The sequence below is a fragment of the Chitinophaga filiformis genome, assembly GCF_023100805.1.
Taxonomy (GTDB): Bacteria; Bacteroidota; Bacteroidia; order Chitinophagales; family Chitinophagaceae; genus Chitinophaga; species Chitinophaga filiformis_B.
Window position 1 is genome coordinate 980414 of the sequence record NZ_CP095855.1, and the last position, 115343, is coordinate 1095756.

104 protein-coding genes and 1 tRNA gene (2 of these 105 running past the window's edge) are annotated in these 115343 nt (G+C 47.0%); 54 read left to right on the top strand and 51 right to left on the bottom strand.

Going from position 1 to position 115343, the window contains the following annotated elements; all coding sequences use genetic code 11:
• Positions 1–792, bottom strand: the 5' portion of a protein-coding gene (gene mutL / locus MYF79_RS04090; protein ID WP_247812683.1) for a DNA mismatch repair endonuclease MutL. 1098 nt of this gene lie to the left of the window's left edge; the window shows 792 of its 1890 coding nt (coding positions 1–792); its start codon is at positions 790–792; the stop codon falls past the left edge of the window.
• A gap of 346 nt (positions 793–1138) precedes the next feature.
• Here mutL and msrB point away from each other — a divergent pair, with 346 nt between their 5' ends.
• Positions 1139–1606 (top strand): peptide-methionine (R)-S-oxide reductase MsrB, encoded by a 468-nt coding sequence (gene msrB / locus MYF79_RS04095; protein WP_247812684.1) that lies wholly within the window; start codon positions 1139–1141, stop codon positions 1604–1606.
• Between the two features lie 63 nt (positions 1607–1669).
• On the opposite strand, the gene MYF79_RS04100 is transcribed toward msrB, so the two are convergent.
• A complete protein-coding gene (locus MYF79_RS04100) occupies positions 1670–1957 on the bottom strand; it encodes a YciI family protein (RefSeq protein ID WP_199654467.1) in 288 nt (95 codons plus the stop codon).
• Between the two features lie 262 nt (positions 1958–2219).
• On the opposite strand from MYF79_RS04100, the gene MYF79_RS04105 reads away from it, so the two are divergent.
• The 4 genes from MYF79_RS04105 to MYF79_RS04120 all read left to right on the top strand — a co-directional run bounded on the left by MYF79_RS04105 (position 2220) and on the right by MYF79_RS04120 (position 6292).
• Positions 2220–4001, top strand: a complete 1782-nt coding sequence (locus tag MYF79_RS04105) for a DUF4836 family protein (protein WP_247812685.1) — start codon at positions 2220–2222, stop codon at positions 3999–4001.
• 108 nt (positions 4002–4109) lie between these two features.
• Positions 4110–4760 (top strand): ATP-binding cassette domain-containing protein, encoded by a 651-nt coding sequence (locus MYF79_RS04110; RefSeq protein WP_247812686.1) that lies wholly within the window; start codon positions 4110–4112, stop codon positions 4758–4760.
• Positions 4757–5956: a hypothetical protein gene (locus MYF79_RS04115; protein ID WP_247812687.1), complete on the top strand. Its 1200-nt coding sequence runs from the start codon at positions 4757–4759 to the stop codon at positions 5954–5956. Before MYF79_RS04110 ends, MYF79_RS04115 begins: the two co-directional genes overlap by 4 nt.
• 33 nt (positions 5957–5989) lie before the next feature.
• Positions 5990–6292, top strand: coding sequence for a Dabb family protein (locus MYF79_RS04120; RefSeq protein WP_199654471.1), 303 nt, complete (start codon positions 5990–5992; stop codon positions 6290–6292).
• 88 nt (positions 6293–6380) lie between these two features.
• On the opposite strand, the gene MYF79_RS04125 is transcribed toward MYF79_RS04120, so the two are convergent.
• The 3 genes from MYF79_RS04125 to MYF79_RS04135 are packed head-to-tail and all read right to left on the bottom strand — an operon-like array spanning position 6381 to position 11315.
• The gene (locus tag MYF79_RS04125; protein ID WP_247812688.1) at positions 6381–8942 is read right to left on the bottom strand and encodes a DUF3857 domain-containing protein; all 2562 of its coding nucleotides are present in this window, start codon (positions 8940–8942) and stop codon (positions 6381–6383) included.
• Between the two features lie 16 nt (positions 8943–8958).
• Positions 8959–10065 (bottom strand): DUF2891 domain-containing protein, encoded by a 1107-nt coding sequence (locus MYF79_RS04130; protein WP_247812689.1) that lies wholly within the window; start codon positions 10063–10065, stop codon positions 8959–8961.
• A gap of 2 nt (positions 10066–10067) precedes the next feature.
• Entirely contained in the window at positions 10068–11315 is a 1248-nt protein-coding gene (locus MYF79_RS04135; protein WP_247812690.1) for an NAD(P)/FAD-dependent oxidoreductase, read from the bottom strand.
• Between the two features lie 66 nt (positions 11316–11381).
• Between MYF79_RS04135 and MYF79_RS04140 the strand changes: the two genes are divergently transcribed.
• The 3 genes from MYF79_RS04140 (at position 11382) to MYF79_RS04150 (ending at position 13476) form a co-directional block, all read left to right on the top strand.
• A complete protein-coding gene (locus tag MYF79_RS04140) occupies positions 11382–11693 on the top strand; it encodes a YbaB/EbfC family nucleoid-associated protein (protein WP_199654475.1) in 312 nt (103 codons plus the stop codon).
• Positions 11694–11745: 52 nt separating this feature from the next.
• Positions 11746–11821, top strand: a tRNA-Thr gene (locus tag MYF79_RS04145).
• A gap of 482 nt (positions 11822–12303) precedes the next feature.
• Entirely contained in the window at positions 12304–13476 is a 1173-nt protein-coding gene (locus tag MYF79_RS04150) for a tetratricopeptide repeat protein (protein ID WP_247812691.1), read from the top strand.
• On the opposite strand, the gene MYF79_RS04155 is transcribed toward MYF79_RS04150, so the two are convergent.
• Positions 13421–14110: a DUF2306 domain-containing protein gene (locus MYF79_RS04155; protein ID WP_247812692.1), complete on the bottom strand. Its 690-nt coding sequence runs from the start codon at positions 14108–14110 to the stop codon at positions 13421–13423. The genes MYF79_RS04150 and MYF79_RS04155 overlap by 56 nt on opposite strands.
• 3 nt (positions 14111–14113) lie before the next feature.
• On the bottom strand, positions 14114–14860 hold the full coding sequence (locus tag MYF79_RS04160; protein ID WP_247812693.1) for a hypothetical protein: 747 nt from the start codon (positions 14858–14860) through the stop codon (positions 14114–14116).
• 586 nt (positions 14861–15446) lie between these two features.
• On the opposite strand from MYF79_RS04160, the gene MYF79_RS04165 reads away from it, so the two are divergent.
• On the top strand, positions 15447–16031 hold the full coding sequence (locus MYF79_RS04165; protein ID WP_247812694.1) for a hypothetical protein: 585 nt from the start codon (positions 15447–15449) through the stop codon (positions 16029–16031).
• A gap of 126 nt (positions 16032–16157) precedes the next feature.
• Here MYF79_RS04165 and obgE read toward each other — a convergent pair whose 3' ends face one another.
• Positions 16158–17162 (bottom strand): GTPase ObgE, encoded by a 1005-nt coding sequence (obgE, locus tag MYF79_RS04170; protein ID WP_247812695.1) that lies wholly within the window; start codon positions 17160–17162, stop codon positions 16158–16160.
• 158 nt (positions 17163–17320) lie between these two features.
• Positions 17321–17911 carry an adenylate kinase gene (locus MYF79_RS04175; RefSeq protein WP_247812696.1) on the bottom strand — a complete coding sequence of 197 codons (591 nt, stop codon included), beginning with the start codon at positions 17909–17911 and terminating at the stop codon, positions 17321–17323.
• 452 nt (positions 17912–18363) lie between these two features.
• Here MYF79_RS04175 and MYF79_RS04180 point away from each other — a divergent pair, with 452 nt between their 5' ends.
• Positions 18364–21309: a glycoside hydrolase family 3 N-terminal domain-containing protein gene (locus MYF79_RS04180; RefSeq protein WP_247812697.1), complete on the top strand. Its 2946-nt coding sequence runs from the start codon at positions 18364–18366 to the stop codon at positions 21307–21309.
• A gap of 108 nt (positions 21310–21417) precedes the next feature.
• Here the strand turns inward: MYF79_RS04180 and MYF79_RS04185 are convergent, their stop codons facing one another.
• Entirely contained in the window at positions 21418–21846 is a 429-nt protein-coding gene (locus MYF79_RS04185; protein WP_247812698.1) for a hypothetical protein, read from the bottom strand.
• A gap of 198 nt (positions 21847–22044) precedes the next feature.
• Between MYF79_RS04185 and MYF79_RS04190 the strand changes: the two genes are divergently transcribed.
• The 6 genes from MYF79_RS04190 to MYF79_RS04215 all read left to right on the top strand — a co-directional run bounded on the left by MYF79_RS04190 (position 22045) and on the right by MYF79_RS04215 (position 29630).
• The gene (locus MYF79_RS04190) at positions 22045–23097 is read left to right on the top strand and encodes a COX15/CtaA family protein (RefSeq protein WP_247812699.1); all 1053 of its coding nucleotides are present in this window, start codon (positions 22045–22047) and stop codon (positions 23095–23097) included.
• A 66-nt stretch (positions 23098–23163) separates the two neighbouring features.
• Entirely contained in the window at positions 23164–25419 is a 2256-nt protein-coding gene (locus MYF79_RS04195) for a patatin-like phospholipase family protein (RefSeq protein ID WP_247812700.1), read from the top strand.
• A gap of 285 nt (positions 25420–25704) precedes the next feature.
• Positions 25705–27513, top strand: coding sequence for a translational GTPase TypA (gene typA / locus MYF79_RS04200; protein WP_247812701.1), 1809 nt, complete (start codon positions 25705–25707; stop codon positions 27511–27513).
• A 67-nt stretch (positions 27514–27580) separates the two neighbouring features.
• Entirely contained in the window at positions 27581–28237 is a 657-nt protein-coding gene (locus MYF79_RS04205) for an alpha-ketoglutarate-dependent dioxygenase AlkB family protein (protein WP_247812702.1), read from the top strand.
• Between the two features lie 22 nt (positions 28238–28259).
• The gene (locus MYF79_RS04210; protein WP_247812703.1) at positions 28260–29135 is read left to right on the top strand and encodes a hypothetical protein; all 876 of its coding nucleotides are present in this window, start codon (positions 28260–28262) and stop codon (positions 29133–29135) included.
• Positions 29136–29195: 60 nt separating this feature from the next.
• Complete coding sequence (locus MYF79_RS04215; RefSeq protein WP_247812704.1) at positions 29196–29630, top strand: META domain-containing protein; 435 nt, start codon at positions 29196–29198, stop codon at positions 29628–29630.
• A 73-nt stretch (positions 29631–29703) separates the two neighbouring features.
• Here the strand turns inward: MYF79_RS04215 and MYF79_RS04220 are convergent, their stop codons facing one another.
• Together MYF79_RS04220 and MYF79_RS04225 are read right to left on the bottom strand one after the other, a co-directional pair.
• On the bottom strand, positions 29704–30060 hold the full coding sequence (locus tag MYF79_RS04220) for an IPT/TIG domain-containing protein (RefSeq protein WP_247812705.1): 357 nt from the start codon (positions 30058–30060) through the stop codon (positions 29704–29706).
• A gap of 412 nt (positions 30061–30472) precedes the next feature.
• On the bottom strand, positions 30473–32629 hold the full coding sequence (locus MYF79_RS04225; RefSeq protein ID WP_247812706.1) for a S46 family peptidase: 2157 nt from the start codon (positions 32627–32629) through the stop codon (positions 30473–30475).
• Positions 32630–32799: 170 nt separating this feature from the next.
• Between MYF79_RS04225 and MYF79_RS04230 the strand changes: the two genes are divergently transcribed.
• The 5 genes from MYF79_RS04230 (at position 32800) to recA (ending at position 37504) form a co-directional block, all read left to right on the top strand.
• Entirely contained in the window at positions 32800–33231 is a 432-nt protein-coding gene (locus MYF79_RS04230; protein WP_247812707.1) for a hypothetical protein, read from the top strand.
• Positions 33232–33283: 52 nt separating this feature from the next.
• Complete coding sequence (locus MYF79_RS04235) at positions 33284–33949, top strand: ribonuclease HII (protein ID WP_199654494.1); 666 nt, start codon at positions 33284–33286, stop codon at positions 33947–33949.
• 44 nt (positions 33950–33993) lie between these two features.
• Entirely contained in the window at positions 33994–35490 is a 1497-nt protein-coding gene (rpoN, locus tag MYF79_RS04240) for an RNA polymerase factor sigma-54 (RefSeq protein ID WP_247812708.1), read from the top strand.
• A 43-nt stretch (positions 35491–35533) separates the two neighbouring features.
• Positions 35534–36226, top strand: coding sequence for a phosphatase PAP2 family protein (locus MYF79_RS04245; RefSeq protein ID WP_247812709.1), 693 nt, complete (start codon positions 35534–35536; stop codon positions 36224–36226).
• Positions 36227–36493: 267 nt separating this feature from the next.
• Positions 36494–37504: a recombinase RecA gene (recA, locus tag MYF79_RS04250; protein WP_247812710.1), complete on the top strand. Its 1011-nt coding sequence runs from the start codon at positions 36494–36496 to the stop codon at positions 37502–37504.
• Between the two features lie 479 nt (positions 37505–37983).
• Here the strand turns inward: recA and MYF79_RS04255 are convergent, their stop codons facing one another.
• From MYF79_RS04255 to rlmD, 7 genes are all read right to left on the bottom strand, one after another.
• Positions 37984–38604: a DNA-3-methyladenine glycosylase family protein gene (locus MYF79_RS04255; RefSeq protein ID WP_247812711.1), complete on the bottom strand. Its 621-nt coding sequence runs from the start codon at positions 38602–38604 to the stop codon at positions 37984–37986.
• 117 nt (positions 38605–38721) lie between these two features.
• Complete coding sequence (locus tag MYF79_RS04260; protein ID WP_247812712.1) at positions 38722–39738, bottom strand: M28 family peptidase; 1017 nt, start codon at positions 39736–39738, stop codon at positions 38722–38724.
• Positions 39739–39745: 7 nt separating this feature from the next.
• Positions 39746–41248 carry a cysteine--tRNA ligase gene (cysS, locus tag MYF79_RS04265; protein ID WP_247812713.1) on the bottom strand — a complete coding sequence of 501 codons (1503 nt, stop codon included), beginning with the start codon at positions 41246–41248 and terminating at the stop codon, positions 39746–39748.
• A 79-nt stretch (positions 41249–41327) separates the two neighbouring features.
• Positions 41328–42386 (bottom strand): endonuclease/exonuclease/phosphatase family protein, encoded by a 1059-nt coding sequence (locus MYF79_RS04270; RefSeq protein WP_247812714.1) that lies wholly within the window; start codon positions 42384–42386, stop codon positions 41328–41330.
• 356 nt (positions 42387–42742) lie between these two features.
• Positions 42743–43495, bottom strand: a complete 753-nt coding sequence (locus tag MYF79_RS04275; protein ID WP_247812715.1) for a rhomboid family intramembrane serine protease — start codon at positions 43493–43495, stop codon at positions 42743–42745.
• 18 nt (positions 43496–43513) lie between these two features.
• Entirely contained in the window at positions 43514–44344 is an 831-nt protein-coding gene (locus tag MYF79_RS04280) for a rhomboid family intramembrane serine protease (RefSeq protein WP_247812716.1), read from the bottom strand.
• Between the two features lie 13 nt (positions 44345–44357).
• Positions 44358–45770: a 23S rRNA (uracil(1939)-C(5))-methyltransferase RlmD gene (gene rlmD / locus MYF79_RS04285; RefSeq protein WP_247812717.1), complete on the bottom strand. Its 1413-nt coding sequence runs from the start codon at positions 45768–45770 to the stop codon at positions 44358–44360.
• Positions 45771–45852: 82 nt separating this feature from the next.
• Between rlmD and MYF79_RS04290 the strand changes: the two genes are divergently transcribed.
• From MYF79_RS04290 to MYF79_RS04305, 4 genes are all read left to right on the top strand, one after another.
• Positions 45853–47259, top strand: a complete 1407-nt coding sequence (locus tag MYF79_RS04290; RefSeq protein WP_247812718.1) for a redoxin domain-containing protein — start codon at positions 45853–45855, stop codon at positions 47257–47259.
• 117 nt (positions 47260–47376) lie between these two features.
• Entirely contained in the window at positions 47377–48072 is a 696-nt protein-coding gene (locus MYF79_RS04295; RefSeq protein ID WP_247812719.1) for a porin family protein, read from the top strand.
• Between the two features lie 138 nt (positions 48073–48210).
• Positions 48211–48828 (top strand): porin family protein, encoded by a 618-nt coding sequence (locus MYF79_RS04300; RefSeq protein ID WP_247812720.1) that lies wholly within the window; start codon positions 48211–48213, stop codon positions 48826–48828.
• A gap of 230 nt (positions 48829–49058) precedes the next feature.
• Positions 49059–49760, top strand: a complete 702-nt coding sequence (locus MYF79_RS04305) for an outer membrane beta-barrel protein (RefSeq protein WP_247812721.1) — start codon at positions 49059–49061, stop codon at positions 49758–49760.
• A 284-nt stretch (positions 49761–50044) separates the two neighbouring features.
• Here MYF79_RS04305 and metF read toward each other — a convergent pair whose 3' ends face one another.
• Positions 50045–50998: a methylenetetrahydrofolate reductase [NAD(P)H] gene (gene metF / locus MYF79_RS04310; protein WP_247812722.1), complete on the bottom strand. Its 954-nt coding sequence runs from the start codon at positions 50996–50998 to the stop codon at positions 50045–50047.
• Positions 50999–51211: 213 nt separating this feature from the next.
• Here metF and lptB point away from each other — a divergent pair, with 213 nt between their 5' ends.
• The 3 genes from lptB to fabG are packed head-to-tail and all read left to right on the top strand — an operon-like array spanning position 51212 to position 54312.
• Positions 51212–51976 carry an LPS export ABC transporter ATP-binding protein gene (lptB, locus tag MYF79_RS04315; RefSeq protein WP_247812723.1) on the top strand — a complete coding sequence of 255 codons (765 nt, stop codon included), beginning with the start codon at positions 51212–51214 and terminating at the stop codon, positions 51974–51976.
• 23 nt (positions 51977–51999) lie between these two features.
• Positions 52000–53532, top strand: a complete 1533-nt coding sequence (locus tag MYF79_RS04320) for a GH3 auxin-responsive promoter family protein (RefSeq protein ID WP_247812724.1) — start codon at positions 52000–52002, stop codon at positions 53530–53532.
• 30 nt (positions 53533–53562) lie between these two features.
• The gene (fabG, locus tag MYF79_RS04325) at positions 53563–54312 is read left to right on the top strand and encodes a 3-oxoacyl-[acyl-carrier-protein] reductase (protein ID WP_247812725.1); all 750 of its coding nucleotides are present in this window, start codon (positions 53563–53565) and stop codon (positions 54310–54312) included.
• Between the two features lie 76 nt (positions 54313–54388).
• Here fabG and MYF79_RS04330 read toward each other — a convergent pair whose 3' ends face one another.
• Positions 54389–55279, bottom strand: a complete 891-nt coding sequence (locus tag MYF79_RS04330; protein ID WP_199654513.1) for an SMP-30/gluconolactonase/LRE family protein — start codon at positions 55277–55279, stop codon at positions 54389–54391.
• 206 nt (positions 55280–55485) lie between these two features.
• Here MYF79_RS04330 and MYF79_RS04335 point away from each other — a divergent pair, with 206 nt between their 5' ends.
• Together MYF79_RS04335 and MYF79_RS04340 are read left to right on the top strand one after the other, a co-directional pair.
• Positions 55486–56955 (top strand): hypothetical protein, encoded by a 1470-nt coding sequence (locus MYF79_RS04335; protein WP_247812726.1) that lies wholly within the window; start codon positions 55486–55488, stop codon positions 56953–56955.
• A 22-nt stretch (positions 56956–56977) separates the two neighbouring features.
• Positions 56978–58030 carry a nucleoid-associated protein gene (locus MYF79_RS04340; protein WP_199654515.1) on the top strand — a complete coding sequence of 351 codons (1053 nt, stop codon included), beginning with the start codon at positions 56978–56980 and terminating at the stop codon, positions 58028–58030.
• Positions 58031–58293: 263 nt separating this feature from the next.
• Here the strand turns inward: MYF79_RS04340 and ricT are convergent, their stop codons facing one another.
• The 5 genes from ricT to radA form a co-directional block, all read right to left on the bottom strand.
• Entirely contained in the window at positions 58294–59754 is a 1461-nt protein-coding gene (gene ricT / locus MYF79_RS04345) for a regulatory iron-sulfur-containing complex subunit RicT (RefSeq protein ID WP_247812727.1), read from the bottom strand.
• 126 nt (positions 59755–59880) lie between these two features.
• Positions 59881–61020 carry an ATP-binding protein gene (locus tag MYF79_RS04350; protein ID WP_247812728.1) on the bottom strand — a complete coding sequence of 380 codons (1140 nt, stop codon included), beginning with the start codon at positions 61018–61020 and terminating at the stop codon, positions 59881–59883.
• Between the two features lie 9 nt (positions 61021–61029).
• Entirely contained in the window at positions 61030–61521 is a 492-nt protein-coding gene (locus MYF79_RS04355) for a glutathione peroxidase (RefSeq protein WP_247812729.1), read from the bottom strand.
• Between the two features lie 139 nt (positions 61522–61660).
• Complete coding sequence (locus tag MYF79_RS04360) at positions 61661–62350, bottom strand: ComF family protein (RefSeq protein ID WP_247812730.1); 690 nt, start codon at positions 62348–62350, stop codon at positions 61661–61663.
• Positions 62351–62406: 56 nt separating this feature from the next.
• Positions 62407–63777, bottom strand: coding sequence for a DNA repair protein RadA (radA, locus tag MYF79_RS04365; RefSeq protein WP_247812731.1), 1371 nt, complete (start codon positions 63775–63777; stop codon positions 62407–62409).
• A gap of 630 nt (positions 63778–64407) precedes the next feature.
• Between radA and MYF79_RS04370 the strand changes: the two genes are divergently transcribed.
• The 6 genes from MYF79_RS04370 (at position 64408) to pyrH (ending at position 69707) form a co-directional block, all read left to right on the top strand.
• Positions 64408–65097 carry a zinc metallopeptidase gene (locus MYF79_RS04370; RefSeq protein ID WP_247812732.1) on the top strand — a complete coding sequence of 230 codons (690 nt, stop codon included), beginning with the start codon at positions 64408–64410 and terminating at the stop codon, positions 65095–65097.
• Positions 65098–65888: 791 nt separating this feature from the next.
• Positions 65889–66332 (top strand): 50S ribosomal protein L13, encoded by a 444-nt coding sequence (rplM, locus tag MYF79_RS04375; protein ID WP_110053299.1) that lies wholly within the window; start codon positions 65889–65891, stop codon positions 66330–66332.
• 14 nt (positions 66333–66346) lie between these two features.
• On the top strand, positions 66347–66736 hold the full coding sequence (rpsI, locus tag MYF79_RS04380) for a 30S ribosomal protein S9 (protein WP_247812733.1): 390 nt from the start codon (positions 66347–66349) through the stop codon (positions 66734–66736).
• 74 nt (positions 66737–66810) lie between these two features.
• Positions 66811–67839, top strand: coding sequence for a 30S ribosomal protein S2 (rpsB, locus tag MYF79_RS04385; RefSeq protein ID WP_199654522.1), 1029 nt, complete (start codon positions 66811–66813; stop codon positions 67837–67839).
• 131 nt (positions 67840–67970) lie between these two features.
• Entirely contained in the window at positions 67971–68798 is an 828-nt protein-coding gene (gene tsf, locus MYF79_RS04390) for a translation elongation factor Ts (protein WP_247812734.1), read from the top strand.
• 195 nt (positions 68799–68993) lie between these two features.
• Positions 68994–69707 carry a UMP kinase gene (gene pyrH, locus MYF79_RS04395; protein ID WP_110053295.1) on the top strand — a complete coding sequence of 238 codons (714 nt, stop codon included), beginning with the start codon at positions 68994–68996 and terminating at the stop codon, positions 69705–69707.
• A gap of 81 nt (positions 69708–69788) precedes the next feature.
• Here pyrH and MYF79_RS04400 read toward each other — a convergent pair whose 3' ends face one another.
• Positions 69789–70874, bottom strand: a complete 1086-nt coding sequence (locus tag MYF79_RS04400) for a DUF3298 and DUF4163 domain-containing protein (RefSeq protein ID WP_247812735.1) — start codon at positions 70872–70874, stop codon at positions 69789–69791.
• 107 nt (positions 70875–70981) lie between these two features.
• Between MYF79_RS04400 and pdxH the strand changes: the two genes are divergently transcribed.
• A complete protein-coding gene (pdxH, locus tag MYF79_RS04405) occupies positions 70982–71626 on the top strand; it encodes a pyridoxamine 5'-phosphate oxidase (RefSeq protein ID WP_247812736.1) in 645 nt (214 codons plus the stop codon).
• A gap of 80 nt (positions 71627–71706) precedes the next feature.
• Here pdxH and MYF79_RS04410 read toward each other — a convergent pair whose 3' ends face one another.
• The 6 genes from MYF79_RS04410 to MYF79_RS04435 form a co-directional block, all read right to left on the bottom strand.
• Positions 71707–71823, bottom strand: a complete 117-nt coding sequence (locus tag MYF79_RS04410) for a 30S ribosomal protein THX (protein ID WP_089829760.1) — start codon at positions 71821–71823, stop codon at positions 71707–71709.
• A 151-nt stretch (positions 71824–71974) separates the two neighbouring features.
• A complete protein-coding gene (locus MYF79_RS04415) occupies positions 71975–72244 on the bottom strand; it encodes an HU family DNA-binding protein (RefSeq protein ID WP_029465307.1) in 270 nt (89 codons plus the stop codon).
• 307 nt (positions 72245–72551) lie between these two features.
• Positions 72552–72854, bottom strand: coding sequence for a DUF4286 family protein (locus MYF79_RS04420; protein WP_247812737.1), 303 nt, complete (start codon positions 72852–72854; stop codon positions 72552–72554).
• Between the two features lie 15 nt (positions 72855–72869).
• Positions 72870–73634: an exodeoxyribonuclease III gene (locus tag MYF79_RS04425; RefSeq protein WP_247812738.1), complete on the bottom strand. Its 765-nt coding sequence runs from the start codon at positions 73632–73634 to the stop codon at positions 72870–72872.
• 99 nt (positions 73635–73733) lie between these two features.
• The gene (gene metH, locus MYF79_RS04430) at positions 73734–76490 is read right to left on the bottom strand and encodes a methionine synthase (RefSeq protein WP_247812739.1); all 2757 of its coding nucleotides are present in this window, start codon (positions 76488–76490) and stop codon (positions 73734–73736) included.
• Between the two features lie 44 nt (positions 76491–76534).
• Complete coding sequence (locus MYF79_RS04435) at positions 76535–77551, bottom strand: homocysteine S-methyltransferase family protein (RefSeq protein WP_247812740.1); 1017 nt, start codon at positions 77549–77551, stop codon at positions 76535–76537.
• A 405-nt stretch (positions 77552–77956) separates the two neighbouring features.
• Between MYF79_RS04435 and MYF79_RS04440 the strand changes: the two genes are divergently transcribed.
• The gene (locus MYF79_RS04440; RefSeq protein ID WP_247812741.1) at positions 77957–78148 is read left to right on the top strand and encodes a hypothetical protein; all 192 of its coding nucleotides are present in this window, start codon (positions 77957–77959) and stop codon (positions 78146–78148) included.
• A gap of 187 nt (positions 78149–78335) precedes the next feature.
• On the opposite strand, the gene recR is transcribed toward MYF79_RS04440, so the two are convergent.
• The 3 genes from recR to MYF79_RS04455 all read right to left on the bottom strand — a co-directional run bounded on the left by recR (position 78336) and on the right by MYF79_RS04455 (position 83708).
• Positions 78336–78953, bottom strand: coding sequence for a recombination mediator RecR (gene recR / locus MYF79_RS04445; protein ID WP_247812742.1), 618 nt, complete (start codon positions 78951–78953; stop codon positions 78336–78338).
• 16 nt (positions 78954–78969) lie between these two features.
• Positions 78970–80448, bottom strand: coding sequence for an Ig-like domain-containing protein (locus MYF79_RS04450; RefSeq protein WP_247812743.1), 1479 nt, complete (start codon positions 80446–80448; stop codon positions 78970–78972).
• Between the two features lie 62 nt (positions 80449–80510).
• Positions 80511–83708 (bottom strand): ATP-dependent helicase, encoded by a 3198-nt coding sequence (locus tag MYF79_RS04455; protein WP_247812744.1) that lies wholly within the window; start codon positions 83706–83708, stop codon positions 80511–80513.
• 48 nt (positions 83709–83756) lie between these two features.
• Here MYF79_RS04455 and MYF79_RS04460 point away from each other — a divergent pair, with 48 nt between their 5' ends.
• The 5 genes from MYF79_RS04460 to MYF79_RS04480 all read left to right on the top strand — a co-directional run bounded on the left by MYF79_RS04460 (position 83757) and on the right by MYF79_RS04480 (position 86539).
• Positions 83757–84224 (top strand): SRPBCC family protein, encoded by a 468-nt coding sequence (locus tag MYF79_RS04460; protein WP_247812745.1) that lies wholly within the window; start codon positions 83757–83759, stop codon positions 84222–84224.
• A gap of 80 nt (positions 84225–84304) precedes the next feature.
• Positions 84305–84814 (top strand): RNA polymerase sigma factor, encoded by a 510-nt coding sequence (locus MYF79_RS04465; RefSeq protein ID WP_247812746.1) that lies wholly within the window; start codon positions 84305–84307, stop codon positions 84812–84814.
• Positions 84815–85276 (top strand): hypothetical protein, encoded by a 462-nt coding sequence (locus tag MYF79_RS04470; RefSeq protein WP_247812747.1) that lies wholly within the window; start codon positions 84815–84817, stop codon positions 85274–85276. It abuts the gene before it with no gap.
• A 202-nt stretch (positions 85277–85478) separates the two neighbouring features.
• Positions 85479–85955 carry a hypothetical protein gene (locus MYF79_RS04475; protein ID WP_247812748.1) on the top strand — a complete coding sequence of 159 codons (477 nt, stop codon included), beginning with the start codon at positions 85479–85481 and terminating at the stop codon, positions 85953–85955.
• Between the two features lie 86 nt (positions 85956–86041).
• The gene (locus MYF79_RS04480) at positions 86042–86539 is read left to right on the top strand and encodes a lipocalin family protein (RefSeq protein ID WP_247812749.1); all 498 of its coding nucleotides are present in this window, start codon (positions 86042–86044) and stop codon (positions 86537–86539) included.
• A 64-nt stretch (positions 86540–86603) separates the two neighbouring features.
• Here MYF79_RS04480 and MYF79_RS04485 read toward each other — a convergent pair whose 3' ends face one another.
• The 4 genes from MYF79_RS04485 to def form a co-directional block, all read right to left on the bottom strand.
• Positions 86604–87530: a LysR substrate-binding domain-containing protein gene (locus MYF79_RS04485; protein ID WP_247812750.1), complete on the bottom strand. Its 927-nt coding sequence runs from the start codon at positions 87528–87530 to the stop codon at positions 86604–86606.
• A 75-nt stretch (positions 87531–87605) separates the two neighbouring features.
• Positions 87606–87986 carry a hypothetical protein gene (locus MYF79_RS04490; RefSeq protein WP_199654540.1) on the bottom strand — a complete coding sequence of 127 codons (381 nt, stop codon included), beginning with the start codon at positions 87984–87986 and terminating at the stop codon, positions 87606–87608.
• Positions 87987–88667: 681 nt separating this feature from the next.
• The gene (ispG, locus tag MYF79_RS04495) at positions 88668–90611 is read right to left on the bottom strand and encodes a (E)-4-hydroxy-3-methylbut-2-enyl-diphosphate synthase (protein WP_247812751.1); all 1944 of its coding nucleotides are present in this window, start codon (positions 90609–90611) and stop codon (positions 88668–88670) included.
• A gap of 50 nt (positions 90612–90661) precedes the next feature.
• Positions 90662–91204 (bottom strand): peptide deformylase, encoded by a 543-nt coding sequence (def, locus tag MYF79_RS04500; RefSeq protein ID WP_247812752.1) that lies wholly within the window; start codon positions 91202–91204, stop codon positions 90662–90664.
• A gap of 109 nt (positions 91205–91313) precedes the next feature.
• On the opposite strand from def, the gene MYF79_RS04505 reads away from it, so the two are divergent.
• Positions 91314–92141: a helix-turn-helix domain-containing protein gene (locus MYF79_RS04505; protein ID WP_247812753.1), complete on the top strand. Its 828-nt coding sequence runs from the start codon at positions 91314–91316 to the stop codon at positions 92139–92141.
• On the opposite strand, the gene MYF79_RS04510 is transcribed toward MYF79_RS04505, so the two are convergent.
• The 4 genes from MYF79_RS04510 to kbl all read right to left on the bottom strand — a co-directional run bounded on the left by MYF79_RS04510 (position 92104) and on the right by kbl (position 96515).
• On the bottom strand, positions 92104–92874 hold the full coding sequence (locus MYF79_RS04510; protein WP_247812754.1) for a tetratricopeptide repeat protein: 771 nt from the start codon (positions 92872–92874) through the stop codon (positions 92104–92106). The two genes, MYF79_RS04505 and MYF79_RS04510, sit on opposite strands and share 38 nt — an antisense overlap.
• Positions 92871–93908: a VWA domain-containing protein gene (locus MYF79_RS04515; protein WP_247812755.1), complete on the bottom strand. Its 1038-nt coding sequence runs from the start codon at positions 93906–93908 to the stop codon at positions 92871–92873. The genes MYF79_RS04510 and MYF79_RS04515 overlap by 4 nt, the downstream gene beginning before the upstream one ends.
• A gap of 428 nt (positions 93909–94336) precedes the next feature.
• Positions 94337–95140, bottom strand: a complete 804-nt coding sequence (blaOXA, locus tag MYF79_RS04520) for a class D beta-lactamase (protein WP_247812756.1) — start codon at positions 95138–95140, stop codon at positions 94337–94339.
• Between the two features lie 175 nt (positions 95141–95315).
• Positions 95316–96515, bottom strand: a complete 1200-nt coding sequence (gene kbl / locus MYF79_RS04525) for a glycine C-acetyltransferase (RefSeq protein ID WP_247812757.1) — start codon at positions 96513–96515, stop codon at positions 95316–95318.
• Between the two features lie 368 nt (positions 96516–96883).
• Here kbl and MYF79_RS04530 point away from each other — a divergent pair, with 368 nt between their 5' ends.
• The 6 genes from MYF79_RS04530 to MYF79_RS04555 all read left to right on the top strand — a co-directional run bounded on the left by MYF79_RS04530 (position 96884) and on the right by MYF79_RS04555 (position 103596).
• A complete protein-coding gene (locus tag MYF79_RS04530; RefSeq protein WP_199654548.1) occupies positions 96884–97369 on the top strand; it encodes an RNA polymerase sigma factor in 486 nt (161 codons plus the stop codon).
• Positions 97370–97419: 50 nt separating this feature from the next.
• Complete coding sequence (locus tag MYF79_RS04535) at positions 97420–98571, top strand: anti-sigma factor family protein (RefSeq protein WP_247812758.1); 1152 nt, start codon at positions 97420–97422, stop codon at positions 98569–98571.
• A gap of 23 nt (positions 98572–98594) precedes the next feature.
• Entirely contained in the window at positions 98595–99509 is a 915-nt protein-coding gene (locus MYF79_RS04540; RefSeq protein ID WP_199654550.1) for an outer membrane beta-barrel protein, read from the top strand.
• 29 nt (positions 99510–99538) lie between these two features.
• Positions 99539–99784 carry a hypothetical protein gene (locus MYF79_RS04545; protein ID WP_199654551.1) on the top strand — a complete coding sequence of 82 codons (246 nt, stop codon included), beginning with the start codon at positions 99539–99541 and terminating at the stop codon, positions 99782–99784.
• A 104-nt stretch (positions 99785–99888) separates the two neighbouring features.
• Positions 99889–102837 (top strand): M16 family metallopeptidase, encoded by a 2949-nt coding sequence (locus MYF79_RS04550; RefSeq protein ID WP_247812759.1) that lies wholly within the window; start codon positions 99889–99891, stop codon positions 102835–102837.
• A gap of 186 nt (positions 102838–103023) precedes the next feature.
• On the top strand, positions 103024–103596 hold the full coding sequence (locus MYF79_RS04555) for a murein L,D-transpeptidase family protein (RefSeq protein ID WP_247812760.1): 573 nt from the start codon (positions 103024–103026) through the stop codon (positions 103594–103596).
• 235 nt (positions 103597–103831) lie between these two features.
• On the opposite strand, the gene MYF79_RS04560 is transcribed toward MYF79_RS04555, so the two are convergent.
• From MYF79_RS04560 to MYF79_RS04580, 5 genes are all read right to left on the bottom strand, one after another.
• Entirely contained in the window at positions 103832–104776 is a 945-nt protein-coding gene (locus tag MYF79_RS04560) for an alpha/beta hydrolase (RefSeq protein WP_247812761.1), read from the bottom strand.
• Between the two features lie 69 nt (positions 104777–104845).
• Complete coding sequence (locus tag MYF79_RS04565) at positions 104846–106474, bottom strand: prealbumin-like fold domain-containing protein (RefSeq protein WP_247812762.1); 1629 nt, start codon at positions 106472–106474, stop codon at positions 104846–104848.
• A gap of 218 nt (positions 106475–106692) precedes the next feature.
• Positions 106693–108321 carry a RagB/SusD family nutrient uptake outer membrane protein gene (locus MYF79_RS04570; protein WP_247812763.1) on the bottom strand — a complete coding sequence of 543 codons (1629 nt, stop codon included), beginning with the start codon at positions 108319–108321 and terminating at the stop codon, positions 106693–106695.
• A 152-nt stretch (positions 108322–108473) separates the two neighbouring features.
• Complete coding sequence (gene acs, locus MYF79_RS04575) at positions 108474–110387, bottom strand: acetate--CoA ligase (protein WP_247812764.1); 1914 nt, start codon at positions 110385–110387, stop codon at positions 108474–108476.
• Positions 110388–110601: 214 nt separating this feature from the next.
• Positions 110602–110898: a hypothetical protein gene (locus MYF79_RS04580; RefSeq protein WP_247812765.1), complete on the bottom strand. Its 297-nt coding sequence runs from the start codon at positions 110896–110898 to the stop codon at positions 110602–110604.
• Positions 110899–111292: 394 nt separating this feature from the next.
• On the opposite strand from MYF79_RS04580, the gene MYF79_RS04585 reads away from it, so the two are divergent.
• Both MYF79_RS04585 and MYF79_RS04590 read left to right on the top strand, forming a co-directional pair.
• Positions 111293–111916 (top strand): helix-turn-helix transcriptional regulator, encoded by a 624-nt coding sequence (locus MYF79_RS04585; RefSeq protein ID WP_199654559.1) that lies wholly within the window; start codon positions 111293–111295, stop codon positions 111914–111916.
• A gap of 168 nt (positions 111917–112084) precedes the next feature.
• Positions 112085–112531 carry a hypothetical protein gene (locus tag MYF79_RS04590; RefSeq protein WP_247812766.1) on the top strand — a complete coding sequence of 149 codons (447 nt, stop codon included), beginning with the start codon at positions 112085–112087 and terminating at the stop codon, positions 112529–112531.
• A 2-nt stretch (positions 112532–112533) separates the two neighbouring features.
• Here the strand turns inward: MYF79_RS04590 and MYF79_RS04595 are convergent, their stop codons facing one another.
• On the bottom strand, positions 112534–113055 hold the full coding sequence (locus MYF79_RS04595) for a 5' nucleotidase, NT5C type (protein ID WP_247812767.1): 522 nt from the start codon (positions 113053–113055) through the stop codon (positions 112534–112536).
• Positions 113056–113149: 94 nt separating this feature from the next.
• On the opposite strand from MYF79_RS04595, the gene MYF79_RS04600 reads away from it, so the two are divergent.
• Together MYF79_RS04600 and MYF79_RS04605 are read left to right on the top strand one after the other, a co-directional pair.
• On the top strand, positions 113150–113896 hold the full coding sequence (locus MYF79_RS04600) for a DeoR/GlpR family DNA-binding transcription regulator (RefSeq protein ID WP_199654562.1): 747 nt from the start codon (positions 113150–113152) through the stop codon (positions 113894–113896).
• A gap of 39 nt (positions 113897–113935) precedes the next feature.
• Complete coding sequence (locus MYF79_RS04605) at positions 113936–115087, top strand: MFS transporter (RefSeq protein ID WP_247812768.1); 1152 nt, start codon at positions 113936–113938, stop codon at positions 115085–115087.
• 171 nt (positions 115088–115258) lie between these two features.
• Here MYF79_RS04605 and MYF79_RS04610 read toward each other — a convergent pair whose 3' ends face one another.
• Positions 115259–115343, bottom strand: partial view of a hypothetical protein gene (locus MYF79_RS04610; RefSeq protein ID WP_247812769.1) — the 3' end only. Its footprint extends 989 nt past the window's final position; 85 of the gene's 1074 nt are visible here — the last part of the coding sequence; the start codon falls outside the window, past its right edge — the gene reads right to left on this strand; its stop codon occupies positions 115259–115261.

Here is a 115343-nt window from a genome sequence, read left to right on the forward strand (position 1 = left end):
CAGGTAGGGGCTTTTAATAAAGCGGTTATTTACAAAGAAGAACTGATCGCCCCTTGTTTTTTTGGCTGTTTCCGGTTTGCCCACGAATCCATACACATCCATATAGTCGGTCGTTTCTTTTACAGAAACCAGCCGGGCATTGTAATGCTGACCAAGAATAGCGATGATGCGTTGTTTCAGCGAACCTTTTTCAAGGTAGAACAGCTGCTGTGTATTGCTGGTGAGGGTAAACTGGATCTGGGGGAATGCCATGGCTACGCGGATGAATTCATCCACGATATGCCTCATCTCGGCAGCATTGCTTTTCAGGAAGTTACGGCGTGCCGGTACGTTGAAGAACAGGTTCTTCATGGCGATGCTGGTGCCTTCTGCCGTCTGGCAGATCTCCTGTTTTTTTATCGCACTGTTGTCAATTTCTATATAGGTTCCAATTTCTGCACCACGCATGCGTGTTTTCAGTTCAACCTGTGAAACGGCGGCAATAGATGCCAGTGCTTCACCACGGAAACCCATAGTGCGGATGGAGAAAAGGTCGTCTATAGTCTGTATTTTGGAAGTAGCATGCCTTTCGAAGCACATGCGTGCATCCGTCTCACTCATTCCTTTCCCGTTATCGATCACTTGTACCAATTCTTTACCGGCATCCCGGATAATGAGCTGTATTTCCGACGCGCCCGCGTCCACGGCATTTTCCAACAGCTCTTTTACTGCTGAAGCAGGCCTTTGTATCACTTCTCCTGCTGCTATCTGATTGGCTATGTTGTCTGGTAATAGATTGATGATATCCGCCACTTATTATGTGCCTTTTGCTGTAAAGTTAGGAAAGTTTAATGTTTGATACCGACGATGGGGGTAAAGTGGGGGTAAAGAAGTATAGCAAACGATGTGCATATAAGCAGCAGTTGCTATAGAATTGTTAAATGAATGTTTGTACCCGCCTGCATCTGAACCGGAGCAGCCCGCAATTCGTACCTTTAATTGTAGTGTGGAAATATAACTTATTCACACGATAGTCTTGTTAATAAGACGTTAATCATAAATTATTTCAATCATGAAGTGGAGGAATCTGATAATTTTGAGCCTTTCCATCTTAGTCAGCAACTGCACCTACTCTCAACAGGAGCCAAAAAATAAGCATATGGAAGACCAGAAAAAGAGTGATGTATACTCAAGAACGGATACCAGCAAAGTAAGTCTCACCAACGATGAATGGAGAGAGCGCTTATCGCCGGAAGTATACAATATTGCACGTGAAAAAGGCACCGAATATGCATTTACGGGTAAATACTGGAACAGTAAAGAATCAGGTACTTATTATTGCGCCGCCTGCGGCAACCCGCTGTTTGTGTCAGACGCCAAGTTTGAAAGCAGCTGCGGATGGCCGAGTTTCTTTGAGCCTGTTACCAAGGGAAGTGTAATTTATGCGCCCGACAATACACATGGCATGCACCGTACCGAAGTAATGTGCGGCCGCTGTAAGGCACACCTCGGACATGTATTTGATGATGGCCCTCCGCCCACAGGTTTGCGGTATTGTATCAATTCAGTGATACTCGACTTTGAAAAGGCGAAAGAGGCCGATAAAAATTTTAAGGGGAAACATTAATGAGTAAATGCCTGATTGCGGATATGCCTTTGAAAAGCAGTATAACGTAATCAGGCATTCCGACTAGGAAAGATAAGACTGTAACTCGTTGACGTAAGATGTTGGCTCAAATTCGATGATCTCATAAAGTGCCAGCTGGTACTTGTCCAGCGGATCTTCGCTGATAATCGCTTCCACTTCCTTGCGACTTGAAGCTTTACAAATAATCAACCCTCCGGATTTTGGCTTGCGGCGTCCCGCCAGAATAAATTGCCCGCTCTTATAAAACTTCTCCAGAAAAGCTCTATGCTGCTCCATATAATGCTCGATGGCAGCTACCGGACGGATGTATTGTAAAAGGATTAAGTACATAACAGCGCTTCAATAATAGGATTTATAATCATGTTGACCTCTTTGCACAAAGGTATAAAACTATTGCAGCTTTTATTTTTATAATAATAACGTAGAAATGAATGTTTTAACGCCATATTCCCGTATATACCCGGCGAAAACGTCCCAGACGCTAATATATAAATAAAATCATTAATTTATAGTACGACTCTATAAGGTAGTAAACGAAAAAGAGAGTATTTTAGCGTCCTATTCACTCATTATTAATTTTGATCCCCTTATTATGAGAAAAATGTTTTCAAAGGTGTTACTAGCTATATCGGCTATAGCTATGCTTCTTACCTCCTGCTCCAAGATGCCGGAGCAAAGCAAATATATTCCCAAAACAGCCAGCCTCGTTCTCAGCGTAAATAGCAAACAGATCAGCAAGAAATTGATTACCAATGGTATTACAATGGACAAACTCTTTGCTGCTGTACAAGAGAAAGACAGCGCCAGCGAAGCGCAGAAGTTCTGGAAAGATATCGAAAACTCCGGACTGGACCTGCAGGCCAATTCCTTTGTGTCCGTGGTGTACAGCAAGAATCAGTCCTACGTTACCCTGACCGGCGGACTGAAAGACGCTGCCAAGTTCGAGGAGTATCTGAAAAAGAATGTCAGCAACTTCTCCCTGCAAACGAAGTCTGACTTCAAATACATCCTGGAAGACAAACAGGAAGCGGTAATTGCCTGGAATAAGGGAACCGTGATCTACCTGAAAGGGATAGAGGGAGATGCTATGAAGAAAGCATTGCCTCCAACCGGCCTGCCAACGCCTGATACTGATTCCGATGAGGAGTCTTCCGACTCTAACAACGCCCAGCCTGCCAGCCTTGTAACAGCAGCTGCTGACGACATGCAGACCTGGGTTACCGAAGTTGATCACCTGTTCCACCTGAAAAAAGATGAAACTGCCGGTTCAATCGAAGCGTTCAATGATCTGTTGAAAAACAATGCTGACCTGAGCGTATACATCAATCCTGAGCCGATCTACAACGCCCAGGCTGCCATGATGCCCGCTAATCTGAAGACATTACTGGCAGGTTGCTATTATACCGGCGCCGTTAATTTCGAAAAAGGTAAGGTCCTGGTAGACGGTATCTCTTATGTAGGTAAAGACCTCGCAGGCATCTACAAGAAATATGGCAACATGGAAGCCGACCTGGATATGCTGGAGAAATATCCTTCACAGAATATCACCGGCTTTGTTGTATACGGTTTTGACTTCCGCATGATCGGCGACATCGTGAAAAGCACCGGCCTGGATGGTCTGGCCAACATGGGCCTGCAGAGTTCCGGCCTGACCCTGGACGATATCCTGAACGCCTTTAAAGGACAGCTGGTATTTGTAGCGTCCGACTTCCAGGTAAAGAAAAAGCCAAGCCTCTACATTGAGGGAGATTCTACCACCACACCGGAATCTAAATGGGTGTTCGCGATGAAAGTAGGCGATAAGGCTGCTTTTGATAAGGTAATGTCTTCCCCTATGCTGAAAGGCTTCTTTACCAAACAGGGCGATACTTATGTACTGACACAGAACATGCCCGGTATGCCGGCCATTTCTATTACCGACAAACTGGTAACAAGTGCATCCGACTCTGCATTGCTGCAGGAATACCTGGCGGGTAAAGGCAAAGCCGGTGGCCTGGACAATAGCTTCGTAAGCAAGATCAAAGGCAACCCCATGGGTGCTTATGTGAACTTCGAAAAGATCGTGAACAACATTCCTGATGAAGAGATCCCTGCAGACGGTAAGCCACTGGCCGGTAAGTTCAAGAACCTCCTGAAAGATATGACTGCATTAAGTAGCTCTTTCGACGGTAAAACCCAGCATTCCGAAATAGTGCTGAACTTCAAGAACGAAACAGAAAACAGCCTGGTGCAATTAGTGAACCTCGGTACAGAGACTGCAAAATATCTCGAGGAGAAGAAAAAGGCAGATGCCGCTAAAGAGACAGCTGCTGTTGCGGCCGATTCTGCTGCTGCAGCGGTAGAAGCAGCTCCTGCAGAAGAAGGGAAACACTAATATCAATAACATATTGAATGAGAATGTCCATGGGGGTACAACTGCCATGGACATTTTTCATTTGGAAAAAGCTCTATATTGAGAGATCATTTTGAAGAACACCTTTACATGCAGATACAGTTAGATAACCTGGTGCCCGTTCCTTTGCGCGATAAGATCCTGCAGCGTTCGTCCGATATCTGGAACAGGCCCGTCGCATTTACCCCCGGTAGTTTCATTAAAATAAAAGCCCCCTCCGGAACCGGCAAGACAACCCTTGTCCACTACCTGTACCACATCAGAACAGACTATACAGGGCAGGTGCTGGTGAATGGCCAGCCATGGGCAGCCTATTCAAAAGGCGCTATTGCCGGTATGCGGCAGGAACAGGTCAGTGTGATCTTTCAGGACCTGCGCATTTTTGAACAGCTGACTGCTTTGGAAAACATCGAACTGAAAAGGGTGATGAATGCCCAGCCATATTGCAGCGCTGAGAAGGTGAAGGAAATGGCCGCCCGGCTGAATGTTACCCATGTACTGAACCAGAGCGGGAGAACGCTTTCCTATGGCGAACGCCAGCGTATCGCCATTATCCGCGCGCTGGTGCAACCCTTTCAGTGGCTGATCATGGACGAGCCCTTCAGCCATCTTGATGAAGACAATGCAAATCGCGCTGCCCAGCTGATCGCGGAAGAATGTAAAGCCCGCAAGGCCGGGTTCATTTTAACAGACCTGGACAACGATACCAGGTTTGCATATGACACACACTATAACTTATGATGCCATCCTTCTACCAGCTACTTAAAAAGATCATACAGACGGGCATCGGCAAGGGCCGCCTGGTCATGGCTGCCGTCGGGCTGGGTATTGCCATGATACTCCTGCTCATCGCAATCCAGGTGCATACTGACTTTGACCAGCTGCTGCACAACCAGCAGAATGCCAATGAAAGTGCAGACTTCCTGATCATCAATAAGAAGATCACCAATGCCATGATGGGGCAGAATGCCAAAAGTGAATTCACCCCTGCGGAAATAACAGATCTGCAGAAACAGCCATTTACAGAAGCTTTCGGCTTTATTACTTCCAATCAGTATAAGGTGACCGCCGCCGCGCCGGGAGAGCTGCATTTCTATACAGACATGTTTTTCGAATCCGTGCCCGATTCATTCATTGACGTGAAAAATGAAGAATGGAAATGGACGCCCGCTGATAACACCATCCCAATCATCCTGCCCAACGACTTTCTGAACCTCTACAATTTCGGATTTGCCCTGAGCCAGGACCTGCCACAGATCTCGCAGGAAACCGTGAAGGCATTGCCAATGAAGATCACGATCTCCCAGGGATTGATGACGCAGGAATTTACGGGACGTATCGTCGGGTTCTCTGACCGTATTTCCTCCTTCCTCGTGCCCGGCAGCTTTATGGACTGGGCCAATAGCAAGTTTGGCAGCGGACAGGCTACTGCGCCTTCCCGTGTGATCATCAAAACAAAAGATCCTTCCGATCCTCTACTGGCCAAATACCTGGAAGAGAAAGGGTATACCACCAACCAGGATAAGATCAAATACAGCAAGACAAAGCTGATCGTGCAGACCATCGTATCTGTTATAGGCTTCTTTGGAATTATCCTGCTTGTGTTTGCGCTGCTGGTGTTCAGCATGTTCATCCAGCTGGTGATCGCCAGCTGTAAAAAGGAGATACAACTGCTGGTAACGCTGGGCACAGCGCCCGGCCAGTTGCAACGTTACCTGATGCGTCAGTTTGTTCCCCTGTATATTGCTATTGGAGCAGCAGCGCTGCTGCTGGTGACGGCATTGCAATGGTGGGCTGCTGTAAAACTGGCGGCCCATGACATGTTCATTTCCAGGTGGATTGCAGTGGGTACTGGCTGCGCAGCGCTGCTGGTACTGGTGCTGGTGTATATTGTGAACAGGATCAATGTCAGGAAATATATCAACGCTATCAGCTGATAACATTGTTTTACACACTTAAAATATACTGAGATGTTTGTACACGTCGTAAATTTCTGGCTGAAGCCAGGTCTTTCAGAGGCTGATATCAAAAAGTTTGAAGAAGGCGTACAATCGCTGAAGGCGATCGAATCACTGGTAATGTTCAACGTAGGTAAGCCTGCAGCTACTGACCGTCCGGTAATAGACAAGAGTTACAGCTATTGTGAACTGACCGTATTCAATGATGAAGCAGGACACGATGTATACCAGCAACATCCTATACACCTGGCCTTTGTGGAAAATTGCAAACACCTGTGGGAGAAGGTGCTGATCTACGATTCGGAAACGATCTAAGCAACTAAAGCTATTACTGCACCAGTGTTGAGGCTTACATTACAACGGTCCTATCGCCGTATGTAAGTCTGAGCACTGGTTTTTTATTTTAATTGACCATCTCTTTTTCATGTGGCATAACGAACGTTTCCTTCACACGTTCCGACCTTATCAGGTAGGGTATCCAGATAGCCGCGGCTATGAACGACTGCACAAGCTGTTTCACGCCTTCTGTTTCCCAGCTTTTCTTTTCAAAGATATAATTGCAGGCAAGATTATCTATCAGGTTAAAGGTAAAATTGAAGGCCAGGAAGACGATCATTGCCTTTGGAAAGGTGTCCCTTTTTTTATAGAAAAGCGATACAAGCAGCAGGCTGAATATCAGCATGCCGATCTCGCTGGCCAGCTCGGTGACCAGCAACAATTGAAGAATGGAAACATTGTGCGTGGCATTGGTCGACTTATCTAATTGCAGCCACATATTGTTGCTGAATATCGATGCTTTTATCAGTCCGTTGAAGATATTTAAGGGACTGATAAATACGCCTATAGCCATTATCACCAGCCATCCGCCTATCTGCGGCGGATAGGCATAAGTCCCGGCCGGCTGTAAAGATACCTTGCTGAAGCGGAGGGCATATTGTGTAAATACGGCGGCAAAGAATATTGCCAGGCCGATGACCAGCCAGTTCAATCCCTGTGAGGGGCCATCTCCCGGTGCACCATCGTCTGTGTCCAGGTAGAAGTAATACCCCAGGAAGCCGTCGATCCGTTTCCTTTCCTTGATATAAGTGCTGATAAAGCTGGCCGGGATATGGTCCTGGTAAGTCTCAAAGGTGTAGTGCATCGTCACCACATTGTTCCTTACGGATGGCACAAAATGGATGGCGTAGTAGTCGTTCCTGATATGCAGCTCTTCCTCGTCTATCGGCCCCGCAGAAGGCATCTCTACAGTGATGGTATAGTCCAGTGAGAACGGATAACGCAATTGCAGGGGGGCTGCCTTGCGATCTTCTTCCGCATATTCCGGCAAGGCATCTCTCAGGAGATTAGCCTTCATGTTGAAATTGATCCGCTGATCCTTTGTGCTGTCAGTCTTCCACGGAGATTGCAGGATATAACTTTCCTTGAGGATGATCCGGTTACTGTCAGGAATATCTGTTACCTGCAGCGGAGAATCGGGCGTAACACTGCCGTAGGCATTTTTATAATAGTTGAGGAAGGTATTTTCATTATCCTTCCTGCTGCTGTTGGCCAGCCCGTCCCGCTGATCGTCTGCATATTGCATGGTGAATATAGAAGTAACAGTCAGCGAGCCTTTGTCCTTACGGTCGGAAGGCAGCAGGAAATGTTCATGAATGATGGTTTTGCCCTTGCCTGTATTGGTAACGGGCGTGAAGCTGTTCTTTCCCACAGGGTCAATAACAAGGCCCTGCTGGTAATCGGGTACGGTCAGCATGGAGAGGTTGCCCCGCTGATAGCTGATGGTAGGGTCTATCCAGTATTCCCGTCCCTCCAGTTTTGCATAAACAATAGCGTGATTGAAGAGGTCCGGCGCCGGCAGATAATCCACCACATGGCCCCTGGTATAGGTATCCACATAGGCCATATTGGCATAGATGCCATTGGCTTTGAGGAGAGTGGCCAGCAGCAGCGATTTATCCTTACAGTCGCCAAAACGCTGTAGCAATATTTTGTCGGGCGTATTAGGCCGATGGGAGTATTCGCCCATCTCAATACCCATATAACGGATATCATCCTGCACGAAGCGGATAGCCTTGAGCATGTATTTCTCCTTGTTATTGCCCGCTTCCCGTTTGAACTCGGTTATCTTGGCTTTCAGGGCAGGGCCGGGAGCTGGTACCATGTTCACCCGGTCTCCCCACTGGATCACCTGTTGCCAGTCTTTGTATTCTGTGGCCTGTACAAAGGGAAAGTTGTCAAACCAGGTAGGCGTATCATCTACCGCTTCCATGGATGGTAAGTTGGTCATTTCCCATTTATATACCTGCATGCCGTTCACCATCTGCCTGTCGGGCATAGGTGCGGTGTTGAAGGTTTTAAACCGGATCTCCCGGTTGGGGGATGCAATAATGCTTTTATGAAAATTCACCACCGGGTTAGAGAATGCCAGGTAAAAAAGGCTGGTGAACTTATGTTCGAAGATGGGATTATTTCCTTCTATCGTATAGGCAAACTCGATCTGATCTCCCTTCCGCACATCTTCCAGGATGAAGTACGCGGTATAGAGGCCGCTGTATATAAAGCGGGACAGATCGTCTTCCTGTTGCAGTATTTTGAACTTCGATGCCTGTAGCTGGTTGATCACCTTCCCGTTGCGCCGGATGAGGATCTTATGGAAGTGCAGCTTTTCGTACACCGGATCATAGTCGACCGTTATTTCAGCGCCGTTCTGAATACCGGCTTCCGATACGATCTGCCTGATCATATGGTGGTATACGGCAGATTGTTCTACGTGTTGCTGTTCTTCAAACAGCAGTATATAATACCCGTTACTTACGTCGCGGGCGTCAGGCACCTGTTTCAGGTCGGGCTGATAAGGTACCAGCCAGGCCGGCGCCGGTGTAATGGAAAAGTTTTTTTGCTGAGCATTGGCCCCCGCAGAGAAACAACAGACAATTAACGCAATGAGCAGCAATATCCGGTGCATAGGAATAAAAAGGCAATTAGTTATTTTCTGTCGTCAGCGCATACACTGCAAAAGATGCCAGCCAGTGTTCGCCGGCATAGTCGCCGCTGGCAACATGCGGAATGGCAGACTCCAGGTGCAGGTTAGCCAGCTGCAGAATGGCGGCCCGGTTTTCGGTAACATGGCGTGCAATGCCGTACAGGCACCAGGCCCGGCTCAGGTTCAGGCCATGCAGGTGTACCAGTTTGCCATCTGTTACATCTTTTACCTGTGCTACTTTGAACACAGTTATTGTTTTAGCAAACAGTTCTGGCAGGAATGCTTTGATCCATGTCTGGTATTCTTTTGCCGGCAGGATGCGCCACATCAGGTCTGCTTCTTCCAGGCAGGGAGAGAGGAAGTCGTAACCGCCGGGCTCCCAGGCAGCAGGACAGTTCCTGTCGGCCGCATAGAAACGCATAGCCGCCTGGCGGATAGCCTGCTGCAGGGCAGTGTCATTCGCGGTAGCGGCATAGTCCCATGCCAGCGAGAGCCCGAATGCCAGGTTGGTATGTTCGCCTACACGGATAGGGTAGACCAGTTTGCCAAGGAAGTCAATGTAAGCTTTGGAGAACTGGGATGCCAGTGGTTGTACATTGGTGGCCAGTTGCCTGCCCAGGGGATCATTCCAGGTCAGGAGCTCTCTTTGCAGTTGTAAAAGCCAGCTCCATCCGTAGATGCGTTCAAAGCTCTTATTCTCCTTGTTCTGAAACAGCTGCTGTTCCTGCGCAATGTTGGCCGCGGTCAGGTTCTGGGACAGCTTGGTGATGATCTCCTGTTTCTTTGCCAGATCAGGGAATGATTTCAGCAGGCGCACCAGCATCCAGTGGCCATGTACGCTGCTATGCCAGTCAAAACAACCATAAAAGGCCGGATGATAGGCTTTCGGAGCGGTAACAAGGGATGAGTCTGAGAAGACAATCCCGGTCTTATAAGGGAATTCCTGCTGCATGCAGCGCAGGGGCAATTCCGCAAGATGCGTTGCGCCTGCCGGCGTAAGATCCAGCAGACCGCTGCTTTTGCGGGTATAATAGGCCTGTTGTGCAGATGCAGATGACATCAGGAAACCGGTTACAAGGGATATCAGAATAAATGTTTTCTTCACTGCTAGCGATTGAATAACAGTTTAACATAGAAGGAGGGTTTGGCCAGTTTTTTACGCAGGTCTACCTCATAGAACATGCAGGACAACAGTTCCTGCAGTTGCTTGTTACGGCTGCTTACCTTCATAAGGGTATTGAACAGCCATGGATATCTGATCAGCTTCTGCAAGCGATGGCTCAATTTCAGCTCAGGTCCCATTACGCGGTATACCTCAGCGTCGTAAGCCGCCAGTTGTTCAGCGGAAAAGTTGTTGGCTTTGAGGGCATCTGCCGCTTTTAAGGCAGCGATGCGCCCGGAGTAAAGACCATTACCGATACCTTCACCGGTGAAAGGATCAATGAGATAGGCAGCGTCTCCTGCCAGCATATAACGCTCGCCGGAAATGACCCTTACCTTGCTGCCCAGCGGCAGACCGTAGCCTTCAATGCTGCTGACCAGTTCTGCGTTTTTGAAACGTTCTTTAAACACAGGGTCATTGGCGATGATGTCGAGCATGGCCTTCTTCAGGTTCATCTTCTTCCTGCGCACCGCCTCACTGAGCACACCTACGCCAACATTGGCTTCTCCGTTTGGCAGGGGGAAGATCCAGAAATAGCCCGGCAGGAGCTCTTTCAGGAAGTGCAGTTCTATGAAATTGTCGGGGTTATTGCCGCTGACATTTTTATAATAAGCGCGGATGCCGGCTACATAATGTTTCGGCTCCATGGTAATATTGGCTACATCCTTTGTAAAGGAAGAGTGAGCGCCATTGGCAATGATGAGCAATTGGGCCTTTACCTGGAAACCTTTGCTGCCGGTTACGATGTAACCGTCTTCCTTCAGTTCGTACTTTTCCACAGTAACGCCTTCCAGCAGTTTGATCTCCGGTCTGCGTTTAACCTCTTCTACCAGGAAATTATCAAAGTCCAGGCGTTTACATACGTAGCCAATAGGCGTTTCTTTATGGCCCTGGTTATTGCTGTTATAGTCGGGGCGGTAACCTACATCCAGGCTATGCCTGCCGGGAGACACGAAAGTGACGCCCCAACTGTTAACCTTGAAATTGGCTTCCTTGAGCCGGGTTGCAATGGCAGGATCGATACGGTTCAGCGCAGTGATCACTTTTCCGCTAAGGCCATCTCCACACACTTTGTCCCTCGGGAAAACAGCCTTGTCCACGATGATACATTCAATACCGAGTTGCGCCAGCTGAAGGGCTGCAGCAGCTCCCGCAGGGCCGGCACCAACAATACATACTTTAGTTTCCAACATCCTGTACATTTAAGCTGTTAAGATAAAGAAAAGAGGAATATATTCGCGGCCTAAAATCAACTAACCATGTTCGGAGATCTATTTGGAAAACTGCAGGAAGCGCAGTCTAAAATGAAAGAAAGTAAAGAACGCCTGGCCCTGATCACTGTTGACGGCGAGGCCGGAGATGGTGCGGTAAAGGTTGTGGTGACAGGAAACCGGGAGGTAAAAAGTATTGATATCGCAGAACGCCTGCTCGAAAAAGACAATAAGGAAGAGCTGGAAGACCTGCTGATCACAGCACTGAACCGGGCTCTGAAAAACGCAGAGAATGCCTGGGAATCTGAAATGAAAGGAATTGCCGGTGGTATGCTGGGACCCTTAGGCGGATTGTTTTAAACAGCAATGCTGCTCCCTTGCAGCTGAATGACTTAAATTGCGTGGACTGTATGCCAACCTAGCTCAGCCGGTAGAGCAACAGTTTCGTAAATTGTAGGTCATGGGTTCGAATCCCATGGTTGGCTCCATAGCAACATCATTGAACCACTGGTAATATTTATTGCCAGTGGTTTTTTTTTGCCCGGGAAGCGTCTTCGCAGCGCATCTGCATACAACTTATAAAGTCTCAATGCCTGAGGCGCCGAAACTGATCTTTGGATCTAATGACAGCGAAAACTGGTAGAAATTCTAACCTATACGAATCGGGGATAAGATAAATCGTATTTATTCCCAATCATTTATAAAACAAGTATTTTATATAATCCTTGTAAGGCCGCTGCTATACTGCTTTACCGGAGATAACCCATATATAACCCATATATAAGCCATATATGACCCATATATAATCCATATTTCTAAAGATATGGGTTATATATGGGTTATATATGGCTAAAGTCTGCTTCATAGATGGATAAGAACAGCGAATGGTTCCTGCAAAAAACAGTATTCCCCGCCGGAATGATGAAGATGACAGCTGATGCATTATTTTAATACTTGTTATTATCTTTATATGATAAAGCAATTTCCTATGCGCTATGTATTACTGCTGGCAGCCGGTATTTCCCTGTTTGCCTGCAATGCCCCAAACGCCCCGGACGACCGATCAAAGAATGACCCACAACATCCGGGGAAGGGACAATTCACCGCTGTGATCAGCGAAGACCAGATATTCGATAAGCAACTGGTGCTGCATGCTGTCTCCCTTACGGAGGGTAAGAGCAAGGTGTCTGATAAATATTTTCTGAAGGGAGTAGATGCATATAGAAATCAGAAGAACCCGGAAGAAGGGGTGAAACTGTTTAAACAGTCTATCTTACAACAGCCGCAAGCGAGGGCTTATTTTGAGCTGGGTAATGCACTGGCAGACCTGAACAATCTGAAGGATGCGGCTTCTGCTTATCAGATAGCAGAGCTGTTGGACTACAAGCCTACTTCAAAGGTGTTGTATAACCTGGCCTGCGTGTATTCCAGGGCGGAAGTGGAAGAGTCTGCACGTTATTATCTCATCTCTGCTATTGAATTTGGCTACAGCAATGCCAAAAACATTTTTGAGGACAAAGATCTCGCATATCTGAGAGACAATACTTCGGATTTTCAAGGGATGGTTACCGTAGCATTGAGCGGTGCTACTGATCCTGACAAACTGCAATGGAACCTGTTCTGGCATGAGTTCAAACCGGTTTCCTATCCCCTGGTATTGGATGAGAGGTATAGTAAAAAGCTTGGAGAAGACTACATTTCATACGAGTATGAACGTTTTGTGGCTGAAATGCGTGACAGTAAATTCTCCCGTGACGTAGGAGTTGAATTTTATCATGTGGGGCTGGCGAAAGCAACTGATAGCATAAAGACAATAATTTATGCCACCAAGGATGTCATGATCAGTGAGAATACCCCGGCGGAATACTATATCGTCAGCTTTGACCACGTTGGTAAGCTGATCGACAAATTACTGATAGGAGGGCACGAAAAACTGGCAGATCCTTTCCGCGTGGCCACATTAAGGGAGAATGGAGATATCGAGATAGGATTGTTTAACCAGGTGTATAAGAAGGACCCGGAAAAAGAGGGCTATGATGACAATGAGCTGGTGGATGTGAAACTGCTGGAGAAACAATTATACAACATTACAGATGATGGCCATTTTGTGAGGAAGGACAATCTGTTGGGAATGAATCGTTAAGATAAGCCAGTCCCCAACGTATAATAGCTTCCGCGATCAGCAGGTTCAATGTCCAGCTGAGCCAGGAGATCAGGATATAGGCTGGAATGGGATGGATGGGGAGATTGAAGGCGCCGATCAGGAATGCATACAGGCGTAGTGAAATGGCAGATAGGGTGAGTGCATAACTACGGATCATCATGCCGGTATGTAAACGCCACTTTCGTTGCAGGGCATAGCGCCAGCCGAGGAAAGTGGTGAGTAGCCACAGGGAAGCCAGCAGCACAAAACTGATACGGGCCGGCAATCCGCCATTGGCATAAAAGCCCATGACCAAACCGGCCGGACCACTGAAGAACAAAATGACTATTGCATATATTTTCCCGGACCTGCGATGCAGGCCGGGAAATTTTTTTAGCAGATAATTGCTGAATTGCAACAGCCCTGCTATAAGTACGATGATGCTGGTAAAAACATGTACATAGAAGCTGATCCGCCAGTGCCGGATGTGATATACCAGCTGTTTGGTCATGAGAAAATCGACATACCTGTCAAAGGTAGTATAGGGAAGACTCAATAGTAACATCAACCAGGATGTGTACAGGATGATGGCCGCAAACAGGTAAAAGGCTACACGTTTTGAGAGGGGCACCATAGATCAGTACTCGCTTACATGGAAATTGAAAATATCTCCTTTGGCGCCGACAACGGCGTCTTCATAAGTCCCTTCACCCGAGTTATATTCGAGCGCAAACGTAGTAGACCGTGGCTGATAAGCGGGATTGGGCTGCCAGTTCACCTGCACCACCGTATCCGATTGCCTTTCCCAGGTGCCTCTCAGCGTGTTCATTTGTTTAGAGAAGGTCGAATCATTTACCTTTTCATAAAAGTTCAACGTACAGCTGCCATCTCTGTCAAAAAAGATATCACAGTGGTCTCCTGACATAAAGCCAAGGTATTCGGCATCCTGTCTGATCCTGGTGAGGTTCAATTGCTTTTGGGTAAGGGATTTATCGTTAACCGGTTTCCAGGAGCCGGTTGCGTTGTTGAGCGATGTATCCATTACCAGGGAGAAAACGCCATCAAACTCATGATCGCCGGGTTCAGCAAGCTGGATATCCAGTTTGTTTCCTTTGTTGGTAATATTGCCGCTTATATTTCTTCTCAGGCCTTTGTGCGTATTGTAGCCAGCTATTTTGTTGCCGCTGCAGTAATTGATGGTGATATAAATGGGGCTACCGCCAAAGTCGCCTTTATAGGTACCCAGTATCCTTGCTTCCAGGGGAACCTCTATTACGCTTGCTTTAGCGGCGGTACTATCGGTTTTGGCGGTGGTGCTTGGGGCAGATGGCTGGCATGCACTAATAAAGCATGCACCAATGAATGCTGTAATAATGTATTTCACAGGGTATTTTTTTGTAAAGTAAACAATAAATGCAGACTTATGCATTACCAGGAACGAGAAATTGTTCCAGCCGCACAAGTGTGATCTCCTGGTTGCCCCGGTAGAAGGGGGCTTCCGTTAGACTGTTACCAGGGAAGCGTTTGATTGTTTGCCTGGGACGCATTCGATTGTTTGCTCAACCAGTTAATAAATTTAATCCCTGATAGCTTTCTGTAACGGATAATCGAAATCCCGCAGTAACCTGCATCTGTTATTCCCGTTCTGAAGCAACTTAATGAAAGAAGCAGGGTAGAAGTGAGTTGAGCTTTCAGCCGGCCTTTCAGGCTGCGGGCAGTTTCTGGTTTTTCACGCAGACGGGTATTTAGCAGGGTGGTTTCCCGCGGTTTTTTTTAACAGAACGCTCATTCACGAGAGGAATATTTCTATTGACCCGGCTATTTAAAACCACCGTTTCTTTTGTATATTTAATGAGTGATAATTCTGTAGAAAACATCATTTTTGCAGCCCCCGGATCGCCTGCATATCTGTTTCCGAGCATAGTAGCACAGTAATATTTACCCATTTGATAACAACCAAAATTTTACTCATGAAACGAATGTCCTTCAACATTATTTCCTGCCTTTTGCTGGCTTTCGCATTATTTGCCGCATCGTGCGGTAAAGATGGAGACACTGGTCCTGCTGGCCCTGCCGGTCCCGCTGGTCCTGCCGGCCCTGCTGGTCCCGCTGGCCCTGCCGGTCCTGAGGGTACTGCCAATGTGATCTATTCAGACTGGCTGGACGTACAGTACAAGCCTGATACCGTTCATAACTCAGACGGCAGTATTGATACTGTTGGCTATTTTTCACAGATAGATGTGGCAGGACTTACACTTGATATGCTGACTTCCGGCGAGATCAAGGTGTACCTGAATGGTTTCAGTGCTGCTGATCCAACCGTTATACCATTACCGTATTTTAACGTTTATACGGGATTAAGCATCAATCCGCTTTTCTATCTCAATACCATTGAGCTCTATTCCAATGGAGATATCAGTACTGTAACACAGAACAACGTCAAGTACCAGCAATACAGGTATATTCTCATACCCGGAGGCACACCGGCACGTAAAGCGCCGATAGACTGGAACAATTATAAAGCGGTGCAGCAATACCTGGGCCTGAAGAATTAAGGGGTAGCCAGGATTGAATTTTTTTAGTAGCTGATCTTTCTAACGGAGATGGGCTAAACGATATATGTGGGATCAGGAATTGGATACGGCGGCAATGCCCATATTCAATTCCTGATCCCTTTTTAGTTATTTCTCAGTATTGTTGTTCAGTGCCTGCCACAACATATCCTTCAGCTCGGACAAGCCTTGCTGGGTAACGGAAGAAATGAATACGTGCGGCACATTATCAGGCAGCTCTTTAGCAATGGCCTCTTTCAGCTCATCGTCCAGCATATCGCTTTTACTGATGGCCAGCAGGAACTGTTTATCCAGTAGTTCCGGGTTATATTGCTCCAGCTCATTCATCAGTACCTCAAAATCTTTTTTATGGTCCTGGCTGTCTGCCGGGATCAGGAACAGCAATACGGAGTTCCTTTCGATATGGCGCAGGAAACGGTGCCCCAGTCCCTTTCCTTCGTGTGCCCCTTCAATGATACCGGGAAGGTCTGCAATAGCAAATGAACGGTCGTTGCGGTAAGGCACCATACCCAGGTTAGGGGTGAGGGTAGTAAATGCGTAGTCTGCTATTTTAGGCTTGGCAGCTGTAATGGTGGAAAGCAGGGTAGACTTGCCGGCATTGGGGAAACCTACCAGTCCTACGTCTGCCAGTATCTTCAGCTCCAGCACTTTCCAGCCTTCAATGCTGGGCATACCCGGTTGTGCATAATCAGGCGCCTGGTTGGTGGCCGATTTGAAAAAGCTGTTGCCGCGCCCGCCCTGGCCGCCGGGAATCCAGATCACTTCTTCGCCATCATGCAGGATCTCTGCCTCCATATCGCCGGTCTCCTCATCAAATGCCTGGGTGCCGAGGGGGACTTCAATGATAATGTCTTCGCCGTTCTTACCGGTACTGTTATTGTCACGGCCATTACCGCCGTCCTCTGCCACCACATTCTTATACCAGCGCAGGTGCAGCAATGTCCATAGCTGGGAATTCCCTTTCAGGATAATATGCCCGCCACGGCCACCGTCACCACCGTCGGGACCGGCTTCCGGGTTGTATTTGGTACGCATGAAGTGTGCACTACCTGCGCCTCCTTTACCTGATTTTGCGTAGATCCTTATGTAATCAACGAAGTTGCCTCTTTCCAAAGTATTTGATTTATGCTTAATGTTACACGCCCCCGTGTTGAAGGGAGGCGTGTAAATATAAAAACGCAAAGATCGTTAAGTTCGGGCATTTAAAGTACGCATAGCGCGCTAAAATGCTTACTTACAATCTTTGCGTTTAAAATATATGGAATAGCTTGTTATACTTTTTCCTCTATTACCAGGCTGTCTATCTCTTTGCTCAGGCGCTCAAAAATCTCCTCAACAGAGCCTTCGCCCTTGATCTTCTTGAACTTACCATATTTGGCATAGTGGTCAGCTACAGGAGCGGTCTTGTTGTGATATTCAACGATACGGGCCCTGATCACATCTTCATTCGCATCGTCAGGACGACCGGAGGTAGCGCCTCTGCCCAGCAAACGGCTGATCAGTTCATGCTCGGGTACTTCCAGTGCCAGCACAACAGAGATGGAAGTTTTCTTCAGTGCCAGTAATTTATCCAGCGCCTCTGCCTGGGCAGTGGTACGGGGAAAGCCGTCGAAAATAAAACCTCTTGCATCCGGGTTGGCATCCAGTTTGGAGCTGATCATGCCGATCACCACCTCATCTGGCACCAGTATACCCTGGTCCATCACTTTTTTGGCTTCGAGGCCCAGTGGTGTTTTGGCTCCAATTTCACTGCGCAGCAAATCGCCGGTGGACAGGTGAATGAGCCCGAATTTATTAATCAGGTTAGCACTCTGAGTGCCCTTTCCGCTACCGGGAGGGCCAAATAAAATGATATTGACCATGTTTTAAAAAATGCTTTAGCAAGAATGCAAATATAGCAAACAATTGAATGTATTGGTAACTAAAATTGCAATTGCTTGAATAACGTAAAATATTTAAGAAATTTCCTAGATATGTTTTAATGATTTGCTGTAAATAATGGATTATTTTTAAGAAGTTCACTGTTGATGTGTAATGGTTAACGCATCGCTTTTACAGACATTATGTAAATAAATCATACCACAGGTTAACGTAAATATAAACATTTCTACTGCCGTATGATATCCACGATGAAGTTGTCAAGGAAAAAAAATTAGCTGTTTAAACATAAAAATGTTCGGATCCATGGTCGGAATGCTATGTACTATGGAGTAATAATTTGTAAGTTTAGTCGATGATGATGAAGCAATTAATGATTTTAGGTCTCTCTTCGCTATGCATGATAGGAGGGGGTGTGCCCCGGAGAATGCCGGGAATGGAACCGGGGCCGGGAACACCAAAGCAGCAGGTGCTACATGAAGCAAAAAGTAACAAACCCCTGAAGGTAAGGCAGGATGATGATGCCACCCGCTGGGTGGACAGCGTCTTCGAGTCGCTGGATGACGATGAGCGCATTGCTCAGCTCATCATGATCAGGGCGCACTCCAACCTCGGGCAGGACCACGTTAGAAAAGTTGTGCAAGACATCCGGGAAAACAAAGTAGGGGGGCTCATCTTTTTCCAGGGAGGCCCTGTAAGGCAGGCAAATCTTACCAATTACTACCAATCCATCTCGAAAACCCCGCTTATGATCGCCATAGATGGCGAATGGGGACTGGGTATGCGCCTGGACAGTGTAACGCCCCTGCCGCGCCAGCTGATGCTGGGCGCCATGCAGGACAGCGCCCTTGCCTACCGCTACGGCCAGGTACTGGCTATGCAATGCCGGCGCCTGGGTATTCATGTGGATTATGCGCCCGATATGGACGTGAATAACAACCCCAACAATCCGGTGATCAACGACCGTTCTTTCGGCCAGGATAAATTCCAGGTAGCCCGTATGGGTGTGCAGGTCATCAAAGGCATGCAGGAGCAGAATGTAATGGCGGTGGCCAAACATTTTCCCGGGCATGGCGATACGGATGTAGATTCTCATCTCGATATGCCCGTGATCCGCAAGAGCAGGGCGCAGCTGGACTCGCTGGAGCTTTATCCATTCCGCAGGGCCATAGAGGCCGGCGTACAAAGTATCATGATGGCCCATCTCTATATTCCGGCGCTGGACAGTACGCCCAATACGCCGACTTCCATTTCGCATAAAGCCATTACCGATTTTCTGAAAGGAGAGCTTGGTTACAAAGGCATCGTCATCACTGATGCATTGGAAATGAAGGGTATTGCGAAGTTTTATACCGGCGGGGAAGAGGCTGCACAGTCACTGTTGGCCGGAAATGACATGATGATGCTGCCATCTACCGCCGCGGGAAGTGTGGATGCCATCAAACGGGCCATCAGAAGGGGTCAGATCTCGAAAGAGGAAGTATACCAGCGGGTGAAGAAGGTGTTGCTGGCCAAATATAAACTGGGACTGAATAAACCGCAGGTAATAGATGTTAACAACCTGACAAGTGATCTGAACGCGGCGACGGATTCACTTACCAGGAGCATCGGCGAGCAAGCCATTACCCTGGTGAAGAATGATAATAACCTTATTCCGTTCACCCAGCATACGCCCGGCACGGTAGCAGTTATTGCGGTGGGTGCGGATGTGAATAATGCGTTTCTGCAGACTATCAAAACTCTCCGGCCAGATGTGAATTCCTTTATTTTCACATCCCGCCAGTCGGAAACACAGGTACCGCAGGTAGTAGAGCGCCTGAAGCGGGATTACCAGGCGGTGATCATCAGCCTTCATAATTATGCGCGTCGTCCGGCAAATAATTTCGGCATCAGTACGGCAGAGCGTCTGCTGATCCAGCAGCTGCAACAGGAAATGCCTTCGGCCACAGTTGTATTTGGCAATCCATATGCTATCCAGTATTTCTGCGATGCGCCTACCATTATTGCGGCTTATGAAGATGATGAAAATACTCAGCGCACAGCGGCTGCTATCTTATTTGGTCAGCAGCCGGCAAAGGGTAAACTGCCGGTAACGGTGTGTCCGAACTTCCCTTATGGCACGGGTATTATACAAACGCCGCCGCCCCCTGTGGTAAAAACGGAATTACCGCATGTGAAGCCGGAGACAGTGGGTATGAGCAGCCAGGTATTGCAGAAGATAGATGTGCTGGCCAATGACATGATCGCCAAAGGCGCCGCACCGGGTTGCCAGATACTGGCAATGAAAGATGGTAAGATCGTATACGATAAGACCTTCGGATATTTTGATTACAGCAAGCGCGAGCCTGTTACTGCCAGTGCCGTTTATGACCTGGCCTCAGTGACCAAGATATGCGCAACCACCCTCTCTGTGATGCGCCTCTATGATGAAGGAAAGCTGAGCCTCGATGCTACGTTGGGCGATTATCTGCCATGGGTGAGAGGATCGAATAAGGCGGGCCTGCGCATCCGCGATGTACTGCTGCACCAGGCGGGACTGGTGGCCTTCATTCCTTTCTTTAAGGAGGTGATAGATGCGAAAGGAATTCCGGATACAGCATTGTTCCATACGTATGCAGATTCTGTGTACTCCGTGCGGGTGGCAGAACATCTCTATATGAGAGGCGATTATGTGGATACCATGTACCGCCGCATCCTGGAGAGCCCGTTAAAACCGCAACAGGGATATGTGTACAGCGACAATGACTTCATCTTCCTCGGAGAAATTGTGGAACAGATAACAGGCAAGAAACTGAACCGCTATGTACGGGAAACATTCTATGAGCCGCTGGGCATGGAGAATACAGGCTTCCGTCCAAGGGAGCGCTTCCAGTTGTCGCAACTGGCGCCGACAGAGAATGAGCCAATCTTCCGCCGCCAGTGGATACGGGGAGATGTGCACGATCCCGGCGCGGCCATGTTTGGCGGTGTGGCGGGACATGCCGGACTGTTCTCCAATGCGGGCGATCTGGCCATTCTCATGCAGATGTTGCTGAATGGAGGTACATACGACGGGAAGCAATATATCAAAGCTGAAACGCTGCAATTGTTCACCAGCTACAACAGTAATGTGAGCAGGCGGGGACTGGGATTTGATAAACCGGAAAAAGACAATGGCCGGCATGGAGAAGCGTATCCATGTAAAAGCGCCTCACCGCTTACCTTCGGTCATACCGGCTTTACAGGCACTTGCATATGGGTCGACCCGCAGTCGCAGCTGGTGTTTATCTTCCTGAGCAACCGCGTATGCCCTGCCGGCGGAGATAATAAAAAGCTCATAACACAGCACGTGCGTGAGAATATCATGGAAGTGCTGTATGAGGCGCTGGGAGGAAAGAAATAGGTATAGAAAACGGGATAAATAGGCAATAGTGCCAGGTGAAGTATGCCTTTAAGGCCATTCATCTGGCACTATCTTTTTTATGGATAGCAATATCTTTCGTACGGATGCTTATTGTACTGATACTGTTCTGTTGATGCTTGTTTCTGTCTTAATGTTCACGATCTTTTCCGCGAGCCTGTTCCTGCCTCTTCTGATCTCAAAAGTGTAAGCGCCGTCCTGCAGTTCCTGCATGTTGAACTTAGCTACGTACAGCATGGTAACAGGCAGTGATTCCTGGTGCAGTACATAGTTGTTGGCATCCTTGATGCTCAGTGTTACTCTTTCAACGCCGGGATTCTCAACAGTGATCTTAAACACAAGTGCCTCAGGGTCAATCTGCGCAACTTTCAGTTTGAAGGCTGTCACAGCAGCAGGGGTTTCATCATTGTTCGCTACCATGCTTACCCTGGTGTCGTTGTATGCATAGGTAGTCTCCTGGGCTTTCGAAAAAGATACGTTTACGAGGATTGCGGCTAATAAAAACGATATGCGTTTCATACAAAAATGTTTGTTTTTGTTTAGATGGTGTTGTCTGTTTGTATTAGCTAATACATGGTTCCTTAAATCGCCGCAAAGATCGATGGGATACATTAACGGAAAGTTACGGGCAGGTTAACATACGATTATCAAACGGGCGGGAAGAGATGACGAATGTCATTCTTAATTGTTAATTGATACCTACCTTTGCTGGCGTTTATGGAAAAATCGAGATTACAACAGCAGCGGCCGGTGGCAATCTGGCTATATATAGGGGTGGGAATGCTTATCGTCCAGGTTTTGCTGGGAGGGATCACCAGGCTGACCGGCTCCGGACTGTCCATTACCGAATGGAAGCCCATCATGGGGGCATTGCCGCCTATGACGGAAGATGCCTGGCAGGCGGCCTTTGAGAAATATAAGCAGATTGCGCAGTACCAGTATATGAACCGGCATTTTACGCTGTCCGATTTTAAATCCATCTATTTCTGGGAATGGCTGCACCGTAACTGGGCCCGCTTCATCGGGGTGGTTTTTGCAATTCCCTTTATCTATTTCCTTATTAAAAAGAAGCTCGATGCCTCTATGGTTAAGCCAATGATCATCCTGTTCCTGCTCGGAGGCTTACAGGGCGCTATCGGATGGATCATGGTGCAGAGCGGACTGAATACGGAAGACCTGTATGTAAGCCACATCAGGCTGGCAGTACACTTCATTGCAGCATTGGTATTGCTGTGTTACACATTCTGGTTTGCATTGAAACTGAGTACTGATAAAAAGGAGATCCTATCTATGCCTGGCCTGCGCAAACTGAACGGCTGGCTGCTGGCAGTACTCACCTTACAACTGATCTTCGGCGCTTTCATGGCAGGACTGCATGCTGCGCTTGTAGCGAATACCTGGCCCGATATCAATGGTATGTGGTGGCCAATGGGCATGTTCACACAGGGAAGCCTGCTGACAGATATCACCCACAATGCGATCACGATACAGTTCATTCACCGCGGCCTGGCCTACCTCATTACTATCCTCGTGGTAATATGGTGGTGGAAAGCCTCTGAGGCGCCGGAAAACAGCCTGCTTCACCGCATCCGCTATGTGCCTTTACTGCTGGTATTACTGCAGGTAATGCTGGGAGTGCTCACCCTGCTGGGCAGCCAGGTAAGAATTCCACTACTGCAGGGTATACTGCACCAGGGCGTGGGGATGTTATTGTTACTCTCTCTTGTATGGACCTTATACCTCAGCAGAAATAAGGCAGCGAAAGTTTAGAAGATCGAACATCCGGTCGGTAACATGTTAAACTTTTTCGTAAGTTTATTGTAATTAGCGTATCGGATGAAAGTGAAATCTTTGTTGGTCAGGATCTTTTACTCGTTCCCTATACAACTGTTCTTGCTTCATTTCCGCAAGTACCAGGTGTTGCTGGTGTTCTGGGCTATACTTTTCAGCACTATAAATGGGGAATTTGCCAAGTTATTTGGTGGCGACGCTTTGTTTCTGGCGCCAGAGTACCTGGGCAATGTGAATTTTTACAGTACATCCATCCTGGGCCTGGCCACCGGCTTGTTTGCCATGAGCTGGAACATCACGACTTTCATTCTTCACACCGGCCGTTTTAAATTTCTTGCAACCACATCCCAGCCTTTTTTTAAATACTGCCTGAACAACTCTATTTTTCCCATTGCCTTCATGCTGAACCTGCTTTTTCGCGGCTGGGAATACCAGCGCTACCAGCAATTGAGTTCAGTGCCGGAAATATTGTTGCTGACGGAAGGGTTTATATGCGGATATCTCTTCATCGTCTTCTTCAGTTTCTTCTACTTTTTTAACGCAGACAAAAATATTGGCCGCAGGCTGGAAAGGAAATTTGGCAATCCCCGTAATTTCCTGCGCCTCGTATTGAAACCAACACAGGAGAAAGACGAAAATGCATTGCCTGTACATAATTATTTCAACTCTCCCTGGAAAATCCGCCGGGCCAGGAATGTAGACCACTACAACAAGCATTATCTGGATAGCATCCTGAAACAGCACCATTTTGCAGCGATGATCACCGTAGGGTGTGCGCTTATTTTCCTGGTGGTGCTGGCTTTCCTGATGGATTATCCGGTATTCAGAATTCCTGCGGGCGCAAGCGTAATGATCTTTTTCGCGTTCCTGATAGGCGTGGCAGGCGCCTATGCTTACCTGTTACAAAGCTGGGCAATTCCCATGGTGCTGGTGATGTTGTTCGGACTGAACTGGTTGGTAACGCATGACCTGATTGATAACCGTAACAAGGCTTATGGACTTGATTATGGTGAAAGGAAGGCAAGGCCCGAATATAGTGTAACGGCGTTGCAGCAATTCTTTACATGGGAGCGGGCGGAGCAGGATAAGCAACAAACGCTGAAGATCCTGGAGAACTGGAAGGCGAAGTACAAAGGCCCCGGGAAACCTAAGATGGTAATTATCAATTTCAGTGGAGGCGGTTTACGGGCGGCCACCTGGAGCATGAATGTTTTGCAGCGGCTGGACCTTATGATGAAAGGACAACTGATGAACAATACATTCCTGATGACGGGGGCTTCCGGTGGTATGATGGGCGCATCGTATTTCAGGGCCCTGTATATGGAGAAGCAGAAAGGACGCCCCGTTAATATACAGGATAGTGCTTATACAGAACGCATTTCCCGCGACCTGCTGAACTGTGTGTTTACCTCCCTGGCGGTGAACGATTTTATCACACCGTTCCGTTCATTCAAAATAGGCGACAACCGTTATGCAAAAGACAGGGGCTTTGCTTTTGAACTGCAACTGAACAGTAACACCGGAAACGCACTGTCCGGCACTATCAACGATTACCGGGAACCGGAGCAGAAAGCGCAGATACCTATGTTGATCTGGAACGCTACGATCAACGCCGATGGGCGTCGCCTGATCATTTCCCCTCAACCGGTCAGCTACCTTTGTGCACCGGAGTATTCGCCCGAAATAAGAAACGTGCGGGATGTAGATGGCGTGGACTTCACACAGTACTTTGCCAGCCAGGGAGCGGCAGACCTGCGTATTACCAGTGCTATCAGGATGTGTGCTACATTCCCATATGTATTGCCTAATGTATTTTTGCCCAGCAGGCCTATTGTGGATGTAATGGATGCGGGTATCAGGGATAATTTCGGGCAGGAGTCGTCCATGCGTTTCCTGCATACATTCCGCAACTGGGTCAATGACAATACGGATGGTATTGTTTACATCCAGGTAAGAGATACCCGTAAGAATGATATTAAGTCTATCAAACAGTCCATGAAGCTGAACGATATGATGTTTGACCCCTTATTCACCATGCAGGCACATTGGAGCGCTATGCAGGATTTTGTGCAGGATAACGAGCTGACTTACCTGGAGGGCTATTTCCCGGGAAAGTTCCACCGTGTCATCTTCCAGTATGTGCCCCAGAAAGAGGATAAAGCGGCGGCATTAAGCTGGCACCTGACATCCCGTGAAAAGATCGACATTGCCGGTGCGCTGGACAATCCTACTAACCAGGCATCGTTCGACAGTGTAATGAATATTGTTGGCCGTCCCATGCTGACGGAGGGGACTCACTAAAAAAGGGGCAGTACCGGGCTGAACATAGATTAAAAAAAATGAAATCTGTCATCTGCGGGTCTAATTATAGTGAGCCTGAAAACGATAAATCAGGCTGTTTTTTTCGCGTAAAGCATTGTTCTATAGGGTATTATTCGTCAGGAGCTTAGATTTTTAATGAATCATTTGGAGAAATGATCACAATTATTTAAAAGCCTATCCCCACATTTTCCACATTTTATTGTAACTTTGCGCCTTCTTTGGCCCGACCTGTGTCAACCAGCCAGAACAAATTGAACAAGATTTATGAATATCCGTAACATAGCAATCATTGCGCACGTAGACCACGGTAAAACTACCCTGGTTGATAAAATCCTGCATCACACCAATGTTTTCAGGGCAAACCAGGAAACAGGTGAGTTGATCATGGACAATAACGACCTGGAAAAGGAACGTGGTATCACCATCCTGAGTAAAAACGTTTCCGTTGAATACAATGGGGTGAAAATCAACGTGATCGATACTCCAGGCCACGCCGACTTCGGAGGAGAAGTGGAAAGGGTGTTGAAAATGGCAGACGGTGTGATCCTGCTGGTAGACGCCTTTGAAGGGCCGATGCCACAGACCCGTTTCGTACTGCAAAAAGCGCTGCAGCTGAACCTGAAGCCTATTGTGGTAATCAACAAAGTTGACAAGGCGAACTGCCGTCCTGACGAGGTGCATGATGCGGTATTCGAACTGTTCTTCAACCTGGATGCAACAGAAGAGCAGCTGAACTTCCCAACCTATTATGGTTCCGGTAAGAATGGCTGGTTTAACGATTCATTGGCTCAATGTGAAGATATTACTCCGCTGCTGGATGGTATCCTGAAGCACGTACCGGAACCAAAGATCCCGGAAGGTAACCTGCAGCTGCAGATCACTTCCCTGGATTACTCTACCTTCCTGGGCCGTATTGCCGTAGGTCGTGTAGCGCGTGGTTCTATTAAAGAAGGTCAGCCTATCTCCCTGGTGCAGGCAGATGGTTCCATCAAAAAATCCCGCGTACGTGAACTGTACATCTTTGAAGCGCTGGGTAAAAAGAAAGTGACTGAAGTTGAAGCTGGTGATATCTGTGCTGTTGTAGGTCTGGAAGATTTCAATATTGGTGACACTATCGCTGACTTCGATGCTCCTGAAGCATTGCCTGTAATCAGCGTGGACGAGCCAACCATGAATATGCTGTTCAGCATCAACAACTCTCCGTTCTTTGGTAAGGATGGTAAGTTCGTTACCTCCCGTCACCTGCGTGACCGTCTGGTAAAAGAAACTGAAAAGAACCTGGCACTGCGCGTAGTTGATACAGACAGCGCTGATAGCTTCCTGGTTTATGGCCGTGGTATCCTGCACTTAGGTGTATTGATCGAAACTATGCGTCGTGAAGGATTTGAGTTGACCGTAGGTCAGCCTCAGGTAATCCTGAAAAATATAGATGGCAAAAAATGTGAACCATACGAAACACTGGTAGTAGACGTTCCACAGGAATTTGCAAGTAAAGTGATCGACCTGGTAACCCGTCGTAAGGGTGAAATGCTGATCATGGAAACCAAGGGTGAAATGCAGCACCTGGAATTCGAAATTCCTTCCCGCGGTCTGATCGGTCTGCGTACGCAGATGCTGACCAACACTGCTGGTGAGGCTGTAATGGCACACCGCTTCAACGATTATAAAGCATGGAAGGGTGCTATCCCTGGCCGTAACAACGGTGTGCTGATCGCTAAGGAAGCTGGTACAACAACCGCATACTCCCTGGATAAACTGCAGGACAGAGGTTTCTTCTTCGTAGATCCGGGAGAAGAAGTGTACAAAGGCATGATCATCGGTGAGAACAACAAACCTGGCGACCTGGTAGTGAACCCGAATGAAGGTAAGAAGCTGACCAACATGCGTGCAAGTGGTAGTGATGCTGCAACCAGCATTGCGCCTAAGACCCTGATGACACTGGAAGAGTGTATGGAGTACATCCAGCACGATGAGTGTATCGAGGTAACGCCAAACCACATCCGTATGCGTAAAGTATACCTGGATGAGGAAGACAGAAAGAGACTTTCTAAAGTAATGAAAGCAGACGCATAAGTATAAAGCGTTAAAGATATAAGCCGCCTCGTGAATAACGGGGCGGCTTTTTTGTTCTACAGCGCGCATGTTAGATGCGCAGCCCCTTTGTATCTTTGTAGTGATGGAGCCGCAAATACCATTATTCAACGATCCCGCCGGTCAGCATATTACCCTGAAAGATGGTGAACTGGTTTACTATCCGCAGTTCTTTTCCCTGCAGGAGGCTACATCATATCTGCAGGTATTAACAGAAAGGATCCCGTGGCAGCAGGAGCGTATGAAGATGTATGGCAAAGAAGTGTTGTTTCCCCGTCTGATGGCATGGTATGGAGATGCCGGCAGCAATTATGCTTTTTCCGGTAATACCTATACGCCGCAGGCCTGGACAGAAGAGCTGTTACAGATAAAAGAGCGGATAGAGCCCGAAGCAGGCGTACGTTTTAACAGCGTATTGCTGAACCGTTACCGTAACGGGAAAGATTCCATGGGATGGCATGCGGATGATGAGCCGGAGCTGGGCCTGAACCCGGTTATTGCTTCCGTTAACCTTGGCGCTTCCCGTCGTTTTATGCTGCGCCATCCGCAGGCAGGGTTAAAATATGAGCTGGACCTGCAGCATGGTTCATTGCTGATCATGAAAGGCGCCCTGCAGCATCACTGGCAACACCAGGTGCCGAAAACAACCAAAGTATCAGGAGAGCGAATTAATCTCACATTCAGGGTGATACAGAGAGTGCGATAGATAACCTACGAAGACATTGATCATGAAAAATCCCATCTTATTGGTTGGCAATGATATCAATAACATGTCGAAAGGCCAGAGCTGGAAAGACCTGCTTAATGACATTGTTGCATTCTGCCTCCCGGACGGCTGTATACAGCTGGACGACAGGAAGCCGTTTCCCTTATTGTATGAAGAGATTTTCCTGACGGCCATTCGCCAGGAGCATATCCGGGAAGTGCAGCTGAAATCCTTTATTGCAGAAAAGACACTGAAGATAGAACAGAACGATATTCATGCCGCCATCCGCGATCTGGCGCCGGCACACATTCTGACCACGAACTATGAATTTACGCTGGAAGGAGAAATTCCTTCGCAGAATGATGGATTGATCCTGGAAAGGATATTCAGCATATTCAGGAAATACAAAATCGGGAATACCAATTACTGGCATATACATGGCGATTGCCTGAACCCACTTAGCATCAATCTTGGATTTGAGCATTATGGCGGTCAGTTACAGCAAATGAGGAACTATGTTGTGTCTGGCACAACATATACCAGCGCGCAGGCGCCCCGGCAATCGCTGGTACAGCGCATCAGTCAGCATTTGCCGGTAAGGGAATATTCCTGGCTGGACCTTTTCTTCATGCAGGATATCCACATATTCGGGCTCTCGCTCGATTTTGTAGAAACGGACCTGTGGTGGCTGCTGACCTACAGGGCCAGGCAGAAATTCCAGAAGAATACTATTCCTGTGAAGAATGCCCTGTATTATTATATTCCGGCGGAATTTGCGCCGGGCGCCAAGTTCAAGCTGGAGATGCTGGTGGCCAATGATGTAAAGGTGATAGAAATTGCAGCCACAGATAAACGGGCTTATTATGAAGAAGTATTGCGACGGATCAGGAAGTTGTGAACTATATGGAGTGGTTTTTGTTCTTGAGCTGGTATCATCACACCCAAAAACCACAAGATCATGGTCAGATTAACAGCTATGCTCCTTGTACTGCTTGCCAATACCTGTAACCAGCAAAAGGCGGTGAAACAACAGATTGGCAGTATCCAGGATAAAAGATGGAGCCTCGTCAACATGAACGGGACTATCCAGGAAAAATCACCGATATGGCTGGAGTTTGATACAGCTGCACATCGCTTCAGTGGTAACGGAGGCTGTAATAAAGTAGCCGGTGAATATCAGCTGGATGGCAACGAGATCACTTTCGGAAAAGTAATAAGCACACGTATGGCTTGTATTGATGCACAGGCCAATGAAAGGGAAAGCGCTTTCCTGCGTATGCTTAGTGACAGGACTTACACGATTAAGTTTGAAGAGCGGCAATTGCAGTTCCGCGACAGCGGAAGGATTGCCATGTTGTTTGATGGATTTAAAAAAGCAGCAGTTACAAAATAATAATGCATAAAAGTAAATGCGGCGCATACCGGAACGGGCGATTGCTTTTCCGTATATGCGCCGCATTTTTCTATTATCTACCGGCCAGCATAACGATCTGATTGTCCACAAGAACAGTGTCAGATACTTCATTACCCACCTTTACGGTTACAGCTATCTTAGCTGATTTCCGTGCGGGAATGCATACTACCAACTCGTTGTCAGATGCACTGATGATTGACGCTTCGACGTCATCTACTATTACTTTATTGTCAGTTGTAACATTGCTGAAACCTTTTCCTTTAATGGTCAATACTATCTCAGTAGTACCTGCGGGAAGAGTATCCTGTATACGCAAGGATGTCTTTTCAGCAGAAGGATTTACATGACAACTGTACAGACAGCACATCATCATGGCCGCTATGGCCACACTCATTTTCCTGTAAAGCATAAAATTATTCTTTTTGGGGTTCAGGGTTTAAAAAAACAGCGCCTGTAGTGTATGGAGCTAACCGCGACTGTTGGTATTTCAAATAAATCGGACGCAAAGATAAGGAGTACTCATGGAATAACAATGCGTATTAATACCTGAAAATAAAAATTGAGTATTGGTACTGAATGAAAAATTGAGCAGAAGCGTGTTGTAAAAGCCGTCCACCGTATTATGGCGAAGTAGCACGAAGACCACTGATGTATAGATACAATGGCAGAATTGAGAACGGCAATCAATAAAAAAAGGGTAACTGAAAAGTAAAATCAGACATTGAGAATCGCCTGGACGACTAGCTGTTCTATCAGGTGCTCAAATAAAAGAGGGTGTATCAGAAAGTATGATACACCCTCTTTTTTACCTGGTGAATGTATTATTTAATCAGCTTCAGCTCATTGATGATGTTGCTTGCGCCGCCCAGTTTATCAACGCACCATAGTACGTAGCGTATATCCACACAGATAGTGCGGTTGTATACGGCATCAAACTGGATCTTGTGGCTCAGCGCCTCATAGTTACCGTCAAAGGCAAGACCTATCAGTTCTCCGTTTGCGTTCAGCACAGGAGATCCGGAATTGCCACCGGTGATGTCGTTGGTAGTGATAAAGCAGGTAACGATATCATTTTTCCGGAGGTCTTTATACTGGCCAAAATCCTTTTTGTTGTACAGGGACACATAATTTTCCGGCAGGTCAAATTCGTAGTCGCCCGGTACATATTTTTCCATTACACCTTTCATGGTACATACGTAGTCGTATGCTACCGCATCGCGGGGGGCATATGGCTTTACCTGGCCGTAGGTTACACGCATGGAGAAGTTGGCGTCAGGATACCAGTTTTTAGTGGGTTCCATTTCCATTCTTCCTTTCAGGTAAGCGCGGCCCAGGTCATTATTTTTGGTAACGAACTGATTGTATAGCGGCAGGTATTTGGTAGTGAAATTCTTGATGAATGCGCTGGAATAAGCAAATGCGGGGTCTGTTTGCAGGGTTACTGCATCGGGATTGGCAATGAAGGCTTTCCAGCGGGCATCGTTGAGGATCATTGAGCCTGACATAAGTGCAGCAGCCCAGAGGCGGTAAGTATTGTCATCTTCCAGGCTACCGAATTTCGCTTTGATAGCATCATAAAACCCGATGGGATGTTGTGCCAGGGGAATATCGGTATAGAACAGGTGACAGGTAGCAGCCAGTATTTTCTGGTCGCTCATTTTATCTTCCTCTTCCAGGAAGGCAGCACGCGCTTTATCTGCAGCCATGATGCTTTGTTTGATCATGTCGGCCGAAGTACCGGATTGTACCAGTGCTTTTTCTACCGCCATCAGGCTGCCTGCAAAAGCGGCCAGCGGAGAACCCATAATGCCTTCATTGATATATATACGGTGTTTGGCGTAGGGAGTCCATGCCTTGTAGGATGCAGCATAGTCAGCGAAGATATTGGCGTATTCATCCTTACCCTGCGCCCATTTTTCAAAGGCGGCCTCCTGTTTCTGTTTTTCTTCCAGCACCTTGTACTTCACCAGCTGTTTAGTTTCTCCGTCGAAGAATTTCCAGTAGTTAGCGATGCCGGCATATGAGGAGGCCAGTTTCAGCTTGATAGCCGGATCTTTCTTCATCTGTTCGAACATGTATTTCAGGCGAACATTACGCAGGCCCACTATAGAAGGATTTTCCACAGTTATTTTCAGCTTTACGCCTTCAGAGCTTTCGTAGCGGTTGGTACCACCCGGATAACCGAATATCATGGCGTAATCGTTCTCCTTAATGCCTTTAATGGATACCGGCAGGAAGTGTTTGGGCTTCAAAGGCACGTTGGCGGCAGCGTATTCAGCGGGTTTACCGTCCTTATCCGCATATACACGGAAGATGGAGAAGTCGCCGGTATGACGTGGCCATTCCCAGTTATCAGTATCGCCGCCGAACTTGCCAATGCTTTCCGGCGGAGCGCCCACCAGGCGGATATCCTTATAACGTTCATAGACAAAGAGCAGGTACTGGTTGCCTTTGAACATCGGTAATACTTTTGCTTCGTAATTAGTGCCGTTGATGGCCTGGCTTACGATGTCGGCAACGGTTTTCTGCTGTTGCTGCTGCCTGTCCTGACCACTCAGGCCTTTCAGGGCATCCTGTACCTGTTTGGTCACATCGTCCACCCTTACCAGGAACTGTACGGACAGTCCTTTAGCTGGGATCTCCTGCTGTTTGTCGAGCGCATAAAAACCGTTTTTAAGATAGTTGTGCTCTACTGAGCTGGCAGTAGCAATGGCATCATAGCCACAGTGGTGGTTGGTAAAGATCAACCCCTGGTTACTCACTATTTCTCCTGTACAGCCACCGCCGAAAATGATAATGGCGTCTTTCAGAGACGCTTTGTTAATACTGTACAATTGTTCTTTCGTCAGCTTAAGACCTTTCTTCACCATATCATTGTACACTTGCTGTCCCAATAAATAGGGCAGCCACATTCCTTCATCTGCTTTGGCGAATTGTGCCGCCAGCAGTAACAGAAGGATCAGGAGATTTTTCTTCATAATTGTTATCAGTTTTAAAAAGCAGGCTCAAACCTAGGTATTTTTTTAATAAGCGCCATACTGTCTGTGGTAAACGGCGAATGGCGTCCCGGGCCAAAACTGGAATGGCATTTGTAAAAAGGTGGTGATTGGCGGGTTGAAGCGCACAAAATCACTTTAAAAGCCTACTTATGAAAAGAATACTGCTGCTGTTGACAGCACTGGCTTTCCTGGCATGCCGGGAAACCACCCGGACACAAGAGAAGAAGGAAGAGCTGAAGGAAGGTGTGGAAAAAATTGGACAGGATGTCAGGGAAACGGCGGAAAAGGCCGGGGAATATATGGAAGCTCAGCGCGATAGTTTACGGAACGGGCTTGAAGAGCGTAAACGTGAAATAGACGCGAAAATGGAAGCACTGAAGAAAGATGGCTCCGAAAAAAGTAAAAAGACCCAGGTCAAACTGGCGAAACTGAGAGATCAGATAGACAGCAAACTTACCGAGTTAAAAAACGGCAGTGCTGCTGCCTGGGACAGTACCCGGGATGATATTGATACCCTGATGAAAAAAACGGACAAGGAGTGGAAGGAATTTAAAGCGGATTTTAAGGAATTATTCCGGTAGGGATAAGAAACGAAATTCGCTACCTTTACCGCAATAATCATACTAAAAAGCCTTGTTACGTTCTTATCACCAAAAAGATATCGCTTTTGAAGCCGGCTGTGACGAAGCCGGAAGAGGATGCCTGGCCGGTCCTGTGTTTGCGGCAGCGGTTATATTGCCGCCCAGATTCAGGAATAAGTTGCTGAATGATTCCAAGCAGCTGAAAGCGGCGGAGCGTGAGAAATTGCGTACTGTAGTGGAAAGAGAAGCGATTGCCTATGCGGTGGCCAGTGTGGATAATGTGGAGATTGACAGGATCAACATTCTCCAGGCCTCTTTCAGGGCCATGCATCTGGCGCTGGAACAACTGAAGCAGCAACCGGGTTATATATTGGTTGACGGGAATCGTTTTGTACCTTATGGAAATATTCCTCATGCCTGTATCATAAAAGGCGACGGCATATATGCCTCCATAGCAGCGGCCTCCATACTGGCGAAAACCTACAGGGATGAATACATGCAGCAATTGCATGAACAGTACCCGCATTTTGGATGGCTGGAGAATAAAGGATATCCTACACAACAACATCGGGATGCTATCCGTGAACATGGCGATACGCCATTTCACAGGAAATCATTTAGATTGTTGCCCGACGAACAACTGGAATTGGATTTTGATACTCCCGTACAGGAATATACGGTGGTAAAAGTGGTTTCACCTGGTGATATAGAAGATTAGAAAAACTATTGTTTATTAATTTTGCCCTTGGATAGGATTAGACTATGTTAAAGCAGACACAACAGCAGAAGCTATTACAGAAATTGTCGCCTCAGCAGATTCAGCTGATGAAACTGCTGCAGGTTCCTACGGCTGTTCTTGAAGAACGAATCAAGGAAGAGCTGGAGGAAAACCCTGCCCTGGAATACGGGGAAGAGGCGCATGAAGACGAATTTAAAGACCCCCAGGAAGAATTTAACAGTACGGATGCGGAAGATGGGGACGATGAGTTTGAACCCGATGGCAGCGAGAACGAATACGATAACATTGATATATCTGAGTATGTTAGTGAGGGGGATGATGATATAGCAGACTATAAACTCAGGGATGATAACTATCCTGATCAGGATGAGAATAAAACGATCCCGGTAAGGGTGGAAACATCTTTTCATGAGCATCTTCTGAGCCAGCTGGGAATGCTGGAACTGGACGACAGGCAGAACAGCATTGCAGAACAGATCATCGGTAGTATTGACGATGACGGTTATCTGCGCCGGGAGGTGAGTGCGATCGTAGACGACCTTTCGTTTTCCCAGAATGTCGCGACAGATGAGGATGAGATCAGGGATCTTATCCGCAAGATCCAGGACTTCGACCCGCCGGGGGTGGCTGCCACTGACCTGAAGGAATGCCTGTTGCTGCAGTTAAAGCGTAAGCCGCAGGACGATCCGGGGGTGGTAGGTGCTTATCTGATCCTGGAGAATTACTTTGACGAATTTACCAAGAAGCACTACGAGAAGATCCAGAAGGGCCTGAATATGAGTGATGATGCCCTGAAAGAGGCCATCGGGCAGATCATCAGGCTCACACCGAAACCGGGAGGTAACTTCGCTACACTGAATAAGGCAGAAAGTTATGTGGTGCCTGATTTCTTTATCCTGAACAACAATGGTAAGCTGGAGCTGACGCTGAACTCCAAGAATGCGCCCGACCTCCGCATCTCGGAAGGATACAGGGACATGCTGAAAGAATATGACCGGGGTGACAAGAAAGATAAGCGTCAGAAAGAAGCAGTCTTGTTCATTAAACAGAAGATTGACGCAGCCAAATGGTTTATTGACGCAATCAAGCAAAGGCAGCATACCCTGCTGTCAACAATGGAATCCATCATGGCATACCAGCGGGAGTTCTTCCTGACAGGAGATGAGACGACCATGCGCCCGATGATCCTGAAAGACATTGCGGATATTACCCAGCTGGATATTTCTACCGTCAGCCGTGTGGCCAACAGTAAATATGTACAGACAGAGTTTGGTACTTTCAAGCTGAAATTTTTCTTCAGTGAATCACTTTCTACAGATAGCGGGGAGGAAGTATCCACCCGTGAGGTGAAAAAGATATTGTCTGACCTGATAGAAGGGGAAAATAAACGTAAACCGCTAAGTGACGAAAACCTGACCAAGATGCTGCAGGACAAAGGGTATAATATTGCCCGCCGTACAGTGGCCAAATACCGTGAGCAGCTGAATATTCCTGTAGCCAGGCTGAGGAAGGAACTTTAATGACCTGGCGGCCGTCCTGCCTTAAAAGGGGCGGAAATTGTGAATGGAACAAGTAATCATACCCACAACGGATAATTCCCGGCAGGAGAAGCCGGTATTTTCACCTGTATTGCAGAAGGTAGCTGAAGTGATCTCTTACCTGTCGCATCCTCTATTTCTGCCTTTACTGGTAACGGTACTGTTGGTCAATGCCATGCCTGCATATTTTGTGGTGTTCAAACAGGATAGTATCCGGTATGCTTTCGATCTGCTGTACATCAGGGTAGCATTCACTACATTGTTCCTGCCGCTGTTTGTGGTGGCGCTTTGTAAAGCACTGGGTTTTGTAACGTCTTTCCAGCTGCGGTCACAGAAGGACCGTATCATTCCTTATATAGCCTGCACTATATTTTACTTCTGGACCTATTTCGCCTTTAAGCGTCAGGGCGTAGCGCCTCCTTTTTTCAATGCATTCTTCCTGGGTGTTTTCATTGCCATCGTGATCGGTATGGTGGCCAATACCTACGTGAAGATCAGTATGCATACGATAGGATGGGGAGGCGTGATCGGATTCCTGCTGATGCTGATGACCGGGTTGAATATGAATATCAGCCTTGCGCTGATGATCGCTTTCCTGATCTCGGGAATTGTGGCTACAGCCCGGCTTATACTGGGGGCACATACCCCTGCGGAAATCTATACCGGTTTTATACTGGGTATCCTCTCACAGCTGATAGCATATGGCATAGCGGGGTAAAAACAGTTTTAAAAAACTTTTTTTGACTACGCACATCCAGTGCGTAAAGCCTGCTCATCTTTGTAGTGTTATTTGAACATTGACATATGCTTCTGTTGTGCGTTAGCCCTTTAAACTTATAATAACAGCATAACAATAAATGTGAAAGGTTGATTCTGTTTACTACAACATTTAGTATTTATGGCCAAAATGCTAAAAATTTTAGGATAATAGAAAATTAGATCATAACTTAGCACACCATTAAATTTGTAAAAAACACTTACTAATATGTCTACAGCCAATACTGACAAACTCAAGGCGCTGCGCCTTACAATGGACAAGATCGAGAAGGATTTCGGTAAGGGATCCGTGATGATGATGGGGGAGAAAGGCACAGAGCCGATGGAGGTGATATCAACAGGCTCTCTGGGTCTGGATATCGCGCTCGGTATCGGAGGTTTCCCCAAAGGCAGGATCATTGAGATATATGGACCAGAGTCTTCCGGTAAGACAACGGTAGCTATTCATACAATTGCAGAAGCCCAGAAAAAGGGTGGTATCTGCGCTATCATAGATGCGGAGCATGCGTTTGACAGCTCTTATGCCCAGAGACTGGGTGTAGATGTGGACGCACTGCTGATCTCTCAGCCTGATCATGGTGAGCAGGCCCTGGAAATTGCAGACCGTCTGATCCTCTCCGGAGCCGTAGACGTGGTTGTGATCGACTCCGTTGCAGCACTGGTACCAAAAGGTGAGCTGGAAGGAGAGATGGGTGAGAGCAAAATGGGTTTACAGGCACGTTTGATGTCTCAGGCACTGCGTAAACTGACCGCTACAATTTCGAAAACAAATTGCTGCTGCATATTTATTAACCAGCTGCGTGAAAAGATAGGAGTGATGTTTGGTAATCCGGAAACTACAACCGGTGGTAACGCGCTCAAATTCTACGCTTCTGTGCGTTTGGACATTCGTCGTATGACCCAGATCAAAGATGGTGATGAAGCTGTGGGTAACCGCGTAAAAGTAAAAGTAGTAAAGAACAAAGTTGCACCTCCCTTCCGCCAGGCTGAATTCGATATCATCTTTGGACAAGGTATTTCCAAGATGGGTGAAATTATCGATATGGGTGTTGAATACGGCGTCATCCAGAAAAGCGGCAGCTGGTTCAGTTATGAAACCAACAAGCTGGGCCAGGGCCGCGATGCCGTAAAGCAATTGCTGCTTGATAACCCTGAAGTGGCAGCAGAAATTGAAGGCAAGATCAAGGCGAAGCTGGCAGAGCAACAAGCGCAGGCTTAATAAAGATTACTGTTTCAAAGGCACCGGATGAATGAGTAGCGATGCGTTAATGGTATCGCCTGGTGAAGTGTTGTCGCCTTTGAAAGCATGGCTTAGTGAGTAATGTTGTTGAGATAGACGTAAGCATGAAGATCAGGAATGCTGCGATATTGAACGCTGAAGATTTAATAGTGGTATTACTGAGTATACGAAAGCTTATGAGCAGCGGTTTGAGGGGCATAGACTTAAGTGGGTTGACACTATGGTGTTAAACACTAACCGGTAGTGCCGTTTTCAACAAGTGAGGCTTGACATGCAAAAGCTTAACGGTATACTACAATGTTAAACATTAAAGAGCAGTAGCGCTTTCAACAAGCACTGGCTTTGATAAGCATTAGCACTGCAGCCTTAAAAAAGAGTTGTTTTAGTTTTAGATATAAGCATTGGGTTAGTTAGTATTAACGTAAATCCCTGCCTTCTCCTGGGCGGGGATTATTTTTTTAGGCCGTTGGCTTCATATCCTTCCAGGCCCACAAATAACGACAGGCATATGTTCTGTAAGGCGACCATTTACCGGAGATCTTCAGCAGTTTTTCCCTGAAAGCTTTCTTATCTGTATTATCCAGTTTATAGATCTTAATCATCGCCTGCTGTAATCCCCAGTCGTCAATGGCAAAAACATCTTCCCTCCCCAGGTAGAACATGAGCAGCATCTCTACCGTCCATCTGCCTACACCCTTGATCTGCGTGAGATATTTGATCACCTCTTCATCCGTCATTTTTTCCAGCTTCTTGTCTGTCAGCTGTTCTTCCACCGCAAACCGCGCCACATTGTGTACATAACTCACCTTCGCGTTCGACAGGCCAATAGCCCTTAAGGTAGGTGTTGGCGTATCCATGATCTGCCGGGGAGTAGGTTCCTTGCCATCATATAAGGCCAGGAAGCGTGCATAAATAACAGTGGCTACTTTCACGCTTAACTGCTGGCTCATAATTGACGCTATCAGCCGCAAGGCAATATTCTTGCGCTTTGTGAGCGCGGGAAGAGGGGTACTCATTATCACCGCGAGCTTTTTGTCTTTACGCAGATGCACCAGGTGTTCTTCAGTGGATTGTTTCATGGATCACGATTAAAGAAATGAAACACTACGTGATAAAAAAGGAATGCTCCTGATGAAGCAAGGTATAAAATTTTGCATCACCAGGAGCATTACTGAAAGCGCAAAGTTCCGAACTATTTAGTACTCGAAAGGTTGCTTATAGATAACTTCAAGAATAGTTTGTCCTACTACCTGTAAAGTACGTTTATCAATCACCGTCATATTATCATTGGTGGTATGCCAGTGCGGTACAAAGTTACCGTTTGGCTGCAGTGCAATGATATCAAAGGTCGGAATGTTGGCGATGGTATTAACATAGACGTGATCGTCAGTGATGCCGGCGCCGATATTCTCATAACGGAAGTAATCGGAATATCCCAGGCGGTTGGCTACGTCCCAGAACATCTTCATCGGACCGTATGCATACTGCTGAGAACCGGCCTCCATATAGAATTGTGATGCGCGGCCGCCCACCATATCCAGCAGGATACCATAGTTGGCCTTATAACCTCTTACGTGCGGATTTCTGGCCCAGTATTGTGTACCTAAACAAAAGCTGTTCTCTTCCTCACTCACGCCGTAATCCTCCACATCTGTCAGCAGGATGTCGATACCTGCCTGCGGTTTCTGAGCATGCAGCTGGCGGGCTGTTTCCAGCAGTACGCCTACGCCGCTGGCGCCATCGTCTGCACCATCCAGTTGTTTTGTTTTATCGAAAGCGTCCTGGTCAGCATGCGGACGGGTGTCCCAGTGGGAAAGCAGCAGGATACGTTGCGTAGCGGCAGGATTGAAACTAGCAATGATATTGATGCAAGGCAGCGATACTTTCTTTGGACCGATCACCGTGGTATGCTGTACATAAACAGTATCTGCCAATGGTTTCAGTTGCTGGATCAGCCAGTCTGCACATTTTTTCTGCGCCGGCGTATTCGGAATACGGGGTCCGAAGCTTACCTGTTTGGCAGTATATGCATATGCGCTGTCTACTTCAAACACAGGTACTTTCACATTGGAAGCAGGCGTCTGCTGAGCATTATTATTAGCGTCTTCCTGTTGATTGGTTTTTGCCGGTTGCTGACAGGCGAGCGTGAATAATGCGAGGCCTGCAGCAATACTGAGTATTTTATACATATTAACAAGTGGCTGTTTGGTCATAACGGCTTTACTGTATGGAGTAGGTCATACTACCATCTTTTTCATCTTTCAGTTGTATACCTACAGCTAACAGCTGATTACGGATCTTGTCGGAGGCGGCATAGTCCTTACGGCCCTTCGCCTCTTTGCGCATTTCAATAAGCAGTTGTATTACGCCATCCAGCTTACTGTTGTCAGTGTTTAACGTTTCCGGTTGCAGGCCCAGTATTTCGATGAGGAACGTGCTCCAGGTTTTCTGTAATAACAGGAAGGTGTCTTCGCTCAACTCATGCATTTTTACCTGTCCGCCTTTGATGGAATTGATCACAGGGGCCAGTTCAAATAAGTTGGCCAGTACTTTGGCCGTATTGAAGTCATCGTTGAGGAACTCATGGCATTCCTGGGACCAGTCGCGCACTTGTTTGTCCAGTTCTTCATTTACCGGCTGGCCGTTTGCCGGGGTATATGTGAGTTTCTGTAGTACTTCATAAGCAGACCATAAGCGATGTAATCCCTTCTCTGCCGCCTGCAGTGCTTCATTGGAAAAATCGAGCGTGCTGCGGTAATGTGTTTGTAATACGAAGAAGCGGATGGTCATCGGGCTATAACCTCTTTCCAGCAAATGATGGTTGCCGGTAAAGAGTTCCGTCAGCTTAATGGTATTGTTATAAGCCTTACCCATTTTACGGCCGTTAATGGTGATCATGTTATTATGCATCCAGTAACGGGCCATCAGTTCGCCATGGGCGATCTCACTTTGTGCAATTTCGCACTCATGGTGGGGGAATTGCAGGTCCATCCCTCCGCCGTGAATATCGAACTGTTTACCAAGATATTTGGCACTCATGGCAGAACATTCAATATGCCATCCCGGGAAGCCTTCGCCCCAGGGGCTTGGCCAGCGCATGATATGTTCAGGCGGGGCCTTTTTCCAGAGGGCAAAGTCCACATTATTTATCTTTTCATCCTGGTTTTCCAGTTCACGGTTGGATGTTTCCAGCATGTCTTCCAGTACACGTCCGCTCAGGATGCCGTACTCATGGCCTTCAGCATATTTCTTTACGTCAAAATAGACAGAGCCATTCCTTTCATAGGCATAACCCTTTTCCATGATCGTTTTGATCATTTCTATCTGCTCGATAATATGACCGGTGGCAGTGGGCTCTATGCTTGGTTCCAGGCAGTTGAAACGGTGAAATGCCCAGTGGAACAGGTTGGTGTATTTCTGCACCAGTTCCATAGGCTCCATCTTTTCAAGCTGGGCGCGTTTGGCGATCTTATCTTCAGCCTCGCGGCCTTCTTCTTCAAAGTGACCGGCGTCTGTAATGTTCCTTACATAACGTACTTTATAACCGAGGAACTGAAGGTACCGGTATACAACGTCAAATGTAATATATGGGCGGGCATGGCCCAGATGTGATTCTCCGGATACGGTAGGACCACACACATACATACCAACATGTCCGGGATAGAGAGATGCGAATACTTCCTTTTGCCGATTTAGCGAATTGTATATTTTAAGCTCAGACATATCAGATATTTTCAGATCGTGTAAGCTACGCTAGCTTTTGCGTAGGATTGCAAAGATAATTATTGTTTCGTGAGTGGCATTACCGCGCAGGACTAAGATTCGCGATCACGGGATAATGGTCGGAAAGGCCTGACTTGATCATTCTGAAAGAATTGATCCTGAATGATTTATCAGCAAATATATAGTCTATTCTCAGGGTAGGGGCCAGGCCGGCATAGGTCCGGCCGATACCGCTGCCTTTTCTCAGGAAGGCATCCTGTAAGGGCCCCCGGATAGTGAAATAGGTGTAAGACGCCGGCGTATCATTGAAGTCCCCGCACACAATAACCGGGTAGGGGCTTGTCTTGATAAATGCAGCCACAATATCGGCCTGTCTGCTGCGGCCAACATAGGCATCACGCATTTTCTGAACAATATTGCGGGTAGCCACCAGGCCGGTATCTTCCTGCTTTTTGATCTTTTCTATGGAGCGGTAATCTCTTTCATTGAAGCGGTAGGAGGCGAGGTGCATGTTGATAATGCGGAAAGTATCACTTTCCCGTACAATATCTGCATAGATCAGGCTTTCACTGAGAGGCCCCTTTGACAGTTTAACCTTGTCTGATTTTATGATGGGATAGCGGGAATAGATGATGGAGCCCCAGTGCTGCATACCATCCCGGTTGAAATCACTGGAAAAGAAACGGTAAGGTAGTTTCATTTCCCGGGAAATGTCTTCCCGGTTATTGAAGTCGTTCTTCTTTTCAGACGTATAAAAATCCTGTATACAGAGAAGATCCAGTTCCTGCTTCTTGATAAGGGCAAACATTGCTTCCCGGTTGTATTTGCTGTCCTTTTCACGGTATAATCCAAACTGGGCCACATTATAGCTCATGATAGTCAGGCTGCCGGATGGACTGGAGAATTGCTTTCCTGCGGTGGGATAATTGAACGCAATAAAAGCGGAGATAGACTTCCATCCGATCAGTATCGGCAACATCGGTAAAAGGCAGTATTTAAAATCGAAAAGCAGCCAGCAGATAAAGAAGAGTATCAGGATGAGTAACAACAGCGGAAAAAGCAGGGTGATAAAACTGATAGGCCACCATTGCTCTGGTGATACATAGGGAGCCAGGCAGGCCACCAAAAAAAGGAGCACGACAATGGTGTTAACCGTTAAAAAGAAACCTTTTGTGAATAGCCTCAGAAATCTCAACTCCTATCGCATTTTTGCTTAAAGATAGGAGAAATGATGAATTCATGCATTATAATGATAAGCCTGCCATAAGCGGAAAATGCTGAAACCCCTTCCAGGCATTACCTGAATACGCATTGAAACTTACAACAGATAATGTTGGGATGTAGTTATTCATAGCGCAGGCGCCAAAAGCAAACGTCCTCACTCATGTCTTAGTGAGGGTATTAAAGAGCAAAAAAAGGGTAAAAGAAAAGCCCTCCGGATGAACTGCGCTTCGCAGCATACCGGAGGGCTTTGAATATTGAAATGTTGCTATGTTATTTCACAACATGCAGATGCGTTTTCGGGTGGAAAAGGTGTGTGATCTTGTGTAAAGTCCTGTTAAAGCCGGCGCCAAGATCATTGCCTTTTTTCCACTGCTGCATATAAAGCAATCCGGTTAAACCACCGCCGATCAGTGCCGGTACCATGGTCAGGTCATGACTATTTACAACATGTGTCCCGATGTTCACAAGCAGGAAGATAAGGGTAATGATCCAGAAGGGGATCGGGAGGTTTGGCAACAATCTGTATCCGGGCGCCACGATGGTAGCGCCTACTGCCAGGGCCATGATGCAGGCGGAAGCCCCTGTTGTACTGGCAAATGACTGCAGCTCCCGGAAAGACGGAATGAACTGCATCCCCAGCAGATAAAATACAGCGCCTACGATCCCACTCAGGAGATACAGCGGAAGGATATGCTGACGACCAGCATGATTTTGCAGCATGGTGCCGAAGCAGGCCAGCCAGATCATGTTGCTGACAATCATCCAGAAACTGTTATGCACGAACATCGACGTGATCAATGACCAGGGATTGTGCAGTACGGTGCTAAAGCTGGCAGACAGCGTCAGGTGCGACAATACATCGTCGTAATAACGGGCCAGCGGATTGCCTTCCATGCGGTAAATGACTTCTGTGAAAAACAGCAGGACGAATACCGTGATATTTATCAGCAGCAGCTGGATCACCATATTCTTTTCTTCTCCCAGGGATAGGGGAGTGGTATTCCTTTCCTCAACGTGCATCATGTCACAAGATCTTTTATGTTAATAAAAATGCCGGCGGTTATGCCTGTTCCATATCCTGAGGAGGATATAGCTAAAGAGCACACCACCAAGGTGGGCAAAGTGGGCCACATTGTCTCCGGCTGAATTCTGAATACCGGAATACAGTTCCAGGAGGATGAGGATCCCTACAAAGTATTTTGCCTTTAAAGGGAACAGGAAGTAAAGGTAAATGAGATTATTCGGAAACAGGTAACCAAATGCGAACAGCAGTCCGAATACCGCACCGGAAGCGCCAAGGGTAGCACTATCAGGATAGTCCTGGGCGAACTGGCTGATGAACGTTTTGGTATCGTTAATAACACCTGGATCGTTCGGGAACTGGTAGAATATAGTCTTTATGCCTTCGACCCGGAATCTGCCTGCGTCGAGGTCATAGCGGCTGTCCAGCAGCCTGAAATTGGCGATGGAAGGATCGCTTAGGAATGCCTTGGCATCGTGGGCCAGCCTCACGTTTTCGTAGGTCAGCACACCCATGTGGCAAAGCGCCGCTCCCAGGCCGCAGACCATGTAAAAGATCAGGAAGCGTTTTGGCCCCCAGATGTTTTCCAGGGTGGCGCCAAACATCCAGAGGGTAAACATGTTCATGAACAGGTGCCCCAGGGTGGCGTGCATGAAGAGGTGGGTAATGAACTGGTGAGGCCTGAAGAGATCGGACCCCCAGTAGTGCAACGCGAAAATATCGTCAATCTTATTATTCCCGATGCTGCTCCCCAGTGTGTTCTGCGCAAGGAACACCAAACCATTGATGATCAGTAGGTTTTTGATCACCGTAGGGAGTATTTCAAATCTGCCGGGCCTGAACTCGCTCATTTCTCCTTATTCTTTAATGATTAATTCTTTTCTCAAGTAACACTACGTTTTCGATATGGTGAGTATGTGGGAACATATCCACCGGTTGTATCCTTTTGACACTGTACATAGCGTCCAGTAACGCCAGGTCCCTGGCCTGTGTAGCAGGGTTACAACTTACATATACTATGCGGGGAGCAGCAATTTCGAGTAGCTTGTTCACCAGTTTCTCGTGCATACCGGCCCTCGGAGGGTCAGTGATCACTACATCCGGTTGCCCGTGTTGGGCAAAGAAAGCGTCATTGCAAATATCCACTACATCTCCGGCAAAGAATTGTGCATTGTTCACGTTGTTGCGGGCGGCATTTTCAACGGCGTCGTCAATGGCCTCTTTTATCAACTCTATACCGACCACCTTGCCGGCCTGCCGGGACACAAAAATACCAATACTGCCTGTACCACAATAGAGATCGTAAACAATTTCTGTTCCTGTTAATCCGGCGAACTCTCTCGTTACCTGATACAAGGCTTCTCCCTGATAAGTATTGGTCTGGAAAAAGGATTTAGGACCTATTTTAAAAGTAAAATCCTCCAGTTTCTCTTCCACATAGCCCTTTCCGAAGTATACCTTTGGCTCCAGGTCGAAAATAGTATCGTTCAGCTTGGGATTGATCGTGTACAACACCGACGTAATGCCGGGAACAGTTGCCAGCAGATGATCCAGCAGGGCCTCCCTGTCCTTTTTGTTCTCGTGATGGATCACGAGATTGACCATTACTTCACCGGTGGTACAGATCCTGATCACCAGGTTACGGAGCCATCCCTCCTTGGCCCGGATGTCGTAAAAGGACAGCTGGTTGGCCAGTGCATACGCCCGGATGGTGTTCCGGATCGCATTGACCGGTTCTGCCTGCAGGTAGCAGGTGTTAATGTCCAGCACCTTGTCGAATAGCTTCGGTACATGGAAGCCCAGGGCATTTCGTTGTGGAATGCTGCCGTCTTCATTCAGTTCCTCTGCCGGGAGGTATGCTTTATTGCTGAAAGTAAATTCAAGTTTATTGCGGTAATGGGTGGTATGCCTGGACCCCAGAATGGGTTGCATGGGGGGCAGTTCCAGTTTACCGATGCGCTGGAGGTTGTCGGCCACCTGCTGCTGTTTGTATTCGAGCTGCAGGGAATAAGGCAGCATCTGCCATTTGCAGCCGCCGCAGTTGCCAAAATGTTCACAGAAAGGATCAACACGGTTAGATGCCTGGGAATGGAAACGGATGGCCTTACCTTCTGCCCAGTCTTTTTTGTTCTTACCGAGACGGACGTCCACCACATCGCCAGGTACAACGCCGCCTTCAATGAATATCACTTTGCCATCTATCCTGGCCAATGCTTTCCCTTCTGCCGCATAAGCGCTTACAGGGACTTTTTCAAGAATAACATTTTTTTTCCTCACGGGTGCAAAGGTAGGATTTTAGCTGATCACTGATTTTGTGAAATTGCCTTTTCCTTGCTACTTTTACACTAACCGATATCCTATGCGTAAACTTATGATATTACTCGCCTGCATTTTCTGCCACTGGCAGTTACAGGCGCAGGGCTACCAGCTTACTTTCCAGTTAAAACAGTATACCGGCGGACAACTATGCCTGGCTCATTATATGGGGAAAAGCTTTTACATGGCCGATTCCGCCCAGATCAATGCGCAGGGTGTTGCGGTTATGAAGAACAAGGAAGCATTGCCAGGAGGTATCTACATCGTTTTGCTTCCCGGCAGGCAACGCTATTTTGAGATGCTGCTCGATAACAAGGACCAGCAATTCTCTGTTAGCATAGACACCACAGACCTGATCAATAAGACCGTTTTTAAAACGTCCAAAGAGAACGAGATCTTCCAGTCATATAATAAGTTCCTGTCAAAGGAAATAGCGCCACAGGACCGGCAGCTCAATGCCATGCTGGCCAAACATACGGCGGCAGACAGTGCTGCGGCGAAATCCCTGCAACAGGAACTGGGCAAAAAACTTCAGGACTTCCGTAACCATATTGTGGCGGAACACCCGAAAAGCCTGCTCACCAGCATCTTCAGGGCCATGAAAGATCCTGAAGTGCCACCTACCCCTCCCGGCGAAGATTCTACTTTTGGTTACCGCTATTACAAGGCGCATTACTGGGATAGCGTAAACCTGACAGACGGCAGGCTGGTAAGAACCGATATTATCGAGAAGAAACTGAACAGGTACTTCACACAGCTGGTGGCAATGGACCCCGATTCCATTATCGCCGAAGCAGACAATATTGTTGCGAAGACCAGAAAAGATAAAGAGATGTTCAAGTTCGTAGTATGGTGGCTGACCTATACCTACGAGACTTCCAAGTACATGGGTATGGATGCCGTATTCGTGCATATGGTGGAAAAATACTACGTATCGGGTGAGGCTTACTGGCTGAAGGATGATCAATTGAACAAGATCATCTCCAGGGCTTATTCCATGGCGCCTAACCTCATCGGGCAACAAGCCCCGCCACTGGAAGTAAAAGATTCTTCATTGAAACCCGTATCCCTCTATACCACAAAAGCAAAATATACGATCCTCGTTTTCTGGGACCCTACCTGTGGCCACTGCAAGATAGAAGTACCCAGACTGGACTCCGCCTTTAACGCCAGCTGGAAGAACAAAGGAGTAGCCCTCATCGGCTTTAAAACGGAAGGCACCAAAGACGAATGGCAGTCTTTCATCAAAGAACATAAGCTCAATGGATGGATCCATGCATGGGACCCGGACGCCCAGAGCAATTACCGCCGTTTGTACGATGTATACAGCACTCCTGTGGTGTATTTGCTGGACGAAAAAAAGAAGATCCTGGCCAAAAGACTGGGCGTTGAACAGCTCAGCGATTTCCTTGAAAAAATGGACACAAAGGATGGCACAGTCCGCAAATAATCAGATATAATAATTATTTCCCATTGTAATTCACTTGTTTGCAGTCAGATAAGTTTGCTGTGGGTGCCTTTGGCATAGTCTTTGGAATTTCGATGTTGTAATCAAATTGTTAAGATTATGAAAAAGATTATCCTTTCGTTTGCGGCCCTTGCGATTTCTTTCGGAGCAATGTCTCAGGTGCGGGTAGGTGTGAAAGGCGGTTGGAACCTTTCTACCATTTCTGTGAGTAACGACGGTTCAGTGGATAAAGACCGTTCATTATCAGGTTACCATATTGGTCTTATTACCGACATTCCCCTGGTACCGAAGGTACTTTCCTTCCAGCCCGGAGTGTTTTATACCACCAAAGGTGCGAAGTTGACATCTGGAGACAAAGACAACAGCGCCACTGTTCCTTACAGGAAATATACCACCCGGCCCCAGTACATTGAGATTCCTTTAAACTTTATTGGTAAGATACCTGTCGGTGCAAATACCAGGCTATTTGCCGGTGTCGGTCCTTACATGGCATTTGGTGTAGCAGGTAAGAATAAGGTATCAACTACACTTGCCGGTGTAACTACCAGTACAGAGTCTAACATTAAATGGGATGACGATACCCCTTTCAACGAGGGAGATCCTGACCAGGGATTGAACAAGTACAAAAGGTTTGACTGGGGTGGTAACGTGCAGGTAGGTGCCGAATTCAAGAATTTCCTGGTTTCTGCACAGTATGGACACGGCTTTGGTAAGATTAACTCCGGTGGAGATGATAGCAGGAATGACAAGAACAAAAACAGAGTGTTTAGTGTGTCTTTAGGTTATCTGTTCTAAAATCGTATTACAGCAATTCAGTTACTTTTTAACCGGACGTAACAGGCAACGTCTCCTATAACAAACAACAATAGCTAAGAAATTGGTATAGCATCCTTTAACGCCTGCAGGATGCTATACCAAAAATTAAAACACCATATGAAAAAGGTATTATTATCCGTTGCCGCGCTGATGATTGCAGGCATTACTTTTGGCCAGACAAAATTCGGTATTGTGGCAGGACCTAATTTCTCAAGTGCAACCGTTAAAAACGCAGCAGGTCATAAAGAGACCGGCGACCTGGTAGTTGGTTTAAGGGCTGGTGTAACAGCCGATTTACCGCTGGCAGATGAATTTTACATTGGTACAGGCTTACTGTACGCAGGTAAAGGCAACAAGGCCAACGACAACCTGAAAACAACACTGTCTTACCTGCAACTTCCCATCAACTTCCTGTTCAAACCAGAAGTAGGCGCCGGTTGGCTGAACCTCGGTGCTGGTCCTTACCTCGCTTACGGTCTGGGTGGTAAACACAAAGGTACCGTTGGTAACGTAACTGCAGAGTGGAAAGCTTTCGATGATGAATCAACAATTATCGGTGGAAAGCTGAAACGTTTTGATGCCGGTGTAGGTATCGTAGCTGGTTATGAAATGAAGGCCGGTTTATACCTCGGTATCAATGCCGACCTGGGCCTGGTGAATGTATATGATAATACTGACAACGATCGTAGCTGGAGGAACACATCTTTCGGTGTTTCTGTAGGTTATAAATTCTAAGGCAAGCAATATTAAATAAAGAGTCCTTCCTGTCGCTGACAGGGGGACTTTTTTATTTTTTCTAAAATCTCCCCCTTTCGTTGCGAACGCTCAATATTGCCTACAATTTGTGAGTATTTAGATTATTTTTATGCCCGTATTTATGACGGGGATGATCCCGTGTTATGAACCCTGGAAGACCCTATTAAAGAGGACAATACCGCACAACATTACAACACAACGTAAAACGCATGAGTAAATTTTTTACACTCTTCCTTTTAACGCTGTTAATTTCCCTAATGCCCCTTCATGCCCAGGTAAGTCTTGGATTAAGGGGTGGCTATACCTTGTCTGCCACACAGATAAAAAACAGCCAGGGTTATAAAAGTAACAGCCTTGGTACCAGTAGCCAGCTTACCAATTTCCATGCAGACCTGATGATTAACGTACCGGTCTACAAAAGACTCTATTTTCAGCCCCTGGTAAGATACATTACCAAAGGCGCCTACCTTCGTCCACTGCCTTCCAAACAGGGCGTATTCGTGGAATCGGCCAACCAGCTTAAGCTGCATTACCTGGAAGTGCCATTGAACATGGTGCTCAAGTTCCCGGTTTCGCTGGGTAAGATCGTGGTAGGTGGCGGCCCCTATGTAGCCTATGGACTAAACGGCACCTATGACCTGGACCTGATGTACAATGGATCAGTTGTCAGTACCGATTCCCATTCTATCGAATTTAACTACAAAGACAGGGGCATTGCTCCGGGCGCACAGCTCAGCAGGTTTGATGCCGGCGCAAACCTGGCGTTCGGAATAGAATTTAACAACCTGATGGTAGTAGGCGCCAATTTGAGCCGGGGAATGTTCAACCTTGACCGTACCTCTTCTGCAAAGATCACCAACAGCTATTTTTCCCTGAGCCTGGGTGTGCTGCTGGACAGGGAGGATTACTAAAGGAAAGAAGTATTTAAACTATTGAAGGGAGTTCCTGAAAAGGGGCTCCCTTAATTTTTTTTGGGTAATAGGGGTAAGTTCAAGCGTAGCCGTCTTAGGAATTGATAATTCATTGTAATTATCAGCAACAAAAAGACAAAAAGTGTGACAGTTATTCGGACATGCTGCTACGTTTCCACGTAATGGCATTTTTATTAAGAAAAACGGTTACCATTCTATCATAAAAAAGCGGTCCGCCCAAGGCGGACCGCTTTACTTTATAAACTGCGGATAGATTAAGAGTATTATACCACTGCTTCAACTGCCTTCCGGATCACATTGGGTTTACCCAGGGTGTAGTAGTGCAGTACGGGCACGCCAAAGGCCTTGAGTTCTTTTGACTGCTGGATCAGCCACTCGGTGCCTACAGCCTCCACTTCCTTATCCGTTTTACATTTCAGTATCTCATTGGCAAGATCGGCCGGAATGTCTACATGAAAGGTACGTGGCAGGACAGTCAGCTGTTTACGGGTAGTGATGGGTTTTAACCCTGGAATGATCGGTACGGTAATACCCGCCTCGCGGCATTTAGTAACGAAATCAAAGAATTTCTGGTTATCAAAGAACATCTGGGTCACGATATAGTCGGCGCCATTTTCTACCTTTTTCTTGAGGTAGCTCATGTCTGTCTGCATGTTTGGCGCTTCAAAGTGTTTCTCCGGATAACCCGCCACGCCTATACAAAAGTTTGTTTTCACGCCACCTTGCAGGTCTTCTTCCAGGTAGATGCCATTGTTCATGTGTACCACCTGTTGTAGCAGTTCGTCTGCATAACGGTGACCATGTGGTTCAGGTTCAAAGAATGTCTCATTCTTAGGCGCATCACCACGTAATACCAGCACATTATCCACGCCCAGGAAATTGAGGTCGATCAATGCGTTTTCTGTTTCTTCCCTGCTGAAGCCTCCGCAGATGAGGTGTGGAACTGCATCCACGTCATAGTGGTTCATCAAGGCAGCGCAGATGGCCACTGTACCGGGCCGTTTACGGATCTCCACCTTTTCAAAGGTGCCGTCAGCCCTTTTCTTAAACATATGCTCACTTCTGTGGTAAGTAACGTTAATGAAAGCCGGCTTGAATTCCATCAGGGGATCAAGATGTTCATATATAGAATCGATACTCTTACCTTTAAGGGGAGGTAAGATCTCAAAAGAGATCAGCGTATCTTTTGCCTGCGCAATATGTTCTGTTACTTTCATAGTAGAAATAAAAGTGAGCTTAAGTTAATGCCGGGCAAAAATAATACATCCATTAGAATTATCATCTGATTTTTCGCGGAATGGCCGAATATTTTAATACATTGTACTCCATTCATAGATAAAAAATGTAGCGATCTTGCACAAATTGAGGGACTGACGACAGTTAGACGTTGAAAGCTAAATGAAAAGTGTATTTTTGCTAAGTTTGAACATATGGCATTAAAAATACATACAGATCAACTGGTAAAGCGTTACGGTCACAGAACTGTAGCCAACCACGTATCTGTTGAAGTGACACAAGGAGAGATAGTTGGGTTGCTTGGTCCTAACGGAGCAGGTAAAACAACCACATTCTATATGGTAGTGGGGCTGATCAAGCCCGACGAGGGACAGGTGTACCTGGATGATGTGAATATTACAAAACTGCCAATGTACAAAAGGGCGAAAATGGGAATTGGTTATCTGCCCCAGGAAGCTTCGGTGTTCCGTAAGCTGAGTGTGGAAGATAATATTTCCGCCGTATTGGAAATGACGAAGCTGAGGAAAGCAGAGCAGAAAGAAAAGCTGGAAAGCCTGCTGGAAGAATTCCGTCTTACCCATGTACGCAAAAGCCCCGGAGATGTATTGAGTGGAGGTGAACGCCGGCGTACGGAAATAGCGCGCGCGCTTGCGGTAGATCCTAAGTTCATCCTGCTGGACGAGCCTTTTGCCGGTATTGACCCGATCGCTGTCGAAGACATCCAGTCAATCGTTGCCCGCCTTAAATACAAAAATATAGGGATCCTCATAACAGACCATAACGTGCAGGAAACGCTCTCTATTACCGACAGGGCATACCTCCTTTTTGAAGGAAAGATACTTAAAGCCGGTACTGCAGAAGAGTTAGCCGAAGACGAACAGGTAAGAAAAGTGTATCTTGGCCAGAATTTCATTTTACGTCGTAAAAATTACCTGGACGAAGCAGCTAAACAACAATAAACTACTACGCTCCTGATCCTATTATGAGAATATTAAGTCCTGCAATATCACAATTGGCGCGTTTGCGTATGGGGCGCATAGAATATTTTATGCAATACCCCCTGCAGGTGCAGCAGCAGGTGTTCCAAAACCTTATCAGCGCCGCTCAGTATACAGAGTTCGGCAAGCAATATGGCTTTTCACAGATATATAAGATAGAAGAGTTCAAGCAAAGGGTTCCTATTCATAATTATGATACCCTCAAGCCTTACATCCAGCGATTGATGGAGGGACAGCAGAACATCTTATGGAATACACCGATTAAATGGTTTGCCAAATCAAGCGGTACCACTGCCGATAAGAGCAAGTTCATACCCGTCTCTGTAGAGAGCCTGGATGATTGCCATTACCGCGCCGGCCGTGACGTATTATCACTGTACTATAATAATTTCCCTGACTCCCGCCTGCTGACCGGTAAATCGCTGGTAATAGGTGGTAGCCACCAGGTGAACAAACTGGACGCAGAAAGTGATTCTTACTTCGGCGACCTGAGCGCCGTGATGCTACAGAACATGCCATTCTATGGCAACATGATCCGTACACCCGACCTTTCCATTGCCCTGATGGACGAATGGGAGGAGAAGATAGAGCGCATGGCCAACGCCGTGATACATGAGAATGTAACCTCCATTGCCGGTGTACCTACCTGGACGCTGGTACTCATCAAACGTATATTTGAGATCACCGGGAAAGATAACCTGGCCGATGTATGGCCTAACCTGGAATTGTATATGCATGGTGGCGTAAGCTTTACGCCGTACCGGGAGCAGTTCAAAAAACTGATCCGTAAGCCGGACATGTATTACCAGGAAACCTATAATGCTTCTGAAGGCTTCTTTGCCGCACAGGACGTAATAGGAGAGGAAGGCCTGCTCCTGTTCCTCAACCATGGCATCTTCTACGAATTCATGCCAATGGAAGAATATGGCAAATCATCTCCGCAAACCGTGCAGCTGCAGGACGTGGAAATGGGTAAGAACTATGCCCTGATTATCAGTACCAACGGTGGGTTATGGCGTTACCTGGTAGGCGATACCGTACAGTTCACTTCTCTTGCGCCTTACCGTGTAAGGGTAAGCGGACGTACCAAGTCATTCATCAACGCTTTTGGAGAAGAGCTGATCGTTGAGAACTCGGATATGGCCATTGCGAAGGCATGTGAGGTGACTGGCGCTGTGATGAACGACTATACCGCGGCCCCTATCTATTTTAGCGATAGCGAAGCAGGTGGCCATGAATGGCTGCTGGACTTTGACGTGATGCCCGGCAATCTTGAACAGTTCATTGATGTGCTGGATAATACCCTTAAGTCTATCAACTCCGACTATGAGGCCAAACGCCATAAAGATATGGCGCTGCGCCGCCCGGTGGTACATGTCCTGCCCAAGGGCACCTTTACCGACTGGCTGAAGAGCAAAGGCAAACTGGGTGGTCAGCATAAAGTACCGCGCCTCAATAACGAGCGGCAGCATGTGGAAGAAATTCTTAAATTCGCCGGCATCACTGGCAAAATCTAAATTTAATCATCTAACAACTATTACGTCTATATGAAATTACTGGAGAACAAAGTAGCTATTGTAACAGGTGCCAGCAGAGGTATAGGGGAAGCCATCGCGATCAAATTTGCAGAACAGGGAGCAAACGTTGCATTCACATATCTTAGTTCCGACGAAAAGGCCAAAGCACTGGAACAAAAGCTACAGGCAATGGGTGTAAAGGCAAAAGCCTATAAATCCAATGCAGGCAGTTTCGAAGAGAGCGAGGCGCTGATCAATGATGTACTGAAAGAATTTGGCGCTATAGATATCTGCGTGAACAATGCCGGTATTTCCAAAGATAACCTGTTGCTGCGTATGAGCCCTGAACAGTGGGACGAGGTAATTGACGTGAACCTGAAGAGTGTTTATAACATGACCAAACATGTGATCCGCCCAATGATGAAGGCAAAGAGCGGTTCCATTATCAATATGAGCTCCATTATCGGTATGAAGGGTAACGCGGGGCAGAGCAGCTATGCCGCTTCCAAAGCAGGTATTATCGGCTTCACCAAATCTATCGCAGCTGAACTGGGTAGCCGCAACATCCGTTGCAATGCTGTAGCTCCTGGTTTCGTTGAGACTGACATGACGCACTACCTGAAAGATGGTGATGGCGCCAAGAACTACCTGGCACAGATTCCGCTGGGCCGCTTTGGCAGCACTGAAGATATCGCTAACGTATGTCTGTTCCTGGCTTCCAATATGGGAGCATATGTAACCGGCCAGGTGATCAGCGCCTGCGGTGGACTGAATATGTAGTATAATATAATATTGATCAGGGATCAGGAATTGGATACGGGCGTCTGCGCTTATTCAAGCCCTGATCCCTGATTGTTTAATATCGTTTTCCGGGGATCTCCACCCTGAATGTTTCCATACACTTCCTGTCCTGCAATGTCACAAATACGGTTTTACCGTCTTTGCCGCCAAAAGTGAGATTGCTGCATTGCTTACCCTTCAGCGGGATTTCCCGTATTTCCTTACCATCGGGCGCCAGTACCACGATTGCACCTTTTCCCCAACGGGCTACATAGAGGTTGCCTGCTTTGTCGCATTTCATACCATCAAAGCCATAATCAGGGAATTCAGCGAACAGTTTTTTATTGCTGATATTACCATCTTTATCAACATCGAACTTCCAGATCTTACGCTGCACGCTTTCATTTACGTACAGGGTCTTTTCGTCAGGGCTCAGTTCAATACCATTGGCGGTTCCCATGTTACCGTCCAGGAGCACGGCCTTACCGCCTTTATCGATACGCCAGATCTGCCCTTTGCTGTTTTTCCAGTCGGGGTCTGATGCGAAGAGCACATCTTTTTTACTGATGCAAAGGTCATTGGGCTGGAACATCTTGTCTGAATGCACATAAACGCTCACCTTTTTCGTCTTCATGTCCACTTCCAGCACATTGTGCCCCTTGAAGTCCGGCAGGTACATATTGCCCTTGCTGTTGAACTGGATGCTGTTTGCAATGCTGCTATCCGGCAATGTCACAAACACTTCCCCGCTGCCGTCTTTTGTGCTGATCTTCCCGATGGTGCCGTCCCGCAGATAGTTCACCACATAGAGATTGCCTGCTTTATCGAAATTGGGCCCCTCAATGTTGACCGAGAACATATTCTCTTTCGTAAGATCCTGCGCCTGGTACAATGCAGTGGATTTGTGCTGTGCCATGACTGCGCAACCGGTCGTTAAGGCCAGTAATAAACAGATATGCTGCTTCATGATAAAAAAAATTGCGTTGAGTTATCAAGTTAAGAAAAGATAGGAAAGTTAAACCCTTAATAAGACAAAATTGACCGTTGTTACGTGCTGAGCAGCTAAAATATGGCAAATAACTACCGTTCAAAAATTTGGTTATCAAACTATTAATATATCAAAGAAGTACTTATATATTTGTGATGTTATTAGTCCTGTGTAAACGTCCTATTATGTTTAGAGTTATACCTATTGTTTGCCTGTTGGGGTTGATCCTTCACTCATCATGTAACAACAGCTCTCAACCCGCTGCCGTTAAACAGAATAAGAGTATCAATATTGCACCTATTGTGCCGGATAGCGTGATGAAGTATTATGACTTCGTCAACGGGCTGACGCAGTTGAAGTTACCTTATCCGAATGCCTATGAGCTGAAGGAGATAAAGGATTATGCGCATTATCTTGGCGCCGATACCTTTCAGCGGGTAAAGGCCGGGCGCTTTGCTGAGGTCAATGGGTTTACGCCGGTCATCTTTGCCTGTGACATAAACGATCATGAGAAGAGAACTTACCTCGTGGTATATAACGACAACGGTGTGGAAAAGTCGCGTTTACAGGTAGCAGCCAATGTAAGCAGGGAGCCAGGTGAGGAAGAAGAAACAGTTGTAGCAGTAAAAGATACCACATCCACAGAATTTACCAATCAGTGGTTCTATATAGGCCTGGATTCGCTGATCGAAGTCAGGGCACGTCATTCCACCTATGTACAGGGCAGCCAGAAAGTGAATACCTCGCTTCGCTTTTACAAGATAGGCCGCAAGGGAACGATAAAGGAAGTGCCGAAAGAGAAAGAGTCCTTTGAGAAATATGCCAGCCGTTTTCCTGAACATAAATTACCCGCCACGCTGGATACCGTGAGTACAAAAGAACTGAAACCCGTTTCCAGGCTTACCCCTTATTACGATTTTAAGGAGGAGAGCCCCGATCCGATATATGCATTGGGCCGGCTGGATATAGGGGGAAGGGCAACGGCTTTGTTGTATGCCAGAGATACTATTTACCTGGATGAGGGATTAACTTATCCGGAGGTAAAGCTGATCACTTATAAGAAAGGTAAAGAAGTGGACAGGATAGTTGTGTACGGAGGCAGATTAGGGGAGCATTCAGAGACCATTTACAGAAAGTGTATGGTAGATAAAGACGCCAGCATCAACCTGCAGGAGGAAGACAGGAGGGAACTGGATAGTACTTTCCGCTTCAAGACGGTATACAATATGCAGTATGAAGTACTACCCAGCGGCAAGATCATCGGCCGGCAGGCCACATCTATTGTACATAGTTCAAAACTGTACAACGAAAAGGCGCTTATTAAATATTTCAAGGGCAAACGGGGAAATCATCACTATGCCTCTTTGTTTCATATCCGGGCCAAGGACAATATCCTGGTAGGCCTGCATGAGTTTAACAAGGGAGGGGAGAACTTCCTGGAGTTCTTAACTGTTAATAAAGATAATAAGATCATAGACCGGTACACGGTATACAATAATCTGAAGAAACAGAAGCTGGCAAATGTAAAGGCGAAACAGATGGAGAACAGGGAAGATGATTACAATGAGAGGAGGGGAAGGCTTACCTGCGATGCAATTATTAAATTGACAGGCAAAGAACTGCACATTACACCAGGGGGGAAATTTGTGAAATAGTTTTCACTATTTTCGCCGGGCCATGATACATGTTTCAGACTTTAAAGACCTCGAACACCTTTCAATACATAAGGTAGGAAATGCCTCACAGGAAGAACCGCTGATTTGCTCGCAGGCCCCGCTGGAACTGCAGGACGAGACGATCAGCCAGTTGTTGTTAACGTATTTTATACAGCCGTTCACCAACAGCGCAGAGTACTTCCGTTTTTATCATGAGGCTGATTTACAATTAAATGAGATTTTTCAATACTGCCGCCGTATATTTGAAAACAGGGACAATTTTCACGAGCAATCAGTGAATATTGCCAAGCATCTATACAAGCATTCCACTCATCCAAAGATCAAGGGTGGAGAGTTATACATTGCTTACTTTAGTAAATGTCAGGTGGATGGAGAAGACGTTGAGGCGATAGGCATTTTTAAATCTGAGAACAGGGATACTTATCTCAAGGTATTTCTGGCCAATGACAACTATGAGGTGAACTATGAAGATGGGATCAATATCAATAAACTTGATAAAGGTTGCCTGGTATTCAACACCGAAGAAGAAAATGGGTACAAAGTCAGCATAATAGACAGCATCAGCAAACAAAATGAAGCAGTTTACTGGAAAGATGCGTTCCTGCAGGTACAACGCCGGGAGGACAGTTATCACCAGACAGAGCTTGCAGTGAACATGTGTAAGAAGTTTATTCACGATAAACTGCCCGGCGAATACGAGATAAGCCGTGTAGACCAGGTGGACCTTCTTAATAAATCAGCAACTTATTTCAAAGAGAAAGAGCAGTTTCAGCTGGATGATTTTGCACAGGAAGTGTTGGGCCATCCCGATGCCATAGCGTCATTCAAGGAATATAAAGAGCAGTTTCAGCAGGAGTTTCAGCAAGAGTTCCCCGATGAGTTTGATATTTCATCTCCTGCGGTCAAGAAACAGCAAAAGGTTTTTAAGAGTGTACTGAAGTTGGACAAAAACTTTCACATCTATATACATGGTAACAGGGAAATGATTGAGCGTGGATTTGATGAGTCTACCAATTTGTATTACTATAAGCTATTGTTTGAGAACGAAACTTGATCTATCTTTTTTTCATAAGCAAAAACCAATTATTAAACAAAGGCTGTTCTTCCGGGCGGCCTTTTAGTATATCGGATCCGGGAACGTTCCCAGCAGTTAGTATCAGATACTGATGGTAAAAGAGATAAGTGTAGCTGCCGCTGTGGCTACAAATGCTTTATTTGTTGCTAAGGTCCCGCAGAAATCATTCCAGTTAAAGCAGTAAAATAAAAAAAGCGCATCAATAACATGATGCGCTTCTCAATGGTATTAAAAACGATTGTTTATTTCTGTTTTTCGCGGGGCTTCGGTGGCTTGTTATGTCCTCCGCCTCCCTGTTGTTTAGGATTGTTAGGATTATTCTTGTCCTGCTGCGGTTTAGGCCCATTAGGCTGATTACGCTGATCCTGCTTCTGCTTGGGAGCATGTTGCTGCGGGCGTTGTTCCTGTTTAGGCTTTTGTTGCTGCTGCTGTGGACGGTTATCCTGTTGTTTCTGCGGGCGGTTTTCCTGCTGCTGCTTTTGTTGCTGTGCAGGACGGTGCTGGTTTTCGCCTTTACCTTCCTGTTTTTTGTTGCCCGGCTGCTGTGGTTGTTCCTGCTTCTGTTTATGCTTTTGTTTTTCCTTGTCTTTGTGTTTACGTTTCTGAGAAGCTTTTTCAAGCGAACGTAAACTGATCTGTCCTACAACATCTGCGAAGCCAAGGTCAGTTTCTTTTGGTTTTATTGTCACCACTTCCACAGGTTTCAGGTCTTCCGGCCTGATATTCTGTTTATTCAGCTGGCGTATCTCTTTCACGCGGGCAATAGTAAGCGGATATTGCTTGTTACTGTCGCCATAAGAGTACCACATCAGGTTTTTGAAAATATCTCTCTTCTGAAGGGTAGCCACGCCGTTTGCGGTTTCAATACTGTCAGCATCTTCAGGGAATTCCTTCAATGCATCGAGGTAAGTATCCAGTTCATAATTCAGGCAGCACTTCAGACGGCCACATTGACCGGAAAGTTTAGCCTGGTTAATAGACAGGTTCTGATAACGGGCAGCGGTGGTATTAACGCTTTTGAAGTCGGTGAGCCAGGTAGCGCAACAAAGTTCTCTTCCGCAACTACCGATACCGCCTACTTTTCCGGCTTCCTGGCGGGCGCCTATCTGGCGCATTTCCACCTTTACGCGGAATTCACCGGCGTAGAGTTTGATCAGTTCGCGGAAATCCACCCTATCGTCTGCGGTGTAGAAGAAAGTGGCTTTACGGCCATCAGCCTGGATCTCCACTTCTGCGAGCTTCATTTCCAGACCAATACTGCGGGCAATGGCCCTGGCTCTGATGAGGGCGTCCTTTTCGCGGGCTTTGTTATCGTTCATCCGCGCAAGGTCTTCATTTGTAGCGCGGCGAAGGACCTTCTTTACTTCAGGGGTATCTTCGATACGCTTTTTCTTCATCTGTAATTTAACCAGTTCGCCTGTAAGGCTGATCTGTCCGATGTCGAAACCACTGACGCCTTCTACAGTTACCATTTCTCCTTTATCGAGTAACTGTTTGGTGGTGTTACGGAAAAAATCCTTTCTGCTACCGTTGTTAAAACTTACTTCTATTATATCAAATGGTGCTAAGCTGTCACTTAAGGGAATATTGGCCAGCCAGTCAAATACATTCAGCCTGTTACAGCCTCCACTACTGCATCCTCCATTGCTTTTGCATCCTGACGGCTTCCCCTCTGCACCTGTACCACATCCGGCACAAGCCATATTAATCGATTTAAATTATTAAATGAAATACATCCGGGCATTGGACCGGACGCTTAATATATATAATTCCTCCTTATTACATAAGGGCCGGAATTAACAAAGATAACGGAAAATGCCCTTAATATGTCATATTGCCGGAATCGGCCTCTTTTTAAAGATATACTGCAACTTCACGGAAAGCGCATGAAACAGCAGTTTGGCGTTCGCGTTGCGTTCTATATAATAGCAGGCATTGTCCAGTTCCTGCATGATCTGTTCCATTTGCTGAAGATCTGCCAGCTTTTGCAGTTTCGCCGCAAAGTCCGTTTCCTCATCTGAAAAGGCCAGCTGGCTTCTGTCTATATACTTCAGTCGCAGGGTATGCTCCATGAGGTTGATGAAATAACGCAGGAACTGTTTCTGGTTCTCGCGTCCCATTTTGGTACTGGCGATGCCTTCTATCCATCCCTGAAGCGCCACCCGGTTGCCGGTGAAAATATAGTTGAGCCAGTTGCGCAGCAGTTCATGATAGTCGTCGTCTGAATGCTGGAGCATATACAAGGCCTCCCGGTAATTGCCGGCCGCGATGGTGGCCGCCTGTCGTGCCTTGGCGGCTGGTATCTGTGCCCGCTTGATCAGCGCATCTATCATTACCTCTTTCGGCAGCGGATTCACTTTGATCAGATGTGTGCGGGAGAGGATAGTGGCCAGGATCTGTTCCTGGTTTTCTGCCACCAGCAGAAAAATGGTATTGTCTGGTGGTTCCTCTATCAGCTTCAGCAGCCTGTTTCCCTCGTTGCCAAGGTATTCAGGCATCCACATCAAAAGTATCTTATAGGTACTCTCAAAGCTTTTCAGGCTCAGCTTGCGGATGATATCCTGGCATTCTGTAGCGGTAATATTACCCTGTTTGTTCTCTGCCCCGATAAACTGTAACCAGTCATATGCATTGCCATAAGGCTGGGCGTCGACGAATTCCCGCCATTCGGCCGCATAATCAGCGCTTACCGGTTTATCGCCCGGCTTGCGGGGAATGACCGGGTAAGAGAAATGTATATCAGGATGTATGTACTTACCTGCTTTCAGACAGGAGGCACATTTGCCACAAGCCCCGTCCGGCTGTTTATCTTCGCAGACCAGATATTGCGCAAACGCAAGCGCTATCGGAAGCCCTCCGGCCCCTTCAGGCGCCAGTATGATATTGGCGTGACTAAGCCGGTGCTGTTCCGTAGACTTTATTAATTGTTGTCGTATATCTTCCTGACCTATGACATTCGAAAAAAGCATGGACGCAAATTAGTATTTCTTTTCTATCGCGGCCGTTACTTCAGGTGAAAGCGGTTGGGTTTTAGGTGAGAACACGGCTACCAGGTTACCCTTTTCATCCAGCAGGTATTTCTGGAAATTCCATTGTACTTCTGATGGTTCGAGGTGTTTGGCTTTACTTTCATCCAGCAGCCATTTATAGATAGGGTGGATGTCACTGCCTTTTACAGAGATCTTGGCAGCCATCGGGAAGGTAACTGCATATTTCTTGGTACAGAATTCATGGATCTCAGCATTGGAACCAGGTTCCTGTGAGCCGAAGTTGTTAGCAGGGAAACCAATGATCACCAGGTTCTTTTCGTATTTCTTGTACAGTTTCTCCAGGTCAGCGTACTGAGGAGTGTTTCCACACATAGAGGCGGTGTTTACGATCAGGATCTTCTTGCCCTTATAATCTGCAAAATTGATTTTGCCGCCATCAACGCCGTCTACTTTAAAGTCATATATAGCTCCGCCTTTCATAAACAATAGTATTGAAATCAACAGTGTCTTCAGTGTCATATAATTAGGATTGTAGAGTGATTTTAAAAAAAAGTGAGCAAATAAAATTAAGTAAAATATTGTATATAAGGTGTTAATGATAAGCGGAGGCCATGCTATTTTAATGGTGAGCAAAGGCCAGCGTGTAAATGCTTACCGCTGCACCGGCGCCCAGTAACAGGCTGCTGCATGCTTCAAGGGTGGCGCCGGTAGTGAGTACATCATCGATGAGCAGGACATGCTGATCCTTTAACTGGTCGGTTTGCCTGATGGAAAAGACATTGGAAACATTTTGCCAGCGGAGCAGACGGCCCTTATTGGTCTGCGACGGAGAATAGTTGTTTCTGAAAAGTATTTCCTCCATGACCGGTTTTCCTGTTATTGCAGCCACACCGTTTGCCAGGAGCATGGCCTGGTTATATCCTCTCTGCTGTAGTTTGGTGGGATGTATGGGAACGGGAATGATACTGTTTATTTCGTATAGCCAACCGCTTTGCAGGAGGATGTTGCCCATCTGCTGGCCCAGATGGGTGGCAATATCTTCCCGCCGATCGTATTTGAACTGGTAAATAAGCTGTTGTAATAAAGACGACTTCCGGTAATAATAAGCTGACATGGCATGCCTGATATTAACCCTTCCCCAGAAGATCTTTTCTACCGGGTTGCCGGGCAGGTGCTGATAGCCGGTAAGCGGCAGCCGGCGCAGGCAGCGGATGCAAAGGACCTTTTCAGTACGGGTAAGATCTGTGCCACATCCGTCACAGGTATGCGGATAGAACAGGTCCAGCAGCGAGGATAACAGGTTTTTCATTTTTCAGGTATGGGTAGTTCGTTGCTGAAAATAATGAAAACCTGAAAACCGGAAAATTAAAAGAGGCTTCTGTATACTTCATCGACCCTGCCTACAGGTACCACTTCAATATTGAACTTGCTGAAATCTGTGCCCTTCTTATTGTAGCGGCTGATGAAGATCTTTTCGAATCCCAGTTTTTCTGCTTCTGCAATACGTTGTTCTATACGGTTCACAGCGCGTATCTCTCCACTGAGACCTACCTCTCCTGCAAAACATATCTTGCTGCTGATGGCGGCGTCTTCGTAGGAAGATAAGAGCGCGCACAATACTGCGAGGTCAATAGAAGGATCTTCTACACGAATACCGCCGGCAATGTTCAGGAAGACATCTTTTACACCGAAATGAAATCCGCCGCGTTTTTCCAGTACGGCCAGCAGCAGTTGCAGCCTGCGCAGATCGAAACCGGTGACGGTACGTTGAGGAGTGCCATATACAGACTGTGTTACCAGCGCCTGTACTTCCACCAGCATAGGGCGCATGCCTTCCATAGTAGCGGCAATAGCCACACCGCTCAGCTGGTCTTCCCTTTGTGATATCAGGATCTCCGACGGGTTGGTGACCTGTCTTAATCCGGCGCCGGTCATTTCATAAATGCCCAGTTCCGCTGTTGATCCGAAACGGTTCTTGATAGTGCGGAGTATGCGGTAAGCATAGTGTTGATCGCCTTCGAACTGCAGCACGGTGTCTACCATATGCTCCAGTATCTTAGGGCCTGCAATAGCGCCATCTTTGGTGATATGGCCGATGAGGAACACAGGAGTATGGCTCTCCTTGGCAAAACGTTGCATTTCGGCGGTCGTTTCCCTGATCTGGGATACACTACCGGGAGCCGATTCGATAAAAGGCGATTGTAAAGTTTGAATCGAGTCAACTATAACGAGTTGCGGACGTAGTTTCTTTATTTCCTGGAAGATGGTTTGTGTAGATGTTTCTGTGAGCAGATAGAACAGATCATTTTTTACCTGTAATCTGTCCGCTCTCATTTTTATCTGCTGTGCACTTTCCTCACCACTGATGTAGAGGGTAGTGATGTCTTTGAGTTGCAATGCGTTCTGCAGGAACAAGGTGCTTTTGCCTATACCGGGTTCGCCTCCTACAAGTACTAAGGAGCCGGGTACTATACCGCCGCCCAATACACGGTTCAGTTCTGCATCGGGCGTGAGCAGGCGGTCTTCTTCTATGCCGCTCACTTCGGAAAGGTTCACGATGTTATCTGATCTGCCGTTTTCTTTTTCAGGTTGCCAGCTGGTATTACGTAAAGGGATATCCTTTTGTACTTTTTCTTCAACGAATGTATTCCATTGCCCACAACTTGGACATTTACCGGTCCATTTAGCTGATTCGTATCCACAATTCTGACAGAAGAACGCAGTTTTAATTTTCATGCGGCAAATTTAAAACGTAAATCATCGGCTACGTAAAAAAGAAAAAATAAACGATGATGTGATGATGAAAAAAATGAAAGAAAAGTGAGTTGAAGGCATTCAGTTTTTCATGAAAAAGGGGCAGGAAAAAATCGGGCAAAAAAGAAAAGAGCCAACAGAAATTTCTGCTGACTCTTTCTACTTACTAACCCATTAAATTCACGTCTAAATTACTAAATGGCTACAGAATAAAAAAGTTTATTTAATTGATGTGAATAACTTTTGATGACTTTTCATAATGTGACAGATCTGCCACCATAGCACGTTTCAGCGGTTGAAGGCATTCAATTATACTTTCATTGGAAGAGCGTAAAAGGTTGATAAATAGGAATGATGCCGCCATAAATTATATATGAAATCGGCGTCATAAAAGCATAAAATATATCTGTCATAACGTCCGGATTGACATTTCAAAATTTTACGAAACGCCATATTGGCAGTGTTAAATTTCCTAATTGGCAGGAAAAAATGAAGGAGACCGGACCAATTCTTAAGGAAATCCTAAATCCCCTCCGGAGGGATGATTTGGACGGTAATTTGATCATGGTTACGAGTAATTTTGTATCGAACTAAAACCTCATTTTAAATAGTATGACACCTGGCATTATGTTTATGTCGCTGATCTTTATCGGGGTCAGCATGTTGATAAGCTGGAGATTGAAAAGCAAAATCAGGGAATACAGCGCTATACCGACCTCTTCGGGGCTAACCGGTAAGCAGATTGCTGAAAAGATGTTGAAAGACAATGGGATATATGACGTGCAGGTGATTTCCGTTGATGGCTTTTTATCTGACCACTACGATCCGGCAAATAAAACGGTAAATCTCAGTCCGGATGTATATTCCGGGGCAAATGTATCGGCTGCAGCGGTGGCGGCGCACGAGTGCGGGCATGCGGTGCAGCACCAGCGGGCTTATCCCTGGCTGAACCTGCGTTCCAAACTCGTACCGGCGGTACAGTTCAGTTCCGGCCTGGTACAATGGGTATTGCTGGGCGGTATTTTGCTGATAAATGTCTTCCCGGCACTGTTGCTGGGTGGTATTATCCTTTTCGGGGTGACCACGATTTTTGCCCTGATAACCCTGCCTGTGGAGTTTGATGCTTCCAGGAGGGCCCTGGCCTGGCTGGACAATACCTCGCTGATGCGCAGGGAAGAGCATGACAAGGCGAAGGACGCCCTCTGGTGGGCGGCAATGACCTATGTGGTGGCAGCGATCGCATCTATAGTTACGCTGTTGCAGTATATCATGATCTATGCAGGCGCCAGGAACAGGGACTAATTTTATTATCATCTGTTAATCAATATGCTAGAGGTCGGGAAAATGCTTCCCGGCCTCTTTTTATGATCGCGGGAACGCACAATGGAACGTGCACGGAAACCTTATGCTTTCTTTGAGGTATAGTGGAGGTTCGCTCAGGGTAGCCTCATCCTCCCTTAATCTTCCGTTCCGGAACGGAAGATTAAGGGAGGATGAGGCTACCCTGAGCGAACCTCGGGCGAATCTCTACTATACATATCAGATACAATGTATCGGTTAAGCTGGCTTCCAGGACTTATGCATCGGCTTCGATATGACTGTAGTGCGACTATAGTACCAATGGCCTGAACTTACGTTTATCTTACGTCTTGAACGTAAGATGAACGTAAGTTCAGGCCATTGGTACACCGTTGGTACCGGGTACATACCGTAGCGATACCCTGCCGGAGAGCCTGTACCAGGCCAGCCCGTGGGGTTGGTAAAAATGAGGTCAGGTAGAATGCAGTACAGTGCTGCAAACCCTGATATGATTTGAAAGGAGTTGCCTGTTTTATCAGGTATTCTGTAGTATTATGAAATAGATGTATGTATTAGAGGTTGATCAGTAGTTAAAAAATACTCTCCAGGAATTATTCACTGGTGCTGTTAATAATTCTGTGTCAAAATTATTATTGAAAATCAACACATTGCAAAGGTGTCTTCCAAAAAACTTCCTCAAAAGTATGGTTTTATGAATTAAGAGGATTAGTTTTGCACTCCCATTTTGTTTGGGATAGTTATATCAGAACGTAAAAACTTTATTATATACTATAATGAACACTTTAAGCTTCAAGACTAAATCGGCCAATGACGCTACTGTAACGCGTGAATGGCACATCGTAGACGCTACCAACCTGACATTGGGTAGGATGAGCGCTAAGATTGCGGCAATCTTAAGAGGTAAGAACAAGCCTTACTATACACCTCACACTGACTGTGGTGATTTCATTATTGTTATCAATGCTGAGAAAGTTCAGTTTACCGGTAATAAATGGAATGACAAGGAATATCTGACTTTCTCTGGTTATCCAGGTGGTCAGAAAGCAGAAGTTGCTAAAGACCTGGTTCGTCGCAGACCGGAACTGATCATAGAAAGAGCTGTAAAAGGTATGCTGCCTAAGAACCGTCTGGGACGTGCCATGTACAAAAAACTGTTTGTATATGCAGGCGCTGAGCATCCACACGCTGCGCAGAAACCGAAAACATTAACTTTCTAATTTTTCTCTGATACATGGAAAAGCAAAAAAATACTATTGGTCGTCGTAAGGAAGCCGTAGCCCGTGTGTACATCAGCAAGGGTACTGGTAACGTTGTTGTGAACGACAAAGACTATAAAGAATACTTCCCGCTGGTATACCTGCAGAACCAGGTAGAACTGCCGCTGAAGACAATCGACGCTACAGATAAATTTGATATAAAGGTAAATGCTGCCGGTGGTGGTATCAAGGGTCAGGCAGAAGCTATTAAGCTGGGTATTGCACGTGCACTTTGCGAAGTGAACATCGAATACCGTCCGGCGCTGAAAGCAGCAGGTCTGCTGAAACGTGATCCGAGAGGCGTTGAACGTAAGAAACCAGGTAAAGCTAAAGCTAGAAGAAGCTTCCAGTTCTCTAAACGCTAATAGTGATGAATGCGTGGAGCTATATGCGATGCGCAGATTATTAACATTGACCTTTTATAACAGAGCATAATAACATGGAAAATAATACCTCATTACAGCAGCAGTTACTGGAGGCGGGTGTACACTTCGGTCACCTGAAGAAAAAATGGAACCCGAAGATGCTGCCTTACATCTTCGCAGAAAAGAAAGGTATTCACATCATAGATCTGAATAAAACCGTTGAAGGTTTACAGGATGCAGCTGCAGCCCTGAAATCTATCGCTAAGAGCGGTAAAAAGATCATGTTCGTAGCCACTAAGAAACAGGCTAAAGAAATCGTAGCTGAAGCTGCAAAACGCGTTAACATGCCTTTCGTTACTGAAAGGTGGTTAGGTGGTATGCTGACCAACTTCGCTACTATCCGTAAGAGCGTTAAGAAGATGCAGAGCATCGAAAAGATGCTGGCTGATGGTACCCTGGATAGCATCACCAAGAAAGAGCGTCTGACCTTAACCCGCGATAAGGAGAAAATGGAGAAAGTACTGGGCGGTATCGCTCAGCTGGCACGTGTTCCTGCAGCGCTGTTCCTGGTTGACATCAGCCACGAGCACATTGCACTGGCAGAAGCCCGTCGTCTGGGTATCTCTACCTTCGGTATGGTAGATACCAACTCCGATCCTACTAAAGTAGACTTCGCAGTTCCTGCAAATGATGACGCGACTAAATCTATCGCAATCATCACTAACTATATCGCTGCTGCAATCGCAGAAGGTCTGGCAGAAAGAGCTAATGAGAAAACTGACGATGTAGTTGAAGAAGAAGAAGCTGACAACCAGGCGCTGAAATTCGAACTGGAAGGCGGCGACGATCGTGGTGAAAGAGGCCGTAAACCTGGTGGTCGCGGTCCTGGTGGTCCTGGTGGCGCCGGTGGACGTGGTCCTGGTGGTGGTAACCGCGGTGGCGGTGGTGGCAACCGTCCTGGTGGCGGTGGTGGTAACCGTCCTGGTGGCGGTGGAGGCAATCGCCCAGGTGGCGGTGGTGGTAACCGTCCAGGCGGCGGTGGCGGCGGACAGCGTCGTCCTGCTGGTTCCGGTGGTCCTCGCCCAGGCGGTGGCGGAAGATAATCTCCCGTATACAGACAACAATCATAAAGCAATTGCGAATCGTGGACATAGACTCTTTGTTCCATGATTCGCAATTCAGCTAATAGTTGATAAAGGATAAATATTAATCTATATTAAACTCATTATAAGTTATGGCAGCAACAATTACAGCCGCTGATGTTAACAAACTGCGTCAGCAAACTGGTGCAGGTATGATGGATTGCAGAAAAGCATTGGTAGAAAGTGATGGTGATTTCGAAAAAGCAGTAGATTATCTGCGTAAAAAAGGACAGAAAGTAGCAGCCCTGCGTTCTGACCGCGAAACCAAAGAAGGTGTTATCATTGCTAAAACTGCTGCAGACGGCAAATCCGGTGTAGTAGTAGCACTGGGTTGTGAAACTGACTTCGTTGCTAAAAACGAAGAATTCGTGAAATTCGCTCAGTCTATCGTTGACCTGGCACTGAGCACAGGCGCTAACACCCTGGAAGAACTGGGTGCAGCTACCCTGGACGGCGCTACCGTAAATGATAAAGTGAACGATCAGGTAGCTAAGATCGGTGAAAAAATCACCCTGGCTAAATTTGAAAAGATCTCTGCAGCGTCTGTAACCGCTTACATCCACGGTAACTACCGCATGGGTGTACTGGTTGGTTTCTCTGCTCCTGTTTCTGAAGAAGTAGGTAAAGATATCGCTATGCAGATCGCAGCTATGAACCCGATCGCAGTAGACGCTGATGGCGTTTCTCCTGAACTGGTTGCCCGCGAAAAAGCTATCGCTATCGAGCAGATCGCTGCTGAAGGTAAAACCGGCGATATGGCTGAAAAGATCGCTATCGGTAAAGTGAACAAATTCTTCAAAGAAAATACCCTGTTACCTCAGGCATTCGTTAAAGACAACAACAAATCTGTTGGCGATTACCTGAAATCTGTTAGCGCAGATCTGAAAGTAACCGGATTTACAAGAATCGCTTTAGGGTAATTTTATTACCTGTTTAAAAGGAGAGAATCAAATTCTCTCCTTTTTTTTGTGCTTTATATCGAGAATGCAATGGGCCGGACACTGTCTATACTTCCCCTTTCGCAACACCAGAAGTAAGGTGTTCCGCATTTTTTTATATATTCGGGCCCTGTAAACCATTTACTAAACACATTTTCATATCATTTTTCTATAGTCATGTTGCCAAAGTATAAGCGTATTTTACTCAAATTGAGCGGTGAATCCCTGATGGGAGAAGGTAATTATGGTATCGATCACAGAGTGATCACGCAGTATGCGTACGATATTAAAGCTGTGACCGACCTTGGAGTACAGGTAGCCGTGGTAATTGGAGGTGGTAACATTTATCGTGGTATGAATGAAGCAGAAACCGGCATAGAAAGGGCCCAGGGAGATTATATGGGTATGCTGGCAACGGTGATCAACGGTATGGCCATGCAAAGCGGCCTGGAGAAAGTAGGGCTATATACCCGTCTTCAGTCTGCCATTAAAATGGAGCAGATCGCTGAACCATACATCCGTCGCCGTGCTATCCGTCACCTCGAAAAAGGCCGTGTAGTGATATTTGGCGCGGGTACCGGTAACCCTTACTTCACCACAGATACGGCCGCTTCCCTGCGTGCTATAGAAATACAGGCAGATGTGATCCTGAAAGGAACCCGTGTCGATGGTATCTACACTGCCGATCCGGAGAAAGATCCAACTGCTACCCGTTTCGAATCTATCACCTTCTCTGAAGTGTACCAGAAATCACTCAACGTGATGGACATGACCGCATTCACCCTCTGCCAGGAGAATAAACTGCCTATTATCGTATTTGACATGAATAAGGGTGGTAACCTGCTGCAGGTAATAATGGGCAAGAATGTAGGTACGCTTGTGAAGGGTTAATCTGATTGCTGTATTACTGATATCAGGGACCAGGAATTAAGAACAACATTGTCCGTTGTTCTTAATTCCTGGTCCCTGTTTTTATTTCAACAGGGACCTGATGTTCTTATAAGGCACGAACAGGGTTACCTGGCCTAATGCATATGGCCCTATCTCGTAAGGTGTATAACTGAAGCCGATACCTTTGTCCGTTACCAGGAAATTATCATTGGGAACGATCTCTTTGGTGAGCAGCATCGTTTCCAGTTTCTCCCCATCCGCCAGTTTATAGATGCCCCGGAAGGATTTCTCCAGTTCGGGTATCAGCTCCGTTTTATAGTCTGGTTTCAGGATGTCTTCCGGCTTCAGGACCTTCTTTTTCTCCAGATCCAGTACCTGGTAATGTGCCCCATAATTGCCGTGTGCACCACCGGTGAATTCATAACTGAAATATTCCAGTACCAGCAGTGGGTATTGGTTCCAGACTATTTTAATATCGGCATCAGCAGCCCAGTTGGCTGTCGCAGGAATGCCCTCCGTGGTATCCAGGTCTTTTTCATTGACCTTGTAGGTGATCAGGAAAGAGTCAATATCCCGGCGTATATATTTGTTCGCGTCATTGGCAGGTTTGCCATCTGTGATGCAATTGCGTATAAAAGCGGCCGTAGTCTCGTCAACACCCGCGGCAGGCCATACAATGCTGTTGGTTGCCTGGCCGGTTGGCGTATTTGGATTGCCGGGGAAAAGATCTACCGAGTCGGCAGCATACAGCACATCGAGCGGAATGGTGTTTTCCTGGCTTGGTTTGAGCTCAAAAGGATAGGAGGTACCCTTACCCCTCCATTTGCCTGTAAAGTTACCAAGACTGTCCAGTTTGCCCGAAAACAGCCTTTCCTCGTTGCGGTCAGTGTTCTCATACAGGATCACCTTATCGCCTTCCGGACTACCCCATATCATAATAGGTTCACCAACCTTATCATAAGTATAATATCCGCGGAAGATCCAGATACCTGATTTAACAAGGTCCATGGTCACAGCTTCCGTTCCGATGGTGCCTTTCAGGTGGAGATAATAGAAAGCAGTTTTGGTAGGATCAGGGACTTTTGAAGTCTGCGTCTGCTGCTTTGTTTTCTTGCCGCAGGAGACGAGCACACAACAGGTAATAGCTAATAATAATATGGTTCTCATGCGCTAAAATTACTAAATAAACTGACCACTGTCATATATCAATCTGCCCTCGTGACCGGTTACATGCTATGTTTATAAGTATCTTTGCCATAGTTAAAATCAGGACCATGTTGAACAAAGAAGTAGCAGATCTGCGTAAAGATTACCGCCTGGCTTCCCTCGATGAGGGGGATGTGGCAAAGGATCCCATAGAACAATTTGAACGTTGGTGGAACGATGCAACCAACGGGCAACTGAACGAGCCCAATGCCATGACACTGGCCACCAGTACCCCTGACGGGCATCCTTCCGCACGTATTGTGTTGTTAAAGAGTTTTGATGCGGATGGTTTTGTGTTCTTCACAAACTACGAAAGCCGTAAGGGCGCAGAGATGGCGGCTAACCCCAACGTATCATTGTTGTTCTTCTGGCAGGAACTGGAAAGACAGGTACGTATAGACGGAACTGTTAGCAAAGTAGGCGCTGACGTGAGTGACGAGTATTACAACAGCAGGCCTCCCGGCAGTCGTATAGGCGCTATTGCTTCTCCACAGAGCCGGGTGATACCGCACCGTAGTTTCCTGGAAGACCAGGTGAGAATGGTTGCTGAAAAATATGTGTTGCAGGATCCGGTACGTCCGGCATACTGGGGCGGTTATGTAGTAAAACCTTTGAAAATGGAATTCTGGCAGGGACGCAGCAGCCGTTTGCACGACAGGATATTATACAGCCAGGAAGGTAATGAGTGGAAGATAGAGCGCCTGGCGCCCTGACAGGCGTAGTTGGTATTATAAAGTCAGGAATTAGGAATTAGCGTTTCGGACGAATTCTTAATTCCTAATTCCCAGTTGCATTAAGCCTTTTTTTCAGCTTTAGCAGCAGCAGCTTTCTTTGGTTTAGCAGGTCTTGACTTGCCGAAAGAACCGTTAGAAATCTTACCTTTTTTGGTTTTGATATCACCTCTACCCATTGTAAACAGTTTGATGTTTATTATTGATGTTTGTTAATCTGAGGATGTAACTCCCGCTAATCAGGCGCAAATTACGGAATAGCGGCTGTTAAATGCAAAAAAAAAGCAAGAAACAGTAGTGTTCCTTGCTTGAATAAGTTAAGCTAACCGATTAAAGCTTGTCGGACAGAGCCTTACCAGCTTTGAATTTAGCAACTTTCTTAGCTTTGATCTTGATGATCTGGCCAGTCTGTGGGTTTCTACCGTTACGAGCAGCACGTTTAGAAACAGAGAAAGTACCGAAACCTACTAAGGTTACTTTACCACCTTTTTTCAGGGTATCAGCAACAGCTTTAGTGAAAGAATCCAGTGCTTCGTTAGCTTGGGTTTTAGTGATAGCGGCATCTTTTGCCAGCTTGTCGATTAATTCGGCTTTGTTCATAGCTAGTAAGATTTAACTAGTGAATAAAATGTTTGATGTGAGCAAATATAGCGCGTTTTATCAGATTACCAAATTTTTTGAATCTTTTTTCATCAAAAAATCATCGGCTGAAAACGCCTACAGGTAACGGTTACAGCAGATTAACATGTGACACGTCAGCGATGGGGTAAACCCCTTGCTTTGATGAAATCCGCTATGACAGGCCATTTGCTGCACTATTTGATATAAACGCGTATGTGTTCCAAGTATTGTACCAAAGTCTAAACCCCGTATGATCAGTGGATTTCCTGTGGATAAGTTTAACATCTTATACAACCTGCATTACTGTATTAAAGGCCACAAACTGGTTCCCAAACAGGTCATACGAGGCTTTCCGCAGGCCGGGTGCATGCTCTTCCAGGAAGGTCTGATAATTCTCCAGTGTGTCTGTAAAGTACTGGGCTGAGTAGGTGGGACCATCCTGGTCATCCTGCTCAAGCAGCCTGCAGATGCGGTAATCGTGGAAAAGTCCCGTAGCCATAATAGCTGGAATATGCTCTTCTTTCATCCATTGCAACCATCTTTCGTTGATGAAGTGTGTTACCTTGGTTGTGACATTGTATATTATCATGTGTTGAAAACGGGTTTAAGATCCCAATTGCAGGTATACGGGACAATGGTCTGAATGCTTCACCTCCTGCCAGATCCGGGCATCTTTCAGTCTTTCCTGCAGGGGAGCGGTCACATTGATATAATCGATACGCCAGCCCTTGTTATTGGCCCTGGCATTGGACCGTACGCTCCACCAGCTATACTGATGCGGTTCCGGATGATAATGACGGAAGGTATCCACAAACCCGTTGCTGAACAGTTTATCCAGCCAGGCCCGCTCTTCCGGCAAAAAGCCTGACGATTTCTTATTGCCTACCGGGTCGTGGATGTCTATCGGCTTATGGCATATATTATAGTCGCCGCATACCACGAGGTTAGGCCTTGTGCTTTTCAGCTGGTCCAGGTAGCCGTAAAATTCGTCCAGCCACTGGTATTTATAGGTCTGTCTTTCGTCTCCACTGGTACCGGAAGGGATGTAGGTATTAACAAGCGTGATATCGCCAAAATCGAGCCTTATAACACGTCCTTCCGCATCGCTCTGCATGAAGCCGTTGCCATATTGTACATGGTCGGGGCTGATCTTTGTGAGTACGGCTACTCCGCTATACCCTTTTTTTTCTGCAGGGTACCAGTAGTGCTCGTAACCCAGTTCCTCAAATTGGCGGTAATCCACATTGTCTTTGTGGGCTTTGATCTCCTGCAGGCATACGATATCTGCCGGATCGGTTTTCAGCCACTCAGTGAAACCTTTGTTCATGGCGGAACGCAGTCCGTTCACATTATAGGATACAATTCTCATGGTGTGGTAGCTCATTCGTCCACGGTCTATGGACAATATTGGTGTTAATTATAAAAAAACGGTAGTCCATGTTGGATGGACTACCGCTATACAGATGCATTACATGTCATATTCAAGTACGGGGCGCAGCCACTTCTCGGCTTCCTCAATGGTCCATCCCTTTCGGGCAGCATAGTCTTCCACCTGGTCTTTCTCTATCTTGCCAAGGCCGAAATATTTGGCCTCAGGGTGTGCAAAATACCAGCCACTAACGCTGGACGCCGGGTACATGGCGAGCGATTCGGTAAGGATGATACCGGTATTGGCAGTAGCATCCAGCATATCAAACAGCTTGTATTTCTCGGTATGTTCAGGACATGCCGGATAACCCGGTGCGGGTCGGATGCCGGAGTATTCCTCGCGGATCAGTGCATCATTGTCAAGACGTTCATCTGTTGCATACCCCCAGAATTCCTGTCTTACACGTTTGTGCATCAGCTCTGCGAAGGCTTCTACCAGCCTGTCAGCAAGGGCTTTCAGCATAATACTGCTGTAATCGTCGTGGTCTGCCTTGAACTTTTCCAGCCATTTTTCTATATCGCCGCCTGTTGTAACGGCAAACGCGCCCATATAGTCCTGGATGCCTGCTTCTGCCGGGGCAATGAAATCGGCCAGGGAGAGGTTCGGCTGACCGGGAGCCTTTTTGATCTGCTGGCGGAGACATTCCAGGTGAACCGTGCCGGCGCCGGGTTGGGGCGACAATACAGAGATGGTATCATCCGCGCTCCTGTTGGCAGGGAACAGGCCTATCACGCCATTGGCAGTAAGCCACTTTTCCTCTACGATACGTTTCAGCATAGCTTTCGCATCTTCGAACAGGCGGGAGGCTTCCTTGCCTACGATTTCATCCGTAAGGATCTGCGGGAATTTACCATGCAGTTCCCAGGAGATGAAGAAGGGCTGCCAGTCAATGTATTCAGCTATTTCAGCCAGGTCATAGTTCTGGAAAACATGTACGCCAGGTTTTTTAGGTACAACTGGCTTGTAGTTGCTCCAGTCATTGATGGCCTTGTGCTGACGGGCTTCTGCAATGGGCAGATATTGTTTTACCGGTTTCTTGTTCCGGAAATTTTCGTTCAGTTTCTGGTACTCGAGCTTCACATCGTCCAGGAAAGACTTCTTCAGCGCTTTGTTCAGCAGGCTTCCGGTAACTGTTACGCTACGGGAGGCATCGAGTACGTGTATTACCCCGTGTTCGTATTCAGGGGCTATTTTTACGGCTGTATGCGTACGGGAAGTGGTAGCGCCTCCAATGATCAGGGGCACTTCAAAATGCTGGCGTTTCATTTCCCTGGCTACGTTTACCATCTCGTCCAGGCTGGGGGTGATCAGGCCACTGAGACCAATAATGTCCACCTGCTCCTGGCGGGCGGTCTGTAATATCTTCTCTGCCGGTACCATTACGCCCATGTCAATAATGTCATAACCGTTACAGCCCAGCACTACGCCTACGATATTCTTCCCGATATCATGCACATCGCCTTTTACTGTAGCGAGCAGGATCTTTCCGGCGGATTTTACCACACCGCCATTCAGTTCTACCAGTTTTTGCTTTTCAGCCTCTATATAGGGCGTGAGCACGGCCACGGATTTCTTCATCACACGGGCGCTTTTCACCACCTGTGGGAGGAACATCTTACCGCTGCCAAACAGGTCGCCCACGATGTTCATACCGGCCATGAGAGGGCCTTCAATAACATCCAGCGGACGTGGGTATTGCTGGCGTGCCTCTTCTGTATCGGCCTCGATATAATCTGTAATACCATTTACCAGCGCATGGCTCAGGCGTTCTTCCACGGTGCCCTGGCGCCAGGTTTCGTCTTTTTCGATCACTTTACCCTTGCTCTTCACCGTTTCGGCAAAGGCGATGAGGCGTTCGGTGGCGTCTTCCCGGCGGTTGAGAATAGCATCGTCACAGAGTTCGCGCAGTGCCGGTTCTATTTCATCATAGATCTGAAGCATGCCGGCATTTACGATGCCCATGTTCATACCTGCTTTGATAGCATGGAAAAGGAACACAGAGTGCATTGCCTCACGAACAACATCGTTACCACGGAAGGAGAAGGAGATATTACTTACCCCGCCGCTTACGCTGGTGAGGGGCATCAGTTCTTTTATACGGCGGGTAGCGTTGATGAAGTCTACCGCATAGTTATTGTGCTCTTCTATACCCGTGGCGATCGCGAAGATGTTAGGGTCGAAGATGATATCCTGCGGGTCAAAACCAACCTTTTCTGTCAATATCTTGTAGGAGCGGTGGCAGAAGCTGACCTTTTTCTCTTCGGTATCAGCCTGTCCGTATTCATCGAAAGCCATGACCACCACGGCGGCGCCAAAGGCTTTACAGATCTGTGCCTGCTCAATGAATTTGGCTTCGCCTTCCTTCAGGCTGATGGAGTTGACGATACATTTGCCCTGCAGGCATTTAAGGCCGGCCTCTATGATGCTGAACTTACTGGAGTCGATCATCACCGGTATCCTGGAAATGTCCGGCTCGGCAGCTAGGAGATTGAGGAAGGTGGTCATGGCCTTTTCGCCGTCCAGGAGGGCGTCGTCCATGTTCACATCCAGTATCTGTGCGCCGTTTTCTACCTGCTGGCGGGCCACGGAGAGGGCTTCTTCATATAAGCCCTCCCGGATCAGGCGGGCAAATTTCTTGGAACCGGTTACGTTAGTACGCTCGCCGATGTTAATGAAGTTGGTCTCGGGCCTTACCACCAGTGGTTCCAGACCACTCAGGCGGAGGAAAGGTTTTATCACTTTGGTGCCGGTTCCGGGTGTTTGTAAAGTATCTGCTGAAGTGATTGTTTCGCTCATTGTGTTGCTGTAGTAATTAGAATACTCCTGTTATCAGTATTGACTTACGCCAGTTCTTCCACCTGTTGGGGCAGAGGCCTTGGAGGCAAGATCTTTACATGTTCTGCAATGTGACGGATATGGTCTGGTGTGGTGCCACAACAGCCACCTACGATGTTCACAAAACCTTCACGGGCAAAATCTTCAATGATGTGCGCCGTATGATCCGGTGTTTCATCATATTCTCCGAAGGCATTGGGCAGCCCCGCATTGGGGTAACAGCTTACATTGCAGGCTGCTATCTGCGACAACTCGGAAATATAGGGACGCATCTGTTCTCCGCCGAGCGCACAGTTGAGCCCTACTGAGAACGGTTTTGCGTGCATAACGGAAATATAGAACGCCTCCAGTGTCTGACCGCTCAGGGTTCTTCCCGAAGCATCCGTAATGGTGCCCGATATCATCACCGGCAGCTCCGGCCGGGCAATATCACGGAAGTATTTCTTGGTGGCGAAAATGGCCGCTTTACTGTTCAGCGTGTCAAAGATGGTCTCAATGAGCAGAATATCTACGCCTCCTTCATGCAAGCCCTTGATCTGTTCATAGTAGGCATCTACTACTTCGTCAAAAGTAACAGAGCGGAAGCCCGGATTGTTTACATCCGGAGAGAGGGACAGCGTCTTATTCAGCGGACCGATAGCACCTGCCACAAATCTGGGTTTGTCAGGGTTTTTAGCAGTGTACTCGTCAGCCGCTTTCCTGGCTATGCGCGCAGCAGCAACATTCATTTCATAGGCGAGCGACTGCATATCGTAGTCGGCCATGGCGATAGTGGTGCTGCTGAAAGTATTGGTCTCGATAATATCGGCCCCGGCTTCCAGGTATTCGTTATGTATTGCTTCGATAATTTGGGGTTGCGTAAGACAGAGCAGGTCATTATTACCTTTTACATCCAGATGATAATCTTTGAAGCGTTCACCCCTGTAATCCGCTTCCTCCAGCTTGTAACGCTGGATCATGGTACCCATTGCCCCATCAATGATCAGAATGCGCTCTGCGGCGCATTGGGATAATGATTTCATAATTGTAATACGTTTATTAGTTACGGTTTAATAATACCCGCAGGCCGAACAATAAACAAATCCACCCGCGGAGACTAATAAACAAAGGTACTTAATAATTGCCTTATTATGAGCGTAAGTGGCATGGCGAAGGCGCTGTGCGTAATGCGACCTGGGAAGAAGGGAAATGAGCAGAAAAAATTTGTTTTGATCTGTAAAGTCTACTATATTTGTAGGGTAATAGGAAGGAACGCTTCCGCAATGAGAATTACGATGCAAAAAGACGTACAACAATCGTTAAGGCATTTCAACACCCAGAACATGCTGACATGCAATAGCCGATATAACCAGGGCTGTTGCTGCTAACCGGCGCATTACCACCATTTGACCGTTTAGTTTCGTAACCTGCATTAAATCATTATTACAATGAGTATTGCCGAGCATGTACAAAGCTTGCAGCAACACCTGGCGCAGTATGGATTGTACCCGGTACCTGCAGATGCTGACAGAGAGGGATCTGAGGTCTTTAAGATCTGTTTTTTGAATAAATACGAAATGCAGCGTTGGAGAGAACTGCGGGAACAGGAAAGTGAACAACGCGATGAGCATTCATCATAAAATACATTAACCAACCATAACGAATTTTCATAACGTGGAATTACAGGTTAAACACACACGGGTGTTGTTCAGCACTCGTATCTTTTTTAAGCAAAACGCTTAACACGAAATGGGCAACCATTTTGCGTTAAGCGTTTTGCTTATTTTTTTATCGGTATCCCGGATAGCCGGCCGGCTATCCGCTCATTTACTTCTGCACATAGTTCTCCAGCGGCAACCTGTTGGAAATAGATCTTGCAAGCGTCATTTCATCCGCATATTCCAGTTCGCCGCCAAAGGCAATACCCCTGGCAATGGTTGTGATCTTTACCGGGAACTCCCTGAGCTTTTTGGAAAGATAATAGATCGTTGTATCGCCTTCAATTGTTGGACTGAGCGCCATAATGATCTCTTCAATCCCTTGTTGCCCGACCCTGTCTACCAGTGTATAAATATTCAGCTGATCAGGGCCGACACCGTCAATAGGGGAGATGATGCCTCCCAGTACATGATAAGTGCCATTGAACTGCTGGGTATTTTCGATGGCCATCACATCGCGGATATTCTCTACGACGCATACCAGGGCCTTATTCCTGGAAGGATTGCCGCAAATGCTACAGATCTCCTGGTCGGAAACATTGTGGCAGATCTTACAGAATTTAATCTGATCCCGCATACGGGTCACTACTTCACCAAACAGCTTTACCTGCGCGGGGTCCTGCTTCAGCAGGTGCAATACGAGACGTAAGGCCGTTTTTTTGCCAATGCCCGGCAACCGCGCAAATTCATTAACTGCATTTTCTATCAGGGCTGAGGAAAATATCATGATGTAAAATTAGGAATTATAACGTCAGCGGGATCTTTACCCCCCAGTTGGCCTTAATATTCTCTTTCTTCGGGAAGCTGACCACCCTTTCCGGCTGTTTCTTCGGCGTACCATAGTACACGCCGCGGTCCCATTTTCCGTTATTATTGTCGTCCAGCAGTATCCACACCTCATATTCTCCGGGTGTAATACGCTTCTGGACCCAGGTGTTCCGTTCTATTTTTCCGGAGTATTTTATCTCCTTATTGCTGATCAGCTGGGCTACATAGTGCATAGTGTCGCTCACCATGGCTTTTGTACTATCGCTGAGGGTAAGGGTCAGCATTACCCTGCCGTAATCTGATTCTTTTTTGGCGGCAAAGCTGATCGTGTCTGCTTTTGACGGCTGGATGCCGGCAGTATCGGCCACGGATTCTTTCGGTATGATAAGCCTGTAGGGCTTGCCTTCTTTCCAGTCAAAATGTACCGATAGTTTGGTACGGGTAGAATCGAAGGAAGTAGTAAAGGCCACGGGCGTGAACACGGTATCCTGTGTAAGACGGAAGGCTGTGCTGTCCAGTGTTTTGACAGGCGCACTGAAAGTGATCAGCAAGGGCTTGCCCAGTTCCTGTTTGTTATCGGCCAGTTCGGCAGAGATATTCAAAGTGCGTTTTTTCTTCTTTTCTTTTTCCTTCTCTTTCTCTTTTTTCTCGGGTTCTTCTTCTACCGGCTGCTGCTCCTGTCCCGCTTCCTCCGGTTTCCTGATCGTACTGTCCTGTTCCATGAACATCAGCAGGGTGATGTCTTTCAGGTTCTGATCCCTCAGATGAAGGAGGCTGTCGCTAAAGGCGATCAACTCCTTGGGTTGATTATACTGGAGATCTCTGTCGTCCTCTTTCAGGGCAAAAAGCTTGTAATCGCCCGGAGCCATATTCCTGAACCAGAAGGCCCCGTTTCCTTTTGAGCGGGCAAAATAGACGGGTTTCTCCTTAGACACGACAGAGTCTATCTTGTTCCGGTAGATCATCACGGATACATTACTGTCAGGCTTTCCTGTTTCTGCATCTATGATAAAGCCCTTTACCTGGAGGGAGTCCAGGTAATCGCCGGTAGACACAACATACTGGAAATCCTGTATAGGATTGCCCTCATTGTTGTCCCGGATGGCGTCTGAAAAGTTAAAAGTATAGGTGGTATTCTCTGCCAGTGTATCCTTGATCACCATGGTAACGGTCTTCAGCTTGGATGTTACTGTGGGAGTACGCTTAAGGGTAGGAGATACGATCAGCTTTTCGAAGACATTATCCAGCTGCACATATTCGTTGAACGTAAAGGAGACCTTCTTCGCCTTGAAGTGGAGTGTCGAATCCGGTGGCGTAACATAGGTCAGCCTCGGGGGGAGCGTATCTTTCGGTCCGCCGCTGGGTGGAACAATGTTGGCGCAGCCCGGGAGCAAAAAAACGGAGGCACTTATCACTATCAGCCAGTATGCCCAGCCACGGAAGTTATGATTCATTATCTATAGTATTATACCAAAAACCGGCTCCAAAGATCAAATTCCAAACAGTAAAATCCAAATCAGTCTGCCGTAACCCCTGTTGAGTCTCCCAAACGGGCGGGAAGCTCCATCAGGTTCTCCGCTTCGGGCTCATGAAGCGCCACATAGAGTTTATTATCCTTCACAAAATTGCACCATACGCAGTCCTTTTTACCACAACCGGTGTAGAATTCCCTGTTCTGGATCTTTGTCCAGGCAGAAACGATCTGTCGGGTAACCAGGTCTACATCTTCCGGGGTGATCACCACCTTCTCTTTATGATATACTTTCTGCCTGTTCGGCTCAATAAAGTCAAACTCAGTACTGACCACTTTCCAGTTCTTCTGGTGGTAATTATCGAGGAGGACCTTATAAAATACGGCCTGCCGCCAATAATCTCCTCCATTGGGATGCAGCTGATCGGGGCGGGCAAATTTCTGGTATTCCCTGATGGTCTTTTCATAATCGCCGGTCTTGTAGTCCACCACATTCACCAGCTTGCCCTCAAATTCCAGCTTATCGATCTTGCCTTTCAGGGGTACACCGCTGACCACTACATTCCGGACGTTCCGTTCCACGCTGACCACCTTGTTCCATTTTGACAAGTAAGTGTCGTAATAACTGTCGAGGATGTCTTTTCCGTATTCCAGCCTTCTTTCAAAAGATTCCCGGGTAAAGCTTTCCCGGTTGCGTAACATGCTCCAGGTAAAGTCCCGGATGAATTCTTCTTTGGAAGGGAATTCATATTGTTTGCTTTCCTGCATTTTCTGGAACAGCTTTTCCAGCGCATAGTGAACGGCGGAGCCAAATTCAGTATTTTCCGAGCGACCGGAGGGCACCCTCACCAGGTTTTTATAATAGAAGCCCAGTGGGCAGTCGAGGTAGTTATTGAGGGCAGTTACATTCATCACAAAGCTGGCAAGCAGATTATCGATGAACTGCTGGTCGGTCCGCGCTATTTCCGGCGCTATGCCCTGCGTATATTGGAGGGCCTCAAATGTGAACAGGACATCCTCCGGAATCAGCGCCTTCTCCACCCGCAGGGCATGTTGTTCCAATATTTCTGTGACGAACAGGCTGGGTTCCAGCGGTTTGCCGTCTGTTCTGAACGTTGGATAACTGATATAGAGGTACTTCTCTGCCCGGGTCATGGCTACATAGAACAGCCTGCGCAGCTCCTGTTCATCGGTGCTGGTCACTGCTGTGGTAAAGAGTGTATCGGGAAAGGCGAAGCCGGTATTGCTCCTGGTCTTTTTCTCCCACAGGTGAGCGTTGGCGCCGGCAATGAATACGTACTCAAATTCCAATCCCTTGGCGCCGTGGGCGGTGAGCAGGTTGATCCCGTTTTCGTTCCCCGAAACCTGTACAATGGGAATTGTGATCTTATTATGCTCCATCAGGTCTGTCATGTCCATAAATGGCACCAGGCTCAGATCCGGATTGCGGTGCGTTTCGGCCTTTATGAAGTCAAAGAGGGACTGCAATACCTTCATGAGCCATGGCTTTTCCGGCGACTGCATCACGTAAGAAAGCACGCCGCATTCGTTGATAATGGCAGCAAAAAGCTGTTGAAGGGTGAGATTGTGCGCATCCTTTATCAGCTTCTCGATGATACGGGTAAAGTCGATCAGCGCCTGTTCGGGAGCTGCTGTAAACAGGGTCAGGTTGCGGGTATGCTGCCATTCCTGGAGATATTGGCGGATGGAAGATTTTTCCCGGTACCCTTTCTCTGCAGCCCTTATGCTGATCTTGGCCACCTCGATGGCGGGAATGTTATAAAAGTCGTAATGCAGGATGGAGAATAAGAGGTCATCTCCACTGTAAGGCGTGTCTGTTTCACAGGCAATGTAGCGGAGAATGGTCAGCACCTTCCGGGCGAAGGGTATTTCAAACAGGTTGATGCTTCGCTTGGAATAGAAAGGAATATGCCGGAACCGGCAATAGCTGGCCAGTTCTTCCCCATATTTATTTTCCCGGTAAATAACAGCGATCCTGCCGGGAGCTGTACCATTATCCAGTAACTGTGAGATCTGCCGGGTAATATCGATCATTTCGTCCCGGGGTGTATTGTAATGCCGGATGACGGGAGGAATATCCAGGGATATCAGGTGACTGGCGGCGGTGCTCAGGCGCTTGCTAAGGCCTGGTAACTGGTTCACCAGCCTGGCGGCTCCGTTGTTTTCTATCAGCGACATGGAAACGTCAAGGATAGATTGTACTGAGCGGTAGTTATGTGTCAGAACAATGGTCTGCAGCGTATCGGCAAAGGTGTCTGCAAATTGTGCCATATTCTCAATACTTGCGCCCTGGAAACGGTAAATAGACTGGTCGTCATCGCCCACAACAAAGATGTTGGGGCTTTCCTGTCCGCCTGTCAGCATTTGCACGAGTTTGTTTTGAGTGCCACTGGTATCCTGGTATTCATCGACCAGGATGTATTGGAACTGTTCCCGGTAATCTGCCAGCAGGTTAGGATAAGTTTCAAATGCCCCGATCACCCAGTTGATCATATCATCAAAATCATAACGGCCTGCTGCATGCATCAGGGCTGTATAAACAGGAAATTGTTCTACGGCAGCCTGAAGCCGCACCATCTTTTCCTTTTCAAGGGCGATCTTATCTGTGCGGATATCTCCTTTGACGAATTGCCTTGTTGTTTTCTTTGCGATGAAGGCCTCCCTTCCGGGAAGGCTTTCGATGTAGGCAGAGATAGCGTCGGTGATATATTCCACAGACCAGCCTTCTTTTTTAATGGTAGAAAAAAGGTGGTCCAGGTTTTTCATGTCAAAGTACACGTCACCCCGGTAGCGTTTCAGCGGATTATCCTTTGTAAAGCCATCGATCAGTTTTTTCAGCAGCTGTATTTTTTCCAGTTCGGAAACCGGATCGAGATGGTGTTTGTCGAACAGGTTCAGGTTGTCCTGGATCACTTCGTTACAGAAAGAGTGGAAGGTGTGGATATTGACGCGATAGGCATCCGGGCCGATAAAGTCTGTCAGCCGTTTGCGCATGGCCACTGTTCCCGCATCTGTATAGGTCAGGCAGAGGATATTCTGCGGCAGGTAGTCAGTATCCAGCAATATTTTGCCGATCCTGGAGGCCAGGATCTGTGTTTTGCCTGTGCCGGGGCCGGCAATGACCATGACAGGGCCTTCCGTCTGATCGACGGCCTTGCGCTGCTGCCCGTTCAGGCGGGCATAGACTTCCCTGAAATGACGTTGGTACTGATCTCTGGACATGACTATATTTGAACATGGCATCGGGCCATACAAAACATATATGAAGTTATGGGAAAAATCCATCGTTTGCAGTATGAGCAGATATTAAACACCAGTATAGATAATGCCTGGACATTCTTTTCGCGGGCAGAGAACCTGGAAAAGATCACGCCGCCGTATATGCGTTATGCTATTACTTCTCCGCCAACAAATAAGCCGGTGTATGCAGGACAGATCATTACGTATGTGATTCATCCGGTACTGGGAATACCGCTGAGATGGATGACGGAGATCACGCATGTAGCAGAAGGTAAATACTTCATTGACGAGCAACGGCAGGGACCGTACGGCTTATGGCATCATCAGCACCATTTTGAGCCAGTGCCGGAAGGGGTCAGGATGACGGATATAGTCCATTATTCCATGCCCCTGGGAATATTAGGTGATATTGCTCATGCGCTCTTTGTGCAGCGGCAGTTGCGGGACATCTTTGCTTTCAGGAAGGCGGCGATAGAGCGGTTGTTTGGAACGCACTAAGGTAAAATAAGATGTTATAACAAGAAATTGATCTTTAATAATTAATAGTTTATCTTAGTTTACTCATAAACCTATAACACTTGCAGCAATCAGCTGTACATATCGACGAATACATTATCACTGAACGATTGATAGCTGGAGATCCCGTTGCCCAGGAACTGGTCTATGACTATTATGGCCCCGCATTATACAGTATCATACTACAGGTGGTCGGCGATACCGCGACAGCGGAAGAAGTACTGGCAAGGACGTTCATCTATGTATTTAAGAATATTACAGTATACAGGGACACCGGAAGCGCTACTTTATTCGGATGGCTGATGAGGATTGCCCGTGAGCAGGCTGTAAAAGAAGCCGCCATCATGGAAGAAAACGAGGATAACAGCAGCGACGTTATGAAACATGATAGCAATCTGCTACAGCGTTTTGCCAACAAGCTCCCGGAAGAAAGCAGGACAATATTCCACTTGTGTTATTATAAAGGACTGCCTAAAGAAGCGGTGGCCCGCATGTTGGGGGCACAACCCGATGAGGTAATGGTAAAACTGAAAGATATCATGGGCGCATTCAGAAAATTTTTGGGGGAATAATTGGAACTTAATCACTACATACAAAGTGGGATCATTGAAAGCTATGTGCTTGGGATCGCAACAGCCAGTGAGATGGAGGAATTGCAGCAGATGCGGCGCTTGTATCCTTCTCTGAATGCTGAGGTGATGGCCGTGGAGCGAAGAATAGAGAAAACGGCGCTTGCTGAGGCAGTATTGCCATCCCCACATCTCAAACAACGTATATTCCAGCACATCAACTGGCGGGATAAATTACCGCCACAGGACGATAATTCCCGCTATACCTTTATTAATATACATTCGCAGGATGGCCAACACATTACTGTTCATAAATGGTGGCGGTTATTCTTTATTATCACCTTTATCCTCTCCAAGGTCTGTCTTTTCTTTGCCATTTACTTTTTTCTCAAATACCAGCAGTCTAAAGAAAGAAAAACGGAATCTCAACAATTACATACAGAGCAGGTCAGCTCCAAAAAATAATCAGATATTTGTGGTAACATAGGTGTATATACTTATGTTGTTCAAATTAAACATCTCATTATCAATTTGCTGTAAAGAACGCCCGGGTTGTCAGGTGATTTTTATTTGGAAATGAATTAGCTTAATTTGACATTTGAAGCTTATGTGCAGAGAACAGGCTTTGCGTGGAGTATTTGCCGTAATTTAAATTAGATATGTCGCCTTGGACCTTCATGATTACATAGAAAGTGGCATTATTGAGACTTATCTGCTGGGCTTAGCATCTGACGAAGAGGCTGAGCTATTCGAGCATATGCGTAGCTTGTATCCGGAACTCAATACCGAGATATCGGCAACAGAATTCAGGCTTCAAAAGGTAATGGATGATGGCGGCATCACGCCACCGGCCATTGTATGGAACAAAATAGCCCGGCACCTGACGCCTCATGGACGGGATAGCTATTATTCAAAGGCGGGCAGGCAACAAACCGAAGGGCCTCAGACGTATATATTACAGCCACGCAACAACACGATCACCGTCAGCATATGGTGGCGTTGTACCGTTATTGCTATGATGTTGCTTATCATGGCGCTTGTGGCCAGTACCATTTATTTTTACCAGCAGTTCCGGAATATGGAAGAGCGTTTAATGCGCTTATATCCAACTCATACGGAGATGTCGCCACCCGGTGTACACTGAGCGATTTGGTACGTTTCTTGTTTTTTCCCACCTTGCGTCCGTAATGCATTGCATTTCCGACAATTTAAACATCAAATTATTTGAACATGAAACACCTTACACTTGCAGTATTATGCATGGTAGCCGCTGTATTTGCGATCTCCTGTAAAACCCAATCGGGAGCAACCAACACAGAACAAAGCGCCAGCAAAGGTTCCGTTAAAGGAAACTGGGTTATTACAGATATTAGTTTCGATGGAATTCCAAGAGGTTCTAAGGTGACTGTTTTTGATGAAGCATCTTACAACTGCTTTAAAGGCAGCCAGTGGATCCTGCCATCTAACAATAATGGTTCTTATACTTTATCTTCTACCGAAGACGGTTGCACGACGGCTACTCAGTCTATCGTATGGTCTATATACAAACAGGGTGGCGTAGATATGTTCCAGTTCAAGAAAGTGGGTTCCGGCGTAAAAGCCAAGAATGTAACGGAAGGTTACCGTGTAGAGATCAGCTCTCTGAACAATACTTCTATGGTATGGAGGGCAGCGGTGAGCTTTGAAGGTAAAACAGGGTACATCATATATACCCTGCAGCGTAGCTAAGCAATACAGGGTTATACGTTATTACAGCGCTTAACATTTACATGGCTGAAAACCATGTGAAGTGTTAAGCGTTTTTGTTTTCAGTATCTGTGGATGGAGTGCCTGCGTGCTGCCTGGCAAAGCGCATGAATAGCTGCGCCAGTTTATCCTGCTGGCCCTGTAGATAAATAAAGTGAAACTTTCTTACCAGCTTGAAATTCTTTACCGGCAGGATCTTGAATTCACCTGCTTCCAGTTCCCGTTTTACGGCATGCAGGGAAAGAAAGGCGGCACATGGGGCGTGGTGCAGATAGGACTTGATGCTCTCGGTACTGCCCATGTACATGGCTATCTGCAGGTCGGTGAGCTTCAGCTTAAGGCGCTTGAGTTCATCGGTGATCACTTCCAGGGTACCTGAGCCCTGTTCGCGCATCAGGAGGGGAATGGACTTCAGTTCAGCGGCTGTCAGCGGCGCGTCCGGATCGCCATAATTATATTTTACGTTCCCGATGAGGGCTATCTCGTCTTTTGCGAACTCCACATATTTCAGCACGGGGTTCTTTGAACGGCCTTCTATCAGTCCCAGTTGGATCGTTTTGTCGAAGAGCGCCTGTTCCACCTGTTCTGTATTGCCGGAAATGAGGGAGGCGGTTACCTCGGGATAACGCTGGTTGAACTGTGCCAGCAGGGGTGGAATGAAGTATTGTGCGATGGTAGTACTGGCCCCCAGTGAGAGCAGACCGCCCTGTTCATGTTTCAGCTGGTTGATCTCGTACTCGAGGTTACGATAACTGGTAAAGATATCATCTGCATGTTTGAGCATCACCTGGCCTGCACGGGTGATCTTGATCTTATTGCCAATACGTTCAAACAGCGCCATGCCCAGTTGCTGTTCCAGCTCGTGGATATGTTTAGTCACAGCCGGTTGCGATATGAACAACTCCTCCGCCGCTTTGGTGAAGCTGAGGCGCCTGGCTACTGTGTAGAATACTTTTAACCTGAAGTCCAACATTGGTTAAATGTACGAAGAAAAAAAGCGGATATCCTACCGGGGCAGGATATCCGCTGATGAAAATGTGAGATGCTGTTAAGCTTTTTTCTCTTCAGCTTTCTTTTCTTTATTTTCCTTGAAGCGTTTGTCTGGAGTTCCATCTGCCTTTTTAGGGCCTTCTGGTTTCGCATCCTTGTTTTCCTTGAAACGCTTGTCAGGGGTACCATCTTTCTTCAACGGTCCCTGTGCTTTAGTTTCTTTGGTCTCTTTGTTCTCTTTAAAACGTTTGTCCGGAGTACCGTCTTTCTTCACTGGTTTGCCGGAAACACTGTCCAATCCAGGACGCTGTGCTTTCTGACCTGGTTTTTCTGATCTGTGTTGAGCTTTTGCCGGCGCCTGTTGTGTGGCGGGAGTCTGGGCCATAGCAACAGATGCGCCCATGAAAAGTGCTAACACTCCTGTTAAAATCTTTTTCATCTCATGTTGGATTAGAGTGAAAAATTAGGCATTTTTTTAATAGGTAGCTGCGCTGATCTATAATATTTATTCGGATGTTTTAACGTAGTGATTTGCAATTTCTTGAAACGTAGTTTCCGCAAGAGATTGCGTATTGATACGCTTGACAAAGGGCTTGCAGTGGATGTACCTTTGTATCACCTGACAAAGTATAACAGTTAACCCCAAAATGTTTGATAACCCCTTAACTTATTATAAGTGGTTAAGGAGTGTGAATGTTGATGAAGCGAACAATTCGATTGTCTGACGAACATATAGTGACCCCCTTTATTGATTTATGAAATCATCCTGTTAACCTTGATCAAAAGGTCTCGCCACAGCGAGACCTTTTTTAATATGGTGTTGATTGATACGGCGTTTCGATTGACATTGATAGCGGGCGTCGGGGATTATCATACCGTTCCCGGGGGAATCGCCATGCATCGCGTGGTTGTTACGCGTCATCGGGGGATCATCATGCCGTATGCGGTACGCGGGTTATCGCCGCGCCGGTCCCGGGGGGTAGAAACCCCGGGCTACAAACACGAAGACTCCTGACGGAGTCTATCGGTGTTTTGTTTGTCGGTTCGTTGTTGTATCAGGGATATCGGCTGGCGGCATGAATGTGTCGGCCGGCGCGACTTTTTCCGGTTGTTAATCCCTTTAGTTCGCGGTTTCGACCCACATGCCGTTTTCCTTGATGAGGGAGATCAGCTCATCCACAGCTACTTCACTGTTCAAACCACGTTTCACAACCTCTTTTCCTTTATAGAGGGTGATCTTTCCAACGCCGCTGCCTACATATCCGAAGTCTGCATCGGCCATTTCCCCGGGACCGTTTACGATGCAACCCATGATGGCGATCTTAACGCCTTTGAGGTGATTGGTCACAGCCCGGATCCTCGCAGTGGTCTCCTGGAGGTCAAATAAGGTCCTTCCGCAGGATGGGCAGGAGATATATTCGGTTTTGGAAATGCGTGTTCTGGTGGCCTGTAAAATGCCAAAGGCAATGTTATTGAGCAGGGAATGACCGGGCGCCTGCGCGCCGGTGGCCTCACTCACAAGCCATACACCGTCACCGAAACCATCAAGCAGGAGAGCACCGGTTTCAGTGGCATAATGTATCAGGTGCTCATCGGCGGTATTATCTTCCGCGAAGCATTTTAATATGACAGGCTGCTGTATCTGCCGTTCCAGGAGGGTGATCATGGTACGTCTTACCTCCGGCATAGCATGCGCATTGGAAGAATGCAGGCAGAGTACAACCGTATGATCATTGGCCATCTGCAACAGGAAGTTTTCCGGTAAGGCAACCCCGGTATTATGATCGATGAAATTAATAATGGAAGAACGCTCTTTGGACTGCAGGTATTCCTCCGCAGTAAAGAGCGGCATATATTTCTCCTTATCTGTTGTCCCGTGCCAGATGTCGTGCGGTACAATCACTTTCAGCGTGCCGGGCAGTGAAAAGGACAGCAGTTCACGGGTGAATATATAATCTGCTGCCGCATCGGCAATATTCCATTTATCAGTATTGGCGTCATAATGATAGCCAACCGCCTGCAAATGTTCAGGAGTAATACCGGTATTGGTGCTAAAGTCGGCAACAACAACAGGTACCTGCTTGGCGCCAATGTTATTGATAGCAATGCTTTCACGGCGTTTATGCTCGAATGGAGAATAAGGCAGCTGTTCTACCGGAGGGATAGGCGTATGATCCTGGCGACTGGTATAGCGTTTTACCAGGTCGCGGCACACCGGCAGTTCAAACTCCGGATCTTCAGTAAGAGAAACACGGATCGTATCGCCGATACCATCTTCCAGCAGAGTACCGATACCCACGGCAGATTTGATGCGGCCGTCTTCTCCGTCACCAGCTTCGGTTACGCCCAGGTGAAGGGGATAGCAGTGACCAAGTTGTTCCTGCATGGTCTGGATCAGAAGGCGGTAAGCCTGCACCATTACCTGCGGATTGCTGGATTTCATACTGAGCACGATGTTCCTGTAGTTCAGGTCCTCTGCGATACGGAGGAACTCCATCGCACTTTCCACCATCCCCATGGGAGTGTCTCCATAGCGGCTCATGATACGGTCGCTCAGCGATCCATGGTTAGTACCGATACGCATAGCGGTTCCATGTTCCTGGCATATTTTCACCAGGGGGGTGAACTGTTTGCGTATGCGGTCTATTTCTTCCTGGTATTCGCTGTCTGTATAGGTGAGCGTCTCGAACTTCTTTTTGTCGACGTAGTTGCCGGGATTGATACGCACCTTTTCCACGATCCGGGCTGCTATTTCAGCCGCGTTCGGTGTGAAGTGTATATCCGCCACGAGGGGGGTGGTATATCCTCTTTTGCGCAGCTCATTGCGGATGGGCAACAGGTTCTCTGCTTCTTTTTTGCTGGGAGCGGTAATACGCACCAGCTCAGCACCGGCTTCTATGCAACGGATAGCCTGTTCCACAGTGGCATTGGTATCCATCGTATCAGTAGTGGTCATGGTCTGGATACGTATTGGATGATTATTACCTATCAGCAGGTCTCCTACCTTTACTTCCAAAGTGGCCAGTCGCTTATATTCCGTCAGTGAATTACAATATAGCTGCATAAAAGAAATCCAAATATGGAGCAAAGGTAATGAATAGAATCGCGAATGGATCAACTACGCAGGGGGAATTGCATGGGATAGGAGGGTCGGAACCGGCCCCTGCTTATCTCCTGTAACTTACGCCGCAGCAGTGTGCGGCTGAGAGATGGAAGACGGTCGAGGTAAAGTATACCCTCCACATGATCATATTCATGCTGGATAATGCGTGCGGCCATACCGTGGAAAGTAGCCGTCATGGTTTGAAAAATTTCATCCTGGTACCGGATGGTAATACTATCAGGCCGCGTAACAGGAACGGCGAACCCGGGTATACTCAGGCAGCCTTCTTCCTCCGTACAAACGGTGGAACTGTACTCCACTATCGAGGCATTGATGAATACCTTGCGGATGTGGTAGACAGCCTCCCGGTTGTCTACCAGGAACATACGCAGGGCCTGGCCGATTTGGGGGGCGGCTAATCCAACACCGCCGGCATTGTCCAGGGTCTGCCACATATCATTGATCAGTTGCTGAAGGCCGGGAGTATCCCTGCTTACTTCCCGGGTCGGCTGCCGTAAACCCGGAGCGCCGTAGGCGAGAATAGGTCGTACCATGTTTTTGTAGCGAAGAACGGCCATATTGCCTGTCCGGGATAGCACATTTTCGACATCTGTGACCGGGAAGAATGGCGATGGGCCTGATTCTCTGTATCTTTACAGGGTTATGCCGGTAGATCTGCTCGCACATATTTTCATGGAACGCCTTCCGCTGTCCAGACCCGCAGCCGGGCTGGCAGATATCGTAGAAGGCTATTATTGTGTGACCTGGCAAGGCCGGGAGGACAATGTATGGGCAAGCCTGGATGGGGCACCCGTCCTGGTCTTTTTACTGGATGCGGCGTACGGGATTACATTCAGAGGGGCGTATAACCGGTTTTTTAACCGGGCCTTCCTCTGTAGTTTCGGATTGCAGGACACTTATATCACCCATCTGCCAAAAGGAAGTCGTTTGCTTGTGGTCAGGTTCACGCCTTGCGGATTGTACCATCTGGTGCAACAACCGGCAATTGGCATACAACACCCATTATGTGGCATTGATGAGGTCTGGGGAAGCCCCGGAGCGGAGCTGGCGGAAGCGATCTGCAATGCCGGGGAACAGGAGCGGGTGGCATTGCTGGAGGCATTTCTTTTGAAAAAACTGCCAGCCTATACAACGGTGAACTATATGTTGCAGGTGGCTGTGCAACTCATAAGAGCCCATCAGGGGCAGATATCAGTAGCTGATATCTGTAAGCAATCAGGTTTGAATTATAAATGGCTGGAGCGGAATTTTCGCCGGTACCTGGGCGTTACGCCCAAGGCCTACCTCAGTAGCATTCGCTTCCTGTATGCCTATTTCAGCCTGATGCAGGGAGAGAAGAACCTTATCCACATCGCATTGGATAAAGGATATTATGATCAGAACCATTTTATCAGAGACTGCAGGAAATATACCGGAAGGTCGCCATCGCGGATCACCAGTCTTTATCAACAGGCACTACCTGCCCCTTAGCCTTCTTCATTTTATCCTGCAGTTTGTTCTCCTCCTGGCCCAATGCCTGGAGTAAACGTTCTGCCTCCTGCTTGTTCAATTTGCTTGGCTGTGGCTCAGGCTTTTCGTCCTGCTGCTCTTTATTCTTGTTCTTGTCTTTATTCTGCTGATCCTTGTTCTCGTCCTGTTTGTTCTTGTTCTGCTGATCTTTTTTCTGGTCCTCCTTATTCTGCTGGTCTTTGTTCTGCTGATTTTTATCCTTGTCTTTTTTGTCCTTATTGTCCTTGTTATCTCCGCCACCGCCTTGCTGCTTCTTCAGCATAGCCTGGGCATAGGCAAGGTTATAGCGGGCTTCTTCATCAGACGGGTTCTGTTTCAGTGCTTCTTTGTAAGCCTTGATACTCTCTTCCCATTTCTTTCCCTCCATAAAGGTATTGCCAATGTTGTAGCTGGCGTCGGCTTTGCCCTCCCGGGTAGGCGCAATCTTAAAGCTATTGGCGTACTGGGTGCGGGCATCGTCGAAACGTTTCTGCTCGTACAGGGAGTTACCCAGGTTATAGCGGCCTTCCACGGACTGCTTGTTTACCTCCAGTGCTTTTTTATAGGCGGCTTCAGCGTCAGTATATTGTTTGTTCTTATACAGCTCATTGCCTTTACGGATATATTTATTCCCGGTCTGGGCGAAAGCGCTCTGGCAAAGGCAGATAAGCAGGCCAGCCAGTAAGGTTTGATATGTCAATTGTAGTTTCGTCATGGTTTTTCTGTAGCGGTAACGACAACATTTGGGCGGGCACTGCGCCTGATTTCCGGAATAAAGAACTCGGCAACGAGCAATAACAGGCTGATAGCCAGGAAATACTGGTAGTAGCTGTTATAGTCTGTGAATATATTTTCCCCGAATTCTTTCTGCTCCATGCTATCTATTTTCTGTACCAGGGAATTCACCACCTCTTCCGTATTATTATCGAGGTGCTCGTAAATGCCCCTGCCGGCAGCGGCGATAGACTTCAGTTCATCTTCATTCAGTTTGGAAATAACGGTATTGCCTTCCTTGTCTTTTTTGTAGGTGCCTGTTTCCGGGTCCGGTAAAGGAGAGCCGGTGGGAGAACCTATACCGATGGTATTGATCACAACGCCATTGTCGAAGGCCATATTAGCTTTCGAAATGGCTGCTTCATCATGGTCTTCACCATCGGAAATGATAATGAGGGCTTTATGTTTCCTTTCCTTTTTATTAAAAGCGTCATTGCTCACCTGGATCGCCTGTCCGATGGCTGTACCCTGTGTAGGGATCATTTCCGGTCCTACAGTAGACAGGTACATTTTGGCGGCAGAGTAATCTATGGTCAGGGGCATCTGAAGATAGGCATTGCCGGCAAATACCACGAGGCCTACGCGGTCGTTATCCAGTTTGTCAGTCAGTTTGGAGATAAGTTGTTTGGCCCTGGTCAGCCGGTCAGGTTTCACATCTCCTGCCAGCATACTTTTGCTGACATCGAGAGCGATCACTACATCCACTCCCTTGCGGGTGATCTTTTCCATCCGGCTGCCTTTCTGAATGTTAGCAAGGCCAATCACCCCGAAAAGGAAGGCCAGGAAGATCAACAGGAAACGGAATGTAAAGCGCCTGCGGGAGTAACCGGTAAATAACTTCTCTACAAGTACAGGGTCACCCAGTTTGCGAACAGAGCGTCTTTTCCACCAGGATATGCTGAGGAATGCCAGTTGCAGTACCAGTAATAAGACCAGTGCCCATAAGTATTCGCTATGCTGAAAACGTAACATCATCCAATAAAGATTTCTTCTGCCGGTCATGAGGGAGACCGGACACAGGGATCAAATATAATTTTTTTAGTACGTTTTACATCATATGTAGGTGGCGATTTAGGAGTTTTTTAACGCTATGGGGATAGGAGAGGTGATAGATAAGCAGTTACCGGGGGCACCAAAGGGAGGGTATAAGCGGAAAAGGGAAAAAAGGACCCGGAGGGAGCCCTTATTAACGACGGCAAAGGCAATGGGTAATGCCCGGGACTATGAGATCCGCTATTGTAAAGGATTGAACAGGAGTTGATTGACTTTGGCAAATATGTGAGTAGAGGCATTTTCTTTCCGGATGATCAATATTTGACAATGGCAACTATTTAAAATGGCGCTAAAAAAGCCATAGTTCAGCAGGTATTTGACCTGTTCAACTATGGCTTCGCATCAATTATTTATTTCAGGCCTTCCATGTAACCCGCATCTTTCAGCAGGTTTTTCAGGAGGTTCATACGAACCTTCGGAACATCGAGGGATTTATCTTCGGTATCAAAGTTCAGGACGAAGAAGGTAGGATGACCATTTTCCTCAATCCAGCCGGTTATCCAGGCAATTGTTTTAGGGCCTACGGTTGCCATACCGGTTTTGTAGCGCAGCTCATACTTATCTGTTTTTTCCATGAGCATGATAGCGCGTACCCATTGCATCGTCAGCTTATGGAAAGGCAGCTGATCGAAATAAAGCTTCTTGACGAAGCCAAGTTCTTCATCCGGGGAGATCTGGAGACTATTGTCGAGCCAGAAGGTGTCTATACGGCTGATCTTCATATTACCATACTTGACAGTGTCAAGCCAATGCTGCATAACAGGTTTGGTAATACGGCGGGCCACTTCCTGGTAATAGGGTACCGCTGAAAGGCGGAAGGCCTGCTGCATGCTCAGGGATTGGTTCCATTCCGGAACGGAACGTACAACGCCATCCCAGGGAATGACGGTGGAGGTGTCTTTCAGCACACCGGTTTCAAGACCTACGAGAGAGTTAAAGATCTTGAAAGTGGAGGCCGGTACCAAACGTTCCTTCGCCCGGTCAATGTTATATACCTTAAAGGTGCCCTGACCGTTGTTGAACAGCATAAAGCAGCCTTCTACTTTGTATTCGCTAAAATACTTTTCCCAGTCTTTTTCAATCTTAACGTTGTTCGGAGCGCAGGCATTCGCCAGAATGGCTACCAGCAGGAGTATCCAGCCAGTTTGTTTCATATACATCTTTTTAGAGCTGCAAAAGTAGCCAATTAGGGCAAAATTCAAGTGATGTTCATTGGAGAAGGGGTTTACAAAAAAGAAAGGGCCGGTCCCGGACCAGCCCTTTTAGCGTTAGTTTTTGATCTTTATGAAGCCTGATTTCCAACAGCGGGGAGATGGCTTTCAGTATATATTATTTAACTAATTCCTTGATTACTCCGAGTTCCTTACCCACTTTGGTAAAGGCTGCAATGGCCTTATCGAGGTGTGCCTGTTCGTGAGCAGCGCTAAGCTGAACACGGATACGGGCCTGGCCTTTCGGAACTACCGGGAAGAAGAAGCCGATCACGTAGATGCCTTCTTTCAGGAGCTTGTCGGCGAACTGCTGGCTTAATACCGCATCGTACAACATTACCGGAACGATAGGGTGGTCGCCTGGTTTAATATCAAAACCGGCTTCCGTCATCTTGGTGCGGAAGTAGCGGGTGTTGTACTCCAGTTTGTCCCTCAGTGAGGTAGTAGCGCTTAACATCTTCAGTACGGAGATGGAAGCGCCAACTATGCTGGGGGCTACGGAGTTGGAGAAGAGATAAGGACGGCTACGCTGGCGCAGCATATCGATGATCTCTTTCTTACCGCTGGTGAAACCGCCGGATGCACCGCCAAGGGCCTTACCCAGGGTACCTGTAATGATGTCAATACGGCCCATTACATTGCGGTATTCGTGGGTGCCGCGGCCGGTTTTGCCCAGGAAGCCGGAGGAATGGCTTTCGTCGATCATTACGATCGCGTCGTATTTGTCAGCCAGATCGCAGATCTTATCCAGCTGGGCAATGGTGCCGTCCATGCTGAAAGACCCGTCGGTTACGATAATACGGCTGCGAAGGTGGGCTGATTCCTGTAGTTTGGCCTCCAGGTCAGCCATATTGTTATGTTCGTAACGGTAACGTTGTGCTTTACAGAGGCGTACACCGTCGATAATGGAAGCGTGATTGAGGGCGTCAGAGATAATGGCGTCCTGCTCATTGAATAGCGGTTCGAATACACCGCCATTAGCGTCGAAAGCGGCAGCGTACAGGATAGTGTCTTCAGTACCAAGGAATTCAGCCAGTTTCTGTTCCAGCTCGCGGTGAATATCCTGGGTACCACATATAAAGCGGACACTGCTCATGCCATATCCATGTGTATCAATGGCATCTTTGGCTGCCCTGATCACATCGGGATGGCTGGAAAGGCCCAGGTAGTTATTAGCACAGAAGTTAATAACGGTGTTCCCACCTACCTGGATCTCGGCTCCCTGTTCAGAGGTGATCACGCGCTCGTTCTTAAAAAGTCCGGCGGAGCGTATCTCATCCAGTTCCTGTTGAAGGCGGGCAATGAATTTTTGGTTCATAATAGCAGATTTTGTAACCTGGTTCAAAGTTATAGCAATAAATGTATTGCGATTCTATCACCCGCAAGGGCTTTTGTGACCCGGCAGGAAAAAGTTTGACGGGGCTGTAACATTTGGGGACTGCTCTGCGTCATAGTAATGTCTGCACGTTGATCCCGTTAAATTGGCCTTTGTGTGTAAACGGGGTCCGGACTGAGTTTAAATTTCCGCGCTATTGAAGGATGGCAAGGTGCCATGCGGGAACTTGCCGTCCAGAGCGATACGTGCCGGACAGGCGCACAGACAAATAGTGGGATGGAAAGGAGGGGGAAGATGAGTGGATATAAAGTAATTGTCGGACATTAGCACTAAAATCCCGCAACACCCGGATGACGGAAAAGGAGTACAATCAATGCGTGGACCTGTACGCGGACAATCTGTTCCGGTTTATTGTTAAAAATTTAGACCATACCGAGGACGCCAGAGATGTTGTACAGAATGCGTTTGAAATATTGTGGAAGCACTGTAACGATGTGCCTTTTGAGAAAGGCAAGTCATACCTGTTTACTGTAGCCTACCACAATATGATAGATCATGTCCGTAAGGTGAAGCGTATTACACTGGTAGACGAGTTTAAAGAGGAGACAAGGATCTCAGAGCAAAGGATCCATGACGCAAAAAAGGTATTGGAGAAAGCATTGGACAAACTGACAGATGTTCAGCGCTCGCTCATATTACTGAAAGATTATGAAGGCTACAGCTATGAGGAAATAGGAGAAATTATGCAGTTAAATCCTTCACAGGTAAAGGTTTATCTGCACAGAGCAAGGTTACACCTGAAACAGTACCTGGTGAAGATGGAAAATGTGATCTAGTGCAGATGAGGGGAATCAAGTAATATTGCATATTAATTATATGTTTTGATTTGGCAGTTAATATAAACATATCGAACTACGAGGAATTCCTGCTCAGCGCCATTGATGGTGAGCTGACCGGGGAGGAAATGGCCGCATTAGAAGCCTTTATGCAGCAGCATCCGGAAGTCCGGAAGGAACTGACGTTGCTGGAGGCCACCAGGTTGCGCCCTGACGAGGGAATGAAGTTTGAAGCCAAAGAAGCGCTCTACAGGAACACCAGCGCGCTGTCTGCCACAAATTATGAGCGTTTCCTGCTGGATTACGTTGATAATGAGCTGGGTGTAACTGAAAAAAGGGAGCTGGAGGCATTGATCAGCCAGCACCCTCATATACAAAAGGAACTCTCACTCCTGCAGGCAGCCAGGTTAAGTCCTGATCTTTCTGTAACATTTGGCAATAAAGCATCGCTATATAGAAGACGGGAACGTATTACCGTACGGCCGGTGTGGTGGTGGAGTGCTGCAGCTGCTGTGGTAGTCGGACTTAGTGTCTGGTTGCTACCCGGTCAGCGTTCAGGAGAAAAACCACAAGTGGCTGTTAGTCAGTCATCCACTAAAGGGGATTCACCTGCCGCTCAGCAGTCAGCCGGTCAACAGGCCAACAATCACGCTCTTGCAGACGCAGGCCGCCCGGCAACCGGTTCTGCTGAAGACGCCGCAACACGGGCAGCTGCTGATGAAAAAAGTGAGGCAGATGGAGTTGCCGAGACTGAAGGCAATACCCGGCGCAAAACCTCACAAAGTGATGCCATTGCCCAGAGAGGAACAGATAACAACACCAATAAGACTACCGTACCCGGAGCGACCGCGAATGAGCCGAAACAGGAAGCCGGTATAGACCGCCTGCCGGACAACCGCTTACCGGCGTTGGCCAAGATACCGCAACCAGCGTCTACTTCAGGGGAAGTAGTGCAACAATTGCAGGAAAAAACAGCGCAGCAGGAAAGTATACTGGCGCAGAATGTTACAACCGTACCAGAGAAAACTGCAGTGATGGCAAATGCCGAAAAGATCAAGGAGGCGCCTGTTGCATCTCCGGCTGAAGCACCTGCGGCGCCGGCAAATGGTGAACTGGTAATGGCAGTGACAATGAACGGAGACAGTAAACTGCTCAATGGAGTGGCCAACGTAGCCAGGTTCCTGTCCCGTAAGAAGAAATAAATCGATGAATGAACTTTTTTGATATGAAGTGTAAATTTTTACGCTATTTATTGTTACTGCTTATCGTAAGCGTAGGTGCAAAAGCCCAGACCGCTGACAGCCTCGTGGAGACTATCCAGATAAAAGGGCTGATCATCGTAAAAGGAAAGGACGCAAAGGGCAAACGCATCTTCAAGGTCTATAACGATACTGCATATGCCAAAGAAAGGTTGAAAAAGAACCTGCAAACCAGATGGTTTGTCTTTGATTTGGGATTCAATAATTATATAGACCGGAGTGATTATACAGGGGCTGTCGCTTTATCCTACTATGCGCCTAATGGAGTATCAGATATTTATAATAAGTCATTTACTTATTCAGCAGCTGGTTTGAATACCCTGGCCCCCCGTGGAGGGAGTGCGCCACTTACGCCATCAGAGTTTAAACTGATTACCGGAAAGTCCATCAATGTCAATATATGGTTGTTCCAGCAACGGTTGAATATCTATAAACACAAATTGAACCTGATCTATGCCTTAGGTGTCGAAATGAACAACTACCGTTTTGCGAGAAATATTACCTATGTCCCCGGATACCCCACCCAGATCATACGTGATAATGTGAATTTTTCCAAGAACAAATTGTTCGCTGAATACCTGAGCGTACCACTGATGCTGAACTTCAACAGCAACCCGGCCCGCCCTTCCCGAGCGTTCAAAATGGGAATGGGAGTGATGGGAGGATACCTGGTAAAGGCCCGTACGAAACAGATCAGCAGGGAGCGTGGAAAGGAAAAGAAAGTGGATGAATTCAACCTGAACAAATGGAAGTTGAGCCTGACAGGAGACGTAGGTTATGGACCTTTGAAACTTTATGGTAATTTTGCGCTAACTCCTTTACATGATTATGGCCTGGAACAGTATCCTTTTTCAATAGGGATACGTTTTAACAGCTTTTAACGTTTTTGGGGGATCAAAATCTATATAGTATGCGTTCTTTTATTGCTTTTCTGGCCTGTACCGGATTTATTGTATGGGCTCATTCATGTGAGAAGAGAATTGTTGGGGTGAAAGTTTATGCCCACCATCCGGGACAAAATGGTGGGTTATCGTTTAGTGGCCTCACTTATGAACGCCCTTTGTTTTTAGCTCATACGGAAGCCCCTGCGGCTATTGATGCGCTGTTTGTTAATATCGAATACGGACCTGCTTCTGAACACGACTGGAAAAGATAGGCCATTGCTCATCTTTTAATCCCTTTTAACAAATTCCTGTTGCCTCACATCCGGGCATTACCATTATATTTGGTAATGTTTTTTTTATTTTCAAAAACCAATTCATGAACCTCATTACAAAAGCAATCTCTTCATTGCTTGTAGCCTGCGCTATATCCAATATTGCAGGCGCACAACAAAAGAAGTATGAGTGGAAAGAGGGCACGTCGGGAGGGTATACTTATAAGTATATCACCAACGACCCGATGAAAGCACGCTTCTACACCTTGAAAAACGGATTGACCGTAATTCTCAGCGTTAACAAAAAGGACCCGCGCATTCAGACCCTTATCGGTACCCGTGCTGGCAGCAACAATGATCCGCACGATCATACCGGTCTGGCCCACTACCTGGAGCACCTCCTTTTTAAAGGTACCCAGCAGTTCGGCTCCCTGGACTGGTCAAAGGAGAAACCTTACCTCGACAGGATTGAGGGGCTGTATGATACCTACAATCATACCAGCGATGTTACTGCCCGTAAAGCAGTATACCATCAGATTGACAGCGTATCCGGACTGGCGGCAAAATATGCCATTGCCAACGAGTATGATAAGCTGATGGCGGGTATGGGCTCACAGGGCACCAATGCACATACCTGGGTGGAGGAAACGATCTATGAAGAAGATATTCCTTCCAACGTGGTTGACAAATTCCTGGCAGTACAGGCAGAAAGGTTCAAGGATCCGGTTTTCCGCCTGTTCCATACCGAGCTGGAAGCTGTATATGAGGAAAAGAACAGAGGGCTGGATAATGACGCCCGTAAGTCTTATGAACTGATGTTATCTTCTCTGTTCCCAACCCACAATTATGGTCAGCAGAGCACCATCGGTACAGTAGAGCATCTGAAGAATCCTTCGCTGAAAGCGATCCGCGATTTCTATAACGCCTACTATGTGCCTGATAACATGGCCATCGTAATGGCAGGTGATCTTGATCCTGACCAGGTGATCAGACAGGTAGAAAAGGACTTCTCCTACATGAAACCCAAACCGGTTAACGAATACAAATCGCCGGTAGAGAAGCCGATCACTGCGCCTATCGTAAAAGAGGTATTTGGTCCTGATGCGGAAAATGTCATGATCGCTTTCCGCATGCCCGGAGCCCTGGATGTGAAGTCCAATGTACTTCTTTCAGTAATATCTGAAGTGATGAACAACGGTAAGGCCGGTTTGCTTGACCTGAACATCAATAAACAACAAAAGGTACTGAAATCAAGCGCAGGCGTTATGGCCTGGAAAGATTATTCTGTATTCAGCCTGAGTGGTACCGCCAAACAGGGACAAACCCTGGAAGAAGTGAAAGACCTCTTACTGGGACAACTGGAGATCCTGAAGAAAGGCGAGTTCGACGAAACCATGGTAAAAGCCATTGTGAACAATGCCAAGCTTTCTGAGCTGCAGGGCCTGGAAAGCAATAATACCCGCGCCAGTGCATTAATGGACGGCTTTATCAAACACAGGGGCAAAAACTGGCTGACAGACGTTTCCTTCGTAGACGATATGGGTAAGGTCACAAAACAACAGATCGTTGATTTCGCCAACAAATACTTCGCTAACAACTACGTATTGCTTTATAAACGTAAGGGCGAGGATAAGAATATCCAAAAGGTTGAGAAACCGGCTATTACACCGGTGGAAGTAAACCGTGAAGCGCAATCCACCTTCCTGAAAGAGATCAACGAAATGCCCGCTGCCAAGATCCAACCGCTGTGGCTGGACTTTGGTAAAGATATCCAGAAAGGTAAACTGGGTGCCGCAGATGTACTGTATGTACAGAATAAGGACAATGGCTTGTTCCGCTTGTACTACCGTTTCGATATGGGCAGCTGGAACAATAAACTGTTGCCGCTGGCAGCACAGTACCTCCAGTTCCTGGGAACAGATAAATATACTACTGAACAGATCAGTAAAGAATTCTACAACATTGCATGTAACTTCAACGTATCGGCAGGGACCGATGTCACCACCATCAGCATCAGTGGCTTGCAGGAAAACTTTGACCAGGCAGTATCCCTGTTCGAGCATCTCTTGAAGAACTGTCAGCCGAACGAGCAGGCGCTGGCTGCGTTCAAAGGCCGTGTTGCCAAAAGCCGCTCAGACAGCAAACTGAATAAAGGTAATATCCTGAAAGGCCTGGCGAGCTATGCCATGTACGGTGCAAAAAATCCTTTCAACAATCAACTGAGCCAGGCGGAGCTCGATGGCATTACCGCACAGCAGCTGGTAGACATCCTGCACTCCCTGCCGGAGTATCAGCACACCGTTATTTATTATGGTCCGCAGGCACTGGAAGCCGCTATCGCTGCTGTACAGAAAGAGCATACCATACCGGCGGCGCTTAAGGCAGTACCTGCTGCAATAAAGTTTGATAAGATAGACCAGGGTAATAACCAGGTATTGTTTACAGACTATGACATGGTACAATCTGAGGTGAACTGGGTAAGGAATACAGATACCTATAAGCCTGAGAATACTGCACTCGTAGAAATGTTTAACGGCTACTTTGGCGGTAACATGGGATCTATCGTATTCCAGACCATCCGTGAATCCAAAGCGCTGGCTTACTCGACCTACGCTTATTACGCTTCTCCCGACAGGAAGGATGCCCGTTATTCTATGGTAGCCTATGTGGGTAGCCAGGCAGATAAAATGAACGAAGCGATCAACGGCATGAATGAACTGCTGAATGATATTCCGCGTTCAGACAAACTGTTTGAAACCGCCAGACAGAGTATGAAGCAGGATATTGAAACAGAACGCATCACACAGGATGGCATCATCTTCACTTACCTGGCGGCAAAGAAACTGGGACTGGATACCGACTACCGTAAAACAGTGTATTCACAGATCGATGGCATTACATTTGAAAATGTGAAGCAGTTCCATGAACAGAACATTGCCAGAAAACCTTACACTTATTGCATCGTGGCTTCAGATAAGAAGGTAAGCCTGGACGATCTGAAGAAGTATGGAGATGTGAAGAAAGTGTCACTGGAGGAAATCTTCGGTTACTAATCTGAGCAGCAATAGCTCAAAATACATAGCGACATAACCGTATATATTCATGAACCATCCGGTTCCGCACAGAGATCATCTGACGGAAATTCCGGATGGTTCTTTATTTTTGCCATCTGAAATTTTTAACCATTTGCAATAATCAGTTGACAGTCAACGTTAACATTATGCAAAATCCCTGTGAAAATGAATCGCTATTGCTTGTTGATACTCCTGGTGCTGACACTGAGTGTATCAGGATTTACTACCAATAAAGGTGATGAAGATTACCTGTATAAAGTGAAAATACTTCCTGGCAGCATTGATCCTGACAAAGTATTTTTACTGATCGATAAGAGTGACTACCGCTTGTATCTTTATGAAGATGTCACGTTGAGGAAGATATACAAGGTGGTTTTTGGCAACAAGGACCAGTCGCCCAAAAGGCAGGAGGGAGACCGCCTGACGCCCGAAGGGACCTTTCATATATTGAGCAAGCGGATAGATAAGCTCTGGAATCGTTTTATGCTGTTGGATTATCCAAATGAAGCGGCCTGGAACAAGTTCCATCAAATGCAGGAAAATGGGGAGATCTCTGCCGGCGCTACACCAGGTGGCGGTATTGGCATTCATGGTGTGGAATGGAACTCCGGTATACGGGACAACTATGTGGAGGGCCGTATTAACTGGACCCTGGGCTGCGTGAGTATGAAGAACGGAGACGTGAGCGAACTGTATGATATTATCAAGGTGGGAACACCTGTTGTAATAAGACGTTGATGCTGTCATGCACATAGCAGTGTGCATGTTTACCTTTACTTTAAGAAACGCATTCGTAAGATCTTACATGCTATCATGATTAAGAACGGTGCCGCTATGGCCTGGCCAGGAGCATTGTAGTGATACCCGGCGCAAGCTGGGATCATGATTATCATAAAGGCGGATGTTGGTCTTGTGAAGCACGCTTCATTCGGGTGGAGCGTGCTTTTTTATTGGAGGAAACCAGGCAGCATTGTTATCTGGCTGCTAAAAATTTGCGGATATGTTCCTTCCATTTTTTCCCTTCTCTCCTGCAGAATGATTGATGCCCGCAATCTTCAAAAATGACCAGTTCCTTTTTTTTCGTACCGAGATGTTTGTAAATGCTAATGGTTTCCTGCCTGGTAACACGGGTATCATGCGCACCCCAGGAAATGAGGGCGGGCATGGTAATGCTTTGCGCATAATCGGCAGGATTGTAGTTGAAGCCCCAGAAGCCATTCTCTATACCTCCCCAGAAAGTGAGCAGCTGTGAAAAAGGAGTACCGGGAAGGCTAACAGCCCGCATTCTGCCCTTCACCGCATCAGTAAGTGTGGCAAAAGAGCATTCGAGGATGACCTTATTGGGGTGCAGGTGATAAGTAGGCACAGCTCGCAGGATGGCCGCGGCTCCCATACTAACGCCCCATAACACGATATGCTTTTCTCCTTTTTGCTGTACAAGGTTGTAGGCCAGCATGACGTCTTCCGCCTCTCTATAACCAACAGTACATACAGTACCTTCACTGTTGCCATGCGCGCGGAAGTCCATCAGCAGTGTATTATAGCCCAGTGTCTGGAAATACATTGCCTCAGGTATGGGCCCGTCTTTGCTGCCGCCGTAACCATGGAAGAGAATGACAGTGCCTTTGGAAGCAGCAACAGGCGTCCACCATCCTTCCAGTTGCAGTCCATTGCTGGTGGTCATGTGAACGGTTTCATAGCGGGACTCCGGAGTATGCCTGACAAGGGATTTTGAAATACGTACACCGAGCAATAACATCCTGGCCTTTTCCAGCACATTCATTTGTTCCGGCGTTTTATTCCGGAAGCTACCCGGGGCATAGAAATGAGTGAACTTCCATGCATGGAAGGCAGCAATGACATTCAATAAGATGAATAACACCAGGAGTACGCGAAAGATACGTTTCAGCAACTTCATAAAGTAAAAGTAAAAAAAGCGGGTATATCCTTGTTTAGGTATACCCGCTTTTCGTAAATATTTATAGTGTTAGTACCCTTCGTTCTGGAGAACTTTGGGATAATCTCTCAGGATGTATGATGGGATAGGAAGATTATGATGGTGCTGCTGGTATCCTTTGCTTCCCAGTACGGCCTCGCGCTGAGGCCCCAGGCGCAGGAAACGGAAGCCTTCCCTGTAAAATTCCACTGCCAGTAATCTGTTCAGTTCATTTTGGGCGTCATCAAAAGATGTAAATGTAATTGGTGCTTCCTGACGATTGACCCGAACGGTGTTGATCAGGGTACTAATTGTATCCAGTTCAAACTGGCTATAGTTTAGCACATTCAATAGCAAGGCTTCTCTATAACGGGCAACAGGGAAGAAATTTACAGTAGTTCCACTGCGCACAAAGTACTGCTTAAATTCAGGTGTCATACCGAAGGTCATGTCCCAGATAATCTCACTATTGTCTGGCGAGACAAAAACCTGTGAAGGGGCTACCAGGGAATATTTACCTCTTTTGAGAATGGGTTTCAGCAATATATTCCAGGTACTACCAGCTCCTGTATACCTTGCTATTATCAAAGCCGCCGCGTCCTGTGTCATACGCCATTTTTTACCCGCTGGCGCTTCGACGGGAAGATCGCTTATAGCAGCAGAGAATTGGAAGTAGGCGGCCTGCCGGAGTTCCCGGGTATCGCCAGTTACAGTTCTGGGCAGTTTTGCTTTATGTGTTATAGGTACGTTCTCACCAAAATAATACATCAGATCTGAAAAGAGCAGTCCGCGAAAGGCAGTGATCTGTGCTCTCAGTTCTTTATTTTCTGACTGGAAATTGTCCAGGCTTAGTTTCATCCTGTTCAGCTGCAGGATGCAGGCGTAGGCATCTTTCCAGAGATTGGCAAGAATGGCATTGTCTGCAGTGAAAGTGAAATTGTCCAATTCGCACCATTCAGGTAAGCCGTTGCAGTCGGCATCGTCACTAAGGATGCCGTCCAACATGCGGAACCGCTGATAAACAGTACTGATCGTCTTCACCACCGGAAGCAGTGCCGAGTCCACCTGTGCCTCTGTTTTGTACAGTGTCATCTCGTGGTTGACCGGGTTGGCAATGATGGTGCTGAAGGCCGTATCTGTTTTAGGTGTGACGCTGAATTTGAGGTATGGGGTTGCCACCATATCGGCGTCGGAGATTAAGCCGTCCTGGTTAATATCTTTATATCTGAGATCGCCGGGAACAGCACCTGGCTGACGTGGCGTTTGTGGATTATCAATTTCAGCCTGGGTCTGAAATATGGAGTCGGATAAGAGGGTCTTGCCATCGCCATCATCCCATGTATTGCTTATTTCTCCCTGGTGAATCACTCCTTTAAAAGCCAGCATGTAATATTCGCCCTCGGGTAGGTTATTAAAAGTGGCGACGCCATGTTCGTCGGTAATGGCTGAATAAGCAACCCATCCTTCTTTGTAATATGTCACAGACGAATAGAGCCTTACCTCAGCGCCAACTGCAGGTACGCCTTTCGGTTTATCCACATTCCATTGTGTACCATCCCAAACAGTGATCTTTGCACGTACTGTGTCGGGTTTGGAAGGAGGAGGAGGAGAAGTATCGTGGTCATTTTTTTTGCATGCCCAGAGGCTACATAACAGCAGGAGCGCTAATAATCTTTTCATGAATTGCGTTTGGGTAAACATTTAATTTTATAGGTTGTCCGTTATATTTCAGGTATAGAACTACTGGAACTGTAAAGATAAATAAAAGCCCGTATTCACTTTGATACGGGCTTTTATTGCGAGTCCTGAGGGAAACAATGCCTGAGGGCTCATTTATTTTCACATCCGCATCTTATATGAGGTGCGTGTTGTTATTATCGAAGCCTGTCTTGCTGATGCTAATATCCTACGTTCTGATGAATATTCGGATATGCTTCAAGCACCGACTGAGGGATAGGCAGCAATGCATGCTTGTCCTGGTAACCCTTGCTGCCAAGTACTGTTTTTGCATCGTTATAAAGCACCAGGCGGGCGTAACGGAACCCTTCTCTGTACAATTCTTCTTTATACAGGATCTTTAATTCATTTCTTGTCTCATCCAGGGTTTTAAGCGTAATAGCAGGTTTTTTGCCCCTTGTGCGCACAATGTTGATCGCCTCATTGGCGCCGCTAAGGTCTTCCAACAGGATCTTACCCATCGCCCTGAGCAGGTAGGTTTCGGTATAACGGATAGCCGGACAGAAATTAACGGTCAACCCGCCGCGAACAAAGTAATCTTTAAAAGGAGTATTCATACTCGCTGTGATATCCCATATGATCTCGTTGCTGGCGGGAGCGGTAAAGACCTTCGCTGAGTCGGCCAGTGCATACCTTTTTGTTGCAATGACTTTGTCTGTATAAGTGGTTGCATCGTTACCATTTATTTCAAACAGCGCAATTCTCGCCAGCAGCATATTGGCGCCGGCAGAAGTCATGTACCATGGCTTGCCTGCAGGGGCAGCATCCGGCAATCCCGGTAATGCATCGGTCAGATCTTTTTTGATATTGTACCTTGTCAGGTATATGCTACCGGGAGAAATGCCTACGGGCAGCAACAGTTGTTCTGTCATCGGTAATGTTCCGAAATAGGTTTGCAGTTCAAGGTATAAAAATGCGCGGAAAGCCTTTAGCTGGGCAATAATGGCTGCTTTGTCGCCCTGTATTCCATTCAGGCTGGCCAACATTCTGTTCAACTGAAGGATGCTGGCATAATGGTTCTTCCAGGCACTTTCAATAATGCTGTTTGCCGGTGTGAATGTAAACTGGTCCAGTTCGCAAAAGCCGGCAGGCAGGTTGGCGATCTGGCAATCTGCGTCATCACTGAGCACTCCATCTACCATGACCATCTGCTGGTGGGCAGCACTGATCTTTGGATATTCATTTGAGAATGCTTCCTCTACCGCACTCAGTGTTGGATAGGCGTGATTCACGGTTCTTCCGATCAGTGCCCTGGCAGTATTGACAGAATCTTTTTTAACGGTGATCGTAAAGAATGGGGCTTCCGCCACATCGTCGTTGTTAATCATACCGTCGCCATTCAGGTCCCTGTATTTAAAATCGCCGGGGAGTACATTATTCTGTATCGGTTGCGTCGGATCCTTAATCTCAGCCTCTGACTGGAACAGGGTGTCGGATACCCTTGTCATATTCTGGGCGTCACGCCAGGTATTGGTCTTGCCTTCCTTGGTGGCCACCATAAAATAAACGCCTTCCGGAATATCCTTGAAAGAGACCACGCCACTGCCATTGGTGGTTGCTGTAAAGGCAGGTTTCTTCATGAGATAATCCTCCCTGGATGTAAAGAGTTCTACTGTTGCGCCATCTGCAGGCGTTCCTTTGGGTTGCTCGGGGCTCCATTGGGTAGCGTCCCATACAGTAATGCTGGCGGTAGGCTTCTGAGACGGCTGCTGCGGTTCAGGTGTTACTTTGTCATCATCTTTGCATGCCCAAAGACTGCATGACAAGGCAAGGAATAATAATTTCTTCATAAAGGTGTTGTTGGGAAACGAGGGTTTTTGTGAAAATTGTCCTGTTGTATATTGATTTTAGGTATAGGTTTTTCTTTTGTTCGGGTCTGTCAAAGATACGAAAAAAGGGCTGAACATGTCAGCCCTTTTTATAATATGAAGGTTATTTTCTCTTAAAGTCTGCCTCTCTTGATCTCGTCTACCACTACCGGATCGAGTAGGGTGGAAGTGTCTCCCAGGTTGTCCAGTTCCCCTTCCGCTATTTTACGCAGGATGCGGCGCATGATCTTGCCGGAACGTGTTTTGGGCAGGCCGCTTACAAACTGGATCTTGTCCGGTTTGGCAATCGGGCCGATGATGCGGGATACGGTCTGAAGAATATCTTTCTTGGTCAGCTCAGGATCGTGCATCTGTCTTTCAGTGATGACATAAGCATAGATGCCTTGGCCTTTGATATCGTGCGGATAGCCTACAACAGCACTTTCGACTACGCCGGCGTGCATGTTAATAGCGTTTTCCACTTCAGCGGTGCCAATACGGTGGCCGCTTACGTTGAGTACATCATCTACACGGCCGGTGATGCGGTAGTAGCCGTCTTCATCGCGGAGGCAGCCGTCTCCCGTGAAATAGAGATTCTCGTAAGTAGCAAAGTAGGTAGTGCGGCAGCGTTCATGATCGCCATAGGTGGTACGCAGCATGCCCGGCCATGGGAATTTGATACAGAGGTTGCCATTTACGTTATTGCCTTTCACTTCTTTTCCATTCTCATCCACGAGAACAGGTTGTATACCTGGCAGCGGGAGTGTGGCGTAGCCTGGTTTTTCTTTGGTGATGCCTGCAATAGGTGTGATCATGATACCACCGGTTTCGGTCTGCCACCAGGTGTCAACAATCGGGCAGCGTCCTTTACCGATATGATCTTTGAACCAATGCCATGCTTCCTCGTTAATAGGCTCACCCACGCTTCCGAGTTTCTTCAGTGAGCTCAGGTCTTTATGATTTACCGGGCCCAGTCCATAGCCCATAAGGCTGCGTATGGCAGTAGGCGCGGTATACAGGATATTAACACGGTATTTATCGACGATGGACCATAAGCGGCCGGCATCGGGATAGGTAGGCACGCCCTCAAACATCAGCGTGGTAGCGCCGGCGCTGAGAGGGCCATATATGATGTAGCTATGACCGGTGATCCAACCTACGTCTGCAGTACAGAAGTAAACCTCACCCGGCTGATACTGGAATGTATTGACAAAGGTATAATTGGCGTATACCATGTAGCCGGCGCAGGTATGTACAACGCCTTTAGGTTTGCCGGTAGAGCCGGAAGTGTAAAGGATGAAGAGCATATCTTCTGCGTCCATTTCTTCGGCAGGGCATGGGGGATTGCCCATGGTTTCCACCTGTTTGATCTCATCTTCCCACCAAAGGTCGCGGCCTTTTATCATGCTGACAGGCGTACGTGTACGGGTACATACAATTACTTTTTTAACGGAAGGGCAGCCCATGAGTGCATCGTCGATCACTGACTTCAGCGGGATGTCTTTATTGCCGCGGAAAGCGCCATCACAAGTGATAACTAGGCTGGCCTGAGCATCCTGGATCCTGTCGGCAATGGACTGGGCGCTGAAACCACCGAATACCACGGAGTGAATAGCACCTATGCGGGCGCAGGCCAGTACTGCAATAGCCAGTTCTGGTATCATACCCATGTATATGCAGACGCGGTCTCCTTTTTTAACGCCATTGTTTTTCAGCACGTTAGCGAACTGGCATACTTTATTATAGAGATCACGGTAAGTGATGACACGGTGGCGTTCTTCGGGGTCATTGGGTTCCCAGATAATGGCAGGTCTGTTTCCCAGTGTACCAAGGTGGCGGTCAAGGCAGTTTTCAGTGATATTCAGTTTACCACCGGTAAACCATTTCACATCGGGATCCTTAAAGTTCCATTCCAGCACTTTATCCCATTTGCGGCGCCAATAAAAGTGATCAGCTACATTCGCCCAGAAGCCTTCCGGGTCCATTACACTTTGCTGGTAGTTCTCTTGATACTCTTCTAAGCTCTTTATCTGGTACGGATAAGCCATAGCTGCAATCAGTTTTTGTTGGTCATTATAAATAACGTGTTATCAATCTGCAGCTTAAATTTAGTAAAAATGGCCAATAGTCAATAACAATCCTGTATATGTGCAAAAAGAGTAAAAAGGGGCTTGGTACGGGGTTCTTCCGCTATTGAGATCCTGGAAGAGAGCTAACAAAACTCTAAAGAAGGGCATAGGCATGAAATGTCCGGAGACTTAATTACTTCCTAATTGGTTTTTTCCTGTATTTCTCACAGTATTGCCAGAAGCTCTCATACACTTCGTCAAGGATCGCAATGATCTTTTCTTTTTCTGCATTGCTAAGATTAGGCGTAATCCTTTCTTTGTCGCTACCGGGTTTTAATGCGCTACGCATCTTACGATAGAAGGTCGGAATGCTCCAGGCGCATTCTTCGCATACGCGTTCACGGAAATAGATAGGCAAGTTGATCATCCTTGAATGCACATCCTGTAGTAAATTGCTCGGATGTGTTGTCGAAGGCATTGTTTTTTTCATTTTGATTGATTTTGATTAAATGTGTTAACGATTAATTGAGAGTTTTTCATCGCTGTACTAATTATGATTGTGGTATAAGCAAATATATTTATAAACCTCTTATCCTGAAAAAATTTGCACAACTATATTTGAAAAATATTATCTCCTTTTTAATTCACTAATAAACAATTACTTATATAGTTTATTTTATGTATAGTGAAAAATATTGTCAACATTTTTACCCGGAGAAGATCGTAGACGGAATTGTTATCTGCAAATGACAGCGTTCCTGCATTATTAAGGAGATAACTATATTGTCTATATGAATTTCCAATTGTGATAATGAAATGGAAATTATTATTATATTGTATGAATTGCACACCAATGCAATCCACTGTTAGTAAAATATAGCATAATGTCCAGGTTAATCCACATGGGCCAACGCCTTAAACAAGTATTAAAGCAGAAGAAAATTAAGATAGTTGACTTTGCCGATATGGCAGGCTTCACCAACCAGATTGCGCATTATCACCTGCGTAAAAGTGATATGAAGCGGAGCACGCTCGAAAAATTTTGTGAGATTATCGGTATTACTCCCGAAGAGTTTTATGAATGGAACAGCGTTCCTTCCTCCAACGGTGAAAAAGGTAGCGAGAGCACAGTATTACATCATGGCGGCCGTCTGATGGAGCTTATCGGAGAGCGGGGCCTGAATAAAACGAGACTCGCCAAACGCCTGGGGATGAGCAGGAGAACGATGTACAATCTTTTTGAAAAAGAGATTTTCGGTGCCGAAGAACTGGACAGAGTGGTCCGTGCCCTGGAGATGACGACCAACGCATTTCTGCATCCCGGCTCTATGGAAGATTCAAGACAGGCAGAGAATGACGAAATGCTCGCACTCAGGGAGAAATACTACAAGCTGCTGGAAGAGCATAACCAGTTACTGAAAAGTTATTCTTCCCTCAAAGAAGGACTTGAAAGCGCTAAAAAAGACATTTTGCAGTTACGTAAGCAGGCCCGTTCAAAAAAAGGATAGTCGGGATATACCATATCTCTTATAAAGACACTATACACACGCATTAACCATATTCTTTTCACTTTCAATACGGTTCAGAAAGGGGTTCCCAGGTTTTTATGGTGTAATGAAATTATTATAGTTTTACGTAAAGTACTATAATGATAATGGTATTATCAAACCTTGTTGATGAACTATCTGCCCAATGCGTTTGAACCTCCGGTGTGGTACCTGGTAATGCCTGTCTGTGGCGCTACGGAAGAAGTGTTCACCGGGAAACGGTATGCCGATATCCTGGCCGCCAGGTTGAATAATGACCAGCGAAATGCACTGATAAAGGTCGAGGACTATACTTTTCTACCTTCCAGCGTACACTTAATGATCCGGGAGGTGGCGCTTTCCCTTGACATGTGGTGGCCTGCATTCATGGAGGCCGTCCTGGAAGAGCTGAATAAAAAATGGCCCGGGGGAGGTCTGTTGTGGTGCAGTTATACCTCCGAACGTATTGCGGATGAGAAAGCATTTGAACACCGGGCCTATGAGTTATTGTACCTGCCAGTATGGAAAGGTCTTGCCAGGGATCCTGAAGGCTATGCCTATAATAGTGTGAACAACAGGGCGAACATTGACCTGTAGGCTTATAGTAACAATGCGCCCACTTCCTCCCAGTTGTTGACCCTTTTAAAATCAGTTATATGAATGTTGTGCGGAGCGGTGAACATCAGCGCCTCTCCCTTGAATGGCTGCAGGTTCTTTACATGATCGTCTATCATATAGTCTGCCTGCACAATTGTCTTTGATCCGCAGAAGACAATGTTCTGCCAGCTTATAAACGGATAGAACTCTGCCAGCCATTCCAGCTTCTCGGGTAATGAATTAGGGAACTCCATTGCGGCAGATACGATGAACACCTCATGTTTATCATACAAAGCTTTGATCACTTCCTGGCTGTCTTTTATAACCGGCTTTGTTCTGAAAAAGCCCGGCTCATACAGGAATCCGCGGATCACTTCCTTGCCATGAGGGAACCCGGAGGTTTCCGGTTGTCCGTATAATGACGCTTTATCTACCTGCACGCCATAGCGTTCGGCATACCAGTTAATATACTGCTGGGTAGTATCTGCCATAACGCCGTCCATGTCTATTGCAATTCTTGCCATATTCTGCTGTTTTTTGCAAAGTTACCCATTTTACTGAAAATACATAGCATGATATTGCAGAATGTTTCATATTTTTGCAGGAAATTGCAAGATTATGCTGAAAGAAGAGCGTTTTGATTATATACTCAGGAAGTTGCAGACGGACCATAAGGTATTGCATACAGAGTTGAGTAATGATCTGCAGGTATCAGAAGATACCGTGCGGCGCGACCTGGAAGTACTGGCCCAGAACGGGTTGCTGATCAAGGTCAGGGGAGGCGCTATTCCGCATTCTCCCAATCCCTTTGCCTTCAATGAGCGTATCCTGCTCCATGAGGACGATAAAAGGGCCATTGCTACCAAGGCATTGTCCTTTTTGCATAATGGACAGACCATTATTATGGACGGTGGTACTTCTACCTATGCCCTCGTAAAATTATTTCCCCCCAGCCTGCAGCTTACCGTAGTAACACCCAGTATTCCTATTGCCATGCAGTTGATGGAGCATCCGGAAGTGGAGGTGATACTCACAGGCGGCAGGATCTTCAAGAGCTCGCAGGTGACTTCCGGACTGGATACCATCAGGATGCTGGAAAAATTACGGGCTGATATCTGCTTTATGGGAGTATGTAGTTTGCATACTGAAGTGGGAGTAACAGGACCGGATATGGATGAAGCGGCGGTGAAGAATGTAATGGTGCAGTCGGCCAATAAGGTGATTGCCCTGGTGACCAGCGATAAGATGGGAACCGCAGAACCTTATAAAGTATGTAATATAACTGCAATGGATACGATCATAACCGACGAAGCCGGCCTGGCGCTGGCTTTGCCTTACCGCCAGCTGGGAATAAATGTTATCTGACAAAAAGCCAACCTTTAGTATTTCAAAGTATTAACAAATATGGAATTGACAATCGGTCATTCGTACAAAAGAACTACACGCATTGCCGTAAGCGCCTTGTTTTTTCTGACTGGACTATGCTTTTCGAGCTGGGCCTCCAGGATTCCGGCCATACAGGAAAAGCTACACCTCTCCGAAGGAGCACTGGGTAGCATGTTACTGGCGCTGCCTATCGGGTCTATGTTATCCATGCCGGTGGCTGGCGTACTTGTAAGTAAATATGGCAGCCGCCAGGTATTGATGGTTGCCGGATTATTATACGCAGGCATATTGCCGACACTGGGCCTGACCCAGGCAAGCTGGCAGTTATTTGGTTGCCTGGTATTGTTCGGCTTTTGTGGCAACATGGCCAATATCGCGGTAAATACTCAGGCCGTGCTTGTGGAAGCCATGTACGGCCGTTCTATTATGGCCTCCTTTCACGGACTCTGGAGCCTGGGAGGTTTCGCCGGGGCATCTATCGGCTCCGTGATGGCTGCAATGGCCATAGTGCCTTACCAGCACTTCCTGTTTATCCTGGTGCTGGGCATCATTATTGTCGGCGTTGCTATCAGGTATGCCGTAACACACGATGCGCCGACCGGAGCACAAAAGCAGCCCTTACTTGCCTGGCCCGATAAGATCCTGCTGACCCTGGGAGTTATTGCCTTTTGCTCTATGATCTGCGAAGGGACAATGTTTGACTGGAGCGGTGTATATTTCAAAAAAGTTGTAGGCGCTTCAGAGAAAACTGCTGGTCTGGGTTATACAGCTTTTATGAGTACGATGGCCGCCTTCCGCTTTGTGGCCGACTGGCTGACAGTACGTTTCGGCACAAAGCGGATGTTGCAGCTGAGTGGCGCACTGACGGCAGGTGGATTGCTGATAGCGGTAACATTGCCATATTTCGTCACGGCTATATTCGGCTTCCTGCTGGTAGGTGCGGGCGTATCTTCAGTAGTGCCGCTGGTATATAGTGCAGCAGGCCGGAGTAAGCCATCTGCTCCCGGTATGGCCCTGGCGGCGGTATCTACCATAGGTTACCTGGGTTTCCTGGCCGGGCCTCCGTTGATAGGATTTGTGGCACAGGCAACAAGCCTGCGGATCTCGTTTACCATTATTGCCCTGATGGGTATGTGTATCGCTGTAATGAGCAAGAAAGTGAAAGCGTAAGTTCCGGAGCTTGTATAAAAGTCGCGTAAAGTAACTATGCCTCAGGCGGACTATATGTCAGCAGTCTGAAAAATCAACTGCGCGTAGTTTATAAAAAAGAGGAGTGTTTTAGAAAAATAGAAGGGCTGATCATTATGATCAGCCCTTTGCTTATCATGAATAAAGAGATGATTATTTTTTAACTAATTCCACCGTATAAGAGGTGTTATCGAGCCTTACCAGTGTAACCAGCTGAGGCGTCATTTCCAGTATTTTT

Bases quoted from the DNA above. Each gene is read 5' to 3' on its own strand.
- MYF79_RS04290 (WP_247812718.1), top strand. From the start codon at position 45,853: ATGCGTAAACTTATGATATTACTCGCCTGCATTTTCTGCCACTGGCAG.
- MYF79_RS04360 (WP_247812730.1), bottom strand. From the start codon at position 62,350: ATGAAAAACCTGTTATCCTCGCTGCTGGACCTGTTCTATCCGCATACC.
- MYF79_RS04135 (WP_247812690.1), bottom strand. From the start codon at position 11,315: ATGTTGGAAACTAAAGTATGTATTGTTGGTGCCGGCCCTGCGGGAGCT.
- rpsI (WP_247812733.1), top strand. From the start codon at position 66,347: ATGGAAAAGCAAAAAAATACTATTGGTCGTCGTAAGGAAGCCGTAGCC.
- MYF79_RS04410 (WP_089829760.1), bottom strand. From the start codon at position 71,823: ATGGGTAGAGGTGATATCAAAACCAAAAAAGGTAAGATTTCTAACGGT.
- ricT (WP_247812727.1), bottom strand. From the start codon at position 59,754: ATGGCTTGTGCCGGATGTGGTACAGGTGCAGAGGGGAAGCCGTCAGGA.
- MYF79_RS04330 (WP_199654513.1), bottom strand. From the start codon at position 55,279: ATGAAGCAGCATATCTGTTTATTACTGGCCTTAACGACCGGTTGCGCA.
- MYF79_RS04555 (WP_247812760.1), top strand. From the start codon at position 103,024: ATGAATCGCTATTGCTTGTTGATACTCCTGGTGCTGACACTGAGTGTA.
- pyrH (WP_110053295.1), top strand. From the start codon at position 68,994: ATGTTGCCAAAGTATAAGCGTATTTTACTCAAATTGAGCGGTGAATCC.
- rpsB (WP_199654522.1), top strand. From the start codon at position 66,811: ATGGAAAATAATACCTCATTACAGCAGCAGTTACTGGAGGCGGGTGTA.
- MYF79_RS04565 (WP_247812762.1), bottom strand. From the start codon at position 106,474: ATGAAAAGATTATTAGCGCTCCTGCTGTTATGTAGCCTCTGGGCATGC.
- MYF79_RS04370 (WP_247812732.1), top strand. From the start codon at position 64,408: ATGACACCTGGCATTATGTTTATGTCGCTGATCTTTATCGGGGTCAGC.
- MYF79_RS04190 (WP_247812699.1), top strand. From the start codon at position 22,045: ATGGAAAAATCGAGATTACAACAGCAGCGGCCGGTGGCAATCTGGCTA.
- MYF79_RS04180 (WP_247812697.1), top strand. From the start codon at position 18,364: ATGGAACCGGGGCCGGGAACACCAAAGCAGCAGGTGCTACATGAAGCA.
- MYF79_RS04305 (WP_247812721.1), top strand. From the start codon at position 49,059: ATGAGTAAATTTTTTACACTCTTCCTTTTAACGCTGTTAATTTCCCTA.
- MYF79_RS04540 (WP_199654550.1), top strand. From the start codon at position 98,595: ATGAAGTGTAAATTTTTACGCTATTTATTGTTACTGCTTATCGTAAGC.
- MYF79_RS04605 (WP_247812768.1), top strand. From the start codon at position 113,936: ATGGAATTGACAATCGGTCATTCGTACAAAAGAACTACACGCATTGCC.
- MYF79_RS04115 (WP_247812687.1), top strand. From the start codon at position 4,757: ATGATGCCATCCTTCTACCAGCTACTTAAAAAGATCATACAGACGGGC.
- lptB (WP_247812723.1), top strand. From the start codon at position 51,212: ATGGCATTAAAAATACATACAGATCAACTGGTAAAGCGTTACGGTCAC.
- MYF79_RS04560 (WP_247812761.1), bottom strand. From the start codon at position 104,776: ATGAAGTTGCTGAAACGTATCTTTCGCGTACTCCTGGTGTTATTCATC.
- MYF79_RS04480 (WP_247812749.1), top strand. From the start codon at position 86,042: ATGAAACACCTTACACTTGCAGTATTATGCATGGTAGCCGCTGTATTT.
- blaOXA (WP_247812756.1), bottom strand. From the start codon at position 95,140: ATGAAACAAACTGGCTGGATACTCCTGCTGGTAGCCATTCTGGCGAAT.
- MYF79_RS04595 (WP_247812767.1), bottom strand. From the start codon at position 113,055: ATGGCAAGAATTGCAATAGACATGGACGGCGTTATGGCAGATACTACC.
- msrB (WP_247812684.1), top strand. From the start codon at position 1,139: ATGGAAGACCAGAAAAAGAGTGATGTATACTCAAGAACGGATACCAGC.
- MYF79_RS04420 (WP_247812737.1), bottom strand. From the start codon at position 72,854: ATGATAATATACAATGTCACAACCAAGGTAACACACTTCATCAACGAA.
- MYF79_RS04105 (WP_247812685.1), top strand. From the start codon at position 2,220: ATGAGAAAAATGTTTTCAAAGGTGTTACTAGCTATATCGGCTATAGCT.
- MYF79_RS04590 (WP_247812766.1), top strand. From the start codon at position 112,085: ATGAACTATCTGCCCAATGCGTTTGAACCTCCGGTGTGGTACCTGGTA.
- MYF79_RS04280 (WP_247812716.1), bottom strand. From the start codon at position 44,344: ATGAGCGAGTTCAGGCCCGGCAGATTTGAAATACTCCCTACGGTGATC.
- MYF79_RS04185 (WP_247812698.1), bottom strand. From the start codon at position 21,846: ATGAAACGCATATCGTTTTTATTAGCCGCAATCCTCGTAAACGTATCT.
- MYF79_RS04440 (WP_247812741.1), top strand. From the start codon at position 77,957: ATGAGTATTGCCGAGCATGTACAAAGCTTGCAGCAACACCTGGCGCAG.
- MYF79_RS04550 (WP_247812759.1), top strand. From the start codon at position 99,889: ATGAACCTCATTACAAAAGCAATCTCTTCATTGCTTGTAGCCTGCGCT.
- MYF79_RS04205 (WP_247812702.1), top strand. From the start codon at position 27,581: ATGTTAGATGCGCAGCCCCTTTGTATCTTTGTAGTGATGGAGCCGCAA.
- MYF79_RS04425 (WP_247812738.1), bottom strand. From the start codon at position 73,634: ATGAGAATTGTATCCTATAATGTGAACGGACTGCGTTCCGCCATGAAC.
- recR (WP_247812742.1), bottom strand. From the start codon at position 78,953: ATGATATTTTCCTCAGCCCTGATAGAAAATGCAGTTAATGAATTTGCG.
- MYF79_RS04455 (WP_247812744.1), bottom strand. From the start codon at position 83,708: ATGTCCAGAGATCAGTACCAACGTCATTTCAGGGAAGTCTATGCCCGC.
- rplM (WP_110053299.1), top strand. From the start codon at position 65,889: ATGAACACTTTAAGCTTCAAGACTAAATCGGCCAATGACGCTACTGTA.
- MYF79_RS04140 (WP_199654475.1), top strand. From the start codon at position 11,382: ATGTTCGGAGATCTATTTGGAAAACTGCAGGAAGCGCAGTCTAAAATG.
- MYF79_RS04230 (WP_247812707.1), top strand. From the start codon at position 32,800: ATGAAAAGAATACTGCTGCTGTTGACAGCACTGGCTTTCCTGGCATGC.
- cysS (WP_247812713.1), bottom strand. From the start codon at position 41,248: ATGTCTGAGCTTAAAATATACAATTCGCTAAATCGGCAAAAGGAAGTA.
- metF (WP_247812722.1), bottom strand. From the start codon at position 50,998: ATGAAAGTAACAGAACATATTGCGCAGGCAAAAGATACGCTGATCTCT.
- kbl (WP_247812757.1), bottom strand. From the start codon at position 96,515: ATGAACCAAAAATTCATTGCCCGCCTTCAACAGGAACTGGATGAGATA.
- MYF79_RS04600 (WP_199654562.1), top strand. From the start codon at position 113,150: ATGCTGAAAGAAGAGCGTTTTGATTATATACTCAGGAAGTTGCAGACG.
- MYF79_RS04195 (WP_247812700.1), top strand. From the start codon at position 23,164: ATGAAAGTGAAATCTTTGTTGGTCAGGATCTTTTACTCGTTCCCTATA.
- MYF79_RS04545 (WP_199654551.1), top strand. From the start codon at position 99,539: ATGCGTTCTTTTATTGCTTTTCTGGCCTGTACCGGATTTATTGTATGG.
- MYF79_RS04400 (WP_247812735.1), bottom strand. From the start codon at position 70,874: ATGAGAACCATATTATTATTAGCTATTACCTGTTGTGTGCTCGTCTCC.
- MYF79_RS04485 (WP_247812750.1), bottom strand. From the start codon at position 87,530: ATGTTGGACTTCAGGTTAAAAGTATTCTACACAGTAGCCAGGCGCCTC.
- fabG (WP_247812725.1), top strand. From the start codon at position 53,563: ATGAAATTACTGGAGAACAAAGTAGCTATTGTAACAGGTGCCAGCAGA.
- MYF79_RS04300 (WP_247812720.1), top strand. From the start codon at position 48,211: ATGAAAAAGGTATTATTATCCGTTGCCGCGCTGATGATTGCAGGCATT.
- MYF79_RS04165 (WP_247812694.1), top strand. From the start codon at position 15,447: ATGAAACGAATGTCCTTCAACATTATTTCCTGCCTTTTGCTGGCTTTC.
- MYF79_RS04450 (WP_247812743.1), bottom strand. From the start codon at position 80,448: ATGAATCATAACTTCCGTGGCTGGGCATACTGGCTGATAGTGATAAGT.
- MYF79_RS04460 (WP_247812745.1), top strand. From the start codon at position 83,757: ATGGGAAAAATCCATCGTTTGCAGTATGAGCAGATATTAAACACCAGT.
- acs (WP_247812764.1), bottom strand. From the start codon at position 110,387: ATGGCTTATCCGTACCAGATAAAGAGCTTAGAAGAGTATCAAGAGAAC.
- def (WP_247812752.1), bottom strand. From the start codon at position 91,204: ATGGTACGACCTATTCTCGCCTACGGCGCTCCGGGTTTACGGCAGCCG.
- rpoN (WP_247812708.1), top strand. From the start codon at position 33,994: ATGTTAAAGCAGACACAACAGCAGAAGCTATTACAGAAATTGTCGCCT.
- ispG (WP_247812751.1), bottom strand. From the start codon at position 90,611: ATGCAGCTATATTGTAATTCACTGACGGAATATAAGCGACTGGCCACT.
- MYF79_RS04100 (WP_199654467.1), bottom strand. From the start codon at position 1,957: ATGTACTTAATCCTTTTACAATACATCCGTCCGGTAGCTGCCATCGAG.
- MYF79_RS04150 (WP_247812691.1), top strand. From the start codon at position 12,304: ATGATAAAGCAATTTCCTATGCGCTATGTATTACTGCTGGCAGCCGGT.
- typA (WP_247812701.1), top strand. From the start codon at position 25,705: ATGAATATCCGTAACATAGCAATCATTGCGCACGTAGACCACGGTAAA.
- MYF79_RS04245 (WP_247812709.1), top strand. From the start codon at position 35,534: ATGGAACAAGTAATCATACCCACAACGGATAATTCCCGGCAGGAGAAG.
- MYF79_RS04510 (WP_247812754.1), bottom strand. From the start codon at position 92,874: ATGACGAAACTACAATTGACATATCAAACCTTACTGGCTGGCCTGCTT.
- MYF79_RS04490 (WP_199654540.1), bottom strand. From the start codon at position 87,986: ATGAAAAAGATTTTAACAGGAGTGTTAGCACTTTTCATGGGCGCATCT.
- MYF79_RS04530 (WP_199654548.1), top strand. From the start codon at position 96,884: ATGACGGAAAAGGAGTACAATCAATGCGTGGACCTGTACGCGGACAAT.
- MYF79_RS04220 (WP_247812705.1), bottom strand. From the start codon at position 30,060: ATGCTTTACAGGAAAATGAGTGTGGCCATAGCGGCCATGATGATGTGC.
- MYF79_RS04260 (WP_247812712.1), bottom strand. From the start codon at position 39,738: ATGACCAAACAGCCACTTGTTAATATGTATAAAATACTCAGTATTGCT.
- MYF79_RS04295 (WP_247812719.1), top strand. From the start codon at position 47,377: ATGAAAAAGATTATCCTTTCGTTTGCGGCCCTTGCGATTTCTTTCGGA.
- metH (WP_247812739.1), bottom strand. From the start codon at position 76,490: ATGAGCGAAACAATCACTTCAGCAGATACTTTACAAACACCCGGAACC.
- MYF79_RS04275 (WP_247812715.1), bottom strand. From the start codon at position 43,495: ATGATGCACGTTGAGGAAAGGAATACCACTCCCCTATCCCTGGGAGAA.
- MYF79_RS04580 (WP_247812765.1), bottom strand. From the start codon at position 110,898: ATGAAAAAAACAATGCCTTCGACAACACATCCGAGCAATTTACTACAG.
- MYF79_RS04210 (WP_247812703.1), top strand. From the start codon at position 28,260: ATGAAAAATCCCATCTTATTGGTTGGCAATGATATCAATAACATGTCG.
- MYF79_RS04155 (WP_247812692.1), bottom strand. From the start codon at position 14,110: ATGGTGCCCCTCTCAAAACGTGTAGCCTTTTACCTGTTTGCGGCCATC.
- MYF79_RS04215 (WP_247812704.1), top strand. From the start codon at position 29,196: ATGGTCAGATTAACAGCTATGCTCCTTGTACTGCTTGCCAATACCTGT.
- MYF79_RS04320 (WP_247812724.1), top strand. From the start codon at position 52,000: ATGAGAATATTAAGTCCTGCAATATCACAATTGGCGCGTTTGCGTATG.
- MYF79_RS04515 (WP_247812755.1), bottom strand. From the start codon at position 93,908: ATGATGTTACGTTTTCAGCATAGCGAATACTTATGGGCACTGGTCTTA.
- tsf (WP_247812734.1), top strand. From the start codon at position 67,971: ATGGCAGCAACAATTACAGCCGCTGATGTTAACAAACTGCGTCAGCAA.
- radA (WP_247812731.1), bottom strand. From the start codon at position 63,777: ATGAAAATTAAAACTGCGTTCTTCTGTCAGAATTGTGGATACGAATCA.
- MYF79_RS04340 (WP_199654515.1), top strand. From the start codon at position 56,978: ATGATACATGTTTCAGACTTTAAAGACCTCGAACACCTTTCAATACAT.
- MYF79_RS04355 (WP_247812729.1), bottom strand. From the start codon at position 61,521: ATGAAAGGCGGAGCTATATATGACTTTAAAGTAGACGGCGTTGATGGC.
- MYF79_RS04435 (WP_247812740.1), bottom strand. From the start codon at position 77,551: ATGAAATCATTATCCCAATGCGCCGCAGAGCGCATTCTGATCATTGAT.
- MYF79_RS04335 (WP_247812726.1), top strand. From the start codon at position 55,486: ATGTTTAGAGTTATACCTATTGTTTGCCTGTTGGGGTTGATCCTTCAC.
- MYF79_RS04125 (WP_247812688.1), bottom strand. From the start codon at position 8,942: ATGCACCGGATATTGCTGCTCATTGCGTTAATTGTCTGTTGTTTCTCT.
- MYF79_RS04585 (WP_199654559.1), top strand. From the start codon at position 111,293: ATGTCCAGGTTAATCCACATGGGCCAACGCCTTAAACAAGTATTAAAG.
- MYF79_RS04175 (WP_247812696.1), bottom strand. From the start codon at position 17,911: ATGGTCAATATCATTTTATTTGGCCCTCCCGGTAGCGGAAAGGGCACT.
- MYF79_RS04255 (WP_247812711.1), bottom strand. From the start codon at position 38,604: ATGAAACAATCCACTGAAGAACACCTGGTGCATCTGCGTAAAGACAAA.
- MYF79_RS04415 (WP_029465307.1), bottom strand. From the start codon at position 72,244: ATGAACAAAGCCGAATTAATCGACAAGCTGGCAAAAGATGCCGCTATC.
- pdxH (WP_247812736.1), top strand. From the start codon at position 70,982: ATGTTGAACAAAGAAGTAGCAGATCTGCGTAAAGATTACCGCCTGGCT.
- MYF79_RS04570 (WP_247812763.1), bottom strand. From the start codon at position 108,321: ATGAAGAAATTATTATTCCTTGCCTTGTCATGCAGTCTTTGGGCATGC.
- MYF79_RS04225 (WP_247812706.1), bottom strand. From the start codon at position 32,629: ATGAAGAAAAATCTCCTGATCCTTCTGTTACTGCTGGCGGCACAATTC.
- MYF79_RS04350 (WP_247812728.1), bottom strand. From the start codon at position 61,020: ATGCTTTTTTCGAATGTCATAGGTCAGGAAGATATACGACAACAATTA.
- recA (WP_247812710.1), top strand. From the start codon at position 36,494: ATGTCTACAGCCAATACTGACAAACTCAAGGCGCTGCGCCTTACAATG.
- MYF79_RS04505 (WP_247812753.1), top strand. From the start codon at position 91,314: ATGCCGGTAGATCTGCTCGCACATATTTTCATGGAACGCCTTCCGCTG.
- MYF79_RS04110 (WP_247812686.1), top strand. From the start codon at position 4,110: ATGCAGATACAGTTAGATAACCTGGTGCCCGTTCCTTTGCGCGATAAG.
- MYF79_RS04120 (WP_199654471.1), top strand. From the start codon at position 5,990: ATGTTTGTACACGTCGTAAATTTCTGGCTGAAGCCAGGTCTTTCAGAG.